This window comes from Chitinophaga varians, from assembly GCF_014529945.1.
Classification (GTDB): domain Bacteria; phylum Bacteroidota; class Bacteroidia; order Chitinophagales; family Chitinophagaceae; genus Chitinophaga; species Chitinophaga varians.
This window is the reverse complement of sequence record NZ_JACVFB010000001.1, coordinates 980,418-1,095,760: the sequence shown is the minus strand read 5'-3', so window position 1 is coordinate 1,095,760 and position 115,343 is coordinate 980,418. Positions and strand designations below refer to the sequence as shown.

Sequence of the window (115,343 nt, the reverse complement as noted above, 5' to 3'; positions counted from 1 at the left end):
TGTATCCTACCACCAATCCGGCAGAAATACAATTTATCCTGAATGATGCCGCGGTGAAGTATATCTTCGTCAGCAGCAAAGAGATGTTGGATAAAATCCAGGGGCTCCGGGGTGGTGTGCCGTCTCTGAAGGAGATCTATACCTTTGATGAGATTCCCGGTGCCACACATTGGAGCACTATCACAGCGCTGGCCACCCCTGCGCTGCTGTCGCAGGTAGACTCTGTCAAAGAGGGTATTGACCCGGAACATCTGGCCACTATCATCTATACGTCCGGCACTACCGGTACTCCCAAAGGCGTTATGCTCACCCATGCCAATATATCCTCCAACGTGATGTATTCCAAGGTCAGCTTCCCTTTTGACGACGCGCCGCAGCAGAAGGTACTCAGCTTTCTGCCGCTGAACCATATTTTTGAGAAGACAGTCACCTATATCTATCTTTTCAGTGGTATCAGTATCTACTACGCAGAAAGTCTGGATACCCTCAGTGAGAACCTGAAAGAGGTACGGCCCGACGGGTTTACCACGGTGCCCCGGTTGCTGGAAAAAGTATTTGAGAAAATTATGGCTACCGGCAACAGTCTCACAGGCATCAAGCGACGGCTGTTTTTCTGGGCGGTGTCCCTCGCCGGCAGGTATGACAACAATATCAGTGGTGGCGCGTGGTACAATTTCCAGCTGTCCATCGCCAACAAGTTAATCTTCAGCAAGTGGCGCGAGGCGCTGGGCGGCAATATCAGCTATATCGTCACCGGCGGCGCTGCCTGCCAGGAGAAACTGTTGCGTATCTTCAATGCGGCCAAAATACCGGTCTATGAAGGTTACGGCCCTACCGAAAACAGCCCGGTGATCTGCGTTAACCGCAGGAAGCCTGGTGGCGTCAAATTCGGCACGGTAGGCCCTCCAATTGACGGCATCGAAGTGAGACTGGACGAAGACGGGGAAATATGCGTTAAAGGCACCACTGTCATGAAAGGCTACTACAAACGCCCCGACCTCACCGCCGAAGCGGTGATAGATGGCTGGCTACACACCGGCGATATCGGTATCTGGGTGGATGAGAAGTTCATCAAAATCACCGACCGTAAAAAGGAACTCTTCAAAACCAGCGGTGGTAAATATGTAGCGCCACAGCCCATCGAAAATAAGTTCAAAGAAAGCCCTTTCATTGAACAGATCATGGTGGTAGGGGAAGGCCATAAATTCACCGGTGCGCTGATCGTACCCGCGTTCCCGTATCTGAAGTACTGGATGAACAAACAAAACATCCCTTTCACCAATAATACAGAAGCCATTGCGCGCCCCGAAGTGCAGCAAGCTTATCAGAAAGTGATCGACGACTATAATCAGCACTTCAACCATGTGGAACAGCTCAAACGCTTCGAGCTGCTGCCCGAAGAATGGAGCATTGCCGGCGGTGAAATGACGCCTAAGCTAAGCCTGAAAAGAAAAGTGGTGCTCGAAAAATATAAAGGCGCGATAGAGAAGATCTATCAGCACGAGCATGAATGATATTGCATGGCCCTGTCAGTACTGCTGTCAGGGCCAATTTATTGTCCGTACAATTTTCGTTTCATCCATTTGCCAGGCACGTATCTCATCATTCCTGTCGGCCGCTGCCTGTTCCTCTTCATCGGTTCCCACCGACCACTCCGCTTTATACGCTTCCGGTTGATGATTGTATACCCTGAAAGCTGCCTCCAGTTCCTGCTGCTGCGCCACCAGATCTTTCAAATGCTGGTAGGTAATTTTAAAAACGCTGCTATACAAATACGGTAGTTTCTCTCCCATCGGGCTAAGTGCCAGGTAAAAAAACTGGGTTGTCATAAATCTGAACAATTAAAAGTGAATAGGTCTGGCAGGTTTCCCTTTACAGTGTAATGTTGTGAATATAAGGAAATTTATGGCGGAGAAATAGGTAGTAGTACCATGTCACGACAAAACTATCTCATCATTCCGTCAATAGTTCATCACAGATGTGAAATTGCCATGATTAACATCTACCCTTATTTCTGCTATCTTTGAGGCATGAACCAGGGTACACATCAGGACTATCAGCAATCACGTCTGCCTGTTCCGGCGGAGTACGAAACCGTGTTTTCCTATTTTTATCATGCTGCCAATCATACCGGCGCTGCGGTAAAGAAAACACTCCTACCTACTTATCAAACAATCATGGTTTTTATGTTTGGCGGGAAAGGCCTGCTGCATTCGGCACAACAAACGCAGATGGAAGTGGAGCAATGTATGGTATTGGGGCCGGTGAAACAGGCATTTGACTATACACTCCCCACCGGCACGAGCATACTCGTAGCTAATTTCAAAGACGACGCTTTTTACCGGTTCTTTGGTCGTGCTACCATGGCAGGGCATCCCAACGAGCTGGTGGCCGATAACTGCTTTACCGCTTTATGGGAATCGCTGCAACATATACCTGACCCGGCGGCACAGGTAGCGCATATCCTTCATTTCTGCAGGCCTTATTTACAGGACCAGCATCTGCTTTCCGCGCAACTGGCTAATTTTGAAGATGACAACCTGAATCCGGTAAAAACGATTGCCGATGCCACCCGACAAAGCGAACGCAATGTTCAGCTACATCAGAAAAAACAATTTGGCTATACCGTAAAGGAACGCCAGCGTTACCAACGGTTTTTAAAAGCAGTGCAACTGTTACAGCAACAGGTGGCCGCAGGCGCCTCCGTCGACTGGTTTGATCTTATTGATGCTTGTGGCTACTATGACCAGAGCCAGCTGATACACGACTTCCAGCATTACGTTCGGCTGAGTCCTAAACAATATCTGAAATTCCAGGAAGATATTTGTCTGGCTGCTCATTAGTCTACCCATTGAGCCACACCCCTGCCGTGTTGCTCATCTCCTGCATATCATTGATCAGTTGACAGGTATGATAACCATCGGCCACAGCATGATGCACAAAAACGGTCAACGGCAGCATCACCTTTTCATTTTCCGTGTAGTATTTTCCAAACCGGATAATCGGAAACAACATCGAAGATTCAGTATACGTGTCCTGGCTGAAACCCGCAAAACTAAGCCATGGCAACGCAGACACCGGACAGAAATTATCCGGCCGGCCCGACCGGGCCTTTAATCCTTTCACATCTTTATAGGTGGCCATATCCCCCACGATCGTTTTATAAAAAACCTTAAAGCTTTCGTGATAGTCACTCCACACGTCAGAAAACGTTTTATCATCTTCATGAAAAATCGTGTACGACGGAACTACGTAATTCCAGTGACCTAATCTTCCTTTATCATCAAAGGCATAACGGAACGCCTCCCGCTGATTGACCATTTTCATGATGACATATAACATCACCGGATAAAACTTTAATTCTCTTTTTTTCACTTCTTTTATCAGCATTGTGATATCGAGGTGATGATTGATGTTGTATTTGGTCTTCACGCCATAGTAGAAGTAATCAAAGTATGGTTTGCGTGGCCAGGTTTCCAGATCTACCGGAGAAAAAACAGGAGTCATTTTGTGATTTTTTTGAAATATGAAAGGCCGGCACTCCATTGCCAGCCTTTCAGTATGTAAGGGTTACAGATGTTATGCTGTGAGAATAGTTTTGGAGGCATCCCTCCATGAAAGGGCAACCGTCCTCTTATACTCCTGCCGGAATTGCTCCATATCCTTTCCAATTTCGCTCATCATCTCCAAAAACTCCGGACTGTCCATCACCTGCGATCTCCCTTCTTTCTCCCATTGGGCGATAATCTCTTCGCCCCTATTCAATTTGATAGGCATATCAGAACCCTTTTAAATTGTTAGTGAAAACATTAAACTCCTCCAAAGATAGAAAATTTCGAACTAACTGCTTGCCGGAAGCATTTCTGTAGTAACAACAATCACCATATCCACATACAACTAGTGCATTGTTGTGTAGCACCTGCGCTTCTGTTGCGTCAAGAATAATAAGTCCGCTGGCCTTATGTTGCTTAATTAACTCCCTTGATGAAATCTCACCTACCCATATAAATTTTGACATCGACATCATCAAAATAATATCTTTAAAATCACGCTGAAAGCTTGTCTCGAGAGTAAGATAATCTTTGTACGATCTGCTGGAAACCATAAAAAGACGAATAAGCAACTCAGTACCTGCAGGAATGTGAAACAATTCTCCCAACAACAATCGCTTCATATATCTCCTCGCTACAACCTCTTCCAAATAAGCTTTAGGGTAAAGAGGTACGAGAAAATCCACAATTTCACATTTTCGCCATTCCGCATCATCATAATATGCCGTGGGTGCATCCAAGGGCGCTAATTGATAGGCTGGATAATTATCGTCTATAAAGACAAAGCTCCGTTTCACATCAGCACAGTCTATTATACTTACGCCTTTATTCTTCATCGCGGCCGCCAGTACAGTATCTTCCGCCTCTGTTACGGATAGCTTGTCAATATCTTCATCTCTCATCTCTGAGCGTCCAACAATCAACATTGCATGTCCAATATTACCACCTCTATGTTCATTAGACACGGCGACAATTATTGGTATTCCACTCTCAACATATACAGACAACAGATTTAAAAAAGAAGCTGATGAGTGCCTGCCTTTAGAGTAGGCCTTTGTACCAAATCCGAATTCCTGTAGTGCAAATCCTATTTGTTCAATAGTGAGTCCTTCCGAAGGTATTTGTCTGAAACTCGACTGACTTCTTAACACATTGACAATTATAGACGAAGCTACAGGCTTATATTCAGAATATCGCGAGGCAAAGTACTCCATTAAGGCCCATATTGACGTTTCAGCACAAGTCAATGTTTCGGTGTCTTGCGAAGAATGCGGAAAACCAATTGCCTCAAACTTAACAGCATTCACCGTCGTCTGAAACTTTCCTGTAAGGCTGAGAAAACCACTCTGCCGCAAAGCATGCGGAGAAAGGACACTTCTGCCAATAACATGAGGCATCGTCGGCCGCAACACCATAAACCCCAGATACCGTTCCCTTAGGCTGGCGATACCACCAGCACTTCTGAACTGATCGGGAAGCACCTCTCCCTCAAATACAGAAATCCGGATACAATCTTTTTGATACAATCTTCGCTTGGAAGAAAAATACGCGTAATAGCTATCTCTGTAAACTTTGTCCACATAAGGATACTCAATTACAAACTGCACCCCTTTCTTTAACCTCTCGAAATACCCCTCCAGCATGGCATCAAAAGCTTCCTTTGCAACCTGCATGGAGACTTCAAACTCCTCCTGCATAATCCGGGTCAGCTCTTCCCTTAATTCATGTGGCAAACAAACAATTGTGGTAATACTCATAAAGAAATGATTTTGGCAAAACTAAATTGGCGTTAACTTGTCAAAGCTAATGATAGTATTGCCGGCCATTCTCATGACTTTATAAAAAGCGGATGATTAACAAATTTCATCTTTGTTATTTCTTTTTTGACGCCTGAATACTTTTTAGTTCACCGCTGAGTGTTTCCTCGACGATTTCCGTCAGCCGAAGCACGGAGGCCTTTGTTTTTTTCCGCGGGGCTGTCAGCAGGTAGACATATATCTGTGGCAGTGCCGGCAGGCTGCGGGAAACGGGCAGCACTTTACAATCCGGCGGCAGTCCTATCTGTGTGCGGATCGTAATGCCCAGTCCGGCTCTGGCAGCAGCCCACATCCCCGCTACGTTGCTGGCGGTGAGCACAGGCTTCCAGGTCATTCCGGCTTTCTCCAGCGCCGCAAGCCCGGCAGCACGGAACAGGCAAGGCGGCTCAAACAACAATAACGGCAATGGCGATTGCTGTGCCACAGCTTTATTCCCTATCCAGCGCAACGGCACCTTACCGATGGGGATAGCTCCTTCCGGCAACTGCGCCCCCACGCAAACGATCACGTCCAGTTTACCTGACTGCAGTTTCTGCTGCAACACTACCTGTTTATCGATCGTTATCTCCATCTGCACCCGCGGATGCTGTTCCGCAAAACGGGCCAGTACCTGCGGCAAACTTCCTTCGGAGAAATCAGTCAGCATGCCCAGACGCACTACGCCGGCCAGCTGCCGGGCAGACAATGCCTCCACCGCCTGATCATTCAGTCGCAGCAACTGCCGGGCATAACCCATCAATAGCTCGCCGCTGGCGGACAGCTCCCAGCTACGTCCCTGTTTGACAAACAGCTGATGGCCTGTCAGCTCTTCGAGCCGCTGCATCTGCAAACTCACGGCCGATTGCGAACGGGACACCTGCTCCGCCGCACGGGCGAAACTACCTGCATCCACCGCCAGCACAAACGTCCGCAGCAGATCCAGATCTAGTACATCTGTGATCATACTTTAGTTTTATTAAAGTATCTGATGAGATAATTCAACTATACAAAAGTACGAAATTGGCCTAGGTTTGCAGGCAAATAAAAACCATGCAAACACCATTCTCTTTCCGGCTGGGGCAACTGGAGCTGATGATCTTCAGCGACGGCTATCAGGACCTGGCGCCCGCGCATCCTATGATAGGGCCTTATGAACAGCCCGACCGCGTACAACAAGCCCTCAGGGCATTACAACTGCCCACGGATGTACTGTCTCTCGATCTTAACATACTGTTGGTACGCCATCAGGACAGACTGATAATGATTGACGCAGGCCTCGGAACAGAAGACAGGACCAGCGGACGGTTGCCCGCAAGTCTTGCTGCTGCCGGCATTCCGGTAACAGCTATTACAGATATAGTATTAACACATGCCCACACCGATCATACTGGCGGCCTTTTACATCCGGATGGTTCTCCCGTTTTCCCTCATGCTATAGTTCATTTAAGTCAAACCGAATACGACCACTGGATGCAGGAACTACCCGACTTTACGGCCAGTCCGCTGGACATAGCACCTGAGATGAAAACAGGACTGACCACGCGCATCCCGGAGATACTGCGGGCTATTCAGCCGCAGCTGTGGCTGACAACCCCACGGGCAACACTATACGATTGTATCAGACTGGTACCTGCGCCCGGGCATACGCTGGGGCACAGCATGGTGGAAATTTTTTCCGGTGAGGAAACCTTACTGCACAGCGCCGACCTGCTACATGCAGTCGTACTGTTGCAACGTCCGGAATGGGGAATGTTTTATGATATGGATTTCGGGCAGGCTGCCCGGACGCGGGAAAGTATGTTACAGGAGGCGGCCAGCAACGGGAAAATGACGATGACCTACCATCTGCCATGGCCGGGATTGGGGAAGATAAAAAAAGGGGATATCGGTTTTGAATGGGAACCGGCTACCGCTTCGGGTAGATAGTCCGATTCTCATATTCTCCCAGTATCACCCTGCCATAGATCACCTTCGTCCATCCGTTTTCAAATCCGTGATTATTAGCGATCAGGTATCCTTTGTTGGCATCTCTCTTGGTGATTTTGTGCGCATCGATATAACGCCCTTTCACCTTACAGAACACGATGTCGCCCACGGCATATTCCTGCTCCCGTTGAAACGTAAGCAGCGTGCCACTTTTCAGGATAGGCAACATAGAACTGCCAAAGGCTTTCATTTTTCCGGTCCCAACTGTTTCCAGTTCATTTTTGAGTCTTTCATATTTATTCATAACATAAAAATTAAGTGCATTTTCAGGGCATAGGTCTGCCGGGCCGCCCGACTTTCGGGCAACAAACACCGTATGTCCATTGACGACATACATCAACGACACGGGTCTACCGGTAAAAAATGACTGTAAAAAACTTGTTGATTGCGTATCAGAACAGGGATCAGGGCAGCACTACAATGTGGGAGGATTTAACCGGGGTCACAGATGTACAATACTTCCGGGGATATGGCAGAAAGCCGTTTCTGCACGATATACTACTATCTCATAACGATCTGAATCAAAAAGTTCTGCATGTCAAGAACCTTATTTCCGATGCAAAGATGGGTATTTATTTTAGAATAACCTAAGGGTAGCATAAAAAAAGCTGGTGTTGTGCACACCAGCTTTTTGTTATTTCGCTGCATTAATCAGCTCCATAGTATAGGATATTTCAGGATCTTTATCTGCCTGTACATACCCCATGAATTTATCCATCGGAACTTCTTTATCCGGCATAATACCACGACCGGGGTCTTTTGTGGCATTAAAGAAATAGAGCTCAGACAAAGGAACCGTCAGCACACATTTTGTGCGTGGCAGCAGGTACCGCAGGAACCAGGCTGCCGTGGTAGCCGCTTCGCCACTACCGGTTTCCTTTCCGATGATAACGCCTCTTTTATTCTTCTGTACCAATGAAGCGAAGTAAGTCGCCGCAGACACGGTGCCGCCACCGGTCAATACATATACTTTCCCGTGAAAGGCATCTTTATCAGGCGGGAAATTCTCCAGCAGACCGTCTTTCAGGCGGGCATTGCCTACGTAGAAGCCGGAGCTGTCTTTATCAAAGCGTTGATAGAAGAAGTTTTTCTGTCCCTGTATATCTTCATCAGAAAGGCGTCTGCCGTTTTCGGCCACGGTATATTCCGGGTAGGCCACTTCGATGTTGCGGGTACGGTAATTATACACGTTACGGAAAGGCGCCTCTGCCATGAAAGAATACAGCAGCGCGGAGATGGCGGGGTTACCACCACCATTGCTGCGTACGTCGATGATCACCTGCTGATAATTCCGCTTCTTTACTTCCCGGAAAAATTCACTGAATTCTTTGTAAGCTTCCTGTTCGCCGATACCAAAAGTATTGACGGTCAACCGGCCCGTTTTCGTACTGTCGTCATAGTCATTGTAGATGTAATAAGCCCGCTGTAACAGGTTGAACGGGAAGACAGCCTGCCTGTTGGCATGGAAAGCCTCGGTAGGCCCCGATGCTGCCAGCATCGTCTTCTTTGTCTCTTTACTGCCGGACGCCACCCAGGTTACGGGGTAGGTAGCCTGGTGGGGCGTCAGCAGACTGAAGGTCACCTGAAAATCGGAATATAACCGGTCCATGCCGGTAGGAATAAAACCATCACTATAGGCGGAAGTGGAGAGGCTTTGCAGAATTTCTTTAGCGGATTTATTGTTGATGCTGATGATCTCCGCACCAAAAGGAATCGTGGCTCCTTTGATATTCACGTATATCCGTCCCCGTTCGATGATCACCGGATAGGGGAAGAAACGAAGTGTGCTATACAGCTCCCGGGAATTGTCATTGGATAGCCGCAGACTGGTATGCACGTCCCGTACGAGGTAAATAGGCGAATATTGCAGGCTGGCCAGTACGTCCGGCTCTTTGGCCATACGGTCCATCAGCGAATCCACCCGGCGGCTGAAAGTGGCGGAGTCAATAAACTTATATGGATTAGGATGTTGTTTTTTCAGAATATCGACTGCCAACCGGAAGTCGGCAATAAAATCCTCTTTGGTGAGGCTGGCCAGTTTTTTCTCCTGAGCCGACGCCTGCAGGCATGCGCAGGCCAGTATGGCGCCGGCGCCATATGTCAACAGCTTCTTCATATGTTATATGTTAGGTGTTTTTTACAGGTTATTGGCATTAATCAGTTCCAGAATACCTTCATTGCGGATGATCATCATCCCCTGGCGGTCTTCCGTAATCCCTTCTTCCAGCCGGTAGGTATAACGGGGACGGCTACCCTCCATCACCGTGGGCAGGAAGCGGAACTGTATATTGGGTTTATCTTTCAGCGCCTCTCCCACTTCTATGATGTGGGTAGACACGATAAAGAGACAGCCGGTATATTCCGCAAAAGCGGCGGTCACGGCCAGTGTACCATCGTAAGCGTCTTTTACGTTGGTGCCTTTAAAGAGCTCATCGAACATCAGCAGCAGGCGTTTGCCGCTAGCTGTAGCTTCGGCAGCCTGTTTCACCCGCACCACTTCTGCATAGAAATGGCTGTAGCCCAGACTGATATTGTCCGATACGTTGATCGAAGAATAGAGCCCTTCCCGAACGGAGAAAACGAGGCGGGACGCTGCCACCGGGAAGCCCATGTGTGACAGATACAAGGCAATGCCGATCGATTTCATCAGTGTGGACTTGCCCGCCATATTAGCACCGGTAAGGAACAACACATTGCTGCCCTGCTGCATTTCGATATCGTTGCCGACAGCGTTGCTGATACAGGGATGATGCAGTCCAGTCGCAGACAGCATATTTTTCTCTGATGGCAACGCCTGTGCATAATGGAACCCTTTGGCTCTCGCCACATCACTGACGGCGATATATATATCCAGTTCATCGATAAACGCCAACAGCGTTTCCATCGTTTCCCGGAGTTTATTTTTCAGCAGATGATCGTAGGTGGCCAGTGTTCTTACGGGCAATGCCTGATAGATGTCCATATCTGCCAGCTGTTCCAGCTCACGGGTACGCAGCAGCTGCCGGATGGCGGTGATACGGTCTTCATATGGCCCTGACAGCGACGCCATGGAAGCCACGAAGGCGGTACATTTCTTTATCGTCACGATAGTAGCCTGCAGGCCCTGCACATTTTTCCGGTAACGTTCATCACGGGCAACCGTGGAGAGTCCTTTCTTCAGCAGGGTGTCGGCCATGGAGAGCAGCACATTTTTGCTGCCACCGGTATCGAGGTACTCCCGCATCTGCGTTAGCTGCGGTACATCGAACGGAAATATCAGCTGCGCTTCCTGAAAGAAACGGAAAATGCTGCTCCGTTCGTTGATGGCAGCCATATCTTCCAGCGGCGACTGAAACATGGTGTCCAGCAAACGTTCTCCTCCCCTTGTCTTCACCTGGTTGAACAGGTGATATACTGAACCCTGCCGGAACTTGCCCAGCAGGTTCAGTTCATCCATCGTTTGCCTGTCTATACTAAAGCTCATAACTGCAATTTTTATTTAGTCTTACGACCATTACTGAGAATATCCAGTATGCCTTCATTCCGGATGATGATCATACCATGGCGATCATCTGTAATACCCTGTTCTAACGTATACGTATACTCGGGCTGATGACCGTTCATCCGCGTAGGCAGATAACGGAAGTCCACACTGCCGGCTTGTTTCAGTCCATCGCCGGCTTCTACGATATGGGACGAGATAACAAACAGGCTGTTTTTACGCCCTGCAAAAGCACGACTGACAGCTACCGTCGCTTCATGGGCGTCCTTTACGTTGGTGCCTCTGAACAGCTCATCGAAGATGACCAGCAGCGACTGCCCGCTGCTCAGGGCCGTCGCTACTTTTTTCACGCGCAGCACTTCCGCGTAGAAGTGACTGGCACCGATGCCGAGGTTGTCCGGCAGGTTGATGGTGGTATAAATACCGTCCATCACGGAGAACGACATTTTGCCGGCGGCCACCGGGAAACCCATGTGCGCTATATACAGCGCCGTGCTGAGCGAGCGCAGGAAGGTAGACTTTCCGGCCATGTTGGCGCCCGTGAGGAAGATGACGTTACTGTCCGGCCCCATGGACACGTTGTTGCGCACCGGATTTTTCAGGGCCGGGTGGTACACGCCTTCCAGTTGCAGCACCGCACCACCGCTGTCCAGCGCCGTAGGGAATATGAACTGTTTCTCTGTGGCCACCGCCGCTACAGACAGGTATACGTCCAGCGTATATACGTGCTCCAGCAGCCTGGTGATACGCTGCCGTTCCCTTGTACGGAACAGCAGGTCGAACGCGGTCACGGCGCCGAATGACAACTTGCCTTTCATCGGTTCGTTGAGCGCCGGTTCCAGCGCCGGCTCCGCGAGCAACATGGCAATGGCGGTGCGCTCGCTGGTATAGGCCGTAGCAGCGGCTATTGCCGGGCCTTCTATGAAGCGGTGCAGTTGTTGTATCAGCCCGATCACAGCCGTTACGCCGTTATAGATATCTTTCTCCCCGAGAGCGGCGGTGCGACCGCCGCTTTTCGTATGTTCGTCACCGTTTTTCAGGTATTTTTCCGCCATATCAAACATGGCCGCTTCAAACGGGAAAGCTACACGTTGCTGTGCGAAGTGGGCGATGATACTGCTTCTGCGGTTAATAGCGTCCTTGTCGGACAGCGGCTGCCGGAACATTTCCTGCAGTAGGGCCTCGCCGCCCCGCGTATGCGTGTGGTTATACAGCTCATAGATACCGCTCACATCCCGTTTGCCGAATATCCGGAGGTCTTCTATGGTTTGTTCATCCGTTTGTAAAAACATAGTGTCCTGTTTTATTGTCTCTTACGACGCACCAGTAATATTGTTCCTCCCAGCAGTACCAACCCTGGCAACACCCATACGAACAGGTACTTTTCCATCGTCGCCGTGGCGGCGGTTATGGTCAGTCTGGTATCGACAGGTTTTATTTTCGGCGTGAAGATGGGAAATGCGTCGTTTACCATCCAGGCGTAAAAGTCAATTCCCAGGAAGCCGCCGCCCTGCCGTAGATTGCTCATAAAATCAGCGTCTGCGGATACAGCAATGCGTTGCTCCTTACCATGGATGATACGGGTCAGCCCCACCGCTGTAGCATAGGATGGCTGACGGGTATCTCCGTCCTGCGGATTAAATACCGGCGCGGTGGAATCTGTCACCACGGTACCTGCTTTAAGCCACGCTTTGCCGGGAACGGTCAGCAGCAGGGGCGCTGCCTTGAAAGTGCTGCTGTCTCCGAAGGAGATGCCGGTGACGCCAGGCATCAGTTGGCCCATACCTTTACCACCCGTCTGCAATTCCCGTAAAGCTACCAGGGCAGGATCTTCCGAGAGATGCAACCCTGCGGAGGTGAGGACCGGCTTCACCATATGCGGCATTTCATCTTTGGACACTTCTATCAGCGTACCGTCCATGAGCTGCACGCCCAATTGTTTCAGTACCGGATTAAGCATCTGTTGTTTGCCGGGTTCTCCGAAGATCAGCATATTGCCGCCATTATTGATGTAACGGTTGATCTTTTCCACCGCTGTAGCAGTCAGGGCGGTCTTCGGATCTGCCAGTATCAGCGTGGCGATATCAGCAGGGATCTCCTGTGTTTCCACACACAGGCTGTCCGAATCGAAGCCGATGTTGATCAGCGACTGACGGTTGTCTTTAGCAATGGTATGATTGGAATATTCGCGCTCTCCCTTTTTGTAGATACTGCGTTCGAGGTTGCCGGTCAGGAAGATGTTTTTGGGCATATTACCCGGCAGCAGTCTTTTAAGAGAAGCCGCAATCTGTTGTTCTTCCGGCCAGAAGGTCGCATCGTCGAAGGTGCGCAGGAAAGTGGTCTTTCCTTTGTATTTCAGCTGCATCACCAGACGATAACCTTCCGGTTGCAGGTCGATCATCTTACGCACTTCTGCCGGCACTTTAAAATCTTTGACATTGACCTGAAATCCTTCTGCATTCAGCGCGGCGATCTCCGGCAAACTCTTACCCGGCCAGCTTCTATACAGCGAGCTGTCAGCATCATCGGTATCATAATAATAAACGTAATTAAATTTGATGTCCGGTTTAAAACGGAGATATGGTTCCCAGAGGTTCCACATATAATCATTCCGGTTCTCCGGCAGGCCGCGGTGGACGCCGCGTCCCAACAGGTTGGTATACAGCGTAACTTCCATGGGCTCTTTACCCAGCTCTTTCAAGATGGCCTGGGTATTGGCATGCAGCGTATTGGTCTGCCGGCGGGTAGTATCCCAGTAGGCAACAAAAGCCGGACGGGAGCTGATATAGCCGATCACCAGTACAGAAGCGAATACGGCCACATAACGGGAAGCCTGTGCCCACCATGGCCTCGATTCACGCCCTGCTTTCATTTTGATCAGCGTGAAGCTGACAAACATATACGCGATCACCGCAAAGTAAATCACGTCTTTGGTAGTGATCAACCCTTTCACCATTTTGATCGTACGACCGGAAATAGACAGGAAGTAAGTCAGGTCTCTTACGAAATCATATTTCTGCCAAAGGCCGCCGATATGGGCCAGTACAAAAATGATGATAAAGCTGCCAATAGCCGAAACGATCTGATAGTTGGTCAGGCTGGACATAAACAATCCGATGGCCGTATACGCGCATACCAGCAGATAGAAACCTAATGCGGCAGATAGTAATACACCATAATCCACCTGATGAATATTGAGCGCTCCCACGATCATAAAGATGCCTACAATACTTACCAGCAGCATATTGTAGATCATGATCGCCAGGTATTTCCCCAACACGATCTCACGGGTACGGATAGGGGAAGAAAACAATAGTTTGATCGTGCCACTGTTCACTTCCCGGCTGATCAGCCCCATGGTCAACAGGGGAACAAACAGGTAAAGGTTCTCCAATGCGCTGGAGAAGATACCATCGGTTCCCAAAAAGAGGGTATCGGTCATGGATATACCAAAATCGGTAATCCCCGGATTATTTCTGGTAACTATATCCTGCCAGTTCGCCAGACCATACAACGGCCCTACATAGTATACGCCGCACTGCACCATAAAAGCGATTGTTAAGAACCAGGCTACCGGTGAATAGAACAGGTTGCGGAGCTCTGTTTTAGCAATCTTAAATATCATCTTCATGTATAAAAATTATTGGAGCGATTGAATAGATAATTGCTTGAAAATGTCATCCAGCAATCCTTTGTCGAGGTTGATCTCACGTAGTCGCCATCCATGCTGTACGCTGGCGGTGATGATCCTTTCGGTGATACTTTCATCGCCATCGAAATAGAGGCGGACCTGACGGTCATTGAGGAATTCCACCCGGGACACGCCTTTGATCTGTTGTAGTTCAGCAGCTGTTGGCGGCTGTTCCATTTTCACCAGCACGCTGTGCGGCTGCACGTAATTATTGAACGCCTCCATGGTATCGGAGAAGATCACCCGGCCTCCTTCTATCATGATGATTTCACGGCAAAGCAGGTGCACTTCAGAGAGGATATGTGACGACAACAACACGGTATGGTCCTGCCCTATCTCCCGTATCAGTTTTCTGGCTTCAATGAGCTGGTTGGGATCAAGGCCATTGGTGGGCTCGTCCATCACCACCAGTTTGGGTTTATGGATAATAGCCTGCGCGATGCCTACACGCTGGCGGTAGCCTCCGGAGAGGTTACTGATCAGGCGGGTGCTGAAGTGGGAAATGCCCACCCGTTCTTTGGCTTCTTCTACTGCCTTGCGCACTTTATTTTTCTCGATATGTCGCAGTTGCGCTGCAAAATGCAGGTACTCATCTACTGTAAGGTCAGTATATACAGGAGGATTTTGTGGCAGGAAACCGATCTCTCTTTTGGCTTGTTCCGGTTGCTGCCGGATATCCAGTCCGTTCACAAATACCTGGCCTTCCGTCTGGTTCAGCACACCGCAGATGATATTCATGGTGGTAGACTTACCAGCGCCATTGGAGCCTAACAGCCCGATGACGCCGGTATGGCCTATTTCCAGGTTAATATCGCGGATAGCCCAGGCACTGCTGTACCTGTGTGAGAGCCGGTCAATTTTCAAGATAGTGCTCATAATACGTTTTGAATAATTAAATGTTGATGCCTGCCTAATACCTGATGGACAGCACTTTTTGTTCCTGTCCGTTGGTACCGCCCGGGATGCCGACCAATGCAAAGGTGTAGTTCTGGTACAGCCATGGACTGGGCCAGCCGGCAGGCAGGTTGTGCACGTAGGTCGTAACGATGCTGGCAATATATTGCCCGGTGGCAGCGTCACTGAACACAAACTCGTAATCTTCCTGCGCGGCGTTGACCGGGTAATTCATGAAACCGGTGATCCCTTTAAATGACAGGCTGCTCACCTCCGGTGCGCCGGATTTTCCCTGGATCGTCACTTTCACCGGTGCGCTGCCGGGAGAGAGATTGACAAAACGGAAACCGCATACACTGTCCCCCATCGGGTGGAAGGGCACGGCATCATTGGCAAACAGCGTGTCCGGCGCAGAGACGGTGCCGGTAAGAAACAACGTACGCATGGCCCCTACCGGCAGGTCGAGCATCAGGTTAAACAGTGGCTGGCTTTTATCGGTCGTGTCAGGATACTGGTACAATGCCAATGGCTGGCGGCCGGCGTAGGAACTGAAACGGTTGTTGGCCAGCGCGAAAAGGTTGTACGGTATCTGATTGGCGATGTCATACCGGATAGCGCCGGTGCCGCTGAAATTAGTGACCAGCGGCCGGCTGCCGGGCACGGCGTTGATGATCGTCAGCGAAGCGGTGCCGGGTGGTGTTTTATCTTTGGAGCAGGCGGCCAGTAATAATATCAGGAGACAGCCTGCGTAATAAGTGATCCGTTGCATAATCAATAACCGGAATTTTGGGTCAGGAAATGGTTTACATTGATCTCTGTAACCGGGATGGGATATACCAGCTGGTAATCGCCTGCCCATGGTTGTTTCAGCGGAAGGGCAGATAAGATGTCATGTGCCTTGCCGGTACGTTTCAGGTCAAACCAGCGGTGTCCCCATTCGGCGAAGAGTTCTGTCTGTCGCTCCTTCGCAACAGCGGCCAATACCTGCTCCTTGCTCAGCGAATTGGACAAGGCAGGCAGTCCCGCTCTGGAACGGATCAGGTTCAGATCGGCGATGGCCGCAGAAAGGCCGCCAGGGCCGCCGTTGGCCGCGGCTTCTGCACGTATCAGGTATTGTTCGGCCAAACGCAGCATCACATAATATTCTCTGGGCGGAGCGCCAAAGGCATTGTTGTTCCGGCCGATTTTGTATTTGTTGGGAAAATAGGCCACCGCCGCAGGCGCGCCCGGTCCGGATGATGCTATGGTGCTATCTATCCAGGAGAAGCGTTTATCGCCCGGCTCAAATGATTTCATTTGGGTATCCGTGAGGCAATACGGCGCAATACCGGTTTTAGGTATGGATGGTGACATATCATAACCCTCCGGCGTAGCGTTACCCCGCATGTTGGTAGCATTGGCCTGCTGCAACTGCCAGATAGCTTCCCTGCTGGCTACCGCGAATGCGTTATCCGGGTCCGGCTCCAGTTGGTACACCGAAGCCTGGTTAATCACAGTAGTAGCCGCCTCCACGGCGCCGGCATAGTCTTTTTGATAGAGACATACCCGTGCCAGCAACGCGCTGGCCGCATAGCGGTTGGGGCGTATTCTCTCCCCCATACTGGTAGGATATGCTTCGGGCATGGCCGCTGCCGCCTCTTTCAGGTCCAGCACCAATTGATGGTAAATCTGTGCCTGTGGCGTACGGGGCATAAGGCTCGTTTTATTGAAATCGATCGTAAGGGCCAGCGGCACATCTCCAAAAAAATTGGTGAGATAGAAGTAGGCAAAAGCACGAACAAACTTTGCCTCCCCGGTCAACGCCCGTTTCACACTGTCTTTCAGGTTCGGCGACGCTGTGGCAGCGATCCCTTCAATGATTCCATTGGCACTGTAAACAGCCGTATAGGCAGAATTCCAGATATTATTGCTGCGGCCTGCGTCAAAGGCAGTGAGCTTATTGGTATTGGGCAGGTACCACGATTTGTCCGAGGTGTTCATGAAAAAAAACAGTTCATCGGAAGACAGGCCGCCCATAAACGTGGAGAGGCCGCCGGCAAAGGACCGGTCGCCCACCGATAGGGTGAGGATGGGATCATCACCATTGATCATACGGGTATATATACCCACCATGGCGCCGTTGGCCTGTTTTTCCGATCCGAACACCTGGGGTGTGGAAATGGTATTCACCGGGTCAGGCACTGATACCAGTTTTTTGCAGGATGAAGGAAGCAGGGCACACAACAGCAGCCCGCCGGAAATAGTCAGTATTTTATGATAGTTCTGCATCACTGATCATTTAAAAGTTAAGCGTTACACCACCGGTGACCGTTCTGGGAGCGGGAAGCGCCAGGAGGTTCTGTACGTTCGGGTCAAGGCCCGGGTAACGGGTAATGGTAAAAATATTCTCTCCCACCACAAACACGCGGCAGCTCTCCATACGGGCCCTTTTCACCAGTTTCTCCGGAAGACCGTAACTAACAGAAAGTGAGCGTAAGCGGACATAGGAAGCATCTATAAAAGCGCCATCAGACGCGTTGAAGTTACTGGAGTAAGAAGTGGCGTAGCGGACATACTTAGCGTTGTCTCCCGGCTTAGACCAATGGTTGTTCAGTGCCTCCACCGGCAGATTGCCGATGCTACCCGGTGCGATGTTGGCAAAAGGATCGGCACCCGACTGTTTTTTGAACTCAAAGAAGAGATCGAGCGATATTCCTTTCCAGGTAAACTGTGAACCCAAACCGCCATAATATTTAGGCGCCACATCGATGGCCACATAACGGTCGGTGGTAGCGGTGGCGTCGATATTAGGTTGCACCGCATCCAGTTTCCCGTCTTTGTTATAATCCTCAAAACTGTGTTTACCGGTCAGCGGATCTATGCCGAGGTAATGCAGGAAATATTGGGTAGACAGCGACTGTCCTATTTTATATACGCCATAGTAGGGAGATTCCTCCAGTCCCGGATAAGACACCAGCACATTGCGGTTACGGGAGATATTGAAAGACACAGACCAGGAGAGATCTTTCTGTTGCACCAGATTAGCACGCAACAATCCTTCCCAGCCGCTGTTTCGCACCACTGCCGACCAGTTGGCTATTACACTGCCAAAGCCGGTAAAAACCGGTGTAGGCAGGCCCGTTACCTGATCGCCGGTGCGGTTGCTGTAATGTGCTACCTCCAGACTGATACGGTCATTCAGGAAGCTGGCGGTCAGGGCACCTTCCATTTTTTTGTTGGCCTCCCAGTGATAGTCCTGGTTCATCGCATGGATAGGCGCATAAGGCTGTATGCCATCATATTTGCTGAGTTGGGAATTGCCTGACAAGATAGCGCCCCACTGCGACAGGTACTGGTAGTCACCAATAGACCCATCACCACCAGTGATGCCATAGCTGCCACGGAGCTTCAGGAAGCTGACCCAGGAAGGCAGCGCTGCCTTCATCCAGGGCTCTTCCGACAGAATCCATCCCAGGCCTACAGAGCCGAAATTACCATACTGACGGCCCGGCGCAAAGCGGGAAGACCCGTCCCTTCTGGCATTCAGGTTCACCATGTATTTATTGTCCCAGTTATAGGAGATACGGCCAAATACTGCGGCATATTTATAGCGCGCCACATTTTCAACCACCTGTTGGATAGGCGCATTGGAGATGCTGCCGAGCAGGGCGTCATCGCTGTAACCCAGGCCAAAAGTGGATCCACCGTTGGTAGCAGCAGCCTGGTAGCTGGCACCTACCTGTACGGAGAGGTCGCCTTTTCCTACAAAACGGCTGTAGGCCAGTTGTGGTTCCAGTATCCAGTTAGTATTGCGGGTAGTGCCGAAGATGGCTGACCCAATAGGGTTCAGGACAGGATTCTGACTGGCAATGGGCACAAAGCTGTTATTGTTTCCGGTAACGTAGGAATATCCGCCCGTAGTGCTGAAGGTAAGCCCTTTGGCCAGCTCATACCGGATTTCTATATTACCGTCAAACTGATTTGTCTCATTGTTATTTTTCCTCAGCAGATAACCAAACGGGAATCTTACTACTTCACCGGCCGGGTTCCATCCGGTATAGTTCAGATTGCCCTGGCTGTCAAAAGCCGGCGGTGCATTGGGCGCCAGGTACATGGCATCAACACTGTTATCGATGGCGTCCACTTTCGTATAGCCGATGGTGGTGCCTACCATGATACTGAACTTCTGATTATTGCTGCTATGCCGGACACGGGACATCAGCGACGCTTTTTGCGATGCGCCGCTTTTGTTCAATATCTCCACCTGACGGCCATAGTTGGCGCCTACATAAAAAGTGGTGCGGGTGTCGCCACCGGAAAGGCTGGCTGAGACCATCGTCATTTTGCCGGTGCCCAGTACTTCCTTCTGCCAGTTGGTATAGCGGGTGGTATCCCACAACATCAGGTCGGGCGCATTGGCAACGGTAGGCGTTATGCCATCGTTTTTGAAAGCTTCCCGGCGCATTTGCAGGTATTGGCGGGTATCGAGCAGATGCCATTGGCGGGGAACTGTTACGATCCCTTCTTTGACATCCAGTGAAAGCGTGGTTTTTCCTGTTTTTCCTCTTTTTGTGGTGATGATGATGACCCCATTGGCGCCGCGGGAACCATAGATCGCTGTTGCATCCGCATCTTTTAATACTTCAATGCTCTCAATGTCTTTAGCACTCAGGCCAAACAGCGGACTTTGTCCTCCGGTGGGAGAAACCCCGCCCTGCACAAATCCCGGCGAGGTGCCGTTTGCGAAGCTGGTTACATTCAACACGGTTAACGGTACCCCGTCCACGATATATAGCGGATCAGACAGAAAGCCTTTGCCGAGGGAGTTTCGTCCTCTGATCTCCAGTTTTACCGGCGAGTTGGCATACCCGTTGGTTTGTGAAATCAGCAGCCCCGGCACCCGGCCCTGTAAGGCCTGCAGCGGGTTCATGACCGGTTGCGACGCAATTTCCGCCCCACTCACGCGGGTGATGTTGCCCGTGGCCAGTCGTTTGCTGGTAACGCCATACGCCTGCACCACCGCCTGGTCCAGCTCATTGGTGGCCACTTTCATCTTCACATAAAAAGTCACCCCTGGCTGTCCCGCAGCCATGGTCACCTTCTCGTAGCCAATGCTGGAGAAGGTGAGCATTTCTGCGTCTTTTAAATTTTTCAGGGAGAAAAATCCCTTTTCATTTGTCTGGGTGCCTTTATTAGACGCACTGGCGAAGACGCTCACACCGGGTATCGGCTGACTTGTTTTCTCGTCATACACTACGCCCATCACTTCCGGTGAAGGCGGTGGTGCGACGTTGAACTCCGCTGGCAGGTCTGCTTTGCGGAATACCACGATGGTCGTCCCTACAATGGTGAAGCCCAGTGGTGTTTTGGCCAGCAGGGTCCTCATAAAATCGTCCAACCGCTGATTGTGGGCATTCACCGGAACAGTTTGCGTCACGTCTACCTGCTCCGGATTGAATACCACGGCATGGTTGGTTTGTTTTTTTATTTCTGCGAACACCTGTTGCAGCGTCACTTTTTTACTGCTGTAACTCATAGTCTGGGATAATCCCCGCAGCGGCAGTCCCATAGCTGCTATCAGCAGCAACAGCCCCAGCTGTTTCCACGGTATATACCGCTTTGGACGTTTCAATTCTGGCATAACATATTTTTGGTTGATAAATAATAACCGGTGACCGAAGTGGCCGGGCATGGCTCCGCCGTTAAGCCCGAAGGGCTTTTCGTTCCGGGACACACCAGGCCCTGACCACTAAGGCCGGCATGTTCACCTCCTCACCTGTTGTTGCTTGATGATCTTAATTTTCTATTATGGTTGCTTTATGGCATTACAATCAGTTGCTTTCCTTCTATTCTGAAACGGACCCCCATGCTTTGCAGCACTGTCAGTGCCTGTGGCAGGTCCAGATCTCTTTTTATTTCCCCGCTGAAGATAATATCTGCGCTGCCAGGCTCATATACGACGGTCACATCGTACCATCGTGCCATTTGCCGTAACACCTCTTTGAGGTGGGCATGGTCAAACTGGAAGGAACCGTTTTTCCATGCCACGGCCATTTCCAGGTCGGGATGCTCCACCAGCTGAAGCCCTTCGCCGGCAATAGCTGCCTGTTGACCAGGTTTCAGCACCACCGATGCCTGGCGGTGGTTTACCCGTACGCTGCCGTTGACCAGCGTCGTGCGGATATCTTTTTCATCCGTATAGGCGTTGACGTTAAATTGCGTGCCCAGCACTTCCACCGTCGCTTTCCCATCCACATCCACGCGGAAAGGCTGGCGTGCATGGGCGGCCACTTCAAAGTAGGCCTCGCCGGTGATAATGACCGCGCGGACTTTCTCTGTAAAGGTCGTCGGGTAAGTGATACTGGAGGCGGCATTCAGCCATACGGCCGTGCCGTCGGGCAGTGTGATGCGGTATTGTCCGCCCCGCGGCGTGGTAAGTGTATGATATTCCATGGCAGCGGTGGCCCCCTGATAATTCAGCCGGCCGCTGTCGTTCTGTACGGTGAGCCCTGGCTCCTGCACGATGCTGCCATGGGTGCTGTCCAGCATAATTTCTTTTCCATTGGCCAGTTTCAGCACCGCGCGGTTGGTGCCGCTGGCAATAGCCACAGGCGCCGGAGCCACTGGTTTTTTCCGGTTTGTCAGCATCCGGGCGGCAGGGATGGCCATCGCTGCCACGAGCACGGCTGCCGCCGCGTATCGCACCCAGGGGCGTCGCCACAAAGGCAGTTGCACCACACCCGTATCTGCTGCCGCTACAGACACCATCAGTCTGTCCAGTATACGCTGCCCCGCACCTGCCGGCAAAGCCGTGGGTGCTGCAAAAGACGCGTCATAATTGGCCTGCAGCAACTGCTCCATCGCTTCATTTTCTACTGCTGCCGGATTTTCCTTCAGCCAGGCAAACAGCACGCCGCTCTCCGGCTCCGTCATGGTGCCGTCGAGGTACTTTTGCAACAGGTCCGCAGGAAATTTATTTGGTTCCATACTAATAAGACTAATGAGTAAAAGAAATGGGTGGATGGTCCGGAAAAAAAAATTTTCTTTTTTTTTATTTCATGGCAATCAGCAGCATCAGCAGGGAGATGCTGCCATGTTCCAGCAGGTATTCCCGGATGGACTTCACGGCCAGTGACAGGTGCTGCTTAAAAGTGTTACGGGAGATATTCATCAGGGTGGCGGCCTCCTCATAACTTTTGCCCTGTTGACGGCAAAGGATAAAGGCTTCCCGGCGCTGCGGCGGCAGGTGATCGATGGCGCGCTGTAACAGCTCCTCGTACTGTTTCTGCTCTACCGCGTTGAACACGGATGGTTCGTGGATGCCCAGCGATACCCGGTGCATCACTTCATCGCGGACGGCATCGAACAGCGTGAGCCTGTTCAGCTGGGTGAGCGCCGCATTACGGGCCAGGCGGTACAGATAGGCAGCAAAGGAGGACCTGATGTCCAGCTGTTCCCGGACCTCCCAGATCTTCAGGAATACGTCGTGCACCAGATCTTCTGTGAGCAGCGGATTTTTGGTAAATTTCAACAGGTAGGTATAAATACCCCCATGGTATTGCAGATAGATCGCTGTAAATGCCGCCTCATCCCCCACGGCGAGTCGCTTTAGCAGTTCCTGTTCATTCATTCTATGTAAGATATCAGACAATCAAACTCCCTACACAGGAGACCGGTAAATTTAATATTAAAAGCATCAAAAAAAGAAGCCTTTCCTTTCGGCCTACCGGAATTTGTCCATTAACATAAAAATCAATAAGTTTAGTGCCGTTTTAGTTTTTGCTTATTCATTTACTATCTGACACCACAAATCTGTCACATGCAACCAAATCACCTGCGTGCCAACATCTGTCAGCGGCTGCCACTGCTGCTGCTTTTCTTAACTATTTCCCTGGCTTGTCATGTTACCGCTCACGCGCAAAACAATGATGTCACCGACAAATATGCCGGCGGTAAAAAACTGATCACCGGTCTGAGTAAAATCCTTAGCCCCAACGGCGTTCAGGAGAATTTTGAAGCCACCCTCGGTGGCACCAGACAATGGGTATTTGTACGGGGGCAAGACCGTAACAATCCTGTTATCCTCTTCGTTCATGGCGGGCCGGCCTCTCCGATGGCTCCCGTGGCATGGACCTGGCAACGGCCGCTGGAAGAGTATTTCACGATGGTGCAATACGACCAGCGCGCTTCCGGCAAAAGTTTCCTGGCCAACGATACCACGAACCTGGGCGCTACCCTGCATATCGACCGCTACGTAGACGACTGCATTGAACTGGCCGAACAGCTCCGCCAGAAATACCATAAAAAGAAACTGGTCCTGATGGGACACAGCTGGGGCACTATTGTGGCCATGCGTGCCGCGCTCAAACGTCCTGATCTCTTTTATGTATATGTAGGCGCCGGCCAGAATATCAACACCGTAGACAACGAGCGGGTAAGCTTTGAATTTGGGCTGAAAGAAGCCACCCGCCGGAAAGATACCACCGCTATCAGGGAGCTGCAATCTATCGCCCCCTACCCCGGCGATCAGCCTATCACCCGGGACCGGATCATCATCGCCCGCAAATGGCCGCAGGAATATGGTGGCCTCGCGGCCTACAGGCCCGTGCCGGCATATTTCTTTAACGCGCCACTGATGTCCCCGGAATATGATAAAAAAGATGTAGACGCCATCGACGAAGGCAACATCTTCACCCTCGGCCGCGTAATGGATGAATTTCTGGCGGTAGACTTCAAGCAGGTGAAAGAATTTCCCATACCGGTACTGGTGTTCATGGGAAGACATGATTATACCACGCCTTCAGAACCGACCGATGCCTGGCTTAAAAAAGTGAAAGCCCCCTATAAAAAAGGCGTGTGGTTTGAAAACTCCTCTCATCTGATGATGATGGAAGAACCTGGCAAATTTTTACTGACACTGGTGCAGGAGGTAAGACCCATGGCTTTGAAATAGTCTTCCAACAAGATATAGGAAAGGACGCTTGCGAAGGTAAGCCGTCCTTTTTTTATGCAAACAACCGCATATTTATGTAGTACCCCACCGTAAGATGACCCTTTAATTTTGTGGTCATTAATTCAACACAATGATCCTACAACTGACACGCGCATTCCAGGGTATTTCTTTGATGGACTTTGGGTGTTGTTTGTTTGGTTCTCCGGGGTTATAACCGTGTAATCGGATTTTTAACAAGGTAAAGTTAAGACGCGCTGCGGCCGGGGTTATCGCATAAACATGCGATTGGAAGATGTCTTCAAAAAAAATGCAGGAAGCATACGCTTCCTGCATCGGCAAAATGAGTATTATAGCCTATCTGCGGAACCAATCCACATCCACATAACCACCTGTTTGCTGATTAGTCAGGCCGGTATTGAAGAGGAACAATGCAAACCGGTTGGCCGTCCAATCCAATCCCAGCGCCATTTTCAATTCATTCCCCATGGCGGTGAAATGTTTACCATCGTTGCTATAGGCAAAGGTGGCCGTGAAGTCTTTTTCCCGTACCATGGCTTTCAGCCATATTTTCGAAGCGGTGCAGGGTAATACCGTCACCGTGCTATCGGCGTTCACCATGATGAGTTCCTTGTTTTTCCCGTTGTAACGGACACCTATATACGCATAGGGCGACTGGAACACGCCCAGTCCTGCTACATCGCCCGGCTTCAGGCCGGAGAGGTCGAGGCAGGCCGTACCTTCTGAATAAGGCCCTTCTACCCGCTGCGTCAGCGTATTGCGCGCCTCCATCAGGTTACGGGCTTTGCCGGCATATAAGCGGAGATATCCCGGCCGCTGGGTCAGCGACCACTTTTTATTATCGGGGTTGTGGTTCCATTGCCATTGTAACCCCAGCGTAGCTTTATTGAATTCGTCTGATGTAGCCGGTACTGACACCGGATAGCTTTTGCTGACAGCAGGTTTGGGGAAGGTGTCCACGCCTTTTCCGCCAACGCCTAACATAGGCCAGCCATCCACCCAGGTTACCGGTTCCAGATTTGGCACACGCCCGATCGGGCCCCGGTCCTGCATAATAACAAACCACCAGTCGCCGTTCTGCAGCTGTACCATGCCTCCCTGATGCAGGCCATTGCCCGGATAGGAATGATCGTCCTGTATCACAACTTTCGATTCATAGGGGCCGTATATACTGTCGGACCGCAGACATACCTGCCGTCCTTTGGTGCCGCCGGTGCTGCCAAGGATATAGTATTTACCGTTTACCTTATACATATGTGATCCTTCCAGGTAAGGATAGGCGCGGTTGTCATAGATCTCCCGCCGGGGCGTTTTGGCAGACAGCGCATCACTGTTCAGCTCCGTGATAAACAGTTTCTGTTGGCCGTGTACCACATAAACTTTACCATCGTCATCAAAAAAAAGGCCCGGATCGTACAGGTATTCGGGGAAGATGGTCCGTTTCCACGGCCCCTCGATGTTTTTAGCCGTACACATGGAGAAATGTCCTTTGCGGCCGTCCATGTCCGGTGTGCAGAAGCCCACGTAAAACAGGCCATTGTGATGACGGATAGTGGCCGCCCACGAGCCGCTGAGGTACATATGGCCCCCTTTCAGGTCGTAACGTGGGTCTTCCTCATAGCGGGACACCGCATATCCGGCCATTTTCCAGTTCACCAGATCATTAGACACCGCGATGGGGCACCCAGGGACATAATGCATGCTGGTAGACACAAAATAGAATTTGTCATCCACGCGGATCACGTCCGGATCAGGCCAGTCACCCCACATCAGCGGATTTTTGAAAGTACCGTCACCGTTGTCCGGTGTCCAGGAAACAGGCGTTTGTGCGTGCAGGCCGCCGGCCAGCAGCAGCAAAAAGCACGCCCATGGCCGTAGGAAAGAAAGATAGCTCATTGTTCACTTTTAATGTCCGGCGGCCCCGGGACCGCCATCGTCATAACGTATTTATGTGCGAACATATGGACTTTTTTTTATCAAAAGGGAGAAATTTTACCAGATGACATCCTCGGTGTACGGTTGGTCTATGTAGTCCGGGAAACGTCTTGATAGGTGTAATTCCTTCGTTTGTACATCTATCGCCCAGACGGCTGCATCTTCATGCCATGGGTCCGTCAGTATTTCTGCCTTCCAGGTATCGGTCTGCCGCATCGCGAACACCCAGGGCAGGTCTATTTCGCTAAGATGGCCTTTGAATATGTCATAGAGCGACAAATGATCACCTCCCATGAGTATCCATTGTTCGTTTTCCGCAACAATGGCGCAGGTGGGATCACCATAGAAGCAGTCCAGGAACCACACGTGTCGGGTTTCCCGATTTAGCAGATACATGGTTTCATGCAAACTCCCCACGATCCATTGATCATTAGCTGCATGCTGCACAAACCAGCGATCATTTCCTATGCTCCATGGTAAATTCATCTGCCTAAAAGTAATCAAAACAACAAAGCCGCACAAGTCCTCCGGGACAGTGCGGCTTTCTGATATTGTCAGCGTGTTACTCGCACAACCAACATGACTGTGTGGTACCAGGCGATGTTTCGCAGGTATTGTAAAGCGTAGCGCAGTTATACGGACTGGTTTCAAACGCTTTGCCGCCAACAACCCGTTTTTGCTGCGTAGCATTGAGTACAGCGATGGTCGCTTTGGTGAAAGGTAATTTTTTACGAATGGAGATTTTCTTTTTCATAGAGCGATTTTTAATATGCTAAGACAATGACGTGTACAGCACAGGTGAGGTCTGCCGGGTATTAACAGGTAGCAATGATCAAGGTAGCACAACCGGGCGTTTTTGTAAACTGAAATTTGGCGCCGTCAGCCATCAGTGGGCGTTGTGCGTCGGCGAGCATAGCGATGGTATCTTTTCTGAAGGCGAGTTTTTTGCTGAGGGAGATTTTCTTTTTCATGGCGATAGTTTTAGGTAGTGAGAAGATGATACACCAAAGCCGCGCAAACCACGAGGACTTGTGCGGCTGGTGGATGTTGTATGTTTTACCTGTCGCTTACGCTCCGCAATTTTCGCAGGGGTAACCTGGTCTTGGCGAAGTTTGGCAGGTTTCAACGATGGTGGTACAATTCTGGGGCTGATTGGTAATCGGCGCACCGCCCATAATCAGGTTACGCATCGGATCACTGAGTACAGCCACGGCCGCTTTGTTGAAAGCCAGCTTTTTGCTGATAGAGATTTTCTTTTTCATGGTAATCATTTTAAACATAGGAAAAAATAAACCACTACATGCAACGTACGCATTGATGGCCTGTATCAGGAATCGTCGGGCAGGTTTTATCCAGTCCGGTGTTACAGATGGCCGGCCTTGTTGGGCAAATGGTAGTAGCTGCACCGCCGGCGATCATTTGCTGCTGCGTCAGATTCAACGCCGCAATGGTCTCTTTGTTTAAAGAGATTTTTTTTGCAATAGCGATGTTTTTCTTTTTCATAAAAGCTATTGAATGGGTGGACATAATTCACATGGACCACCCGGACGCTGAATAGTGGCACAGGTTTCCATACCGGAAGTGCAGGTAGCGAAACAGGTGTTGAACGTCGCTCCACCAACGACCATCTGCTGTTGGTGGCTGTTCAGTGCAGCGATTGTTTCCTTATTGAAGGAAAGTTTTCTTCCGATGTTAGTGTTCTTTTTTTTCATGAGCTGTATTTTTAGACGGCGGTGGTAGTACAGTATATACAAGGGCGGGTAGTACCTGGCGAAGTATCGCGTGTGGGGCAATTGCAGGTAACCGTATAGGTTACACTCGTACCGCCGGCAATCAATTCCTGCTGGCTGCTATTCAGGGATGCGATTAAAGACTTGCCCAATGTCATTTTTCTGTCGATAGCGACTTTTTTCTTTTTCATAAAATGATGGAAAGTTAGGTTAAAAAATTGCCCTTAGCAGGCGATACATTCAGGTACTGTGTACGGATATGTCATACAGGTTTCCAGGTATGTAAAACATTTCCTGTCCATGGTCACCGGAGGAATACCACCGGCCAACATGCCTGTTTCAACAGCTGACAGTACCGCGACAGCGGATTTGCCGAAATGCAGTTTCTTTTCGGCGTTCATTTTTTTCTTTTTCATGGGTTGTGTTTTTTAGGGACATAATTGGCATGGACGGGTAGGACTTGGTGCGGTGGCACAGGATTCCAACCGGGAAGTACAGTTCACCAGCCTTGTTACCGGAATACCGCCAACAATCATTTCCTGTTGATTGTCATTCAGGGATGCAATGGGAGACTTGCCCAGCATCAGTTTCCTGTCGATGGAGATTTTTTTCTTTTTCATGGGAAGTGTTTTTAGAGGGTAGTGTCCGGGTTACATAATTCGCAGGGTTGGCCAGGCCTTGGCGCCGTAGCACATGTTACCCCACGGGAAGTACATCTGATCAGGGTCGGAGGTATACCTCCGGCGATCATTTCCTGCTGATAATTGTTCAGAGATGCAATGGGAGACTTGCCCAGCATCAGTTTTCTGTCGATGGAGATTTTTTTCTTTTTCATATGTGTTGGATTTTAACAGATTTCGCAGGGACCGGTTTGAACATGCACGGTAACACAGGTTTCTACGTATGATTCACATTCAATGGGCCTGGTAATGAACATGGCACCACCGGCTATTTTCTTTTGCTGGCCTGCATTGAGCGCAGCAATAGCTTCCTTATTGAGCTGCAGTTTGCGCTCAATAGCTACTTTTTTCTTTTTCATAAATGATAGACAGTTTAGGTTTAAAACCTTTGTTAACAGAAAACGCAAAGCGGTTGGGTGTAAGGCATTGTCTGACATGTCTCGTCACGCGTATAACATTTCCGGTCCTGGGTAACAGTCACCCTGCCACCGGCCAACATGCCTGTTTCAGCAGCTGACAGTACAGCCACGGCAGATTTGCCGAAATGCAGTTTCTTTTCGGCGTTCATTTTTTTCTTTTTCATACATGCGTTTTTTTTGGGACAAAACATACCCGCTGGCATGCTTTACAGCCGCCAGGATAGTTTGATCCCCGGGTAAAAAGGATTACATCAGACTAACAGAATACACATATTTCCTGTGTATAGGGAAACGTGTTACAGCTCTCGTAACGGGTTTCCTGGCAAACCTTGGAGAAGGTAGTGGTGGTGGTGGGTATGCCACCAGCAATCTGGTTCTGCTGATGTGTGCTCAGTTGGGCGACAGTGGTCTTGTTAAAAGACATTTTTTTTCCGATAACTGTTTTTTTCTTCATAAGGAGGAGAATTACGGGTTCAAATTTTCGGTTGAGAATAACTGACTAACAAACTACACAGGCTTCCTGTGTGTAAGGAACTGTTTCGCAGGAGATGTCTCTCGTCTCCCAGCATCTGATGTCTCTGGTGTAGATCGCCATTCCGCCAGCGATTTGGGCTTGTTGATGTGTGTTCAGTTGGGCAATAGTGGTCTTGTTAAAAGACATCTTTTTTCCAATAACTGTTTTTTTCTTCATAAGGAGGAGAATTACGGGTTCAAATTTTCGGTTGAGAATGACTGACTAGCAGATCACACATGCGTCCTGTGTGTAGGGAATTGTTTCGCAGGAAATTTGTCTTGTCTCCTGGCACTGGAGCACTCTGGTGATGATGCCACCGGCGATTTGGGCCTGTTGATGTGTGTTTAACTGGGCAATAGTTGTCTTGTTAAAAGACATTTTTTTCCCAATAGCTGTTTTCTTTTTCATAAGGAGGAGATTTACGGGTTCAAAATTTGGGTTGAGAATTACTTTATATAGTGTGGGTCAATTGGCATGAGTCATCGATTATTTTGAGATATCTGAAGGTAACAAAAATGATCAGGAAAAAAAATTTTTTTTGCAGGCCGGTGGGCCTGCAACGGAACATGCGCGCTCCACCATGTCAGGAAAGCTGTTTCATCCCCATTTCCAGCCATGGCAGCTGGTCCCGACGATGCGTCTTCATATAATCCACGCCCCACTCATACAAGGGTTCAAAGATCATACACAGCTTCCTCCCCGATTCGGTCAGCATGTATTCCACGCGTGGCGGCACTTCCGGATATACCTTGCGGGCAATGATGCCGTCTTTCTCCAGCTCCCTCAACTGACTGGTAAGCATTTTCTCCGTGAGGTTTTCACAGGTGCTCTTTAACAGCTCTCCATATCGTTTCGGCGTACCGTCGGACAACATACTCAGTATATACAGTTTCCATTTACCGCTGATGGCTTTCACGGCCAGCGTCAGCGGACAGTGTAATCTTGGGTCTCTCATATTTTTTTAAAAAAATTTGTTTACGCCTGCCGGCGATGCTCCACAAAACCTACTAAAAAGTAAGTAAGGAACAGAAAAGTACCTACTTATCCGGCAGGACATAAAGGTATACTTTTGACGCCATCAAATAAAAAGCAGCACATGAAAAAAGTAATCCCACTGATACTCGCCTGTATCAGCGCCCTGACAGCAAGTAGTATCGCGCAACCGTTACAAATCCAGCTCATCCGGAGCGCCACCGTTAAGATCACCCTGCATCAGCAGCATCTGCTGATAGACCCCATACTGGCCGATGAAGGCACAGAGCCTCCCATCTTTTTTTCCGATGAACGGAAAAATCCCACGATCGGGCTGCCTTTTCACCGCGACAGCGTACTTAGAAACGTGGATGCCATTCTACTTACTCACTACCATCCCGATCATTTCGATGGCGCCGCAGAGAAGTACGTACCTAAAGACATGCTGATTTTCTGTCAGCCGGGAGATGACGCCAAACTGAAAGAAAAAGGCTTTACCAATACAAGGGTCATCGACAGCACCATCACCTGGCAGGGCATTTCGTTTAGCCGGTACCTCTCCAGCCACTACCCTGGCGACAATGGAGAGCCCCCTTTCGGCATCTCCTCTTCTTACTATCTGCAAAGCGGTGCCGACGCGGTTTTCATCACCGGCGACGCCATCCTCGACAACCGGCTGAAAGCCTCCCTCGCCACCACCCGGCCTCCCATTGTGATCGCCAATACCGGTGAATGCCACTTCACCCGTGAAAACCCGGTGCTGGCGCCAGGTATCACCATGACCATGACTACCGGTGAACTGAAAGCCATCACGCAGCTGCTGCCCGCTACCATCGTGGTAGCCGTGCACATGGATGCCATCAACCATTGCAGCCTGACGAAAGCAGACCTGCGTCAATATGTGGCGAAGGAAAAACTTCAGAAGAGAATAAAAGTGCCAAATGAAGGAGAAATAGTACGCGGCATTTCGGGGAATAAATAATCAGGCCCACCGCCTGGCCAATGGGGAAACCTATTCGCCAGGCGGCTAAAACAGCCCTGATGGTCTATCTACAGCAGAACCAAACAAAAGATCTTATCATGCATCCGCCATCGCCGGCGTAGTTACAGCCGGACTTTTACCTTCGCTGACAACCGGCTGCTGCGCAAAACGCTGCGCCTGTATGCGGTCATACTCTTTTACATAATCCGGATGTTCGGTACCCATCACCCGGTCCCATATACGAAAATACAGGCCGTAATTACCTTTGAAACGGCTATGATGCAGGTTGTGATGCACAGAAGTATTAGACAGCTCAAACAACCAGCTGTGACGGAACCAGCGGGGCATTATCTCATAGCCCAGATGGCCATACACGTTGATCATAAAGCCGGTAATCGTAAACAACAGTAAAGTCAGCGGATGCATGGGCATGATGCAGACGATCACCACCAGCACCCCTCCTTCTACGATGGCCTCCAGCAAATGAAAACTGTAAGACGTCCACGGCGATGGGTTACTGCTTTTATGATGCAGCAGATGAGTGGCCCTGAACAGTTTCGGATGGTGCAACAGGCGATGCATCCAGTAAAAATAGGTATCATGTACCACGAGGCTGAGCACGAGGCTCACCCCGATGTACCACAGGGGATAATCATTCATATGCTGGTATAGCTGTGTAAACTGACGGACCGGCGTAAACAGCAGTATCACCGAAATAACACTAAACACCAGGGTCGTCTGCATGGAATGTCCGATCTCCCGGAAAAAATCCTTCCGGGAAGCTTCTTTCCGCTGGATTTTTTGTCGCTTTAATCTGGCGGGAAATATCCAATAAAACATCATAAAAGGAATACCGGCTACCAAAAAATAGCGCAGTGCGGAGAGGCTGAAAATACGGGCCAACGCTTCGGTCAGTGTTTGCATTTTTCCAGGTCGTTTTTGAATGTTGTGCGACCCAAAATTAGCCACCATGCATACATCCCACGGTTAACAAAGGATAAGAAATGACATTAACAAATGTTAATTTCGGGGCTATTGTTTTCCCCGGCTATGGATCCTTTTTCTGATGCGGCTCAATGACACCGGCGTGACGCCCAGCATAGAAGCGATATATTTATCCGGTACACGGTTCACCATATCGCCACGGCTTTCGAGCAATTGCAGGTAACGTTCTTCCGGCGACAAGGTCACAAAAGCCTCGATGGAATCCAGCGCCTCCGCCAGCATAAGCTGCAGGAAATAACTGCGCAACGGCTCCAGCCGAGGGTTCTCCCGCAGTACGGCTTCCAGCTGGTCGTAGTCGATCTCCACCATGATGACATCTTCCAATGCCCGGTAAATAAAGCGCGACGGCCGCTGACGGATAATGGTATCATGTGAGGCAATGAACTGCCCCTCGCAGCGGAGAAACAACGTAGCTTCGTCGCCGTTATTCATCACGGCATATGCCCTGATAATGCCTTTTTCCAGATAGGCCAGCTTTCTGGCGCTATCACCCTCACGGATATACGTTTCTCCGGCATCCAGCTTTACCTGCCGCGTAGCGGCAAACAAAGGCGCCATATCGGATGGTGATACCGTATTTAATTGTTGTAGCAGATTTTGCAACGTCTCCATAGAAACCGCCATGCTCCCGATTTAGACCCAATATTAAATTTTTTTTCCCGGGAGAAGCGAACAAATTTGTTCCGATGCTGTTTAACCTGCAAACAAAATAACCATTCCGGAAAAAAACACTAAAAAAGTAAACGACGGCCACGCATACACGAATCCCGCTCTGCCCGGAAGCAAAGCGGGATTTTTTATACTGTGGATGACCATTGCCCTATCTGGTGGTGTAACCGCCATTGGCAAATATCGTTTGTCCGGTGATCCACCAGCCATCTGTTACCAGGAACTCCACCAGCGGCGCGATATCCTCGATTTTTGTGAGGCCGCCCAATGCGGAGGCGGACTTGTGGTAGGCCACCGCGTCATCTGTTTCCTGTCCATAAAAGAAGGGTGTATCCATCGGGCCGGGCGCTACTGCCGTAACGGAAATACCACGACTGCCATATTCTTTGGAAGCGGCGCGGGTATAGTGTTCTACCGGCGCCTTGCCACCTGCATAAGTAGAATACAGGCCGGTATAGGCTGCCAGCAACGAAGTCACGATCGTACAGATCTTACCGTTATCATTGAGTTGTTTGCCTGCTTCCTGTATGAAGAAATAGGCCACCTTGGAATTGATATCGAACATACTGTCATACTCCGCTTCTGTAGTATCAGAGAAAGGTTTCTTCAATACTTTGCCCACGGTGTTGATGGCAATATCGATACCGCCCCATTGTTGGCGGGCTTCGTTGAAGAGCGTCCGGATATTTTCCACTTTGGTAAGGTCAGCCTGGAACAGAACGGCCTCCCCACCGGCAGCCTGAATGTCTGCCAGTGTTTTGTCGGCATCTGCTTTCGTAGCAGCACTGTTGAAATGGATAATTATTTTAGCGCCTTTTTTTGCGATCTCTCTGCTGAGCAGGCCGCCCAGATTCTTTGCTCCGCCTGCGATGAGCACAACTTTTCCTTTTAAATCGTTTCTTCCCATGATGACATTTTTTTAACAATGTTTAACGATGGGATAAAGGTCTGCAAATCCTTTCCGCACACGTGGTGAACTTTCAGGAATTTTGGAAAAGCTACTATTATCTAACGGAATCGCGGTACTGTCCCGGTGTTTGTCCGGTCATCTTTTTAAAGAACTTGGAGAAATTAGAGGGGTCATACGTTAATACATGGGCAATTTCTGCTACCGGTTTGTCCGTTTCTGCCAACATTTTCCGGGCAGCATCCACAATTTTCTGATCATAAAAATGGCAGGGATGATGCCCCATCGTTTGCTGGATGGTGGCCGTCAAATGGGCGTGGGACACAAACAGCGCACTGGCGATCTGATTAAGCTCCAGAAATTTCGGGGCCTCACCACTGATCACGTCGGCGATGTGTTTATCTAAAAAAGCGAAATAAGACTGCGTAATTTTTTCACTTTGCTTCATGGACGTATTAACTGCATTCTTTGAACAATCAGGCTGCCAGGGCTAACACTCACCGGGCCACAGGTGAAGCCCGGCAGCGATAGTGCCAGGCCCTTCCTGGCTCAAAGCTACTTATTTCAGCGCATTTTTCCGTTTTGTTTTATCGCGGTCCGTTAGGAAACCTTATCGGACAGCGGCTGCAAAGCCATCAGCGGCACCGGGCTTTGCCGGGTCAGTTGTTTAGTGTGACTCTTATGCGTCAGCTGATACAGCAGATCATGCCGTTTAGGCAATATGACCAGCATGTCCAGCTCCAACTCTTCAATAGCCTCCATAATGGAATCAACGGCTTTCGGGTTAACTTTATAGTGATACTGCGGGGACAGCGGCTCCAGCAGCTGATGCAACACCGTGTTTTCCTGCATAACGGTGGAGATATCATGTTTTTTATCCTGCACGTTCAACACATGCAGTTCCGCATGCAGATCGTCGGTAAATAACTGTAACCGTTCTACCGGCACGGTTTCAGCTACCTGATCAAGATCGCAGGCCAATCCTATCTTTTTAATCCCTTCAAAGCTACGTGCAGGCGGCACCGTGATCAGCGGCCAGGAGAGGTTCTTCATGGCAAATACCGTATGGCCGCCGAGCAACACCCTTTCCGCCTCGGTAGTGCCCTGACTTCCCATGATCACCACGTAAGGGTCCTCCTGCTCGCAGACGGCCTTCAGTTCTGTATAAAAAGTACCCATCTTCAGCTTCGTACCGATCACCACTGCACCTGACATCCTTTCTGACAACTGCTGCTGCAACTTGTCTAATTCTATCTGTATGTTCTGCATCAGCTTATCAGGATCAAATGCCAAAGGCACTTCGGAAAAGGATACCGGCAACGTATACACGTTCAGCAGCAACACCTGCTTATTGGTGGCCTTCGCCATATCCGCTGCGTAACAAGCCGCATTCCAGGCTACCGGGGAAAAATCAGTTGCAACGATGATTGTCTTCATATACTCATTTTTTTAGTGGTGAAAAGGTATAGAGAAACCATCAGCGGGATACTGACAACTGTCAGTCATTCATTTGATTGTGATCATTGGGCACTGCGCCACAACCAGATAGCTTTGTGATAAATTGTGTGTATATGAAACCTGTTTCTCATAAATACACATTATACAATAGGTTATATACTATGGTTCTTGCTGATGTATATAACGTCTGCCGGTTCATGCTTCGCTTCTTCACGGAAGTTTTCCGTCCACCCTACGAATTTCGGGAAACCATCAAACAATGTTACAAGGTAGGCTACAAATCGCTGGCCCTGGTATCGCTCACCGGCTTTATCACCGGCATAGTGTTCACGAACCAGTCGCGGCCATCCCTGGCGGAATTTGGTGCTACCTCGTGGTTGCCCGGCCTTATTGCCATCGCCATCGTCCGCGCATTGGCGCCCCTGATCACCTCTCTCATTGTGGCCGGGAAAGTAGGCTCTAACATTGGGGCGGAGCTGGGCTCTATGAAAGTTACGGAACAAATCGAAGCCATGGAGGTTTCGGCCACCAATCCTTTTAAATTTCTGGTCGTCAGCCGGGTGGTGGCCACTACCCTCATGAATCCGCTATTGGTTTGTTATATGGCTTTTGTAGGGCTACTGGGGGCTTATCTGAATGTACATCAGCACGAAGACACCAGTTTCCTCGCTTTCTTTCAGCACGGTTTCCCCAGCATCTCGTTTCTCGACCTCTTTGCATCGCTCATCAAATCGGTGGTATATGGCTTTACGGTCGGCATTACCGGCTGCTACCAGGGATATAACGCCACCAAAGGCACAGAGGGCGTAGGGAAAGCCGCCAATGTGGCCGTGGTGGTGTCTATGTTTCTCATCTTTATCGAGGAGCTGATCATCGTACTGATCGTGAATCAATTCAGGCCTTAAAGTATTATCTCATGAGAAAAGCAACCGTCAATATAGATAAACAAAACGCGGTCATCCGCATACGCGGACTGTACAAATCTTTTGACACCCTGGATGTGCTGACCGGCATGGACCTTGACCTGTACAAAGGGGAAAACGTAGTCGTACTGGGCCGTTCAGGCACCGGTAAATCTGTATTGATCAAACTCATTGCAGGAATATTAAAGCCCGACAGCGGTACGATAGAGGTAGCGGGAGAAGAAATAGACCAGCTCTCTTCCAGGGAGCTACAGGAGCTACGGTTGAAAATAGGCTTCCTCTATCAGGGCAGCGCATTATACGACAGCATGACGGTGCGCGAAAACCTGGAGTTTCCGTTGGTGAGGAACAGCCCGGACCTCTCCCCGGATGAAAGGGAGGCGGCCATTCGTGAGGTGCTGGAAAACATGGACCTGAAGGACTCGATCGATAAAATGCCTGCGGAGCTATCAGGCGGGCAGAAAAAGAGAGTGGGCATTGCCCGCACGCTGATACTGCATCCGGACATTATGCTGTACGACGAGCCCACCGCCGGATTGGACCCTGTCACCTCCGGTGATATCAACAAGTTGATCAACGAAGTACAACAAAAATATCAGACCAGCGCGGTCATCATCACACATGACCTCACCTGTGCCAAAACCACCGGCGACCGGGTAGCGTTGATTGCAGATGGCAAATTCTGTATGGAGGGATCTTTTGAGGAAGTATTTCAGAACGGTAATGAAGAAGCAAAAAAATTCTATGACTACAATTTCATCGAGGACTCATGAAAGCGGGTAAAAACAGACAGCTGATTATTGTAGGCATCTTCTCGGTACTGGCGGTCATTATACTGGTTGCCGGCGTATTAATGCTGGGAGAACAACATAAATCATTTGAGAGAAAATTCCCGGTGAAGACCATCCTGCCTGATGTCAACGGGCTGAAAGTGGGCGACAATGTATGGTTTGCCGGCGTAAAGATCGGTATCATCAAAAGTATTGACCTCACCGATGATGGCCGGGTACTGGTGACGATGAGTATCGAAACAAAAGCCAGAAAACACATCCATCAGGATTCCTATACCAAACTGGGCACAGATGGACTGATTGGCAACAAGATCATCACGATTTCCGGCGGTGCTGCGGCCACTCCCCTTATCGCCGACAACGGTTATCTGCGAGGCAATGCAGGCGCCAGTGATATGATGGACGTACTGGATTCCGCCAGTAAAAATTTAGTGCAGATCACCAAAAATCTCAGAGATGTGAGTCAACGGATACTGACCGGTAAAGGCACGCTCACCGCCTTGCTCAATGATTCGGTGATGGCAGGCAACCTGCAATATACGCTGCAGGACGCCAAAGGCGCCATGGCGCAAATCCATACCGGCAGCGGTAAAGTCATGGACAATCTTTCGGCTTTCTCCACCCGGCTCAATCGCTCCGGTACATTGGTCAACAATCTTCTGACCGATACCACCAGTTATGAAAACATCAGCAAAAGCATCACCCAATTAAAAGCGACCATGGATACGCTGGTGCTGTTTTCCAAAAACCTGAAAAAAGCCAGTGAGTCGTTGAACAGCCGGCAGGGCGTGACTGGTGTGCTGTTGAATGACGAAGCGGCAGCTGAACATTTACGCAGTACGCTTAACAATATCGATTCTTCCAGTATCAAACTCAAAGAAGACCTGGAAGCCGTGCGGCACAATTTCCTGTTCCGCGGTTACTTTAAAAAGAAGGGGAACTGATGCCCGAAGGCACCAGTTCCTATAGCTGACCACTGAACGAATCAATTTCCTACAGCTTTCTGGGCATCTATCACGCCCCAGCCCAGCTGACCATGTTTGTTGTTATAGAAGCTGGACGCGCGACGCAAACGTGCCACGATGCTGTCGCGGGAATAGGTGGGATATTTGCTCCACACCAGTGCAGCGATGCCCGCAGCGCTGGCAGTAGCCACAGAAGAGCCACCCACTGTTGACGGCGCATCGCCGGTAGCCGCCGTAGTAAGCGGATTTCTGCCGGTAGTGGATTTTTCCATGATGATATCGAAAGCCACTTCACGACCGGAGTGACAGTCTTCACAAGGAGAAGTGCCGTTGTCTTTCACGCCGGTCACTGCCTGTACTTCCGGCATCGTAGCCGGATATACCACGCCGAGGAAAGGCCCGAAAGTAGAGTTGGTGGTACCTGCTGCGCAGAACATCAGTTTACCTTTGTTGTAAGCATAGCGGATACCGTCCGTTACGTGACCGAAAGAAAACAGAGAGCCCATGCTCATGCTGATGATTTTGATGTTGGCATCATCACCGCCGATCACATAGGCGTCACCGATACCCTGTACAGACTCGGGCGACAGGATCACCACGTTTTCTGCTGCATGAACGGTCACCAGGCTGGCATTGTAAGCGATACCGGCGCTGCTGCCGCTCACACCACGTGGTGCTGCTATTACACCGGCCATTTTGGTACCGTGGCCGCATACATCAGCAGGGGTACCACCAGGCCAGGTGGCTATTTTAGTGATAGTACGGCCAGAGGAAGCGCCCTGATTGAAGTTGCTGCCGAGATTGTCCTGCGTAGGGCTTACGCCGGTATCAATCAGCATGATCTTGACGTTGGCGCCGGTGGACTGTGTCCACGCCTGTGGAATATTATGATTGACATAGTTCCACGATTGTTTGGCGCCGGGGGTGATATTCGTATAGTCGACACCGGGAACCAGTGACGTATTGGCCAGGTTGGAGTCGCAGCCAAAAGTAAGCAGCGAGCTTCCTGATGCGCCACCGGAAGCGGGTTTCACCTGCATATAGCGGGCATATCCTACCGGCTCAGCATATCTTACCAGCGCAGAAGCGCGGAGCGCTTTGACGGTGGCAAAGCGGCTGGCTTTTACATAAAACACCGGCAGTTTGGGAGACTGATAAGTCACCAGTCCTTTTTCCTGTTTAGCATCACCTTTAAACTGTTCCGTTTCGGTGATCAGGTTTAACACCTGCTGCCGTGCATCCTGCCAGTTGCCGGCATTAACATTGATTTTGTCGATTTCCTGGCTGAGTTCAGCAGTGCCGGCGGGCTGGAAACCAACAGACAGGATGCTGTCGCCCTGTACCAGTGCGCTCCATACAACGCTGTCGTTGACCATTTTCCAGTCGAAGCGACCCGTTTTGTTGAGTTGTTCAAATACCAGTCCATTGATAACAGATTTTGGTACGACGCCTTCTGTGGCCGAAGGTTGGCCACCCTGCAGGACGGACTCTCCTCTTTTACAGGACATAAACGTGGCGAAGAGCATACAAGCTGCAAATAAATTAACAATTTTCATGTGAGGGTTTGCTTTAATGATGAGGATTTGGGTTTGGGTTTTAGATATGATTTAATTGTGTCTTGATATGTAGTGCTACAGTGGCCGCTCCGGTCTCCTTCGTCATGGAGATGTGATCGCCTGGTGCCGTCATCGCAGCAGCGCGGGTACCGAAGGGCGCCCATCCGAGGCTGTCATCGTTATCGGTGACGCTTCTGTCTTCTGCACGGATGACTGTCAGGGCGGTATCTGCCTTACCGGTAACGGTGTATTCCATAAACAAGCTGTGGGTGGCCATATCGAACATACGCATCACGAAGCCCAGGTGTTCCTTTTCTTCGGGCACCTGTTCTTTCAGGTATTCCAGCACGAATGGAATGACAGCCTTCGGTTCCAGTCCGGCTATGGCCGGCTTCAGGGCTTTCACCCATTCCGGATACGGCTTAACGGCGATCTTATATACTTCAAAGGCTTCCAGCAGGGAGTTATAAAGCGTATCGTTATCCAGCACACTGCGTTTAGGCGCTACATGTGTGTCCAGGATAAAGAGCGCTTCCACCTTGTCGCCGAGTTGCTCCAGCTGCCGCGTCATTTCGTAGGCCACCTGGCCACCGAGGGAGTGGCCTATCAGCCGGTACGGGCCTTCCGGTTGTACGGACTTCATCCACGCAATGTTCTGTGTAGCGATGGCAGGCACATTGTCCAGCGGTTTTTCACCGTCGAAGATGCCCATCATCTGCAGGCCATAGAGCACACCGACATCTTCCAGTGCAGCGCCTAATACCGTATAGCCTTCACAGATACCATTACCACCGGGCAGGAAAAAGAGTGGTGACGCCTGCGGACCATTATTCAGCGGGAGAATATGCGGATTGCCATGGAAGCCACCGACCAGTCCCGCGGCATTGACTTTAGCCGTAGCACGCTGGTCCAGCACATTCGCCAGTTCCGCGATAGTAGGATAATCGAAGATATCGCTGATGGAAATTTCGCCGGCCAGCTGTTTACGGATCAGCGCAATCAGGTGGATAGCCAGCAACGAGTTACCACCGGCCTCGAAGTAGTTATCGTGGATGCTCACTCTTTCCATCTCCAGCTGCTCTTTCCAGAAGTCGGCCAGCGCTTTTTCTGTAGGTGTGGCAGGCGCTACGTAGTCCTGGCTGGATTGAATAATGGTATCCGGGTCGGGCAGCGCTTTTTTATCCACCTTGCCGTTAACGGTCATCGGCAGTTTCTCCAGCGGTATCAGGTAAGAAGGCATCATATAATCCGGCAGGCGTTCTCTCAGCCATGCCACCAGCTTATCTCTTTCAAAATCACCTTTAGGCACAATGTATCCCAGCAGGCGTTTGTTACCGTTTTCTCCTGCTTTCGCGATGACCACCGTTTGACTGACGTGTGGATATTGCAGCAGCACACTTTCTACTTCACCCAGCTCGATACGGAAACCGCGTACTTTCACCTGATCGTCCTGGCGGCCGAGGTATTCCACCGCGCCATTGGGGCGCCAGCGGGCCATGTCACCGGTTTTATAGAGACGATCACCCGGTGTTTTGCTGAATGGATGAGGGATAAAGCGTTCTGCCGTTAGTTCTTCCCGGTTGAGATAACCACGCGCCACGCCATCGCCGCCTACATACAGTTCTCCGGCCACGCCTACCGGCACCAGCTGCAACGCAGCATCGAGGATATAGGCGGTACGGTTGTTCAGCGGCATACCAATGGGCGTATTGACGGTAAGGCCTTTCTCATGAATAGGATAACTCAGGGAGAACGTGGTGTTCTCCGTAGGTCCGTAGATGTTACTGATCCTGATGTCCGGGTAAGCCGTTCTGAAACGGACCACATGTTTCTCCGACATTTTCTCGCCACCGGTGAGGATCGCATGCAGATGGGCGAATACGCTCACATCTGTATCTACCAGCTGATTGAACCAGCCGGTGGTGATAAACAGTACCGTCACCTGTTTTCCGTACAACTCCTGCTTCAATACTTCTGTATCCAGCAGGTTGTTTTCGGGACTGAGCACCAGGCGGCCACCGTTGAGCAACGCGCCCCAGTATTCAAAGGTGGTAGCGTCGAAGGACAGTGAGCCGGCCGACAGGATGGCGTCGGTTGGTTGCAGCGACACATAGTTAGGCTGCATCACGAGGCTGGTCACGTTCCGATGGGTCACCAGCACGCCTTTCGGCTTGCCGGTTGAACCGGAGGTGTACATTACATAAGCGAGGCTGCCTGCGTTGAGCTTATTCTGTACAACGCCTTCCTGATAAGGCGGCAGTATTTTATACAACTCACCGATGCAGAGATGCGTCATTTCCGGTCTTTCTGCTTCCAGGCGCGCCACATACGGGCTAACGGTGAGGGATATATGACTATTGCTTTCCTCCAGCATGAAGGAAATCCTTTCTGCCGGATAGTCCGGGTCCAGCGGTACATAAGCGCCGCCGGCTTTCAGGATAGCGAGGATGGCCACCATCATTTCCGGTGAACGCGGGATACATACCGGCACCATCATTTCTTCCTTCACGCCCTGTTGTTGCAGATACAACGCCAGCCTGTCGGACCATTCATCCAGTTCCCGGTAGGTGATCTTCTCTTCCCGGAACAATACAGCAATATCGTTGGGCCGTTGGCGTGCCTGCACGGCAAACAGCTGCACGATGGTCTGATCAGCCGGATATGCGATAGCCGTGTTATTAAAGTCTTCCAGCAACACCTTTTCATCTGCAGCGTCCAGCAGCGGCAGCGCTGCCACCGGTGTCTGCGGCGCATTTACAATGGCCTGCAGCAGCCGTTTGAACTGAGACATCATCCGCTCGATGGTGCTGGCATGGAACAGGTCTGCACAATATTCCACGCTGGCGCCGAGTCCTTCGGGGCCTTCGCGGAATAATACGGTCAGGTCCAGTTTGGCAGTGGTATGCTCCGCTCCTTCTTCGGTCATGATGAGCTCACCGAGCTTCAGTTCCGGCACATCGGGCAGATTTTGCAGCACGAGCGCTACCTGGAAGATAGGGTTACGGCTAAGGTCTCTGTCTTTCGCCACCACCTCCACTATTTTCTCAAAAGGTACTTCCTGATGGGCGTAGGCATCGAGGGTGGTTTGTTTCACCTGTTGCAGCAACGCGGTAAAGGAAGGGTTCGCGCTCATATCACTTCGCAGCGATAATGTATTGATGAAGAAACCGATCAGTCCTTCCAGCTCCTGCCGGGTACGGCCTGCGATGGGACTGCCCACGCAGATGTCGTCCTGACCGCTGTAGCGATACAGTAATACCTGGAAGGCAGCCAGCAGCGTCATAAAGATGGTAGCGCCTTCCTGTTTGGCGAGGGCATGCAGCTGGTCAGACAACTCACGGTCCAGCATAAACGTAGTGGTAGCACCCCGGTTGCTTTGCACCGCACTACGGGGGTAGTCCAGTGGTAGCTGCAACGCTGCTACGCCGGACAGTTTCTGTTCCCAGTAGCCCAGCTGTTTAGCCAGTACCTCACCGGAGAGATGTTCCCGCTGCCAGATGGCATAATCAGCATATTGGAGTTCCAGCGGCGCCAGTTCCGGCTCACGGCCGGCCGCAAACGCCTCATAGAAAGCGGCCAGTTCTTTTACCAGGACACCGGTGGACCAGCCGTCAGATGCAATGTGATGCAGCGTGGCTACCAGGATGTGTTCCTCCCTGCTGAGCACAATCAGCTGTATCCGGAGCATATGGTCTGCCGACAGATCAAAAGGCGTGGTGATCAGCTCCTCCACAAAAGCATGGAGGGCGGTCGTATCTTTTCTGAAGGCAGGCTCTTCGTATATCTCCATGCGCCAGCGGTCCTGCGGCAGGATGTGTTGCCATGACTGTCCGTCGCTGGAGGTTATCACGGTGCGCAGCACTTCATGACGATTAATGATGGCTTGCGCAGAGCGGGCCAGCGCATCAGTGTCGAGCGGTCCTTTCAGTCGCAGCACCGTAGGCAGATGATAATGCAGACTGCCTTCCACCTGGTCAATGAACCACAACCGTTCCTGGCTGAAAGACAACGGGATGTTGGCCGGCCTTTCCTTCCGCAGGAGGTCCGGCGCCTGTGCCGTGCCTTTACGGGATTCCAGCAATACAGCCAGTCCGCCGATGGTAGGATGATCAAACACATCACCAATGGTCACTTCCAGCTGCAGTTGTTTTCTGATTGCGGAGATGAGGCGGATGGCCAACAGAGAATGTCCGCCGAGGGCGAAGAAATCGTCGTGCAGCCCTACCTGGTCCACTTCCAGCAGTTTCTCCCAGATAGCTGCCAGGCCTCGTTGTACGGCCGTTGTTGGTGCTGCAAACGCGTTGGTGTCTGCCAGTGCCTTGTCCGGGTCGGGCAATGCGCGTTTATCAATTTTGCCGTTGGCCAGCATCGGGAAGGCTTCGAGCGGTGTGAGGATGGCAGGCACCATATAATCGGGCAGTTGCGCGCGCAGCTGAGCGAGCACCGCTTCTTCGTCGAAGTCGCCTGCCGGCACCACATACCCAAGGAGGCGTTTGTTGCCGGTATTATCTTCACGGGCAATCACGACGGCCTGCACCACGCCAGGGCACTGTTCCAGCACCCGGCCAATTTCTCCGGGCTCCACGCGGTAGCCGCGTATCTTCACCTGATCATCTATACGTCCCTGGAAGAGAATATTGCCGTCAGGCAGGAGCTTCACGCGGTCACCGGTACGGTACAGCCAATCAGCAGGATTGGTGGTAAAAGGGTCCGCCACAAACCGGTCGGCCGTCAGTGCCTCGTTATGCAAATAACCTGCTGCCACACCTTCGCCGCCAATGTAGAGTTCACCGGGAACACCCACAGGACAAAGCTGTCTTTCAGCGTTGAGTACATACACCCGGGTATTGGAGAACGGTTTTCCCACGGGGATAAAGGCGCCATATTCCGTGTGTGCGTTCACGATATGCAACAGTTTACCGATCGTGGTTTCCGTGGGCCCATAGTGGTTCACCACCACACATTCTGCATGGGCAGCATGGATAGCGTCTACCACGCTGCTTTCCAGCGCCTCGCCGCCAAAGATCAGCAGCTTCGCCGGCAGCAGCAGCTGCTCGGGTTCAGACAAGGCCTTCCAGTGTGAAGGCACTATCTTGATACAATCTATTTCATGTCTTTCAAAATAAGACAGCACTTTCTGCGCATCGTTGATCGTGTCTTTGGAGAACAGGTGCAACGTAGCACCGATAGACAATGCAGCAAAGAGCACGGTATTGCCAAGGTCCGTAGCGATGCTGGACAACAGGCCGAATGAATGGCATTCATCGATCGGCAGGTGCGCTCTTAAGCCAGTGATATAGTCTGCCAGGTTGTGATGGGTCACCTTCACGCCTTTGGGCGTACCGGTACTACCGGAGGTATAGATCACATAGGCGACAGACGACGGCGTGGGCAATTCCAGCTGTTGTGTTGTCGTATAGCCGTTGATGATATGTTGCTGTTCATCGAGGAAGATGACTTCAAGCCCTTCTACCGCCGGTATGATATCGCGGTGGCGGCCAAGGCTGACCATCACGGTAGCCCTGGTGTCCTGCAACATATATTTGATCCTTTCTGCCGGGAAATCCGGTTCCACGGGCACATAGGCACCGCCGGCACGCAGGATCCCCATCACCGCCACCAGCATGTCCAGCGAGCGGTCCACGCATACCGGTACCAGCACATCAGCACCTACCCCTTTGCTGCGCAGGTAATGCGCCAGCGAGGCGGAACGATGATCAAGCGCCTTCCAGGTCAGCAGCTGCCCTTCAAAGGCCAGCGCGTTACTGTCGGAATGATGGCGGGCAGCCGCTTCAAACCAGTGCAGGAATGTTTGCTGCCGTGGGTAGTGGACGGTCTGTCTTAATGCTGCCAGCTGCTGTTGCGTTTCTTCACCGGTCAACAACGCCAGCTGGTCGATTTTCTCCTGCGGTTTGGCCACAATTGCTTCCAACAATGTCTCAAAATGGGCCAACATCCGCCGGATGGTTTCTTCGCGGAAAAGGTCCATCGCATATTCCACCGCCGCGTGTAAGCCGCCTTCACTGTCTTCCGTCATAGAGAGGATGATGTTGAAGCGTGCAGTCGTGTGCGTGATTTCTTCCGGCGCCAATGTCAGGTTGTGCAACTGAAAATCGGGGGAGGACGGTGTATTGTCCATTACAAACATCACCTGGAATAGCGGCCTTCTGTTGGGGTCGCGGTCTTTTACGACGGCTTCCACTATTTTCTCAAACGGCACTTCCTGATGATCGAAGGCGTCGAGGGTGGTATGTTTTACCTGCTGCAGCAGGTCGGTAAAGGCCGGATTATTGCCTAAGTCACTGCGCAGGGCCAGCGTATTGATGAAGAAACCGATGAGGTGTTGTGTTTCCTGTTGTGTTCTGCCGGCGGCAGACGTACCTACGCTGATGTCATTTTGTCCGCTATAGCGGTGCAGCAATACTTTAAAGGCTGAGAGCAATACCATGTAAAGCGTCGCATCCTGTTGCAGCGCCAGTTGCTGCAATTGCCGGCCGAGCGTTTTAGGCAGGCTGACACCCAGCCTCGCTCCTTTCATGCTGATGGTCGACGGCGGCGTAAAGTCGGTAGGCAGCTCCAGCGGCGCCACATCCTCCATCTTGTTTTTCCACCACGCCAGTTTGCGGTCCAGCGTTTCGGCGGAGAGCCGCGCCCGTTGCCAGATAGCGAAATCCGCATACTGCAACGGCAGTGCCGGCAGCTGCGCCTGTTCGCCGCCTGCATAGGCGTTGTACAGTGCCATCACCTCACGGGTAGCGATTCCCATGGACCAGCCGTCGGCCGCGATATGGTGAATCACCAGCACCAGCAGATGTTTGTGATGGTCGATACGCAGCAGATGCGCCCGCAGCAGATGATCACGCGACAGATCGAATGGTGCGCGCACCAGGGCGCCCAGCCAGGCTTCTCTGGTGGCTTCATTCGTATAGTCAGCTGCGTTATCTATCACGTTCAGCTTCCAGGTGTCAGTGGGTTGTATTTGTTGATACACCACGCCATCTTCTTCCAGCATCACAGAGCGGAGCACTTCATGGCGGTTGACCAGCGCCTGCAAGCTACGTTCCAGCGCAGAGACATTCAACGCCCCATGCAGCTGTAACAATTGCGGGATATGATATTGGACGCTGCCTTCCAGCTGATGAATGAACCACAGCCGCTCCTGGCTGAAGGACAACGGAATCCGCTGACCTCTGGTCTGTACCGTCAGTGCCGGCGCTGACGGCTGTATGCCTGCTGTGGAGGACAACCAGCTGGCCAGTTGTGCCACGGTAGGATGTGCGAAGACCGTCCGGATAGGCACTTCTACCTGTAAACGGCTTCTTACCAGTGCAATAAGGCGCACCACCTGCAGGGAGTTGCCACCGCATTCAAAGAAATTGTCGTGTATTCCTATGCGTTGTCGTCCTAATACTTCCTGCCAGATGGCCGCCAATGTCTCTTCCGTCGTATTGCGGGGCGCCACGTACGCGTTGGCCGAAATGCTATTCATATCCGGCGCCGGCAGGGCGTTTTTATCAATTTTACCGTTAGCGGTCAATGGCAGCTTGTCCAGCGTTACCCACAAGGCTGGCACCATATAATCCGGCAATCGTTTTTTCAGGAAAGCGACGGTATCTGGCTTCTGGTAATCATCGGTGGGCACCACATAAGCCACCAGTTGACGGTTGCCTTCATGGTCTTTGCGCGCTACCACAACAGCCTGCTGTACCTGTCCGCTGGCAGCCAGGGCGCTTTCTATTTCGCCCAGCTCAATACGATAACCACGTACTTTCACCTGTTCATCGAGGCGGCCCAGGTATTCGATGGTGCCATCCGGCAGCCACCGGCCGAGGTCTCCCGTTTTGTACATCCGTGCACCGGCATGGAATGGGTCTGCCACAAATTTCTCCTGTGTCAGATCGGGGCGGCCAAAGTAGCCCAATGCCAGGCTATCGCCGGCGAGGCATATTTCGCCGGCAATACCTGCCGGGCACAGTTTTTCACGACGGTTAAGGATATACACCCTGGTATTGCTGACCGGACGGCCGATCACCGGCGCGCGGTCTTTATCCGCAGCCGACAGTTCATACCAGGTGGCCACTACACTGTTCTCCGTAGGGCCGTAGTTGTTAATGATTTTATAGGACAGACCACTGATATCTGTTGCCGGCAGCTGATCACCGCCGGTCAATAAATACTGTAACGGTAATATTTTGTCTGCTGCCGCACGGATAAATTCCTGTACCTGCGCTGTGGAGATAAAGGCGTGTGTAAAGCCCTGCTGACGATGCAAGGCAATCAGCGATGGCATGAGTACACGGGTATCATTATCGGACAGGTACACATAGGCGCCTGTTGCCAGGTAAGGCCATACTTCCCAGCCGAAGGCGTCGAAGCCCACGCCGGAAACAGCCGTGGCCCTGCTGTGCGCGTTCACGCGGAAAGCTTCCTGATGCCAGTGTATGAGGTTACTTAAGCCACGATGTGGCACGATCACGCCTTTCGGCTGACCGGTAGACCCGGAAGTATAGATCAGATAGGCCACATGACCCGGTGTTACTTCCGGCAGCGCGGCGGTAGATTTATATCGGTTGATCGTCTCCCGGTCCACATCCAGCCGAATGATGGTCAGCAAATCCATTTCCGGTAAACTGCTATTGGATTCACTATCCGTGATCAGCACAGTGGCGCCGCTATCATGCAGCATATAACGGATACGGTCCAACGGATAAGCCGGGTCTACCGGCACATAAGCTGCACCAGCCTTCATGATGGCCAGCATCGCCAACACGATATCGGGAGAGCGTTCCAGGCATACCGGCACCCGGTCGCCTGCTTTTACGCCCTGCCCCAACAGGTAATGCGCCAACTGGCTGCTTCTTTCATCCAGTGTTTTATAGGTTACGGAAGTTGTGGCAGATGCCAGCGCTGTTGAATTCGGCCGCATGGCCACCTGTGTGGCAAACAATGACAGCATCGTATCTTCGGCAGGGTAAGCCACCGGGGCTTGATTGAACGCATGTAGCAGCTGTACTGTTTCTTCCGTTGTCACGAGCGTCAGCTCCTCTATCGCTATGCCCGGCGTCTGCACAATGGCACGGAGCAGTTGCTCAAAATGCGCCACCATGCGCTGAATCGTAGATTCATGGAACAGGTCCACACAATATTCTACACTGCCCATCAAACCATTAGCGCCCTCTATCACCGACCAGCTCAGGTCAAACCGGGAAGTGGTATGCGCGCTTTCCTGCTGCGCCAGCGCCAGTTCACCCAGCTTCAGGTCTGCTTCTTCAGGAGCGTTCTGTAAAACGAACATCACCTGGAACAGCGGCGTACGGCTGATATCCCTTTCTCTCACCACAGCATCCACCACCTGCTCAAAAGGTACTTCCTGTTGCTCGTAAGCGCCCAGGGTGGTCTGCTTCACCTGTTGCAACAACGTAGTAAACGCAGGATCATTGCCCAGATCACTGCGCAGCGCCAGCGTATTGATGAAGAACCCGATCAGTCCTTCTGTTTCCTGCCGCGTTCTGCCGGCAACGGGCACGCCTACACAGATATCTTCCTGTCCGCTGTAGCGGCACAACAATACTTTAAAGGCCGCCAGCAGCGTCATAAACAAAGTAGTGCCCTGTTGTTGTGACAATGCCTGCAAAGCAGCGGACAACTCACGGTCAAACCTAAACGAATACATGCTGCCGCGGGTACTTTGTACAGCGGGTCTCGGGAAATCCGTGGGAAGCTGCAACGTAGTAGTGCCGGACAGTTTATTTTTCCAGTAGGTGAGTTTATCCTGTAATACGCTGCCAGCAAGATATTCCCGTTGCCATATCGCAAAGTCGGCATATTGGATGCCCAGTTCCGGCAACGAAGGTGTACGGCCTGTCGTCAGCGCATCGTACAGCTCCACCAGTTCATTCACGATAATACCGGTGGACCAGGCATCAGAGGCAATATGGTGCTGGGTGACCACCAGCACGTATTCTTCCCGTTGTCTGGCGATCAGGTGTGCGCGCAACATATAGTCGTTAGCAAGATCGAAGGGCGCGTTCACCAAACGGGCGATATAGTCCTCCAGGGCACTTTCGGCCATCGATGCAGTGCCGGCGATGATCTGTAACTGCCAGTCGTTTGCCGGCAGCACGCGTTGCCAGGTTTCGGCACCGTCATGCGCTATCACGGTACGGAGCACTTCATGGCGCTCGATGATCGTCTTCAGCGCAGTGGCCAGTGCTACTGTGTCCAGCGCGCCTTTCAGTCGTAGTACTGCCGGCACGTGATAGTGTACGCTGCCTTCCATGCGGTCGATGAACCAGAGCCTTTCCTGGCTGAAAGACAACGGAATGCGGGCCGGCCTTTCTTTTTTAACGATTGCCGCAGCGGCAGGCTGTGCTGTCCGTTGCGCCAGTTGAGCGGCCAATGCAGCTACCGTAGGATAATCAAACACATCGCCGATCGTTACTTCCGCTTCCATTTGTTTACGGATAGCGGAGATCAGGCGGATGGCCAGCAGGGAGTGGCCACCGAGGGCGAAGAAATCATCATGCAGCCCTACCTCGTCTACTTCCAGCAACACCGACCAGATGGCGGCGAGCTTTTTCTCCGTGGCTGTTTCGGGCGCCACATATCCCTGTTGTGCTTCGATGGTCTCATCCGGGTCCGGCAACGCTTTGCGGTCTACCTTACCGTTGGCCATCAACGGGAAGCTATCCACGATCGACCACAACGCCGGATGCATATGATCAGGCAATTCGTTTTTCACATACGCCTGTAATGTTTCTTTATCTGCTCCGCTACCCCGCAGGATATAAGCGACGAGGCGTTTATCACCGTTGCGGTCAGGCTTCGCCAGCACGACCGCCTGTTCTGTGAGACCGCTCTTCACGAGTGCGTTCTCTATCTCCCCTAATTCTACGCGGTAGCCGCGGATTTTCACCTGGTCGTCTGCACGGCCCAGGAAGAGGATATTGCCGTCCGGCAGGTATTTTACCAGGTCGCCGGTGCGATACAACAAGGAGGAAACGCCGGGCAGGAAACGGTCGGTTACGAACTTCTCGCTGGTCAGCGCTTCCTGATGCAGATAGCCCGCAGCCACCCCATCACCGCCGATGTACAGTTCTCCCGGAACACCCACAGGGCTCAATTTTCCGGTTGGAGACACCACATATATGCGTGTATTGGAGAATGGTTTACCGATTGGTACCTGTTGCTCGTACACGTTTTCCGGCTGAACAATATGGACCAGTTTTCCGATAGTCGTTTCCGTTGGGCCGTAGTGGTTCACCACGGTGCAGTTGTTGCCTGATGCCCGGATAGCCGCGATAACGCCGGCATCCAGCGCCTCTCCTCCAAAAATGAGCAACTTCCGGGGCAACAACAGGTTGCCTGGCAACGACAAAGCTTTCCAGTGCGATGGCACAATTTTAATACAGTCTACCGGATGCGCTGCAAAGTACGCCGCGATCCTCTCGGCATCATTTACCGCATCTTTGGTGAAGACATGCAATGCCCCACCGGTGGCCAATGCGCCAAACACGACGGTATTACCCAGGTCGGTAGCGATGCTGGACATGAGGCCGAAAGAACGGCTCTCTTCCAGTGGCAATGCATGTTTCAGGCCATATACATAATCCATCAGATTCTGATGGGTAACGATCACCCCTTTGGGATTACCGGTACTGCCGGAAGTATAAATCACATATACCGGCTGTCCGTGTATCCATTCCCGTGCGATGCGTGTAGCAGGCATGGTGTCCAGTACCGCAGCGTCCCCGTCGAGCGTTATCACCTGTTGGCCTGCCAATGGCAGTTTGCCCGCGCAGGCGGTGTTGGTAACGATCACGTTGGCTTCTGTATCCGACAGCATAAAGGCCACCCGTTCTGCCGGGAAATCCGGATCGATGGGCACATAGGCGCCACCTGCTTTCAGAATGCCCAGCAGTGCCACCAGTATATCGGCAGACCGTTCCAGGTATAAAGGTACCAGTGAGCCGGTAGTCACCCCTTTGCCACGGAGATAGTGTGCCAGCCGGGTAGCCCGCTTATCGAGCTGACTGTAGGTCAATACCAGTTCTTCGCAACGCACGGCCGTCTGTTCCGGCACGCGGTCGGCCTGTGCTTCAAATATATCGATGAGGGTAGTATGCGCAGGATAAGCCACCGTAGCGGTATTCAGCAGCTGTTGCTTTTCGAAGGATGTGAGCAGTTCAATATCCTGAATGGTTTCTGCAACACCGGTAGCTATCTGCTGTAATACCTGTTTAAAATGTCCGGTAATCGCTTCCAGGTAATGATCATCCAGCAGCGCTGTGTTATAGGCAAATACCAGACTTGTCTCCGTAGAAATACTAATGATGATGGTCAACGGATAGTTGGTGTGCGGATGCGTTTCCACATGCTTCACCTTTAGTTGCCACTCTTTCGCATTGACCACTTCATTCACCGGATAGTTCTGGAATGTGATGGAACTATCAAACAGGTCTCCGTTAACGCCCGCCCATTGCTGTACCTCTTGCAGATTATTATATTGATGTTCCCTGCTATGCAGCTGACCTGCCTGTATCTGCTGCAACCATTCGATGATGTTATTGTTTTCCTCCACTGCGGTATGCAGCGGCAGCGTATTGATATACAGCCCCACGCCTTTTTCAGCGCTGGGCAGGCTGTCCGGGCGACCGGAGACGGTGATACCGTAAGCTACATTACGGTGACCGGTGTAGGCATGTAACAGGTACGCCCATACGCCCTGCATCAGTGTGTTCACCGTAATATGATGTCGTTGGGCAAAGCGGGACAGCTGCTGAGTAAAGGATGCGTCCAGTACCAGTTTTCGGTTATGGTAAGCCCCCACGCCTTTGGTACGCGCGGTGGTGTTGCCAATAAAAGGTAACAAGGTGGCTTCATTCAGGTCGTGCAGATATCCTTTCCAGTAATGCGCTGCTTCCGCTTTATCCAGGCGGTCGAGGTAGCGGATGTATTCTTCAAAATGATCTTCTTTCAGTGAAGGCAGGGCACTGCCGGTGAGCAAGGCGTCGTATCCTGCCAGCAGGCCTTCTACCAGAATAGGCAGCGACCAGCCGTCCAACAGAATGTGATGGGAGGTCCATAACATGCGGAAATTGTTTTCGTGCAGGCGTACCAGTGTCAACCGCATCAACGGTGCTTCCGTAAAATCAAAACCCTTACGCAGGTCGGTGGTCAGCAGCTCCTGGTATAACCTGTTCTGTTCTTCCTGATCAAAAGCAGTATAGTCCAGTATCTCCACCGGCAGCTTCACTTTCTTGTAAACACACTGCACGGGAATGCTGAACCGGTCGTAATAAAAAGCCGTGCGCAGGATGGTATGTTTTTCCAGCAGCAGGTCCCAGCTTTTTACAAAGGCATCTACCTGAAGATCATCTATATCCACGGTCATCTGTTCAGTGTAGGTCCCCCCTTCTGCAGCATAGAGGCTGTGGAAGAGCATCCCTTCCTGCAGGCCGCTCAGACGGTACAGACTGTCCACCTGATCACGCCGGGGGGCGCCGTTATGTTGCGCATGGAGGAAGTTGTCCAGCTCCTCATTGGATACCCATGCACCCAAACCATAGTCGGATGGCGTGAACACGGATGTTGTCACTGCTACGCAATGCGCTACCAGCTGTTCCAGCTGCGACAGGTACTCCGTCGCCAGTTGTGCGATAGTGGCTGCTTCAAAATGCTGCGTGCTGTAATTCCAGTCGAGGCGCAGTTGCCCCTCACTCACGAGGCCTGTCACGGTCAGCAGTTCCTGCAACGGGAAGGCCGGACCCGTATCGGCGCCGGATGATTCAGATGCGCCGCTAAACAGGCCCACTTCGTCTTTCAGGTTATCCGACTGACCGAGATAGTTGAAAACCACGTTCCATGGATTAGCTCCCTGCAACGCTGGTATTTTATTCAGATATTTCAGGACGCCATAACCCAGACCTTTGTCCGGTATGCTCCGCAGCTGCTCTTTCACCGCTTTCAGCGCATCGCCCTTATGTGGGCTGTTGCCGGTTTCCAGCAATACGGGAAACAGGTTTGTAAACCATCCGACCGTACGACTGGTATCGATATTTTTATTGATATCTTCTCTTCCGTGTCCCTCCAGTCCTACGATCACCGCAGCATTGTTGTTCCATGCCGACAAGGTGAGTGCCAGTGCGGTCAGCAGGACATCATTGATCTCTGTATGATAAGCTCTGGAAGTATCTTTTAGCAGTTGTCGGGTGATCTCCGCGCTCAACTGCGCGGTATGACTTCCTATATCCGATACCGTTACAGTGCCGGTAACGATCTTATCTGTTTTCAGTTTCAGCGGTTGTTGTACTACCTTCTCCCAGTAAGGCACCTGCAACAGTCCACGTTGCGACATACCATAGTCCACCAATGCCTGTTGCCATTGACGATAAGAGGAAGTCTTTCTTTCCGGCTGATGGCCTTGCAAGAGCTGTTGCAGATCTTCCAGCAGGATACGCCAGGAAACAGCGTCCACTGCGAGGTGATGCACGACGATAAACAACCGGTTGGCGACTTCCGCTTCCGGTGTCAGTATCAATACAGCCTGCACCAGTGTTCCTTTGATGTCCAGGCTGGCCTGGTAACGATCGGCGGTAGCTGTAATGGCCGCCGGCAGTTGTGCCGCCGCCACGCTGCGCAGATCAACTACTTCCGGTTTTCCTTCATAGGGACCATATTCCTGCTGCCACAAGTTGCCCTGCTGATGATAGACAAATCTTAAGGCATCGTGGTGATTGATCAGCTGCTGAATGGCTGGTGTCAATACCTCCAGCGCTACCTTTTTATCTATCCCCAGTAATACGCTCTGGTTGAAGTGATTCAGCACAGCGGTGTCTATATTCAGGAACCATTGCTGAATAGGCAACAGGCCGCTGGCGCCGGTGAGCGTTCCCTGCTCACCAGTAACAGCGCGACCGGCATGTGTTTGTATATGAGCGGCCAACGCGGCGATATGTTGATGCACAAACATGTCTCTTGGCTGCAACTCATAACCTGCGCGCCTTATCCGGCCTACGGCCTGAATAGTGATAATAGAATCGCCACCGAGTTCAAAGAAATTATCGTATATCCCTACCTGTTGTACGCCCAGCAGTTCCTGCCAAACGGTGGCCAGCACTTCTTCTATCGTGTTGCGTGGCGCCACATAACTGGCTGCTGCCGCACTTTCCAGCGACGGCTCCGGCAAGGCTCTTTTATCAATCTTACCGTTGGCAGTCAATGGGAATTCATCCAATACAGTGATCACCGCCGGCACCATGTATTCCGGTAAACGGCCTCTCACTTCCGCAAGGGCTGCATCTTTATCGAAAGTATGATCAGCCTCCACATAAGCCACCAGCCGTTTATGTCCTGCCGTATCTGCTTTCGCCAGTACCAGCGCTTGTTTAGCACCTTTGCTGGCCACCAGTACGTTTTCAATTTCTCCCGGTTCTATGCGGTAGCCGCGTACTTTCACCTGTTCGTCGATACGTCCCAGGTATTCGACAGCGCCATCTGCGCGCCAGCGGCCTAAGTCACCGGTATGGTAAATCCGCTCTCCGGTGGCGCTCACCGTAAATTTTTCTTCCGTCAATACCGGCAGGTTCAGGTAGCCTTTCGCCAGGCTGGCCCCGGCGATGCAGATCTCCCCTGCCACGCCCACCGGGCAGATAGCGCCGGCCGGGCTCAGTACGTATAGCCGTGTATTGCTGATCGGGTAGCCGATAGGTGGCGTTGCCACAGCATTTACAGGCAACAGCGTATAACTGGTCGTTACCACGCTATTTTCCGTAGGGCCGTAGTTGTTAACCAGCGTATAAGACAACTGTGCCACATCAGTGGCGGGCAGCTTATCACCGCCGGTAAGCAGGTATTGCAGGTCTTGTATCTTTCCGGTGCCGGCTTGTATAAACGCGGGCACCAGTGCTGTGGAGATAAAAGCATGCGTGATTTGTTCCTTCACATGCAACGCCACCAGGGCGGGTATGAAGATGCGGGTGTCGTCATCCACGAGGAAAACAGATGCGCCAGTGGCGAGATAAGGCCACACCTCCCATCCGAAGGCATCGAAGCCGATGCCGGAAACAGCCGTGGCACGGCTATCGGCCGTCACGCGGAAAGCCTGATTGTGCCAATGCACCAGATTGGCCAGCCCGCGGTGTGCTATCATCACCCCTTTGGGCTTGCCGGTAGAGCCGGACGTATAAATCACATACACCAGCCCTTCTGCTGTTGGTTTCACGGCCAGCGCCGTTGCAGGGCAACGGTCGATGGCTGCCTGCTCCTGTGCCGGGATGACCGGCTTTATCTTCTCTCCTATACCGGTGGCGATCACTTCACTACAAACGACGATCGTGGCGCCGGTATCTTCCAGCATAAAACGAATACGCGCCGGCGGATAAGACGGATCTACCGGTACATAAGCGGCGCCGGTTTTTATAATGGCCAGCATCGCCACAACGAGATCATTGGAACGTTCGAGGCATACAGGCACGAAGCTGCCGGCTGTAACGCCCTGCTGTTGCAGGTAGTGGGCCAAACGGTTAGAACGTTCATTCAGTGCCCCGTAAGTCAGCGCTCCTGCCGCGCTGTTCACCGCTACTGCTTCGGGCCTTGCATCTACCTGCTCGCTGAACAGGTCCAGTACGGTTTTATCCAGAGGGAAGTCTGCGCGGGTATTGTTAAAGGTGTCGATTAATTGTTGTGCTGCGGCTTTGTTCAGCAACGACAGCTCGTCGATCCGGGCTTCCGGTGCGGCCACGATGGACAACAACAGCTCTTTGAAGTGTGCAATCAATGCCTCTATGGTGGCTGCACTGAACAAGTCAGCGCAATACTCCACGCCGCCTTTCAGTCCTTCGTTCGTTTCTTCCATGATGAGCGTAAGATCGAACTTAGCGCTTTCTGTAACGATTTTCTCTTCAGACAACCGCAGCTTACCGGGTGCATCTGTTTTAGATACCGGCGCGTTCTGTAAGGCAAACACTACCTGAAACAACGGACTACGGCCGGGATCACGGCCTTTCACCACTGTTTCGATTACTTTCTCGAGCGGCACCTCCTGATGATCATATGCGCTCAAGGTGGTCTGTTTGATTTGCTGTAACAACGCGCGGAAAGTAGGATGATCGCTCAGATCACTGCGCAGCGCCAATGTGTTCACAAACAGGCCGATCAGTGTTTCCATCTCCGCTCTTGTTCTGCCGGACACGGGGCTTCCCACGCAGATATCATCCTGACCGCTATAACGGTACAACAGCACCTTAAAAGCCGCCAGCAATGTCATGAAGAGCGTAACGTCTTCCTGACGGGTCAGCTGTTTCAGTTTCTCCGCCAGTGAACGATCGATGGTAAAATCGATGGTGGCGCCGCGGGTACTTTGTACCGCAGGCCGCGGATAGTCCGATGGCAATTCCAGCGGAGCCACGCCAGACAGCTGCTTTTTCCAGTAGTCCAGCTGCTGTTGCAGGCCGCTGCTGCCCAGCTGTTGGCGTTGCCACAGGGCGTAATCGGCATATTGTATTTCCAGCGGCGCCAGTTGTGGCGTATATCCGTTGGCGTAAGCATCATAGAGCGCCTGCAACTCACTCACCAGAATGCCGGTGGACCAGCCGTCTGACACGATATGATGCAGGGTGAGTGCCAGTATATGAACATCTCCTTTGAGGACGATCAGTTGCGCGCGTAGCAGGTGATCATTAGCCAGATCAAAGGGAATAGCGATATAATTTCTCAGGACTTCCTGTAAAGCTGCGTGGTCATTGAGGCAATGGGCGCCGTCTGTCACCGTGAGTTGCCATTGGTCTTTCTCCATCACATATTGGGATGGCCTGCCCGTATCCTCATTGGTACGGATAACGGTGCGCAGAATTTCATGGCGGTTAACGATTTCGCGCAGGGCGCTCTCCAGCGCGCGCCGGTCTAAAGCACCTTCCATGCGGAGGGCGGCCGACAGGTGATAGGCCACGCTGCCTTCCAGCTGATCGATGATCCAGAGCCTTTCCTGGCTGAAAGATAAAGGCACGGCAGTTTCGGCAGAGCGACCGGAGGCCGCCGCGATAGCCGTTCCCGTTACCGCCGCCGTACGCTGGTGGTATTGCCTGAAATAGGTAATCAGATGCTGTTTGTTGTCCTTCAGCACCTTTAGCAGGGTGCTGTCGATCTTCTGCTCTTTGTTAACTTTTACCACCAGATCGTTTTCGTCATAGGATATTTTTATTCCCGAATCCTGCGCCTTTCCCAGTAAGTCAACGATGTCAATTAAATTAAAATCTGACATAAACGGTTGTTTGAATAATGAAGAGAATTAAATGGGGTTATACTTTATAGGGTGATGGTTTCGAGATTATCATCATCATCGTCTGCTGAAGACTGATCAAGATTTAACCGGATGTATCGCGCCAGCTGTTCAATTGTTGCCAGCTGGAAGAAGGTCCTGACGTTCACTTCCACGCCAAATTGCCGGCGTACCGTGGAGGTAAGCCGTATCACCTGCAGCGAGTGGCCGCCCAGTTCAAAGAAATTGTCCTGTGCGCCTACTCTTCCCACGCCCAGCAGCTCTTCCCAGACAGCGGCCAGCTGAGCCTCTGTTTCGTTGCGAGGAGCGATATACGTTTGTGACGACCATCCCTGTACTTCATCCGGTGCGGGCAGCGCCTTACGGTCTATTTTACCATTGGCTGTCAGGGGCAGCTTCTCCAGCGGCACCAGCCAGGAAGGCACCATATATTCCGGCAGGCGGCCTTTCAGGAACGCATATACGCTGTCGCGGTCGTAAGTATCCGTCGTCACGATATAAGCCGCCAGTTGTTTGTGTCCCTTACGATCTGCACGGGCCACTACCACCGCCTGCTGCACCTGTTCATGCAGTTGCAGCGCATGTTCTATCTCACCCAGCTCTACGCGGAAGCCACGTACCTTCACCTGGTCGTCCATGCGGCCGAGATACTCCACGGTCCCATCGGGGAGCCAGCGACCCAGGTCGCCGGTACGGTACATTCGTACCGCCATTCCCGTAATAAACGGATCGGGGATAAATTTCTCGGCGGTCAGCTCCGGCCGTTTGAGATATCCTCTGCCCACGCCTACGCCTGAAACGCAGACCTCACCGGGCACACCGGGCGGGCATAACTGCATGGCTTCATTCACCACATAGATGTTGAGATTTTGTATCGGATATCCCAGCGGGATATTGGACTGCACCGGCGCCTCATACATAATGTAGTGGCAGATATCATCCGATGCTTCTGTGGGGCCATAGGCATTTACCACCGGAATACGGTTATATTGCTCATGTTGGAACCATTGTACCAGCACCTGCTGACTCACCGCCTCGCCCGTTACGAGCAGGAATTCCAGGTGCTCCAGTTGCACCGGAATATCTTCCTGTAAAACCGTTGCCAGATAAGACGGTACCAGTTCCAGAATGGTCACCTGCTGATGGTCTACCGCCCGCATCAGCTGCTCCGGTTGCAGGATCGTTTCTTCTGAGTAAATGATGGTAGTACCGCCACAAAGCAGCGCTGCCAGCATTTGCCATACGGAGATATCGAACGTATAGGAAGCCGTAAAGGCAATCACCGTGCGATGGTCCAGCCGGAGGTCATTCACTTTTGCATAGAGATGGTTCAACATGCCCCGGTGTTCTATCAGCACGCCTTTGGGCTTGCCGGTGGAGCCGGAAGTGTAGATGATATAGGCCAGGTCCGCAGGAGACGGCAACAACAGGGAGCCGTTTACAGGCTGACGGAACAGTTCCCCGCGACGGTCATCCAATGCGATGACATGCGCGCTGGTGATGTCCGTTATTTTTTCTTTTAATAGCAGGCTGCTCAACACCACCGTGGCTTCCACGTCTTCCAGCAGGAAAGCGATCCTTTCTGCCGGATAGGCGGTATCCACCGGCACATAAGCACCGCCCGCCTTCAGGATACCCAGTATACCGATCACCATCTCCGGAGAGCGCTCTATGCAGATAGGTACGGGCATGTCTTTTTTCACACCAAGACTTTGCAGGTAGTGTGCCACCTGATTAGACCGCTCTTCGAGCGCACGATAGGTGAGCTCCGTTTCTCCGAAGATGATAGCGGTGGCATCCGGCATCACAGCAGCTCTCTCCCGGATAATAGACACCGCGGTCTTATCCTGCGGGAACGGCACTTTGCGGCTGTTCAGCGTATCGGTGAGCAGTACCCTTTCTGCTGCGGTGAGTATATCGAGTTGATGTAATTGTAAATTATCGTTAGCTGTCATCTGCAACAGCACCTCTTCAAAATGCCCGCGGATAGCGGAGATATAGGTGCCTGACACGAGGTCGGCATTATAACGCAGGGTGATGCGGATAGTATCTGACACGGCGGCCAGTATTTCCAGCGGCAGGTTGGTCTGTTCATGTACCACAATATTCTCCACGCCCAATGCGCCTTCCTGCGCAGCCATCATTTTACTCACCGGATAATTTTCATATACCAGCAGGCTGTCAAACCAGTCGCCGGTAATACCAGTCCAGCGTTGCATATCATCCAGCGGCGTATACTGGTACTCGCGGCATTGCAGCTGTGAGGCCTGCAAATCCTGCAGCCACGCGGTCACCGGCCTGGCAGGATCGATCACGGCGCACAAAGGCAGGGTATTGATATACATCCCCACCGCCTGCTCCACGCCAGGCAGCCCTTCCGGCCTGCCAGACACGGTGATGCCGAAGGTAACTTCCCGGCGCCCGGTATAGCGATATAACAGGTACGACCACACGCCCTGTATAATGGTATTAGGCGTGATACGGTGCCTGTGTGCAAATCGGTTGATATGACGGGTGGCGGCTTCGTCCAGCTCCAGCAATGCCTGCCGGTAGCTACCCACGCCGGCATTACGCGCCTCCGCTGCGCCAATAAAGGGCAGCAAGGTGGCGTCTGTAGCATCTTTGAGATAGTTACGCCAGAAAGTTTCCTCCTGCTCTTTGTCCTGACGTTCCAGATACCGGACATAATTTTCGTAGCGGTCTTCTGTGAATGCCGGCAACGGCGCCTGTTTCACCACGGCTTCGTATATCCGTAACAGATCTTCCAGTATCAGCGGTAATGACCAACCGTCAAACAAAATATGATGCGAAGTCCATACCATCCGGTGACGATGATCATCCAGACGGACAAGTGCCAGCCGCATCAGTGGTGGGTGACTGAAGTCAAACCCTTTGTGACGGTCCGCTTCCAGATAAGCAGTCAGTTCTTCCTGCTGCTCCTCCGGCCTAAGGCCACGATAATCCTGCAGGGTGACCGGCAGCTGCACATCCTGATAAACGCCTTGCACCGGAATGCTGAATTCATCGGCATGAAAGCCGCTACGTAAGGCGGTATGCCGCTGCAACAAGAGGTTCCAGCTTTGAATGAAGGCCGCTTCGTCCAGGCGCAACAGGTCGCAGGTAAACTGCTCCATATAGGCGTTGGAATTTTCATCGTACAACGCGTGAAACAACATGGCTTCCTGCAATCCCGTGAGCCGGTATAGGCTGCTGATCCTGCCACGGCGGGCAGTGGCATCCAGGAAAGCGTCCAGTTCTGCTACCTTGATTTCGCGGCCCAGGCCAAAGTCAGACGGCGTAAACGCAGCCTCACGGCGGTCCGCACAGTGGGCGATCAGCGATTCCAGATGACCGATATAGGCAGCGGCCATTTTTTCCAGGGCAGCCGCCGTAAAATGCCGGAGGCTGTATTTCCAGCGGAGCACCAGCTCTCCATCCTGCACCAGGCTATCCACCGCAATTTTCTCTGTCAGCGGGAAGTCCTTACCGATAGCAGCTCCCGGAGATGCTGTGGCCATACGGAGCAATCCATCGGTCGCGGTGATATTGCCGGTCTGACCCAGGTAGTTAAACACCACGTCCCATGGATCGTTGCCCTGTAAGGTTGTTTCCTGTTGAAGGTATTTTAACACGCCATATCCCAGGCCTTTGTCCGGCACATTGCGCAACTGTTCTTTTACCGTTTTCAGTCGATCTCCGATACTACCTGTACCGGTGGACAGTTTCACGGGATAGAGGCTGGTAAACCAGCCTACGGTACGACTGATATCTGTTGTTGCATCGATGGTTTCACGACCATGGCCTTCCAATCCGATGGTGACATGATCTTCGTTATTCCATTCCTGCAGCGTCATGGCAAGCGCACATAACAACAGGTCATTTATCTCTGTATGATAAGCTTTGGGGACATCCTGCAACAGACGGCGTGTTTGGCCGGCATTCAATCGCACTACGTGGTTGGCCGTATCACTGATGGTCACCACCCCTTCAAAATCCTTATCACTTAGTAGTGGCGTAAATCCTGCTGTGGCCTGTTGCCAGTATGCCAACTGCGCCTGCACTTTAGGACGCTGACCGTAGGCGGTCAATAGCTCCTGCCATTGGCGGTAGGAATTGCTCTTCAGCGAAAGCGGTGTGGCAGCCTGTTTCAACAGTTGCTCCAGGTCCTCCAACAGGATACGCCAGGACACACCGTCGATCGCCAGGTGATGCACCACGATCAGCAGTCGGTTATGAGAAACCGTATCCAGTGTGGTCATCAAAACAGTTCGTACCACAATGCCCTGTTCCGGATGCAGGCTACGTTGATAATGCTCAGCATGGGTCGTGATTTCCGCCGGTAACGTGTCCGTTGTCTCCTCCCGTAGATCAATCACTTCCAGCGTACCGCTGTGAGTGCCGTACGTTTGTTGCCATTGATGGTGGTGCATAGCGTAAGTAAAACGCAACGCATCATGATGCTGTATCAGCTTTTCTATCGCAGTTTCCAGCACATTCGCGCTTACCGTCTTGTCTACTTCCAGCAACAGTGCCTGGTTAAAATGTGTTTCCCCAGAGGCGTTGGCGGTATGGGCAAAGTACCAGTGTTGTATGGGCAACAACCCACTGGCGCCTGTCAGCAGGCCTTGCTCCGCGTGACTATCCGGCGTATCCTGTTTAGATGCCAGCATCACAGCAAGGCCGGCGATGGTCTGGTACCGGAACAGATCGGCCGGATGCAGGTTCAGCCCTGCTTTTCTGGCCCTGCTCACCGCCTGGATCGTGATGATAGAATCTCCGCCCAGTTCAAAGAAGTTATCGTATATCCCTACCTGTTGCACATTCAGCAGGTTTTGCCAGATGGCGGCCAGTTGGGCTTCTGTCTCGTTACGAGGCGCTACAAAGGCATTTCCGCTCAGTGTATCCGTATCCGGTACAGGCAGCGCCTTTTTATCTACCTTGCCATTAGGGGTTAATGGTATGGCAGCTATCTGAATAAATTGTACCGGTATCATGTATTCCGGCAACCTGTCGCGCAGGAAGGCAGATAACGTTTCCCGGTCCGGCAGCTGGTCACCGGTGAGGTAAGCCACCAGCCTTTTGTGACCGGCGCTGTCGGCTTTAACAGCCGTCACCGCTTCGCGTATGTCCGGATGTTGCAGGAGCGCGTTTTCAATCTCTCCCAGCTCTATGCGGTAGCCACGCAGCTTCACCTGATCGTCGATACGACCGAGGTAGGCGATGTTACCATCGGCCAACCAGCAGGCCAGGTCACCGGTGCGGTATAGTTTGCCGTTGTTACCGGAGAAGGTATCGTCAACAAATTTTTCCGCTGTCAGGGAGGGATTGTTCAGGTATCCGTTGGCTACTTGTATGCCACCGATGAACAGTTCCCCCGGCACGCCCACAGGTACGGGACGACGGGCACTATCGAGTATATAAGTCTGTACGTTAGTCAATGGTTTGCCGATAGGCAGCATTTCTGTGCCTACCGTCTGTTGTGGCTGGAAAAGATAAGCTGTAGCGACGACCGTTGTTTCCGTAGGACCGTATTCGTTATAGAAGTCCACATGCGGCGCCCAGGTGGCCGCCAGTTGCAGGCTACACGCCTCCCCGCCGGAGACCACGCGGCGCAGCGCGCCGTAGTTGCCCGGTGTAATGGATGCCAGGAAGCCGGGCGTGGTGTCCAGATGGGTAATTTGCTCCTGTTCGAGCAGCAGCTCAAACTCCTGCCGGTCCAGCCGCAGCGCCTCAGGAATCAGCACCAGCACGGCGCCGTTTACCAGCGGCAGGAACATCTGCTCTACCGATGCATCGAAGCAGTAGTTGGAAAACTGCAACACCCTATCAGTAACGTCTATACTAAAATCATGGCTGCGGTGTACGATGAAGTTGACAATCGCAGCGTGCGGGATCACTACACCTTTGGGGACGCCGGTGGAACCGGAAGTATAGATGACATAGGCCGTATCCTGTGGCGTGGCTGCCGTTATCGTATAGGCCTCCCCTGCCGGGTTGTGCCAGTCGTCAGGCAGCAAGAGGTGCGCCTGCGGCGGGAATAAATGAGTATGCTCTGATGTGGTCACTATCAACCGGTGCCCTCCCAGGTCTTCCAGTATGCGCCCGATACGTTCAGCCGGATGCTGCGGGTCCAGCGGCACGTAAGCCCCGCCGGCTTTCAGAATACCGAGGATGGCCACCATCATGTTCAGGGAGCGGTCAACACACAGCGGTACTAACGTGCCCGCCCCAACGCCGTGGCGCGCCAGTTGCGCCGCCAGTTGACCGGCGCGTTCGTTCAGCTCCTGATAGGTCAATGCCGTATTCCCGAATACCAGCGCGGTAGCGGCAGGCGTACGTTTGGCCTGGTCTTCAAACAGGTCCGCCAATGTTTTACCCGCTGTTTCCGGAGCTGCCAGGCGGGTTTGGTTAAACCCATGCAGCAGCAGCGTTTCTTCTTCCTCCCCCAGTATCCGCAGCGAAGCGATACTGGCTGCCGGCGCGGCCACCAGGCTGCGCAGCAGTTGCTCAAAGTGCTGCATCATCCGATCGATGGTATCAGGCACATACAGGTCCGTGCAGTATTCCACGCTGCCCCGAAGGCCTTCTGCCGTATCTTCCAGCGTAAAGCTGAGATCGTATTGTGTAGTAGTGTACGACAATGGTTCCGCTGCCAGCTGCAAGCCTTCCAGTTCCAGCGACGCATTCTCCGGCATATTCTGCAGGGTGAACATCACCTGAAACAGCGGACTTCTGCTGAGATCGCGCGCTTTCACCACCGCCTCCACTACTTTTTCAAAAGGTATTTCCTGATGCTGATAGGCGTTCAGTGTCGTTTCTTTCACCGCCGCCAACAGGCTGACAAAGGACTGTTCTCCCTCTACATAGGTGCGTAACGCTAATGTATTGATGAAGAAGCCGATGAGCGCTTCTGTTTCCTGTCGCGTACGGCCAGCCACAGGGCTGCCCACACAGATATCTTCCTGACCGCTGTAGCGGAATAACAGTACTTTAAAGGCCGCCAACAGCGTCATAAACAAGGTAGCTTCCTGTTGCCGGGCCAGCGACCGCAGATCGGCCGTCAACTGCTGGTCCAGCCGGAACCAGGAAACGGCGCCGCGGTTCCGCTGTACCGCCGGACGGGAGAAATCTGTCGGTAACTGTAACGTCTCTACGTCGCCCAGCTTTTCTTTCCAGTAGTCCAGTTCCAGCGCCAGCACGGTATCCGTCAGATAACGCCGCTGCCAGATGGCATAGTCCGCATACTGCAATGGCAGCGCCGGCAGCGTGCTCACTTCCTGATGTACAAAAGACCGGTACAGGTCCACCAGTTCTTTCACGATGATGGAAGAGGACCATCCATCGGACGCGATGTGATGAATCACGGCCACCAGCACATGTTCCGTAGGCGACAGCACCACCAGGTGCGCGCGTAGCATATGGTCTTTAGCCAGATCAAACGGTGTTTGTACCTGCGTATGTATCAGTGACGACAATGCCAGCGGATCCTCATGGTAAACCGGTTCGTCCGTCACCGTTAGCTGCCACTGATCACGGTCCAGCAGCCGTTGCCAGGCGACACCGTCTTCCTGTGCAATGACCGTCCGGAGTATTTCATGGCGATTGATAATGGTTTGCAGGGCAGATGCCAGCGCCACTTTGTCCAACGTGCCTTTCAGCCGCAATACCACCGGAATGTGATATTGCACGCTGCCCTCCAGCTGGTCGATAAACCACAAACGTTCCTGGCTAAACGACAGTGGTACTCTTTCCGGCCGGGAAACTGCTTCTACCACGGGCAATACCGGCGTAGCATGCTCCTGTCCGAGGAGATGCGCCGCCAGCAGCGCCACGGTAGCATGGGTGAACACCGCTTTCACCGGTAGTTCCAGCTGCAGCTGTTTGCGGACCGCCGCCACCAGCCGCATCGATAAAAGTGAATTACCACCCAGGGCAAAGAAATTATCGTTGACGCCTACACGGGATATGCCCAGAATATGCTGGAAGATATTCGCCAGCACCTGCTCGGTTTCATTTCCCGGAGCCACATAGGCTGCTGCGGCCAGGAAGGTTTCATCCGGCGCCGGCAAAGCCTTCCGGTTGATCTTCCCGCTGGCCGTGAGCGGCATAACAGGGAGTGGTATCAGGATGGCCGGCACCATGTATTCAGGGAGACGGCGCTTTAGTTCATCCAGCACCGCAGCACGATCTATTTCACCTGCCGGCACTACGTAGCCGATCAGGCGCTTGCTGCCGTCAGCGGCATCTCTTGCCACTACCACCGCTTCGCTGACCTGTTCGTTTTCCAGCAACACGCTTTCTATCTCTCCCAATTCAATCCGGAATCCTCTGATCTTCACCTGATCGTCTATCCTGCCGGCGTACTCTATGTTACCATCAGGCAACCAGCGGCACCAGTCGCCTGTTTTATACAGACGGCCCTCACGGAAAGGATCTACTACGAATTTCTCCGCTGTCAGGCTTTCTCTGTTCAGGTATCCACGGGCCACCTGTATGCCGCCGATATGAAGTTCTCCAAAAACGCCCGGAGGCAATAAGCCACCGGTTTTATCGAGGATATATAGTTGTGTATTAGCAACCGGCTGACCGATAGATACTATCTCATTTTCGGCCAGGTCATCCGGTACCTGCCAGCAGGTAACGTCGACGGCTGCCTCCGTAGGCCCGTAAAGGTTATAGAGCCCCGCATACGGGATCTTTTCGTGGAAGAGGCTTACGTGCTGTGGCTTCAGCGCTTCCCCGCTACACAGCACCCTTTTCAGCCCCGGCACTTCATCGGGGGTCACATCTTCCAGGAAGATATGCAGCATGGAAGGTACAAAGTGAATGGTGGTAATACCGTAACGGTCGATAGCCGTTTTCAGGTAACCGGTATCTTTCTGTCCTTCCGGGATGGCCATTACCAGTCGTGCTCCGCAGATGAGCGGCCATAGCAGCTCCCATACGGACACGTCGAAACAGAAAGTTGTCTTCTGCAGAATAGCATCATCTCCGTTGAGACCAAAATATTTCTGGGTCCACAACAAGCGGTTTACCACGCCTGCATGTTCGTTCATCACACCCTTCGGTTTGCCGGTGGAGCCGGAAGTATAGATCACATACGCCAGCTGTCCCGGCCGGATTACCTGCGCCGGCGCAGTATCCGGGTAGATGCCCAGTACAGGCCGTATTTCATCCAGCCGTACCACCCCGGTGAAATTGTCCGGTATCGCATGGAAACCGGTATGATCAGTGAGAATTATATCCGCATTGGTATCTTCCAGTATATGTAATATTCTTTCTTCCGGATAAGTGGGATCTACCGGCACATAGGCGCCACCAGCTTTCAGAATAGCCACAATAGCGATGATCATATCGAGTGATCGTTCGAGGCAAACCGGCACTAACGTTTCCGAGCCTACGCCTTTACTATTCAGGTAATTCGCCAGCTGATTGGTGATGTCGTCCAGCTCGCGGTAAGTAAGACTGGACTGTTCGTCCACCACGGCAGTCAACAAAGGCGTGCGGCTCACCTGTGCAGCAAAGAGGTCTACCAGTGTCATTTGTTCGGGCCAGGCGACGGCCGTATCATTGAAGGTATGCAGCAGCTGTTGCTCCGAGGTTGTCAGCCATGGCAGCTCATGCAACTGGCTGGCTGCATTTTCCGGCAGCTGTGTCAGCAATGTTTCAAAATGCCCTGCAATGGCTTGCAGGTAATGCTCAGGCAGCAGATCAGTATTATAACTGAAACGGATATGGATAGTTTCTCCGACGCCCACCAGCAGCGTAAGCGGATAATTGGTTTTCTCCTGTACCGCTACATTTTCAATCTGCAACTGCCATGACTGTGCCTCAATCACTTTGCTGACAGGATAATTTTCGAATACCAGCAGCGTGTCAAACAAATCACCGGCAATACCGCACCAGTGCTGAATAGTATCCAGTCCGGTGTGCTGGTATTCGCGGCTCTGCAACTGGCCCGACTGCAACTCCTGCAGCCATGCTCCCAACGTTTTATCAGTAGCCACTTCCGCATGCAAAGGAATAGTATTGATGTACATGCCCACCCGTTGCTCCACGCCGGACAAATCTTCCGGACGGCCGGACACCGTTACGCCGTAAGTAACGTGTTGCTGTCCGGTGTAATGATGCAACAGCAATGCCCACACGCCCTGCATGAGGGTATTGACCGTAACATGCTGTTGATGGGCAAAAGCATTGATCTTTGTTGTCTGCGTTTCATCCAGTCGCAGGATATGATCTTTATATAGACCGGCCTCACGGGTACGTTCTGTCCCTGAGCGCACGAAAGGCAGCAACGTCGCATCTTCCACGCCTTCCATATACCGCCGCCAGTACTGTTCTTCTTTTTCGTCATCCCGTTTTTCCAGATAACGGATAAAGTCTTCGTAACGGTCTTCCGCTCCTTCCGGCATGGGCAAACCATTTACCGCAGCTTCATAAGCATGCAGCAGGGATTCCACCAAAACCGGCACCGACCAGCCGTCAAACAGGATGTGATGGAAAGTCCATAACAAACGGTAACGGTCCTCCGTTAATTTGATCAACGCGATGCGCATCAGCGGAGGCGTTTTGAAATCGAAAGCCTGCCTGGCATCCGCGGCGGCGAATGCTTCCAGGGCCTGTAGGCGTTCTGTTTCGTCCATTCCGCTGTAGTCCAGCAGTTGGAATGGCAACACCGCTTCTTTAAAAACGCCTTGTAGCGGGATGGCCGCTTCATCACTGAAGAACGCGGTGCGCAGGATCGTATGCCGTTGCAGAAGATGCTCCCATGCGGCTTTGAAGGCATCCGGCTGTACGTTGAGGACGTCGCAGCCAAACTGCTCGATATAAGCACCGCCAGCCTGATCATACAGGCTGTGGAATAACATGCCTTCCTGCAGCGCGCTTAAGCGATACAGTCCGGAGACCTGCGCACGCCGCGCAATACCGGTGTGGGCAGCATCCAGAAAAGTGTCCAATTCGTTGATGGTCATAATACCCTGCAGTCCATAGTCTGAGGGAGATACCAGGGTTGTTTCCTGTGACAGACAATCCGCCATCAGCAGTTGCAGCTGCAGGATAAAATCGTCGGCCAGCGCCTGTATCTGTTGCGACTGAAAGTGTTGCTTGCTATAAGACCAGATCAGTATCAGCGAACCATCACTAACGATACTGTTGACACCCAGTTTTTCCTGCATCACATAATTCTCTCCTACACCGGGACCAGCAGATTCTTCTACCAAACTCAACAGGCCATCTGTTCTCACAACACGGTCCGATTGCCCGAGGTAATTGAATACAATATCCCATGGGTCGTTGCCTTGCAGAGAAGGAGTTCGCAGCAGTTGTTTTAGTACACCGAAGCCGATACCTTTATCCGGAACGGCGCGTAGCTGCTCTTTGACAGCGCGCAACACCGCACCAGGCGACTGTTGCTGTCCGATTTCCAGCAGCACGGGGTATAAACTGGTGAACCAGCCTACCGTACGACTGATGTCCATGCCGCCAATGTCATGCCGGCCATGGCTTTCCAGTCCTATACAAACACGGTCGGCACTATTCCATTTACCTACCGCCAGTGCCAGCGCACTTAAGAGTATATCATTGATTTCGGTATGATAGGCCTGCGGGGCATGTTGCAATAAGCTTCGCGTCAAACCGGCGTCCAGCCTGGTCTCTATGTTGTCAAATTCAGCAATGGTCAACTTACCTTCAAAAGACGTCCCTTCTTTGAGGGTAACCTGACGACCTTCCACATTGATCTTTTCCCAGTAAGGCAACTGCGTCGTCAATCGTCGTTGACCAGCATATGCCACCAGTGCTTCATACCACTGACGGTAAGAATTTCCTTTATCGAGCTGTAAGCCCGTTGTTTCTTCCTGCAACAGTACTTCCAGGTCTTCCAGTAAAATACGCCACGACACGCCGTCTACCGCCAGGTGATGCACGATGATCAACAAACGGTTATGCGCCTCCGTATCCGGCGTTTGCAACAGCACAGCGCGCACCAGTATACCTTTGGTGATATCCAGCGAGCGGTGTACCGTACGGCTATACGTAGTAATGTGGTCTGCCAATGCCTCTTCAGGCACCGCACGCATATCTTCCACCGTCAGGCCGGCTTCGTAGGTACCGTATGTCTGGCGCCAGCCATTTTCATCTGTATGGTATACAAAACGAAGCGCGTCATGATAACGCACCAATGCCTTGATAGCAGTCGACAACCGGGCGGAAGTTATCTTCTTATCGATTCCCACCAACACACTCTGGTTGAAGTGATCAACCGCAGCGTTGTTATCAAAGAACCAACGCTGTACCGGTATTAGTCCGCTCTCTCCTGTCAGCAAGCCCTGTTCACCGGTCACCACCTGTTCCCTGTTTTCGGACAACAATATTTCCAGCCGTTCAATGGTCTGGTACTGGAAAAGATCACGGGGATGTAGTCTGATGCCGGCTTTTCTCGCCCTGCTGACTACCTGTATGGTGATGATGGAATCGCCGCCCAGCTCAAAGAAATTATCGTATATGCCTACCTGAGAGACGCCCAACAACTCCTGCCAGATCTGCGCCATATCGCGGCCTGCTTTGGTGCGCGGCGCCATATAGCCGTGGGTAGACAAGGTGTTCATTTCCGGCTCGGGCAAAGCTCTTTTATCAATTTTGCCGTTGGCAGTGACCGGAAATTTATCCATCGGCACAATGACCGAAGGCACCATGTATTCCGGCAGTTTCGCTTTCAGGTAACTGACCAATGGATCTTTATCGAAGGTACCGACCGGCACGATGTATGCCACCAGCCGCTTGATACCTATGTCATCTGTTTTAACGACCACCGCCCCCTGCGCCACTTCAGGATAAGCCAGCAATACACTTTCCACCTCCCCTGGCTCTATGCGATGCCCCCGGATTTTCACCTGGTCATCAACACGGCCCTGATACATGATATTGCCATCCGGCTGCCAGCGGGCACGATCGCCGGTGCGGTAAAGTTTTTCTTCCGGATTGTTACTAAAAGGATGAGGAATAAATTTCTCCGCTGTCAGCTCCGGGCGATCGAGGTAACCAAGCGACAACCCCGCTCCGCCTACATACAATTCTCCCGTCACACCTACCGGCACCAGTTGCAACGCAGCATCCAGCACATAGGCAGTACGGTTATTCAGCGGCAGGCCTATCGGTATATTAGCCGCCAGCTTGCTGGTATTGATATGGCAGCATACCGAGAAAGTGGTATTCTCCGTAGGGCCATAACCGTTAATAATATTGATATCGGGATACATGTGCCGGAAGCGTTCCACATGTTTTTCAGACAGTTTTTCACCGCCCACAAGGATATCCGTCATCCGGGCGAAGACGCTGATGTCGGTATCCACCAACTGATTAAACCAGCTCGCGGTCATAAACATACAGGTCACCGCCTTGCTATAGAGTTCCTGTTTAAAAAAGGTACTGTCCAGCAGACTATTGCCGGCGCTGAGCGCCAGGCGGCCACCATTCAGTAAAGCGCCCCAATACTCAAAGGTAGTGGCGTCAAAAGCCAGCGATCCTGCGGAGAGCATCGTGGTGTGGGTACCGAGCTTAACATAGTTCGGTTGCAGCACGAGGCTGGTCACATTGCGGTTTGTTACCAGCACCCCTTTGGGTTTGCCGGTAGAACCGGAGGTATACATCACATAGGCCAGATCATTGGCTGATGGCGGATTTTCCGGGGCGGTATCCGGCTGCCCGGTCAACAACACCGGCAGCTGGTCTGCCAGCACTAATTCCTTGTCTGGCCGCTCTTGCAGAAAGCGGTCATGGAAGTCTGTCGTCGTCAGCAGCACGCTGCTGCGGCTTTCATCCAGCATAATACGCAGCCGCTCTGCCGGATAGGCCGGGTCCAGTGGCATGTACGCCGCGCCGGCTTTCAGGATAGCGAGGATGCCCACCATCATATCGATGGAACGTTCCATACAAACCGGAACGATACCGCCCTGCCGCACGCCTTTGCCGCGCAGATAATGCGCCAGCTGATTAGACAATGTTTCCAGTTCACCATAAGACATCACCGCGTCACCATACAACAACGCCACCGCATCGGGTGTCTGCTGCGCCCACGCAGAGAACAGCGCCTCAATGGACTGGTCATCGGCATAAGCAACAGCAGTATTATTGAAGGTTGTCAGTGCCTGCTCCCGCTCTTCGGCAGAAAGTAAGGGTAACAAGTGAACAGGTTGATCAGGTGTCAACAAGACATTTTTTATCAGCAGCTGCAAATGCCCAATCATCCGTTCTATGGTTGACGCATCAAACAGATCGGTGCAGTATTCCATTCTGCCTGCAAAACCGCTGGTTGTCTCTTCAAAAGAACAGGTCAGATCAAACTTCGTAGTGGTGTGTGCAGTGTCCATGGTGGAAAACGTTACACCCCCCAACTCCAGTTCAGGTGCTGCCGGTGCGTTCTGGAGCACAAACATCACCTGAAACAGCGGATTTCTGGCCATATCCCTTTCTTTCACCACGGCTTCCACGATCTTCTCAAAAGGCAATTCCTGATGATCGTATGCCGCAAGCGTCGTTTGTTTTATCTGCTGTAACAGGGTATTGAACGAAGGTTGACCGGACAGATCACTGCGCAATGCCAGTGAATTGATAAAGAACCCGATCAGGTTATCGGTCTCTTTTCTTGTTCTGCCGGCGACGGGCGTGCCTACGCAGATATCTTCCTGGCCGGTATAACGATACAGCAGTACTTTAAAAGCTGCCAGCAACGTCATAAAAACAGTAACGCCCTGTTGCCGGGAGAATGATTTTACCTTGCCGGCCGTATCACGGTCAAGGGTAAACGTAGTAATAGCGCCACGGTCACTCTGCACGGCCGGTCGTGGGTAATCCGCCGGCAGGTCCAGTACCGGGGTACCGGAGAGTTTATCTTTCCAGTAGCCTAACTGCATGGCCAGTGTGTCGCCGGACAGATATTGACGCTGCCATACGGCATAGTCGGCATATTGTATTTCCATGGCGGGCAACTGCGCATCGCTACCGGACACGCCGGCCTGATACAGCTCCACCAGCTCCCGCACGATGATGCCGGTTGACCAGCCATCTGCCGCGATATGGTGCATGACTACCACCAGTATGTATTCACCGTTGCCCGGTGTGATCAGGCTGGCACGCAGCATATGATCGGTCGCCAGATCAAAGGGATTATCGATAATCGTTTGTATGGCCTTTTCCAATGCCACGGCATCATGATAATATTCCGGCGCCGTGATGATATCCATTTGCCAGGCATCCTGATCCAGCACCAGCTGAGAGGCCACCCCGGCGGTATCCCTGAACACGGTGCGCAGCACTTCGTGCCGGTTAACGATCGCGCGCAGCGCCTGTTGCAGTGCGTCCACGTGCAGGTCGCCTTTCAGCTTCAGCACGACAGGAATATGGTATTTAACACTCCCTTCCAGCTGGTCAATGAACCAGAGCCTTTCCTGGCTAAAGGAGAGCCGTACGCCGGCGTGGCTGGCGGCAGCGCCGGGTGTGATTGGCGCCATCTCTGCGGAGATAGACTGGTGCAACCACGCTTTGATATCGTCTCTGTGCAGCTTAATCTCTTCCAGCAGTTCCGGTGTGATACCTGCATCTTTCGGTGTCCGGAATTTGATTTTACCATCTTCCAGAAAAAGTATGACTCCCTGTGCCCGGGCCTTTGCCACTACCGCTATTGCCTTGTTAAAATTAACCTCAATCATATGTTGTATTTATAATACCAGTAAATGTTGATGGATGCCGACTTACAGCTCGTGTACATCGTAGGCGGCATCATTTTCCGTTGTGGTGGCGGTAGCCAGCTCCTGTATGTAAGCGGCCAGCTGTGCGATGTTCTTACATTCAAACAGCTTGCTGACAGAGAGCTGAATGGCCAGTTTCCGTTTGAGATGGGCCACCACCCTTACAGCCAGCAGCGAGTCGCCACCCAGCTCAAAGAAATCATCGTATATGCCTACCTGTGGTACTTCCAGCAGTTCCTGCCAGATAGCGGCCAGATCTTCTTCCATGGTATCACGCGGCGCTACGAATGTGCCTTTATGCAGATCATCCGGATCAGGCAACGCACGACGGTCAATTTTACCGCTGGCGGTTACCGGCAGCTGCTCCATCGGTATCAGCAAGGCAGGCACCATGTATTCCGGTAGCTTCTCTTTCAGGTAGCTCAGGATGCCCTCTTTATCGAAATCGCCTTGTGGCACGATATAGCCGACCAACCGTTTGTTATCAGCGCCGTCAGCTCTTGCCAGCACCACGGCTTCGTTCACCAGTTCACATTCCTGTAGTACGGTTTCAATTTCACCTAACTCTATACGGAAGCCGCGTATTTTCACCTGATGGTCTATACGGCCGATGTATTCGATATTACCGTCGGGCAGCCAGCGGGCGGTGTCTCCTGTCCGGTACAGACGGGCGCCAGGCGTAGCACTGAAAGGGTGCGGAATGAACTTCTCTGTGGTGAGTGTTTCCCTGTGGAGATAACCGCGGGCCAGGTTAGCACCGCCGATACACATCTCCCCTGCCACGCCGATGGGGCATAAAGCACCATAGCGGTCCAGTATGTATACGCTCACATTCGCGATAGGCTTACCGATGGTCACCACATTATCTTCCCGTATAGGCTGGTCCGTGAGGGTGGTACAAACCGTATTCTCCGTAGGCCCGTAGGCGTTAATGAGCCGGATACCCTTTCCTTGCAGGTATTTTCCGTCTTCCCGGTTCAGTGGCTCCCCGGCAGACACGATGGTTTTTACCGGTCCCAGTACGTCTTTGATAATATGCTGATAAGAAGGCGGCAGCGTCACCAGGTCCACCTGTTGGATATTGACCAGTTCCGCAAAGCTGTCGGCCGATAGCAAGTCTTCCTTACGCGGAAGTACGAGGATACCGCCGCTCAGCAGGGTGTTGAATATTTCATAGCAGGAAGCGTCAAAACCGAAGGAGGCAAACTGGAGGGAGCGCATGCCGGGCTTCAGCCACAGGGCGTCGCGTTGGCTGAGGGCCAGGTTCACCACGCCGCGATGTTCCAGCATCACGCCTTTGGGTTTGCCGGTAGAACCGGAAGTATAGATCACATAGGCCAGATCTCCCGGCGCCGGCAGTTTGGCCGGCTCTGTCACCGGGTAACTGCTGATGGCGGCGGCTTCTTCATCTACCAATACAATGGCGGCATCGGGATTGGCTACACGCAGTTTACCGCTGCAGCTGCTACTGCTCACCATCACATCCGCACCGGTATCTGTCAGCATGTAGCTGATACGGTCTGCCGGATACTCGGGGTCGATGGGCACATAGGCCGCACCGGCTTTCAGGATGCCCAGTATGCTGATGATCATTTCCAGCGAGCGTTCCAGGCAAATAGGCACCAGCGAACGGTTGGTCACCCCTTTGCCGCGGAGGTAGTGTGCCATCTGTGCCGCGCGCTCGTCGAGTTCGCGGTAGGTTAAATGCTGACCGGTGAATATCAGCGCGGTAGCTTCCGGTTGCAGGCCTACCTGTACTTTCAGCTGATCGATGATGGTATTGTTCAGCGGATAGTCAACGGCCGAATCATTGAACGTATGCAGGAGCGCTGTTTCTTCCACGGCGCTCAGCATGGCCATGGTGCCGATGCTGGCTCCCGGAGTGGCCACGGCGGTACGCAACAGCTGCTCGAAATGGCGCGCCATCCGCTGGATGGTATCTTCCCGGAAGAGGTCTGCGCAATATTCCACGCAACCCCGCAGCTCTCCGCCTACTTCTTCCAGCGTAAAGTTGAGGTCCACTTTAGTAGTGGTATAAGGAATATCTTCTATGGTAAATTGTACGTCCTGTAATTTGAATTCCGGTATCGCGGGCGCATTCTGTAATACGAAGGCGGCCTGGAACAGCGGCGTACGGCTCACATCACGGTCTTTCACCACCGCGTCCACAATCTTCTCGAAAGGCACTTCCTGGTGTGTAAAGGCACCCAGGGTGGTGGCCTTCACCTGTTGCAGGAAAGTAGAGAAGACCGGGTTATCACTTAGGTCAGCACGCAGCGCGATGGTATTGATAAACAGGCCTATCAGTCCTTCTGACTCGTGTTGTGTTCTGCCGGCTACCGGGCTGCCTACGCAGATATCATCCTGTCCGCTGTAACGGTGCAGGAGCACATTGTAAGCTGCCAGCAGGGCCATAAACAGTGTCACGCCTTCTTCCTGGCACAGCGACCGTATATTGCCTGTCAGTTCCTCATCGAGCATGAACCAGAAACGTGCGCCACGGGTGCTTTGTACCGCCGGACGAATAAAGTCCGTCGGCAGTTGTAACGGCGCCACATCATTCAGTTGACGTTTCCAGTATCCCAGCTGTTGTTCCAGCACATCGCCGGACAGGTAGTTCCTTTGCCAGAGGGCGTAGTCGGCGTATTGCACCGGCAGTGCTTTCAATTGCGGGGCGCGGCCTTCTGCGCCGGCCGCATATAGTTCCACCAGTTCATCCACGAGGATGGTGTTGGACCATCCGTCGGACGCGATATGGTGCAGGATGACCACGATCACGTGCTCCTGTTCAGACAGGGAGATGAGATGTACCCGCAACATATGGTCGTGTTGCAGATCGAAGGGTATAGCCACCAGGCGGGCTATTTCCTCATGCAGCGCTGCCACGTCGTGCAGGTAAGCAGGACGGCTGATGCTGTCCAGTCGCCAGTTACCTGCGGGTTTCACGCGCTGGAAGGCTTGTCCGTCTTCCTGCTCCATCACGGTGCGTAATACCTCGTGACGGTCAACGATGGTCTGGAAAGCCTGCTCCAGTATCTGTGGCTGCAGGTTGCCTTTGAGGCGCAGCACCGTTGGCACATGATAGTGCACGCTGCCTTCCATCTGGTCGATAAACCACAAACGTTCCTGGCTAAACGACAGCGGCACTTGTTTGGGTCTGTCTTGTTTTACCACAGCAGGCACGGTAGTGTCTACACGGTTGCCGTCGAGACGGGCTGACAACGCTTTTACGGTGGGATAGTCGAATACGTCGCCGATCACCACTTCCGCCGTCAGTTCCTTACGGATGGCGGAGATCAGGCGGATAGCCAACAGGGAGTGGCCACCCAGCGCAAAGAAATCATCCTGCAGGCCTACCTGCTCCACTTCCAACAGTCGGGCCCAGATAGCGGCCATTTTCACTTCGGTTGGTGTGGACGGGGCCGTATAGGCTTCACCGGTAGTTACCGTCACTTCCGGATCGGGCAAGGCCTTACGGTCTATTTTACCGTTCGGCAGCAGCGGGAAGTGGTCCAGCACCACCATGGAAGAGGGATGCATATAGTCCGGCAGCTCCTGACGGATATAATCATTTACCGCGTCACGGTCATATTCACCCTGGGGCACTACGTAGGCCACGAGACGTTTATCGCCGGAGGTATCGGTTTTCACCAGCACCACCGCCTGACTGATATTGTCAAAGGCAGCCAGTACGGACGCTATCTCTCCCGGTTCCACCCGGTATCCTCTGATCTTCACCTGATCGTCTATACGACCCAGGAAGAGGATATTGCCATCGGGCAGGTATTTCACCAGATCGCCGGTACGGTATGTCCGCTGGCCGGCGCCTGGTTGAAATGGGTCAGTGATAAATTTATGTTCCGTGAGTTCGGGCTGGTGTAAATATCCCCGGGCCACACCGGCGCCGCCAATCAGCAGCTCTCCCGGCACGCCTGCGGGGCATAGTTTACCCGCCGGACTCACAATGTATACGTTAGTATTTGAGAAAGGTTTGCCGATCGGAACGGTTTTTCCGTACACCTGGTCAGCGCTCACCACATGCAATAATTTTCCGATAGTCGTTTCCGTTGGTCCATAGTGGTTCACCACGGTGCAAGACGCCCTGGCCGCACGGATACTGTCGATCACGCCACTGTCCAACGCTTCACCACCGAATATCAGCAGTTTTTCAGGGAGCAGCAGGGTATCACCAGAGCAGAGCGCTTTCCAGTGGGAAGGCACCACCTTGATGCAGTCCAGCGGATGACGGCGCAGGTAACGGTTGATTTTCTCCGGATCGTTGATCGCTTCTTTGGAGAAGAGATGCAGCGCGCCGCCTGTCAGCAGGGAACCGAATATGACCGTGTTACCCAGGTCGGTAGCGATACTGGACAACAAACCGAAAGAATGACAGGTATCCAGTGGTGTGGCCGTTTTCAGGCCGTATGTATAATCTACCAGGTTACCATGTGAGACCAATACACCTTTCGGTTGACCCGTACTGCCGGAAGTATAAATTACATAGGCCACGCTGTCGGGCTTCACGGCAACGTCTATACGGGATGTATCCAGTGCGTTGATCTTCGCGGAGGCGCCATCGACAGCGATCACCTGCAATGATGGGCGCTGTGGCAAAAGTTTCGCACAGGCATCACTGCTCACGACCATCCTGGCGCCGGTATCTTTTAAGATGTAAGCTATTCGTTCTGCCGGGAATTCGGGGTCTATGGGCACGTAGGCAGCGCCGGCTTTCAGGATGCCCAGCATACCGGCAATGAGATGCACGGAACGCTCTATGCACAACGGCACCAGTTCACCGGGCTGTACGCCCAGGTTACGCAGGTAACGTGCGAGCTGATTGGCGCGGTCTTCCAGCTGCTGCCAGGTGAGCGTGTCCTCTTCAAATACCACAGCTGTCTCCGCTGCTACGCGGCCGACTTGCGCTTCGAACAGACTGGTAACGGTCGCCTCCTTCGGATATTCAACACTGGAAGTATGGACCAGTGAAGCTTTCTCCTCCGTCGTCAGCGGTTCTATGTCCGCCAGTATCGCAGCCTGCTGCGTTACGATCTGTTCCAACACCTTGCGGAAATGCCCTGCTATCATGCGGATATAAGGCTCCGGCAGAAGTCCGCTGTTGTAAGCGAACAACAGGGATGTTTGTTCTGCGATCGCAATAATGATGGTCAACGGATAGTTGGTATGCGGATGTATCTCTACATTCCGGATCCGCAACGCCCACTCACGGGCTTCCAGCACTTCATTAACGGGATAGTTCTGGAAGGTGATGGAGCTGTCGAACAGATCGCTGCCTACGCCGGTCCATTGCTGCACATCATTCAGACTGGCATACTGGTAGTCACGGCTTTTCAGCTGTCCTGCCTGTATGGCCTGCAGCCATGCCACGATCTCCTGATGTTCGTTCACACTGGTATGCAGCGGCAGGGTGTTGATATACAACCCTACCCGCTGTTCCACGCCCGGCAGGTCGTCTGGTCGTCCGGATACGGTAACGCCGTAGGAGATTTCATCCCGGCCGGTGTACCGATATAACAGGTACGCCCACACGCCTTCCATCAGCGTACTGGTGGTAATATGATGTTGCTGGGCGAAAGCCGTCAGCTGCCGGGTAAATGTACGGTCTAGTGCGAGCTGGTGTTCGAGATATAGGCCGCTGCCTTTCGTCCTTGTGGTGGCCGCATCAATAAATGGCAGCAATGTACCTTCGGTGGCACCTTGCAGGTATTGTTTCCAGAAAGCAGCCAGTTGCGCTTTGTCCTGTTTCTCCTGATAGCGGATATAATCTTCAAAGTGGTCTACTGTTACGGCAGGTAGCGCTTTATCTGTTACCAGCAGCTCGTAAGTATTGAGCAAGCTATCTACCAGTACCGGCAGCGACCAGCCGTCCAGCAAAATATGGTGGGATGTCCACAACATCCGGTAATGGTTATCTTTCAGCTGCACCAGTGTCAGTCGCATGAGCGGCGCTTCACGGAAATCAAATCCCTGACGCAGGTCTTCCGCTTTAAAGGTCGCAAAAGCTTCTTCCTGTGCGGCTTTGTCGAGGTGTGTATAATCGAGTATGGAGACAGGTATTTCCACCTGTTCGTATACACATTGCACCGGGATGCTGAATTCATCATAATAAAATCCGGTGCGCAGGATGGTATATTGTTGTAACAAGCGGTTCCAGCTCTGAATAAAGGCGTGCGGGCGCAACTGCTCCAGGTCGCAGATAAACTGTTCGATGTAAGTACCGCTCTCGCCATCATAGAGACCGTGGAAGAGCATACCTTCCTGCAATCCGCTGAGGCGGTAAAGGCCTGCTACCTGTTTCCGGCGATCGGTGCCTTTGTAGGGCGCGTCGAGGAAGCGGTCCAGTTCCTGCCAGCTGATCTCCTGTCCCAGGCCGTAATCCGCCGGTGTGGCTTTGGTATCCTGTTGCGCCACACAATGCAGTATCAGCACTTCCAGCTGCGACAGATAATCTGCCGCCAGCAGAGAGATCGTTGTGGCATCATAGTGCAACTGGCTATATTTCCATTGCACCACCAGTTCACCTCCCTGCACAATGCAGTCTACGCCCATCTTTTCATGGACCTTCAATGCCGGCGACAGTCCGGTGCCGGACGATTCTCTGGCGAGACCGAGGTAACTACCGGGCTGCGTCACATTATCCACCTGTCCGAGGTAGTTGAAGATGATGTCCCATGGATGACTGCCTTGCAGCGACGGTACTTTATTGATGTACTTCAGCACACCGTAACCAATCCCCTTGTCGGTGACCTTACGGAGACTTTCCTTCACTGTTTTCAGCAGTGCGTCCGGCGCCTCCTCTTCCGCGGCGGGCAGGTATACGGGATACAATGATGTAAACCAACCTACAGTACGACTGGTATCCACGCCGGCAGTGATATCCTCACGGCCATGGCCTTCGAGACCGATAACAGTACCGGCTCCGCCGCTCCAGGCGGACAATGTGCGGGTTAATGCCGCCAGCAACAGGTCATTCACTTCCGTGCGGTAAGCTGAGGTGGTACGCTGTAGGAGTTGTTGTGTTAAGGCAGCGTTTAGGCGTACTTCCTGTGTACGTAGGTCCGATGCCGTTATAGTTGTTGAGTGGTTAAAATCAGTCCGTAACGGGAGGTAACGTTCCTGCACCTGTTCCCAGAAAGGCTGCTGGCTTTGCAGGCGGTCCGACTGGCCATAGGCTGTCAGTGCCTGGTGCCATTGGCGGTAGGAAGTCCCTTTCGGCGCGGTCAACGCCGCAGGACCTTGTTGCAGCAATAGCTCCAGATCTTCCAGCAGAATACGCCAGGACACCCCGTCCACCGCCAGGTGATGGACCACCATCAGGAGGCGGTTGTCTTTTTCCTCCTCTGGTGTCTGCACCAGTACTGCTCTTATCAGGATGCCACTTTCGAGGCTGAGGGTCGCGTGATATTGGCGGGCCAGTTCTTCTATCCTGCCGGGTAGCAGGGCTGCGGAAACCGTCTGCAGGTCTTCTACCGCGAGCATACCTTCGTAAGTACCATAGGTTTGTTCCCAGTCGTCGCCGTTGTGCGTATATCTGAACCGAAGGCTGTCGTGTGTGGCCAGCAGTTGTTTAACAGCGGCTGCCAGCGCATCAGCATTTACTTGTTTGCTGATAGTCAGCAATACGCTTTGGTTGAAATACGGTGCATCCTGACCGGCTGTTTCCAGGTACCATTGTTGAATAGGCAATAAACCACTGGTCCCTGTCAATATGCCTTGCTCGCCCACCAGCACCGTTTTGCTGCGGGATTGCAATGCTGTTGCCAGGGCTGCAATAGTCTGATGTGTAAAGATGTCGCGGGGCTGGAATTCCAGGCCGGCCCTTCTGGCACGGCTCACCACCTGTATGGTAATGATGGAATCACCTCCGGATTCAAAGAAATTATCGTCAACGCCTATACGTGGCAGGTTGAGTAACTGTTGCCATATGTCGGCGAGTATGCGTTCTGTTTCGTTGCGTGGCGCGATGTATGCTCCGGCTGCTACGGCGGAGAAATCCGGATCAGGCAGCGCTTTGCGGTTCACCTTACCACTGGCCGTAAGCGGAATGTCTTCCAGCGGCACCAGAATGGCCGGCACCATGTATTCGGGCAGCCTTTCCCGTAGTGCGGAAATGATCGCCTCTTTATCGAACGTTGTTGCCGGCACCACATAGCCAATCAGGCGTTTATGGCCACCCGCATCCTCTCTCACCACGACGGCGGCATCATTGACCAGCTGTGAATCGAGCAACGCATTTTCGATCTCGCCCGGTTCTACACGGAAGCCGCGGATTTTCACCTGGTCGTCTATACGACCCAGGTATTCGATGTTGCCATCCGGCAGCCAGCGGCACAAGTCACCGGTACGGTACATCGTCGCGCCTGCAGCCTGACTGAAAGGATCTGCCACAAATTTTTCGGCGGTCAGGTCGGCACGATGCAGATAACCTCTGGCCACCTGCGTCCCACCGATGTGTAATTCACCTGCAATACCGGGAGGCAGCAGATGCCCCGCTTTATCTAGGATATAAAGTTGTGTATTAGCCACCGGTTTGCCTATCGGCACCAGGTCGACATGACCCGACGCAGGGGCATGCCAGCAGGTAACATCGATGGCTGCCTCCGTAGGTCCGTACAGGTTATACAGGCCCACATGCGGCAGTTTTTCCTGCACAGCCATCACCTGTTGAGGCTTCAGCGCTTCGCCGCTGCACAGCACCCGCTGTAATGACGGGCAGGCGCCGCTGTCGATATTTTCCAGAAACACATTCAACAGGGAAGGCACGAAGTGAATGGTCGTAATGCCATACTGCCGGATAGCTGCCTGTAGGTAGTCCGCATCTTTCTGGCCTTCCGGTTTGGCGAACACCAGTTTCGCGCCGCAGATCAATGGCCACAGCAGTTCCCATACAGACACGTCGAAGCTGAAGGTTGTCTTCTGCAACACCGCATCTTCCGGCGTCAGGCCGAAGTATTCCTGTGTCCAGAGGAGGCGGTTCACCACGCCGCGGTGTTCATTCATCGCCCCTTTGGGGTTACCGGTAGAACCGGAGGTATAGATCACATAAGCGAGATGGTCGGGCGCAATCTTCAGATCCGGCGCCACTACGGGGTAACCGCTGATGGTGGTCCAGTCCGTATCCAGTTTGATCAACGTAACATGGGAAGGCACCAGCGCCGCTGTCCGGCTATCGCCTACTACCACCGTCGCTTTGGTATCTTTCAGCATATAATGGACGCGCTCTTCCGGGTAAGCCGGATCTACCGGAACATAAGCCCCGCCGGCGCGCAAAACGCCCAGGATAGCCACGATCATGGCATTGGAACGCTCCAGCAAAATGGGCACCAGTGTTTCGCGGCCTACTCCTTTGCTGTGCAGATAGCTGGCCAGCTGTGCGGAACGTTCTTCCAGTTCCCGGTAAGTCAGCGCCTCTTCCTCAAAAATCGTGGCGATGGCTTCCGGCGTGCGGTGAGCCTGTTCGGTGAAAAGGCTTACCAGCGTTTTATCTTGCGGATAGTCGGCCGCGGTATCATTAAACGCATGCAGTTGCTCGCGCTCTGCATTTGTCAACCATTCCAGCTCCCGTACCAGCACATTGCCGGATGACATGACCTGCAATAGTACCTTTTCAAAGTGTGCCGCGATGGCCTCTACATAGTCGGCCAACAGGATATCTGAATTGTAATTGAAGCGGATGCTGGTCGTTTCTCCTGCTTCGATGATAATATCCAGCGGATAGTTCGTGTGCTCATGAACAGACGCGTTATCTATCCGCAGGCGCCAATGGTCGGACCCTACCGCTTTGCTGATCGGGTAGTTTTCGAATACCAGCAGGCTGTCAAACAAATCACCGGAAATACCTGCGCCGCGCTGGATGGTATCCAGACCGGTATATTGGAACTCCCTGCTCTCCAGCTGGGCCGCCTGTATGTCCTGCAACCAGGACACCATGCGGCTGTTTTCCTGCACCGTTGTATGTAATGGCAGCGTGTTGATATACAGGCCTACACGTTGTTCTACACCTGGCAGGTCTTCCGGGCGACCGGAAACGGTAACACCGTAGGTCACTTCATTACGACCGGTATATCTGGATAACAAGAACGCCCACACGCCCTGCATTATAGTATTAATGGTCACCCTTTGCTGTTGCGCAAAACGGGTCAGTGTAGCGGTAGTATCCTTATCCAGCAATACGCTCACTGCTTTGTAGACGCCGGAACCTTTGGTACGTTCAGCCGTAGCAGGGATAAACGGCAACAACGTGCCTTCATCTGCATCTTTCAGGTAGCCCTGCCAGTAAGCTGACGCCTGCGCTTTGTCCTGCTGCTCCACATAATGGATATAATCGCTGTACTGATCTTTTTCGTAGATGCCTGCTGGCTCTCCGGCTGACAGTCTTTCGTATGTGTTCAACAGATTTTCCAGCAATACCGCTAATGACCAACCATCGAAAAGAATATGATGGAATGTCCACAGCATACGGTAACGCTTGTCCTGCAAGCGTATCAGCGCCACCCGCATCAACGGCACTTCTGTGAAATCGATGCCCCGCTCCTGATCTGCTGCTTCATAATCCTTCAACGCCTGTTGTTGTGCCGCCGCGTCCAGATGGCTGTAGTCGAGCAGTTCAAACGGCATCTCTGCCTGCTCATAAGCACATTGCAGCGGTATGCTGAACTCATCATAATAGAAACCGGTACGTAATACGCTGTATCGGCCCAGCAGGTGGTTCCAGCTCTGTTGCAACAGGCTGATGTCCGGATCTTCCAGATCGCATCCCAGTTGCTCGATATAAGCAGCATTATGTTTATCGTACAGTCCGTGGAAGAGCATGCCTTCCTGCAGACCGCTGAGGCGGTAGATCCCTTCTACCTGCCCTTGTCTCGGCGCGCCCCGGAAACTATCTGCCATAAAGGCATTCAGCTCGGCGATGCTGATAACATTGCCCAGCCCGAAATCGGATGGCGTGAAAACAGCTTCCTGTCTGGAGGCACAATGTGCAATCAGTGTTTCCAGCTGTGTCAGATACAAGGCAGACAATGCCGCGATATCCGCTGCTTCAAAATGGCGGGTACTGTAACTCCAGTCAAGCACCAGTTCCCCGTTTTGGATGATACTGTTGACCGCTATTTTTTCATGCACGGGATAATCCGGCGCCATGCCTTGTCCCGGCAGTTCTTCTGCGTGGCGGACAGGCCCCGCGTCACTCACTACCCGGTCCACCTGGCCCAGGTAGTTAAACACGATGTCCCACGGATCTTTACCCTGCAATGCAGGAACTTTGGCGAGATATTTCAGTACCCCGAAACCGATACCTCTGTCGGGCACCTGGCGGAGCTGTTCTTTGACAGCTGTAAGCACGGCGCCAATGTCCTGTTTTCCGGTCACGTCCAGCAACACCGGATACAACGAGGTAAACCAACCTACGGTATGCGTGGTGTCAATGCCTTTAGCGATGTCTTCGCGACCATGGCCTTCCAGGCCGACGATCACCTGCTGCTGGCCATTCCATGCCGCTACCGCCTGCGCCAGTGCGCACAATAGGATATCATTGATTTCAGTATGATAGGCCCTGGGCGCTTCCTGTAACAACGCGATTGTTTTGGCCGCGTCCAGTCGCACCTGCTGTTGGCGTATATCCTTCAGCGTAACAGGCTGTGTATTGTCTTTTTGTTTTTTCAGCGGCGTATACTGACCAGCTATTTTCTCCCAGTAAGCCGGCTGGCTGGTCAGCAACGTCTGATGGCCATAAGTGGTGAGCGCTTCCTGCCATTGGCGGATGGACGTACCTTTTGCACCCAGCACTTCCTCTACAGGTTTGTTATCATTATTTTTCAGCAGCAGCACCAGGTCTTCCAATATAATTCTCCATGACACACCATCTACCGCCAGGTGATGTACCGCCAGCAGCAGGTGGTTCTGTGCTTCCGCCGAAGGCGTTAACAACAGGGTGGCATGCAACAAAATGCCGGCCGTAATATCCAGGCTGCGATGTGCCGCTTCTGCGTAGGATAACACCTGTTCGGATAACGCCGCAGGTGATATTGCGTGCAGGTCTATTACTTCCAGGGAGCCTTCCGTATGGCCGTAATGTTGTTTCCATCCGGAAGCCTGCTGCTGATAGGTGAAACGCAGCGCATCATGGTAGCGGACCAGGCCCGCGATGGCAGTAGCAAGAGTTTCCGGTGCGATGTCCTTATCGATCTTCACCCATAAGCCCTGGTTGTAGTGTGATACGGTGGGAGCTTCGCTGTTAAAATACCATTGTTGAATGGGCAGTAAACCACTTTCTCCGGTGAGCGTACCTTGTTCACCGGCATTCACCGCCTGTTGACCAGCGCCCAGCATCACTGCCAGGCTACCGATGGTCTGATGCAGGAAGAGATCGCGCGGATGCAAATGATAACCGGCACGACGCGCGCGGCTCACCACTTGTATGGTGATGATAGAGTCGCCTCCCAGTTCAAAGAAATTATCGTGCAGCCCTACCCGTTCTACACCGAGCAGGTCTTTCCAGATGAGCGCCAGCGCGCGTTCTGTGTCTGTACGCGGTGCGATGTATTCGTTCGTCAGCACAGCACCGGCGTCAGCGTCGGGCAGCGCTTTTTTATCTACTTTACCGTTGCGGGTCAGCGGCAATCTATCCAATTCCACCAGGATGGCAGGGACCATGTAATCCGGCAGTTTATCTTTCAGATAAGCCAGGATAGCGGCCCTGTCATAGGTGCCGTTAGGCACCACATATCCCACCAGGCGTTTGTTGCCTTTGTTATCCGCTTTCGCCAGTACCACCGCCTGATTCACCAGTTCACATTTGGTCATCACGCTTTCTATCTCGCCCAACTCAATGCGGAAGCCACGGATTTTCACCTGGTCATCTATGCGGCCCAGGTATTCCACTGTGCCGTCCGGCAACCAGCGACCGAGGTCACCGGTGCGGTACATACGGGCATTGGTATCATGGCTGAAAGGATCGGCCACAAACCTCGTTTCGGTGAGCTCCGGACGATGGAGGTAACCTCTGGCCAGACCTGCACCACCTACATGCAGCTCTCCTGCCACGCCCGCCGGCGCCAGTCCGCCATACGGGTCCAGAATATACAGGCTCAGGGTCGGAATAGGTACGCCTATCACACTGCCGCTATTGGCATGATGTAATGCGATCGGCTGATAGGTGACGTGTACCGTGGTTTCGGTAATACCGTACATATTGACCAGACGGCAGTCGCCATACGATTGCAGCCATGGCTGTACCTTACCGGGATTCAGCGCTTCTCCGCCGAAGATCACATAACGCACCGGCACGGTGTCTGTAACACCTGTCAGATAGTCCTGCAACACATAGAACGCAGAAGGCGTCTGGTTCAGGATGGTCACCTTCTCCCGCAGCAACAACTCCCCAAAGGCAATAGCATCCTGTGCTACCGGCTTGGGCACTATCACCACACGGCCACCGTAAAACAGGGCACCATACATTTCCCACACGGAGAAGTCGAAGCAGAAAGAGTGGAACATGGTCCACACGTCGTTGCTGTTAAAGTCATACAACGGCGCGTCTGTCTCAAACAATCTTACCACATTACGATGCTCTATCAGCACCCCCTTGGGATTACCGGTAGAGCCGGAGGTATAAATCACATAGGCGAGGTGGGAAGGCTTCAGTTGCGTTACCGGCGGCGCTGCCTTGTGTGCGGCGGGGGTACGCAGCTTTTTATCTACAGCCACCACCACGGTGTCTTTACGACCGGTTTTTACTTTGTCTTTGCAGGTGCTGCTGGTAACGATCACAGTAGCAGCGGTATCATCCAGCATAAAGCGGATGCGCTCCTCCGGATAATCCGGGTCTATAGGCACATACGCGCCACCAGCCTTCAGAATAGCCAGTATGCCAACGATCATATCCAGCGAACGTTCTATACAGATGGGCACCAGCGTATCTTCTACCACGCCTTTTTCGCGCAGATGATGCGCCAGTTGATTGGAACGCGCATGCAGCTCACGATAGGTCAGCGATTCGTTATCCAGCGACACGGCTACGGCATCGGGCGTACGAAGCGCCTGTTCCATCAGCAGGTCCACGATGGTTTTTTCTGTAGGATAACCAACCGCTGCGGCATTGAAAGTCTCCAGCAACTGTTCGCGTTCTCCTTTGGCGAGCATGGGCAGCAGACCGATTTTTTCTTCCGGCTTCAGCACCACGCTGCGAAGCAGCTGTTCAAAATGTTGCCACAAACGCAGAATCGTTTGATGATCGAACAGATCGCTGCAATATTCTACATTCACCTCAATACCGTCACGGTTTTCGATGGCGGAGAAACTTAAGTCAAACTGGGCGGTGGTATGTTCAAACACTTCTTCTTTTACAGAGACGCTGCCAAGGCTGATCGCCGGAATATCCGGCATGTTCTGTAAACCGAAGACCACCTGGAACAACGGCGTTCTGCTAAGGTCTCTGCTGGTGACTACGGCATCCACTATTTTCTCAAAAGGCACTTCCTGATGATCATAAGCGCCCAGCGTCGTTTCTTTCACCTGTTGCAACAGGGCGGTGAAGGAAGGATTATTTCCCAGATCGCTGCGCAACGCCAGCGTATTCACAAAGAACCCGATCAGTCCTTCCACCTCCTGCTGTATTCTGCCGGCAACGGGGCTGCCTACGCAGATATCATCCTGTCCACTGTAACGGTGCAACAATACCTTAAATGCAGCCAACAATGTCATGAACAGCGTAGCATCCTGTTGTTGCGCCAGCTGCTTTAATTGTTCCTTTAGAATATTTTCTATTTTGAAAGTAGCCATGCTGCCACGTCTGCTTTGCACCACCGGACGGGTACGGTCGGTGGGCAGGTTCAGCGGCGCTACGCTTTGCAATTGTTGTTTCCAATATTCCAATCGCGTTTCCAGCACTTCGGGCGTCAGCCAGTTACGCTGCCAAACGGCGAAATCAGCATATTGCAGGTCCAGATCGGCCACTGCCGCCGGGCTGTCTTCCGTATAGGCTTCATAGTAAGCCGCCAGCTCATTTACCAATATGGAAACAGACCAGCCGTCGGAGGCGATATGGTGCATCACCATCACGAGGATGTATTCTTCATGGGCACCTTCCATCAGGTGGGCCCGCAGCATATGGTCTTCCGAGAGGTTGAACGGCGTATTGATCACCGACAGGATATGCTGATGCAGGGTAGCCGTGTCCGTGAGACGCAGGTCCCACTGCGATGCGTCCATCTTCCATTTGTCTTTGTCCATTACCTGCTGATAGGCGGTACCGTTTTTCTCGCGGATAACGGTGCGCAATATCTCGTGGCGGTTCACCAGCGCCTGCAAAGCCTTCACCAGCGCTTCTTTATTGAGCGCGCCTTTCAGTCGCAGGGCCAGTGGCATATGATACGCCAGAGAGCCTTCCAGCTCATCGATAAACCACAAACGTTCCTGGCTAAACGATAACGGTATCAGCGAAGGGCGACGGCCGGTCAGCACCGGTGGCAGCAGGCTGCTTCTGTCCTGCTGGTCCAGATACACCGCCAGATCGCTGATGGTCGGATACAGGAAGAAATCCCGTACTGTCAGCTCCGCATTCATCACTTTTCTGATAGCAGACACCGCGCGGGTGGCCAGCAGGGAGTGCCCGCCGGATTCAAAGAAATTATCTTTTACGCCGATGGTCTCCACCCGGAGCAGGTCTGTCCAGATAGCAGCCAGCTCACGCTCTGTGGGCGTTACGGGCGCCTGGTAATAGATACTGCTTTTACGCTGCAGGTCTTCCCGTTCGCTAAGGAACCGGCGGTCTGTCTTACCGTTGTTGGTCAGCGGTAACTGCTGCAGGGCGATAAAGTCACCCGGGACCATATAGTCCGGCAGCAGTTTGGCCATCGCTTCGCGGATATCACGTTGTATCAGCGCACAGATATCGGGGAACAGCGGAACGCTGGTCTTAGGCGTGGAGGCAGCAACGGCAGGCACTGCGGCCCGCTCGATGACACCGTCAAAGGGATGACGCTCCAGCACGAGGTCGGCTTTCAGCGGGTCTTCATGCACCAGCAAACGATAGTGATATCCTTTGGCTTTAGCGAGACGGACAATTTCCTGTACCATACGGGTTTCCGGGTCAGCCTTGGTGCTGAAAGCAGTCAGCTCGCGGACTGTTTCCACGGCTTTGCTCCGTACTGCCAGGTCCAGCAACCTTTCCTTCCACAGTCTTGGGTTAGGTACATCTTTTAAAGCGATGATGTCATTGCCCGCTGTCAGGTCGTCGAGCACGCTGCTTTTATCTTCCAGCGTATCCCATGACTGCCAGTTGGTGCGAAGGACATTCTTTTCCTTCCCTACGTGTATGATAACGGTATAACGGTAAAGGCTCAACTCATTGCTGTAGTCTGCCTCTTTCCATTGAATATTGATATGGGTGATTTCCGGGAAGATGTTGGCCAACTGGTAAAAATAAGCCGGGGAGAAACACAGCTCTTCCTCTTTCAGCACTTCCTGTTCCACCTGCCAGTTGAATTCGCGGATGTTCGTTCTGTCTTGCAGTACATCCAGTTGAAGCCTGCGTTTAAAAGAAGGCAGCAGGCGGAGATCACGCACGTCGCCGATGATGATGGTACCACTGCCTTTCAGCAGAGAGACGCATTTGGTGAGTACGTCCGTCATGTATTGTTCTCCCGGGAAATACTGTACGATGGAGTTGAGGATAATGGTATCGATGGACTCCTGTTCATCGATCACCACATCGTGTGCCGCGCACAATTTCAGCGTAGTGTCCGGGTAAGTACGTTCTTTTTTATCTATTCTCCGTTGTATCTGTGCCATCGATACGCTGGAGAAGTCGGTACCGATGTAGCGGTCGATATGCCCCACCAGCTGATAGTAAATCAGACCGGTGCCACTACCAATTTCGAGTACCCGTTTGGGTGACTCGGCGAGGATCACTTTGGTGATATCCTGTAACCATTGTGCCATGAGCTCCGGTGCAATAGCGCCGCCGGTAAAGCTGTCATTCCAGCCGGTGATGTTAAACTCCTCGTCCAGGTCCGGCACCTCTTCCGCTTTGGTGTAAGCTGTTTCATACAGCTCTTTCCATGTTTCCACCTGCTGCAGGTACAGCTGCGCCTCTTTTTTTCGTATAGCCTGCTGGTCGGGGATATAATAGCCTACGAGCCTTTTTTCACCGGGCGCCTGTTGTTTCACCACTACAGCACCGGCCGTGACTTCATCGAGGCTGTTGAGCACTTTTTCTATTTCGCCGGGCTCTATACGGTAACCGCGGATTTTCACCTGGTCGTCTATACGGCCAAGATATTCCACGGTGCCATCGGCCAGCCAGCGGGCGCGGTCACCGGTGCGATACAGGCGGGCGCCTTGTTCACCGCTGAAAGGATCGGCCACAAATTTTTCCGCCGTCAGCTCCGGCTGATGCAGATAGCCTGCCGAAACGCCGGCGCCGCCCACATACAACTCCCCTGCTACGCCAATTGGCGCAGGGTTACCGAAAACATCCAACACATAAGCGGTACGGTTGCCTAACGGTCGGCCGATAGGAATACTCTTACCACGTGTTAAGGTATCAATCGCATAAGTAAGCGAGAAGGTCGTATTCTCCGTAGGGCCATAGCCGTTAATAACGGTCGTCTGAGGCCATGCCGCCCGGAAGCGGCGGATATGTTCTTCCGACAGCTTCTCTCCTCCTACCATCACGACAGCAAGCCCTTCGAACAGTTGTATATCATCATCCACCAACTGATTAAACCAGCTGGCGGTAAACCACATCTTGGTGACTTTTCGATTGCGGATCTCTTCCCGCAGCAAGCGGTTATCGAGAAAATGATTTTGCGGGCACATGACCAGCTGCCCGCCGTTGAGCAACATTCCCCAGTATTCTATAGTGGTGGCATCAAAAGAAGGTGAACCGGTAGATAACAACACGTCATCCGGTCCGAGCGGCACAAAATTACCGCCTGTAGCCAGGCTCACCACGTTGCGATGTGTTACCAGTGCGCCTTTGGGCTTACCGGTAGAACCGGAAGTATACATCACATAGGCCACTGCCTCTGCAGTAAGATTGGTTTGCACCGGTATCGCCGGTAGTGCTTCCAGTGCTGCCGTCATCTGATCGGTGCACAGCAACACCGCATCCGGCGCCGCATCCAGGAGGAGCGCCTGATAGGCCGTACTGGTGAGTATCCTGTTACCACCGGTATCCTGCAACATAAAGCGGATGCGCTCTTTAGGATATTCCGGATCAATAGGCACATATACGCCACCGGCTTTCAGGATGCCAAGGATGCCGACGATCAGTTCCACGGAACGGTCCAGACATACAGGCACAAACACGCCCGGCCTAATGCCCAGATTTTTCAGGTATTGCGCCAGTCGGTTGGCACGCTCTTCCAGCGTTTTGTAGGTCAGCTGCTCACTACCGAAGGACAAGGCCACGGCCGCCGGCGTTTTCTGCGCCTGCTGATCAAACAGGGCGGTAATCGTTTGACCGGCAGGATAAGCCACGGCCGTATTGTTGAACGCATGCAGGACCGCTTCTTTCTCTGCCGCAGGCAGGATATCAAAAGCGCCTACCTGCGTAGCGGGGTTGTCCACCACGCTGTTCAACAGCTGCAGGTAGTGGGTCACCATGCGTTGCATGGTAGCTTCGCTGAACAGGTCCACACAATATTCCAGCTCCACCAGGATACCATCGGGTTGTTCCAGCAGCGACCAATACTGATCAAACAGACTGGTGATATGTTTCACCGGTTCACGGGTAATGAGCGTTTCACCCATTTTCAATGCCGGCATCGGCGGCTCGTTGTCCAGCACAAAAATCACCTGGAAGAGTGGGTTTTTACTCACGTCCCTTTCCCCTCCCATCATCTCCACCACTTTTTCAAAAGGTGCGTCCTGATGTTCGTAGGCATCCAGCAACGTGTTTCTCATCTGCCCGAGGAACGTGGTAAATGCGGGATTGCCACTCAGGTCACTTCTGAGCGCCAGCGTATTGACAAAAAATCCGATCAGCTCTTCTATTTCCGTCTGCGTTCTGCCGGCGATAGCGCCGCCTACGCACACATCTTCCACACCGCTGTAGCGGTACAACAGCACTTTAAAAGCAGCCAGCAGCGTCATATACAGCGTCGCATTCTGTTCGCGGGAAAGCTGCCGCAGCTTGTTGGTCAGTTCAATATCAATCAGGAAGGTGATCATGGCGCCACGGGTACTTTTCAGCAGCCCCCGGTCCCCATCAGTAGGTAGTTCCAGCAAAGTAGTGCCCGATAATTTCTTCCGCCAGTAAGCCAGCTTTTTATCCAGAAAAATTCCCTGCAGGTACTTGCGTTGCCACAGGGCATAGTCTGCATATTGTACCGGCAGCGGCGCCATGGTGTCTGTATGCCCTCCGTTATAAACGGCGTACAGTTCCACCATTTCTTTGAACAATACGGACATGGACCAGCCATCCGCCGCGATATGGTGAATGACGATCACCAGCATATGTTCATCCGGCGACAGTTTAATGAGATGTGCCCGGAAGATATGATCACTCGTAAGATCGAAAGGAATATTGAACAGGGTAGTGATATAGGCATCCAGCTGCACGGGGTCTTCCTGATAGCGTTCATCATCCGTGAAGCCCATGTGCCAGCGGTCTTTTTCCAGCAGATGCTGGTATGGGCGACCTTCTTCCTGTAAGATGACGGTGCGTAATATCTCGTGACGGTTCACGATCGCCTGAAAAGTACGTTCCAGTGAAGCTGTGTCCAGCCGGCCTTTCACGCGGAAGGCACCTTTCATGTGGTATTGCACGCTTCCCTGCAGTTGGTCGATGAACCACAGACGCTCCTGGCTATATGAAAGCGGTACGTGGCCTTCGAAGATGCCGGCCAGCGGAACGATTTCCGAGGCATATTCCTCTTCCGTATCTTTTTGTTTCAGGTATTCGATCAGGTGGACTTTATGTTGTCTTAATTTGATGAGAAACGATTCATCGATTTCCCGGTCGTCCTCCATATTCAGCAACAGGCTGTCGTCTTCAATTGATATAGTGACCCCATTTTCAGTAGCCTGTTGCAGCAGGGCTACAATATCGTTAACATTTAAACTGGGCATTGTAGTAGTATTTTATGAAAATTGCTGGATGATATAGTTTGTGTCACATTACGATGCTTTTCTCTCTTCCCGGACAATAGGTATTGACTACCGGAATGCGGCTATACGCAGGATGGTTGAACCACTGCTCCAACAGCGCTCCGCTTACCGCTTCGCCTGCTACCAGCAGGTATTCCAGCTGTTTCAGGGTAGCGCCGGTATTTTCTCCGAGCAGGGTGGCGAGGTGGGAAGGCGCCAGTTCAAGGAGGGTGACGCCATGCCGGTCAACGGCCCGTATAAAAGCTGCAGTATTCAGCATCACGTGGTCCGGATAGATGATGGTAGTGCCGCCGCAGGCCAGCGCTGCCAACATCTGCCATACAGCTGCTTCAGTGATGTAAGGTGCAGTAAAGGCGATCACCGAATATTCATGGATGCTGAGCTCCGTTATCCTGGCCGTCAGGTGATGAAGCAGGTTTTTATGGTCCACGGTCACGCCTTTAGGATGGCCGGTAACACCGGCCGTATATAACATATAGGCGGCATCGTGAGGCTGTGGTATATGTCCGGGGTCGCTGATGGGTTCATTGCTGAAGATATCCGGGATATGGTCCAGCAGGATCACGCTGACGGCTATATCTTTTGGGATGTTCCTGCGGCCGTAGCTGCTGCTGATCATCACATAAGCGCCGGTATCTTCCAACAGGCAGCGGATATTTTCTTCCGGATATTCAGGGTCTATGGGCACATAGGCCGCACCGGCTTTCAGGATGCCCAGGATGGCCACCAGCATGTTTACCGACCGTTCTACACATACCGGCACCAGTTTATTGGCTTTCACCCCTCTGCGTTGGAGGTAATGGGCCAGTTGATTGGAACGTTCGTGCAAGGTGCGGTAGGTCACTTCTGTGCCTTCATACCGGAGCGCTACCGCGTCAGGGACGCGTGCTGCCTGTTGGGCCAACAGGGTCGTCAGCTCATGCTGCGAAGGATGCAGCGGTACTTGTTGCAGTGGCATATACTGTTATTTTGAGGGGTACGGCGCCGTAGCGCCGTACGATAGGGTTTCATCTTATTATCTGCGGGGTTAACAATGCAGGGGCGATTAATCCGGCATCATTACGCCGACATTGCGCGTAATGGCCTGCTGATAGTAATGACCGCCAACGGCGATGTCATAAATGGCCATGCCCATGGGATTGAACATGATCACGCCCTCCTGGTCTTTCAATGCATCCTTACAGACCACGTCAGCGATAGAAAGGGTATCGCTTTTCTCGAGGCCCATGATCTTATGCATATTTTCGATATCGGTATTCTGGCGACAGACTTCCTCCCAGTCGTCTACCACCACTACGTCCATATGACGCACCATCTCCACTTTATAGTCGCGCAGCGACACGTTCAGTTGCAGGGATGATTTCACCGGTGGCAGGTCTACATATGGCGCTGCCGACACGGTGCAGGTAATAAAAATATCAGCCGGTGTATAACACTCCTGCCAGGAGCCGGCCACTGCTACCTTATCTTTCACGGAAGGGTCCACAGCTGTCAGGTCTGCCCCATTGATATCGTACAATAAAACCCTGTTGAGACGATCGCCCAGTATAGCAGTGACCATGTTGAGATGCATTCTGCCGATAGGCCCAAAGCCGATAATGCCTACGGTAAACTGCTTATCTTCCTTCCTGGTGGCGAGGTACTTTTTCAGTATCACGCCGGAAACGGCCGCCGTACGGATGCCGCTGATAGTGGCTGTATTGATGACGCACAGTGGTATCCCCGAATGATGTTCATTGAGGATGGTCACCGAATGCGCTCTTAACTTCTGCTGATAAATATTACCAGGAAAACTGGCTATCCATTTGATACCGGCCATAGGCGCCTGTCCGCCTACGTAGGCCGGCATAGCGATGATACGGTTCTGCGGATCTCCGTAACGTAAATACGGTTTGATCGGCTGCGAATAATCCTGCTGGTGCAAAGCGGCAGTTGCATCGCTGATCACATTGGTCAGTTCCTCCCACTGGATCCCAATTTCACGGATATGGTCCGCATTCAGATAAAGCATATATAGTCGTTTTAAGCGATGGTGGCAGATTGTAGCTTATGCGCCAGTTGCGCGGCCCATTCTTCGTTATAGATCGTATCCAGGTAAGAATGACCTTTATCCGGGAAGATGAGCAATGAGTTGGGCGGTGTAACGAAAGACAACTGACGGAAATAATTTTTGGCAGCGAGGTATACGGCGCCGGAAGAAGCGCCGGCAAAAATCACTTGTTCATTCAGCAACTCCAGGCAGCCTTTAACGATATCTGTTTGCGAGAGGATCACCACATCATCGATCAATGCGTTTTTGATGATGGGTGGTATCTGGCTGGCGCCGATGCCGGAGATATAGCGCTTTACCGGTGGTGCATTGAAGATAACAGAACCTTCCACGTCCACACCGATAACTTTAATATCAGGCCGTTCCGCCTTGATACTACTGGAGATGCCGGTAATAGCGCCGCTGGAGCTTACCGCCACAAACACATAATCGATCGGCTCCGGACAGGCCAGGATTTCTTTCGTCAATCCGTAGTAACCCTTGTAGTTATTAGGATCGCCGTATTGATCAGCGATGAATGAATTTTCGATGGTAGCATGCAGCTTGTTGACAGTGTCGATACGGGTGAGCAGATAACCGCCGGTATGATCGCGTTCCGTGATCTTCACCACTTTGTAGGACAGCAGGTTCAGCAACGATTCATAAGCGCTGTTGATATTAGGATCAATAACGGGAATAAATTTCAGGTCGAGCATCTTACAGATGGAAGCCACCGCGATAGCGAGGTTACCGGAGCTGGAAGCGATGATGGTGGTATCCTGATTGATATGACCTGCTTTGATGCCGTGGTAGATAATGCTGTAACCGGCACGGTCTTTAGAGCTGCCGGAGAAATTGTTGTATTCCAGTTTAGCCCACAGGGGGGTGTCTGTATTTCGGAGGGAAATGAGGGGAGTATTACCTATGAAAGCAGACAACTTTTCTAGTTGTTGTAACATACTTGAATTTTTATGGTAAAAACGAGGGGTATACCTGCATCCAGGGGTGGATGCAGGTAGCAGATAGTTGGCAGTCTGTAATGATATTCAGAAAAGAAAAAGGAGCGTAATAAACAAACAATCAGAAAGGGCCGGCGTTAATTTGTTTCTGCCACCAGTGCTTCTTTTCTGTTGTACAGGAGCTCTTTTTCTCCATAAAGACGTTCAGCAATGATACCTCTCGCCTCACATTCCTTCACCAGTTTGTTGGACTGGATGATGGGATTGGACTCGTCGGTATATACGATGCTGCTGATAAATTCCAGCCAGGGTTCCATCCCCATCGCATATACGTAGGCTTCTTTCGGCTTGAAGATATTCACGAGCGCCATGCCTTTGGGGCAGTCAGAACCGGCGAGCCTGCGGCTGCTGTCCTGATCACGGGTGATCTTTTTGGTCAGCAGCGGGCCATACAGCCAGGTAAGCGGAGCGCCGTCGCATTCCATACCGAGGAACAGTACGTCCACATCACCGATCTGGTTATGAATATGTCTGTAGAGCGCAGATTCCACAATCCTGGAGTCGGCCAGGAACAGCAGTTTGAAGCCGCTGATCTGTACCAGGAAGCAGGATTTGGTGAGAATGTTCATATCACAATGTTCGCCGGTGAAAGGCAGACCGGTGATAACGGTGTCCACAAACTCGATGGTTTCCATGGGGTCTACCGCCACTACGTTATCGAAGCCGATATTGTTAAACATCAGTTTCAGGTCCGGATCTTCCAGTTTACCGCTACAGGTACGTGGCACGATCAGGTTCTTGATTTTATGACGCAGGGGCAGCAGGGTCTCAAACAGGATATGGTCCTGATGATTATGGGTGATCAGCACATAGTCGATCACATCCGGAAGGTCTGCATCGGAGAAGTGGTCGATGCTGCTTTCGTAGCCATAGTAGCTGATCAGCGGGTCTACCAGGATGCTCACGTCTTTTGTTTCCACGAGGATACAGGCGTGACCAAAATAGCGCATCCGGATTTTATCGCCGGTATATCGTTTATAGGCCGGCGGTGGTGTTTCCGTGAAGAAAGTATCAAAGAGGGGTTCCTGTTCCGGGGTGATATCAAAGAGGGCTTTGATTTCAGCCAGGGAGCGGGCTGTTCTCTTCATGTGGCTGATGGCGTCGATGCCGGGATGGTCGAAGGGAATATTGAGGTGCAGCACATCCGCTTCATCGAGCCGTGGTGTGCTGAGACAGAACGGCCGATGGTCGTTATTGGTGATCCACAGTGCGATGCTCTGGGCTTCTCTGTTATAGAATTCGCTTTTATACAGCAGGGACTCAAAGAGGCGGTAGTCAGCGTTATTATTGCGATCGTAATACAGTTCAACATATCCTTTGAGGATTTCCGGCACTTTTTCGTATAGTGGTTCCAGTCCGAATCCTTTTGCTTCGGCGGCCAGTATCTTATCGAGTTCTTTGCAGGCCTTAGCGAATTCGATGGTACGGTGTTGGCGTTTGAGGATATCATCTTTCAGGGCATTCACTTCCGCTACCCTTTCCCCGTTGAAGTCCATGAACGGGCCGCCTTTCATTTTAGGATTCAGTACCGCTTCCGCGTGGATGGCGGGGTCGTCAAGATAAGAATCCATGATGGTCAGGTGGCGGGCGATGGTGTTCATGGCGGCTGTTGCCGGAGAGATGAGGTGGCTCCAGGCATACCACCTGTCATACAATGGTTCCAGCACTACGTTGGGCTTCAGGTATACTTTTTTGTCGCTCATAATTGATATGATTTGTGATGTACAAGTAATTTTTTGGCGATGATGCTGACGATCTCGTAAGGGTATTTGAAGATAAAAAAGTGATGACCGGGCATACGGCGGAAGTCCACCGGGTTCCGTGCCTCCTGTTGCCACAGGCGGATATCTTCAGGTTTCATGTCCTCTCTGGTGCCGGTGATAACGGTAACGGGTATATCGAGTGGTTCCTGTCTGGTGTGGGCATAGTTTTCCGACACTTTAAAATCGGCTCTTAAAATAGGCTCGATAAAATCCAGCAGCTCATCATTTTGCAATATTTCATCCGGGCTTCCGTTTAGGTTACGGATTTCCTCGATGAATGATTTTTTATCCAGCAGGTGTCTTTTTTTCTCTGTTCTGGACAATGCAGCGGGTCCTGAGGTACCGGTGATAAAAAGGTGCACGGGTGGCATCCGGCCTTCTTCTCTGATTTTGCGGGCCAACAGGTAACAAAGCAGTCCGCCCATACTGTGTCCATAGATCGCGTAGGGTGCTCTGTCGAGTTTGTGCTCTACCTGCAGGTAGAGATCGTGCACCAGCTGCCGGATATCTTCTTTCAGGGGCTCACTCATCCGCGTACCTCTGCCGGGGTATTCCAGCGGAATAAGGTTCAGGAAAGATGGCAGGTGTTCTTCATACAGCCGGTAGGAGTATTTACTACCTCCGGCAAAGGGCAGACAGAAAAGATTGATTTTCTCCATATGTCAAAGTTTCCACGTTGTCAAAAAATATAGGTACAAGACACCCCGTCCGGGACCAGGGGGACCGGTATCTCAAACTATAACAGAATGACGACCACAGTCATCTGTATATAACAGATGATGTTTGTCTATTCACGCTTCATACCAGGGAATTTACAGGCAGACGAAGCCTTGCAGCAGAGGGGAGCCTTCCTGCTGAAAAATTGGACGGGCCAGGGTTTCCACGCCGACCATAGATGTTGAGCACAACAATGGGCGGCAGCTTACACGGCGATTGAATCGAGGTATTCAGCAGATACGGCAACCAGAATATTCTTCTGCAGCATGTTGACCCTTACCAGAAACTTTTGTTCTCCTTTTACTTCCACCACTTCACAAACGAGACCCGATAACATTCCATCTTTGATCATCAGTTGTTTTCCTGGCTGGAAATAATCATCCGACACCTCGATATCGATGTTATTCGGCTGTTGGGTAATCAGCCGGATACTATGTATCACGTCTTCCTTCACCTTGACCACCTCCTTTCCTGTTTTAACATAGTATAACACAGCTTCCAGGCTTAACACCTTATAATAGGTCTCCAGATCCTCCAGATAAATGAAAAGGTAAGAAGGAAATAAAGGGGCGTCGATGTATTTCTTTCGGTCTTTCCACACGCGTAAAATTCTGGCTGTAGGTAAAAAGTTGACAATATTCAAAGTTGACAAAAAAGCGGCAACCTTTTTTTCGTGACGAGGCTTGGTATACACCACATACCAGCCATTAACGGAAATGCTCATTGAGGGTATTTTCTAAAGGATGCTAATAAAGCAATAGGCTTTTCCTTCCAGATACGGTCCACACGCCCTTTCCTGAAACAATAAGGTCCAGTAGCGGGCATAGCTGTCGCTAGCGTGAATCCAGATCCTTCACATTACATAAAAAAAATAAAATAGTTGTTTAAACGATCTACTAAGTTAACATAAAACACCACCTTGGATGTCTTAGAATTTTCCGGATAGTATTAGTTTGTGCTTAATGCTTTATCCCTTGTCTTAGTCATTGAAAACATTTAAGGAAAATTTGATTATTTGAGGGATCGTTAACTACTTTTTTTTATCGTTGTACAATAATTAACACTTCTATCGTCCTTATCAGTGGCCCGAATTTAGCAAACATATTTTATTCAGCAAAAAAAATTATCAGGTGCGCTATAGGCGCAATAGAAAAAAACAATTCATGGCAGGAGACACCATCCGGTGAAGTGTGAATTCAGTAAAAGGATGCATGGAAAACCTGCCACAGCAAGGTATTACATACAGAACACCGTTGTTAACAATCATTTAATATTATCAGTACGACTGACGATTTTTTTTCAAACTTTTTTCCATTGCCGTAAATCATTTTATATTTAACTTGCCATCGGCTGCTAAATCTTACGCCACCGAACTTTTGTTGCAGCAGCATATAATAACGCTATTGCCAACACACCTTAAAACCCTTTTTATAGCCCTCCAAATTAAGTCCATGCAATCTCCCTCAACAACCGTCAATAATAGTGACCGTATTACTGTCAGGCCTAAACGAATGCAACGCATGCTTCAGTTACTATGGCCTCACCGCGCCCTATTCACAGCGGGCATGCTTTTTCTGATCACGACAAGTCTGGCAGGTCTCGCCTTCCCCGAGTTGCTGGGTCGGCTGATCAATGCCAGCAAACAACCGCAGGGCGCCTCCGCCATCAACGACGCCGGCATTTTTCTGATAGCAGTCCTAACTATACAAACGATCAGTTCTTTTTTCAGAACACTGATTTTTGTGAAAGTAGCGGAGAAAACACTGGCCTACCTGCGGCAGACCGTCTACAATCATCTGGTACAACTTCCCATGCAGTTCTTTCTCACCCGTCGTGTAGGAGAACTGAACAGCAGAATATCCGCAGACATCTCCCTGCTGCAGGAAACATTCACCAATACCATCGCTGAATTTATACGGCAGCTGGTGATCATCATCGGCGGCATCATCTTCCTGATGCTGACTTCCATCCATCTCACCCTCTTCATGCTGGCCATTTTGCCGGTCATGGTACTGATCGCTGTCGTTTTCGGACGGTTCATCCGTCATTTTTCACGGAAAGTACAGGACCAGGTAGCTACTTCCGGCACCATCGTGGAGGAAACCTTACAGGGCATCTTCAGTGTAAAAGCATTTGCCAGTGAATTCATGGAAATGAGGCGCTACCGGGAAAAGACCGACGAAGCGGCCCGCCTCGGCATTCAGAACGGTAAATACCGGGCTGCCCTCTCCTCTTTTGTCGTTGCCGGCATCTTCGGCGCGCTAGTAGCCGTCATCTGGCGGGGAGCCCTCATCGGCCTGGACACCGGCCAGCTATTCTCCTTTGTATTATATTCTGTCTTTATCGGCAGCTCCATCGGTGGACTGGCAGAAGTATATGCTTCCCTGCAAAAAAGCCTGGGCGCCACAGAAAATCTCTTCGCCATCCTCGACGAACCGGCAGAACCACTGGCGCCGGTCACCCAGCTGGCACCGGAACATATCTTACACGGCTACATCAGCTTCCGCCACGTATCCTTCCGTTATCCCGGCCGCGAAGACACCCCCGTACTGAAAAACCTCTCCTTTCAGGCGCAGGCCAACCAGACAATAGCCCTGATAGGTCCCAGCGGCGCCGGCAAAAGCACCATCGTATCCTTACTGTTACGCATCTACGATCCTACGGGAGGGCATATACTGTTTGACCAGAAAGACAGCAGCAGCTTTCCTTTATCTGCGCTCCGTTCGCAGATTGCCACCGTACCGCAGGACGTATTCCTCTTTGGCGGCACCATCGCGGAAAATATCGCCTATGGCAAACAGGACGCATCAGAAGCAGAGATCATCGCCGCCGCGCAGAAAGCCAACGCCTGGGAATTCATTCAGCGGATGCCGCTGGGCTTACAGACACTCGTGGGAGAACGCGGCATACAACTCTCCGGCGGACAACGCCAGCGGATCGCCATCGCCCGCGCCGTACTGAAAGCACCACGCATCCTCATCCTCGATGAAGCCACCTCCGCACTGGACGCCGAATCAGAGAAACTGGTACAGGACGCCCTGAACAAACTGATGGAAGGCCGCACCGCCATCGTCATCGCACACCGCCTCGCCACCATCCGGCAGGCCGACAAGATCATCGTCATCGATAAAGGCGCTATCGTGGAAGAAGGCACCCATCATGAACTGATCAGCAACGAAGAAGGTTTGTATAAAACCCTTTGTGAGATGCAGTTTATTCAGTAGGCACAGCCCCAGGGCTGAAGCCCAGGGCACAAAAAAAGCCGGCCCTTTTGGGGCCGGCCGCTACATATGGGTTGATCACTAAATTACTGTATTAATTGCTGCACGACAGCGTCGAAGTTCTGACGCTGGTAGTAGTCCATCGATACTGCAATACGACCGTCTTTATCGACGATCAACAGATGCGGGATACCGGTGATATTAAACAGCTTGCGCACGCCTGTTTCTTCTTTGAAACCACCATCGGCGAGCACCTGCATCCATTCCATGTGCAGTTCGTCCATGGCTTTTTTCCATTTGCCTTTATCATCATCTACGGATACGCTGACGAACACCACGCCTTTGTCTTTATAGCGATTGTAATGTTCCCGCAGCGTGGGTACATAAGCGCGGCAGGGAGCGCACCAGGAGGCCCAGAAGTCCAGCACCACTACTTTGCCTTTCAGTTCGTTCAGCGCAACAGTCTTACCAGCGGGGTCTTCTGTGCGGAATACCGGCAGCGGGGAGCGGGATTCTATTTTCCTATACGTTTCTATCCGCTCTGCCAGGGCTTTTCCTTCCTGTGTGTTTTTCCCTTCCGGCGTCAGTTGCGCATAAGCAGATTTGGCCTCGTCGTACTTCTCCGCATAGCGGTGTGCCATCCAGGGCGCAATCTCCTGCCGGGGATGCTCAGCGAAGTACTTCATCGGTAGCATGCCACTTGTGATGTATTGCTGCCATTGCTCATTGTACCTGCCGCCCTTTAGGCTGCTGCCGGCGAGAGAATCGAAACTGCATTCCATGGTGTAGTCTGCGTTTTCAAGGAACACCTCTACCCTTTTGGTGCTTACTTTGAGCCATACTAACCGTGGATGGTCTACTTTACCGGAGTAGGTGAACTGTCCGTTCTCGATACGTACACGGGGCCAGTCGTTATTACTTTCCCCGGTACGTTCCAGCACGGCCACACTACCATTGGTGACACCCGTTATTTTGCCGCGGATGACGAAGCCGTCACCTGCAAAGCTGAACAGGGGCGACAACCATAGAATCAGTAGCGGGATGTATTTCATAGGATAGGTTATTTGATGATTTCAGCCAGTTTTTTCTCTACATCTTCTCCATACAGTCCCATGGCGAGCACTTTGCCGTCTGGTCCGATCAGCACATTAAAAGGAATGTAGCTGGCGCCGTATGACGCGATGGTTTCATCGGCCCAGCCTTTCATGCTGCATACGTTGGTCCAGTTGATACCATGTTTCTCCACAGCGTTTACCCAGGCGTCTTTTTTGGAATCGAGGGAAACAGCGATCATAGAGAAATTCTTGTCTTTGTATTTATCGTTGACCGCTTTCAGATACGGGATCTGTGGTTTGCAGGGACCGCACCAGCTGGCCCAGAAATCCAGGAACACATATTTCCCTTTAAAATCCGCCAGGGAAACCATTTTACCGTTAGCATCCGGTACACTGAAGGCAGGCGCCATATCACCGATTTTTACTTTACCAAGTGTCCCCTGCGCTTCGCCGGGTTCACCAAATTTAACAGTCATCGGAGACGGATCTATTTGTCCGGGGTGAAGGCGGCGTTGCATGATACGGGAAGCGATGGCATGCTCTCCCAGTCCTGCCAGGATTTCATCAAACTCTTTTCTTCCGTTGAAGAAAACAGTGGCTGCATACGCAGAAACACCGGAATTAGGATGTTTGGTAATCCAATTGCGGTACGACTGCAGCAAACGTTCTGTTACTACCTTATGTTCTTTTCCGTATTTCTCAGCCGCATCTTCATCTCCTACTTTCATCGCTTTATTGATGCTCTCCATTAGCTCCTCCTGCTTTTTGGCATCTCCTTTTTCAGGGTCCATGAGCGCCATCATCTCCTGCCATTCTTTCACCCATACGTCTCCGCTATAGGTGGCATGCTGAAAATATGGCCCTTTACCGGAGATGTGTATTTTTCCACTTTCCAGATAGAGCAGCGTAGCGCATTTTTCGCCCTGGTTACCAATCATCAGCACATAAATACTTCCACCTTTGGGCATCGGCCTTTTTATGGTAAAGCCGTGATTGACCACCCGTACCGTGTCGAACTCGCCGGTGTAAGGTTCCAGCAGCTGTACAAGCGTATCGTTGGGCGCTTTGTCCAGTTTGGCGGTAATAACTACCTCCTGTGCATAGGCGCTATATGCCCCTGCGCTCAACAATAAGGAAAAGAGTATTTTTTTCATAATGGATTCGTTTATATATCAGGCACCCCGAATGGCGGAAAGGGTGAATCCCGATAACAATTTTTTAATTTGATTATTTGGATGTTTTATGATCAACCATGGATTCCATGATTTTTACTGTTTCTGCCAGGTAGATGTCTTTCGCTGTTTTCTGCAGGAACTCCGTAGTGGCGGGACTGTTATCCGGCTTTAGCAGCGACGGGTGCAGCGACCTGTCAACGGGCAGGGATACACGCAGGGTGTCAGCGCCGGCTCCCTGTTTCGCATCTTTTATGCTTTGCTCCAGCTTTGCCGTTTGTGTATACCGCTGGTAGAAAGATGGCAGATCCAGCGCCACCGCAGCGCTATTGAGTTGTTCCAGTTGCCTGGTACCGGCTGCAATGGCTGTAAAAGCAGGTTTCTTCGCCACGCTGTCACGGGCATTTTCCACCACCTTGTTATAATCAAAGGAGAAAGTCTCGCGGGTAAAAGGCAGTAGTTTCATAGTATCGCAGACCATCGCAGAAGGATAGTCTTTTTCCATGACAGACTCCCGGCTCATTCTGTCCAGCAGCACAATATCCGGCCGTACGCCTTTCAGCTGGGTAGACTCGCCGGTGACGCGATAGAATTTCTGCACTGTCAGGCGCATGCTGCCGTAGCTGATATCCGCGGTGCCTTTAGCCGGATCGCCTAATTTTCCGAGGTTCACGTTGGTCTGCGCGGTCCCTTTACCGAAGGTGGAACTGGTACCGATGACCAACGCACGCCGGCGGTCCTGCATGGCAGCCGCAAATATTTCAGACGCAGAGGCGCTGCCTTCGTCTACCAGCACGGTGAGCGGTCCTTCATAGAGCGGTGGCGCGGCGGGTGAGTTATAGCGGTCTACTTTGTCTTTGCCACGGAGCCAGCTCATAGGGCCTTCCGGCACAAAGCAGTAGCCCATTCTCACCACTTCGTCGAGCGCCCCGCCGCCATTGCCGCGCAGGTCCATCACGATGCCCTCTACTTCTTCCTGTTTTAATTTTTCCACTTCACGCGCCACATCGTTGCAGGCGCCGTTTTGTTTGGTGGGACTATCATCCGTATAAAATACCGGCAGCCAGATATAACCGAATCGTTTACCATCGCGCTCTATCACGGCGCTTTTGGCCCTGTTTTCCTTATCAATGATTTCCTCCCGCGTTACCGTCACATTACGTGGCTCAGCGCCAGGCTGCTTCAGCCGGAGCTTCACCGGTGTGCCTTTTTCGCCGCGGATCATGGCCGCTACTTCTGTAGGCGGCACACCGGCCACTTCTTTCATCTGGCCCTGATGGTCAGAGATAGCGAGGATGAGATCATTTTCCTTTACTTCACCGCTGCGAAAAGCTGAGCCTCCGGGCAACATCCGTTTCACAAAAAAATCGGCTTCCTTTACCCCCAGTTCTATGCCCAGGCCGAAATAGCGTTTATTGAGCATATCGTTGAGCGTCAGCGCCTGCGGAGCGGTGTATATGGTATGCGGATCTACCTCCATGGTGGCGTCAGCGACGTACTGGAAAAACTTATCGTTGATCGCCTGGCTGCGGACATGCTGACGGAAGAAGTCAGCATACCATTTCCCGACCTTCTCACGGGCTTTGGCTTCCAGTGCCGGGTCCGGCTTTCCTTTGGCAGCAGCGTCCTGCATCTCCATATAGTTGCGGAGCGTGTAGTATTTGAGCAGTTTACGCCACAGCGCGGCCTGTTCCTTTTTATCGACAGGGTAAGCTGCATTTTTTCGTTCAGCCTGCACCGTTTCCTTTACCGTAAAATCAAAAGGTTGCGCCAACGTTTGTTCACACAGCGCCTGTACTTCGTGTACCCGTTGGGTATAGATGGCAAATGCAGCGTCGAAGAAAGCGGTGCCGGATGCCTTTATTTCATCATCAATTGTGGATTGAAAGGCCGACAGCTGCCTGATATCTTCCTGTAAAAAGATACACCGGTTGGGGTCCAGCGTAGCGATATAGCGCTTCCATACATCGGCGGCATAGGCATCGTTGAGCTGCCTGGGCGCGAAATGGCTTTTGTTGATTTTGTTGAAGACGGCTGCTATCACGTCTTTGCGGTAAGCCGGCCACGCAGCAGTATCTGCCGGCGCCTGGGCCTGAGCGGAATAACTGGCAGAGAGCGCGCAAGCCATCAGCAGCCATGGATTATTTTTACGGGACAATAATTTCATCTGAATCGATTAAAGGATATCATGTAAAACAGCAGCATCAGGGCCGGTTGCCAACGGCCTGCAGGTCTGTATCAAAGGTGTTGGCAAAGTAGTTGATCATCACTTCATACTTCCGTTTGATCAGCCCCTTCGTATCTACAGCGGGACTAAACAAAGTGGCATCCAGCTCGGCTTTGCTACGGGAGGTGATCATTTCAATGTAATCGAGGTAGTCTGTTACGACGTTCATAGACTGACCGGTAACTTTGCCGACGATCCCCATACTGTATTGGTTGCTCTCATTAGAAGTAGAATAGTCAAAAGGCACCAGCTGCTGGAAGGCCAAAGGAATATCGACACTTTTGACCCTGTAGGCGCGCTCCATATAAAACCGGTGCAACAGGCCCCGCAGCTTTTTCGTCTCTGCCGGTGTTTTATTCAGCAGCGTACTGTCAGCCCAGCCAACGGTCAGCGTGCTGACGGTGCTGGCAAAGCCATCAGCATCCCGGGCCGGGCCCTTGCCGATGTAAGAGGCCAGCAGGATCTTAAATGGCAAGGTCTTTTGCAGGAACACATCGGGATACAGCTTTATCAACTGGTCATACACAAAACGAAGCGTGTAACCGATATAAGCCGGATTGGCATTAAAGGCACTGTCTTCCCGCATCTCGGTATAATTGTAGGCGAAATCAGTATGGGTAAACCGATACAGCACGTAACAGTTGTATTTTTTGTAAAACTGAACAATAGAGTCGTCATAACTATGATTGCCCTGTGGCAGTGTATAACCGGGCACTTCAGCCGGTGATGTCAGGATGGCCTCCTTACGGCAAGCCATCAATATCATCAGGATAAAGGCCAGTAGCAGGTAATATCTTCTCATCAGTAGTCACATTAAACGTTAGGAAATATTATTGCGGCTTGCGTGTGCCTGAATACAGCGGATTTTGCACCAGGGCAGGATTACGGTTCAGCACATCGTCCGGTATCGGCATCACGTACATCGGGTCACGGGCTTCCAGCCGGAAAACCTGTACGGTGGTTTCGTTGGGCGTGTAAATATGCTCAATGGCGGGCATGCCATATCTTCTGAGATCAAACCAACGATGCAGCTCTTCGCGGAAAAGCTCTCTGCGGCGCTCCTGCCGGCACATGCGCAGCAGTTCGTCAGCAGGTTTTATGTCCCACGCTTTAAAGGAAGCCATATCTATGCGGTAAGACCGGAGGGCGTTCAGGCTTTTCAATGCCTCGGCCGCCGCGCCTGCGTCTCCCCTGGTCTTATAAAGCTGGATGTAAGCTTCTGCGCGATTGAGGTAGGCCTCGGACGTCCGCCAGCCGTTGGCGAAATAACTATCCTGCGATTTATAGGTATTGGTAATTTTCTGTTGCCCTAACTCCACCGGAATGTACTGCTTCATGAACGGCGGTATCACCGCGATGCCAATCTGTTTACGCAGATCATCGTCTTCAAAGGAATGATAAAGATTATAGGATACCTCATAGCCGATAGTAAAGGGGAAGTTCAGTTGCTCAAGCGGAGACCCATAAGCGAAGATGGTTTCTTCGTTATTAATTCCCGCCAGCGGATGGGTTTCCGGATCAGGGTCTCCCCAGGTGTTCAGGTTCATTAACATGGAGCGCTGCCTGAGAACAGCATCCGCATGGGCAATACATTTTTCCCAGTTTTCCATATAGAGATACACCCTGCTGGCAAGCAAATGTGCCGCCACATGGGATATATGGTACGTCTCTACGCTCTTCTTGTATTTATCCAGCAGCCGGGTTGCCTGCTCCAGGTCCTGTGTGATCTGTTCATATACTTCCTTCACCGTATTACGTGCCAGGAAAACATCAGACAGGTCCGCAGTGATGCGTATTGGTATACCCGGACTTTTATCCGGCGTGGTGGTGGAATCGTTGTAAGGCTTGGCGTAGATATTCACCAGCATAAAATGATAGAAGGCGCGCAACGTATATGCCTGTCCTTTCAGGATATCCTTTTCTTCCTGCGACCCTACTGAGTTGTCGACCCCTCCGAGCGTCACATTGACACCCAGCAGCAGACGGTAATATTCGCCCCAGGTATTGGTTTTATAACCATACCCTTCCGCTGCCATCAGGCGGTCGAAATTTGTTTGCCACTGGAAAATCCCTGCCGCCGCCGGTGGTCTGGGGTCCTGCATGACCGGGCCGCTGTAGCACTGTACGTCGTCATCCAGATAACACATCCAGGGTTGCAGGAATATGTTTCGCCCGGGATAACCTTCGGTGAACAACAGGTTTCCAAAATCACGGGTGGATTTGGGCGTGATGTCTGTTTGCGAATACTCCTGCAGAAATTTCTTACAGGATGTCATACCCAACGCCACTATAATGATGACCAGTAATTTTTTCATCTCACTCAATTAACGGTTTGAATTAAAAAGATGCATTGATGCCCAGCGTGTATTGCCGGCTCAATGGCAGTGCGGTGGTGCCAACACCATCAATCTCCGGGTCCTGCCCCTGTAGTTTGCTGTTAGCGATGGTGAACACATTATTAATGGATGCGCTCAGCGCCAGGTTTTTAATACCCGTCCGGGCCAGGCGGTTGGCAGGAACACCATATCCGAGGCGGAGAGCATTGCAGCGTACGTAGTTGTTGTTGACCGTCCTCAGGTCAGACATCCGGTAGGCCGTATACGGATCTACCTTCAGGTCCTGGGTATTTCCCACGGCCAACGGATATCGGTAGGGAATTGCTATCAGCGATTCATTTCCGAGGTCTCTCAACACCGGGAAGTCCGTGTATTTCTCGTCGCCTGGTTTACGCCAGCGGGAGATATAATCCCGGGAGATGTTTGCATTAGGCGCCGGAACACCATTGGCGGTCATCTCCGAGCTGCTGCGGAACGGGTCGTTCATTCTTTTGCTGCTGCCCAGGCTCACATAAAACAAAGCCGACAGGGAAAATGACTTATATCGGAACACAGGCTGAATCGATCCTGTAATGACCGGGAAAAGCTGCCCTGAGTATACCAACAGGTCGTCCGGATTGCTGGACGGTATTTTAGTGTTCAGTTTACCAAACGTAGGAACGCCGGTAGCCGGATTCAGGCCGGTATACTGATAAGAATAAAAGCTGCTGATGGGTTTTCCGACCAGGCGTCCGCTGCCTGTCAGGTAGGCAAAGAAATTATCCTGAAAAGCGGCGTCGGCCACCCGGTTTTTAACCTTGCCGGTAGTCACCGTAAAGGAAAGCTGTGTGTTTTTCCGGCTGATGGCGTTGATATCGACCATCGCGTCCCATCCGCTGTTGTACAACGTACTGCCATTGCGGTACATGGTGTTCATCCCGTATTCATAAGGGATGGGAATATTATCGAGTACGTCCACGGATTTTTTGGAATAGAATTCCAGGTTCACGCGCAGGCGGTTATTAAACATGGCGAAGTTGGTACCGATGTTCCATTGGTAGGTTTTCTCCCATCTTAAATCCGGATACGGCATGGATTTGATCCTCAGCACCGGCAGGCCCGTTAAACCATCCGGCTTGTCGGGGTTCGCATAGGTAGCGATCAGGTTAGGCCCTACCGCTGTTACCACGTTGCCCTGCGTGCCGTAAGAAGCCCGTACCTGCCAGTCGGTCAGCAGCGTGGTAGCGGGAAACCAACTTTCCATGGCTGCGTTCCAGCGTCCGGAGACACTATAGTTCGGTAAAAACCGGGCATTGGAGAACTGCCCAAAACGGTTGGAGCCATCTGATCTGACGGTGGCGCTGAATATGTACCGGTTCATCAGGCTATAGGCAGCAGTACCATAATAGGACACTGAATTATCCAGCGCGCTGGTGATCACGTTCCGGGAATATTCCGTGCGGCTGGCGGGTGCGGGAGCAAAAGTTTTTCCGCGGTCCGGAAAATACCCTGGCTCCGTAGATATGTTGGCGTTAGACTTAGCACTGCGGATTTCGTTACCCAGGCTGACGTTGAACTGGTCACGTTCCTTAAAAAACCCTTTCGTATAGTCCAGGCTGTTTCTCAGCCCCCAGGTCAGCGCCTGCTGGCTCTGCATATAAGCCATGCCGCCGTATGGCAGATAGCTGTAATCTTTCTGCATAGGGGTAGGCAGATCACCGTAAGACCATCCGCGCATATTGGAAATATAGAACGTTTGCTCATCCGCGGCCGCAAAGCCGTTTGCCGCATCGGTAATGATATTGGAGGAATTGCGGAAAACCAGCCCTCTCGCGATCTTATAATCCATGTTCAGGTTCAGGCTCGTGGAAGACTGGGTAGAGGTATTTTCGGAACGGGCGATCTCATCGAGGATATTCATGCGCAGCGGAATTCCATAAAACTTGAGCGGAACATTGTCTACCGTCTGCGTCGTCGCTTTCATCGGATAAAAGTCGTCCGGGCTGAAGACGCGGCTGGTCTGTAAGGCATAACTCAGCGGATTGACACCCTGGAAATAGCCGGTAGCTTTGCGGTAGCTGCTCTGCAGCGTAACGTCCAGGGAGAACCTGCGCGTTACCTGCGAACGCAGGTTGAAACTTCCTGAGTAGACTTTGTTGCCATCCTCTTTGGCAGCGCCATTGTTACCGGAGTAAGACGCTGAGGCATAATATACTGTCTTGGCCGTACCTCCGCTCAGGCTGAGGGAGTGTTGCATACTCAGCTGATTGCGGAACAGCACCTTAAACCAGTCCGTGTTGCGGGTTTCAATAATGGCTACTTTTTCTTTGAATTGTGCTTCGGTGATATGCCTGGCGTACAACGCACGGAGTAACCCTTCATAGGTCAGCTCCTCTTCCATGCCCGCGTTTCGTTCATTATACACCACATGATCTTCCTGCATCTGTTTGGAAAAGGTTACCCGCTCCTGCGAGTTCATCAGGTTCAGGTCACTATAGGAAGGCCTTGCCCGAAAAGAAAAGTTGGAATTATAAGACAGCTGCATCGGGCCTTCCTTTCCTCTTTTGGTGGTCACCACGATGACGCCATTAGCGGCGCGTGTACCGTAGATGGCGGTAGCAGCGGCGTCTTTCAGGAAAGTGATGCTTTCAATATCGTAAGGGTTAAGGCCGCTGATAGCGTTCCCCATCAACTCAAAATTGGCGGAGCTGCCCGGCGTCACCAGGTTATTGAGCACCGCATTGGAGACATCGACCGGGTCGGGGCGTATCATACCGTCTATTACCCACAGCGGCTGCGTATTGCCCATGAGGGTGGAAGTACCACGGATACGCATATTCGGTTTGGCGTTCACGCTCCCGGAGTTATTGATCACCATCATCCCTGGCACTTTACCCTGTAACATTTTGTCTACCGTAGGCTGACCAGGCTCGATGATATCTGCTGCTTTCAGTTTATAATAGGAACCGGTAGATAACCGGGGATCAATTTTCTGGTAACCATTCACTACTACTTCCTGGATATCGCGGGCGATGGTATCCATTTTAAAGCTCATGATATCTGTTTCCTTAGGGTTGGCACGGTACATCAGCGGCTTCATACCCAACAGGGACATACTGATTTGTTCGTTGGGTTTGGCCACGATCATAAACAGTCCATCTGCCCTTGTCACCGTCATCTCCTTTGATTCCAGCCCTTTAATACTAACGCCGCCAAGCGGCTCCCCCTTTGGGTCTGTTACCTGGCCGCGTACAACTACGCCGGTCACTTTCAGGTCTGCCGGCGCTACGTTGACCGTTTTATCTTCATAAATGGTGACACCGCCCATATCCACGCTGTAATGCAGGCCGGTATTTTTCAGGAGCTGCTTCAGCAGGGCCTCCAGGCTACCTTGTTCTATGTTGACGGTTACCGCCGGCTGGCGGCTGATCAGTTCACTGTTGTAGGTAAAACGTAAGTCCAGTTTTTTCCGGAGCTCTTTCAGTACTTTGCCTAGTGGCGCATTGGTAGCCTTGTAGGATACTTTACGGGAAAGAACGCCCCGGGCTGCTGCCTCCTCTTCCTGGGCTGTGGCCGCGAGCGCAGCCATCAGCAGGAAAAACGACAGCAAAACACTTACCTTCCGGACATAGCGTAGTAAGGCCCCTCGCAGGAAGGGCAGGCCCTGCAATTTTTTCATGTTGGTCTGATATTAAAGTTTTAAGGGAGCAACCCGCTGGTCGCTGAAATACCTGTTGTCAATCGCCGGTATGACGGCCGTTTAGTTCTTTTACTATTGTTTTTTTACATGTACCGTACGGCCGTCCACTTCAAAACGGACCGTCTGCATACTTTTGGTGATTTGGTTGAGTACATCCTGCAATGCCGCAGGGCGGCGTATATCTATTGTAAAACTCATCTGCTTAAGGTCGGTATCGTCAAATATAAAGTGGTAGTCGTAGCTGCGTGCCAGGCTGGCGGTAATATCCTGTAAGGGCGCGTCCTCGAAGAACAGGTCCCCGTCTTTCCAGGCAGTGTACAAGTGTGCTTCCACCGGTTGTTTGCGCAGGGAGCCGGTTGTATTGTTTAATATGGCTTGTTCATCCGGCAGCAGCGTTACCTGCTCCTGCCCTGCTGTTACCAGCAGTTTGCCGGTAGCGAGCGTAGTGGTTTGCTCCTGCCCATAGGCGTTGACGTTAAACCCGGTGCCGAGGACTTTCATGGTTGATTTGCCGGCGTGAACGATAAACGGTTGTGATGCCTGTTGTGCCACTTCAAAGAAAGCCTCCCCCTGTACCGTCACTTCCCGGGAGGCGCCATGGAAGGCAGCCGGGAATATCAGGCGGGAAGCGGCGTTCAGCCATACCTGTGTGCCATCTGCCAGCCGGAGCGAGAACTGTCTGCCTCTGGGCACATCCAGTGTATCCATGGCCGTTACCTGATCCTGACCGCCGCCGGCTGCATACTCGAGATGGTCTGTATTGGCTTTTATACGGGCTATCGGGTTGTTTTGTATCAGTTGAGTGTCCTGTCCCAGCGTGACCGTACGGCCGCCGGACAGGCGGAGCATCACCTTTTCTACCGGTTGGGCGTTCGCTATCTGCGCAACAGGCGTGGCCCGGAAGGTCCACCAGGTGGCGCCTGCAGCCAGTACTACCGCAGCGGCCACGGCTGTCCTCACCAATACGCGTATACGTCCTTTCCGTTGGTCTCTTGCTTCGGTGAACTGCTGCCAGCCTTCGTCGGCCGAAAAACTACCGGCCTTCAACCGTGCCTGCATCTCTCTGGCTGCGGCCAGCGCTTTCAGCTCCGCTTCGGTCATGCCGGAAGGCAGTTGCCCGTCCTCCAACCGCTGCATCAGCTTTTCCCAGTCTATATCGTGCTCGTTATTATCTAAATTCATATCTGATTATCATTAAGGCAATCGATGTTTAAAAAAGGGTGAAGGCATTTTCACCAGCGGGATAAAAAAAATAAAAAAGATATCATCCGCGCCATCCAGCCGCATTCCTTTCTTAAAAACTGCAATGCCAGTTTGATCTGTGTTTTCACCGTGTTGATCGAAATATCGAGGGCCGCTGCGATGTCTTTGTATTTAAGGCCATCACGGTTGCTCATCAGGAATATGCGTTGCCGTTGTTCCGGCAAACGGGAAACCGCCGCCCACAGTGCCCTGTTGCGTTGTTCCTCCTCTTCTTCGTCTTCCAGTGGGAAAAAGCGGGTCAGCTCCTCGATGACATGAATTTCTTCCAGCTGCGTTTTGCCGGACTTCCGGAGATAATTCAGCGAAGCATTTTTAACCGCACGGGCGGCATAACTTTTAAAGTCATGTGTAATCCGGATGAGATGGCGTTTATGCCAGCAATACAGGAAGAAGTCCTGTACCACGTCTCTGGCCGCATCCTCGTCTTCCACGATGTAATAGGCTACCGTACATAAAAATGTATAGTGCTGCCTGAACTGCTCCTCAAAGGAAACAGCTTCTCCTGATTCTGGTCGATGCATAAGCCACCTTGCGCGTTCATTGTTAGCCGTACAAAGTAAAAAATAATCCGGATTTATTTCCATCATCTCCTTTTAGCTGCGATTCACATATAATCTGACGACAATCCTGTTATTATGGTTCTGGTATATGGTAATATACACAGGCACACATCTTCCGAAAAAGGGTGAAGGGAAAACACACTTTTTTTATTTCCGGGAAGATTTATTTACATATAAAATAAAATAAACTAATTTACACTCAATGTCATATACTTAAACCATATAATAATTAATCAATTATCCCCTATGAAGAAAACATGGCTTTGCATGGCAACATTGGCATTCATGGCT

Annotated in this window: 66 protein-coding genes (2 of these 66 cut by a window edge); 10 read left to right on the top strand and 56 right to left on the bottom strand. The window is 52.0% G+C overall.

Going from position 1 to position 115,343, the window contains the following annotated elements; translation table 11 throughout:
* Positions 1-1,514, top strand: partial view of an AMP-dependent synthetase/ligase gene (locus ICL55_RS03875; RefSeq protein WP_188094721.1) — the 3' portion only. 292 nt of this gene lie to the left of the window's left edge; only the last 1,514 of its 1,806 coding nucleotides appear in the window; the start codon falls outside the window, past its left edge; its stop codon occupies positions 1,512-1,514.
* A 27-nt stretch (positions 1,515-1,541) separates the two neighbouring features.
* Here ICL55_RS03875 and ICL55_RS03870 read toward each other — a convergent pair whose 3' ends face one another.
* A complete protein-coding gene (locus ICL55_RS03870; RefSeq protein ID WP_188094720.1) occupies positions 1,542-1,829 on the bottom strand; it encodes a hypothetical protein in 288 nt (95 codons plus the stop codon).
* A 201-nt stretch (positions 1,830-2,030) separates the two neighbouring features.
* On the opposite strand from ICL55_RS03870, the gene ICL55_RS03865 reads away from it, so the two are divergent.
* Entirely contained in the window at positions 2,031-2,843 is an 813-nt protein-coding gene (locus ICL55_RS03865; RefSeq protein ID WP_188094719.1) for an AraC family transcriptional regulator, read from the top strand.
* Position 2,844: 1 nt separating this feature from the next.
* Here the strand turns inward: ICL55_RS03865 and ICL55_RS03860 are convergent, their stop codons facing one another.
* The 4 genes from ICL55_RS03860 to ICL55_RS03845 all read right to left on the bottom strand — a co-directional run bounded on the left by ICL55_RS03860 (position 2,845) and on the right by ICL55_RS03845 (position 6,311).
* The gene (locus ICL55_RS03860; RefSeq protein WP_188094718.1) at positions 2,845-3,507 is read right to left on the bottom strand and encodes a CatA-like O-acetyltransferase; all 663 of its coding nucleotides are present in this window, start codon (positions 3,505-3,507) and stop codon (positions 2,845-2,847) included.
* A 72-nt stretch (positions 3,508-3,579) separates the two neighbouring features.
* Positions 3,580-3,777, bottom strand: a complete 198-nt coding sequence (locus ICL55_RS03855; protein ID WP_188094717.1) for a hypothetical protein — start codon at positions 3,775-3,777, stop codon at positions 3,580-3,582.
* Position 3,778: 1 nt separating this feature from the next.
* Entirely contained in the window at positions 3,779-5,308 is a 1,530-nt protein-coding gene (locus ICL55_RS03850) for a papain-like cysteine protease family protein (protein ID WP_188094716.1), read from the bottom strand.
* Positions 5,309-5,423: 115 nt separating this feature from the next.
* A complete protein-coding gene (locus ICL55_RS03845) occupies positions 5,424-6,311 on the bottom strand; it encodes a LysR substrate-binding domain-containing protein (protein WP_188094715.1) in 888 nt (295 codons plus the stop codon).
* Positions 6,312-6,397: 86 nt separating this feature from the next.
* On the opposite strand from ICL55_RS03845, the gene ICL55_RS03840 reads away from it, so the two are divergent.
* Positions 6,398-7,273, top strand: coding sequence for an MBL fold metallo-hydrolase (locus tag ICL55_RS03840; protein WP_188094714.1), 876 nt, complete (start codon positions 6,398-6,400; stop codon positions 7,271-7,273).
* Here ICL55_RS03840 and ICL55_RS03835 read toward each other — a convergent pair.
* From ICL55_RS03835 to ICL55_RS03785, 11 genes are all read right to left on the bottom strand, one after another.
* Positions 7,254-7,577, bottom strand: coding sequence for a S24 family peptidase (locus ICL55_RS03835; protein ID WP_188094713.1), 324 nt, complete (start codon positions 7,575-7,577; stop codon positions 7,254-7,256). The genes ICL55_RS03840 and ICL55_RS03835 overlap by 20 nt on opposite strands.
* A 390-nt stretch (positions 7,578-7,967) precedes the next feature.
* On the bottom strand, positions 7,968-9,449 hold the full coding sequence (locus ICL55_RS03830; protein WP_188094712.1) for a S41 family peptidase: 1,482 nt from the start codon (positions 9,447-9,449) through the stop codon (positions 7,968-7,970).
* A gap of 21 nt (positions 9,450-9,470) precedes the next feature.
* Positions 9,471-10,796, bottom strand: a complete 1,326-nt coding sequence (locus ICL55_RS03825) for a MutS-related protein (protein WP_188094711.1) — start codon at positions 10,794-10,796, stop codon at positions 9,471-9,473.
* An 11-nt stretch (positions 10,797-10,807) separates the two neighbouring features.
* Positions 10,808-12,106 (bottom strand): MutS-related protein, encoded by a 1,299-nt coding sequence (locus ICL55_RS03820; protein WP_188094710.1) that lies wholly within the window; start codon positions 12,104-12,106, stop codon positions 10,808-10,810.
* An 11-nt stretch (positions 12,107-12,117) separates the two neighbouring features.
* The gene (locus ICL55_RS03815; protein ID WP_188094709.1) at positions 12,118-14,445 is read right to left on the bottom strand and encodes an ABC transporter permease subunit; all 2,328 of its coding nucleotides are present in this window, start codon (positions 14,443-14,445) and stop codon (positions 12,118-12,120) included.
* 9 nt (positions 14,446-14,454) lie between these two features.
* On the bottom strand, positions 14,455-15,381 hold the full coding sequence (locus tag ICL55_RS03810; protein WP_223151296.1) for an ABC transporter ATP-binding protein: 927 nt from the start codon (positions 15,379-15,381) through the stop codon (positions 14,455-14,457).
* 34 nt (positions 15,382-15,415) lie between these two features.
* Entirely contained in the window at positions 15,416-16,168 is a 753-nt protein-coding gene (locus tag ICL55_RS03805) for a DUF4397 domain-containing protein (protein ID WP_188094708.1), read from the bottom strand.
* A gap of 2 nt (positions 16,169-16,170) precedes the next feature.
* Positions 16,171-17,667 carry a RagB/SusD family nutrient uptake outer membrane protein gene (locus ICL55_RS03800; RefSeq protein ID WP_188094707.1) on the bottom strand — a complete coding sequence of 499 codons (1,497 nt, stop codon included), beginning with the start codon at positions 17,665-17,667 and terminating at the stop codon, positions 16,171-16,173.
* A gap of 10 nt (positions 17,668-17,677) precedes the next feature.
* Entirely contained in the window at positions 17,678-21,019 is a 3,342-nt protein-coding gene (locus tag ICL55_RS03795) for a SusC/RagA family TonB-linked outer membrane protein (protein WP_188094706.1), read from the bottom strand.
* Between the two features lie 176 nt (positions 21,020-21,195).
* Entirely contained in the window at positions 21,196-22,365 is a 1,170-nt protein-coding gene (locus ICL55_RS03790) for a FecR domain-containing protein (protein ID WP_188094705.1), read from the bottom strand.
* 64 nt (positions 22,366-22,429) lie between these two features.
* On the bottom strand, positions 22,430-23,008 hold the full coding sequence (locus ICL55_RS03785; RefSeq protein ID WP_188094704.1) for an RNA polymerase sigma factor: 579 nt from the start codon (positions 23,006-23,008) through the stop codon (positions 22,430-22,432).
* 189 nt (positions 23,009-23,197) lie between these two features.
* Here ICL55_RS03785 and ICL55_RS03780 point away from each other — a divergent pair, with 189 nt between their 5' ends.
* Positions 23,198-24,331, top strand: coding sequence for an alpha/beta fold hydrolase (locus tag ICL55_RS03780; RefSeq protein WP_188094703.1), 1,134 nt, complete (start codon positions 23,198-23,200; stop codon positions 24,329-24,331).
* Between the two features lie 354 nt (positions 24,332-24,685).
* On the opposite strand, the gene ICL55_RS03775 is transcribed toward ICL55_RS03780, so the two are convergent.
* The 17 genes from ICL55_RS03775 to ICL55_RS03695 form a co-directional block, all read right to left on the bottom strand.
* The gene (locus tag ICL55_RS03775) at positions 24,686-26,245 is read right to left on the bottom strand and encodes a glycoside hydrolase family 43 protein (RefSeq protein WP_188094702.1); all 1,560 of its coding nucleotides are present in this window, start codon (positions 26,243-26,245) and stop codon (positions 24,686-24,688) included.
* Between the two features lie 96 nt (positions 26,246-26,341).
* Positions 26,342-26,770 (bottom strand): hypothetical protein, encoded by a 429-nt coding sequence (locus ICL55_RS03770; RefSeq protein ID WP_188094701.1) that lies wholly within the window; start codon positions 26,768-26,770, stop codon positions 26,342-26,344.
* Positions 26,771-26,846: 76 nt separating this feature from the next.
* Entirely contained in the window at positions 26,847-27,038 is a 192-nt protein-coding gene (locus ICL55_RS03765; protein WP_188094700.1) for a class I lanthipeptide, read from the bottom strand.
* Positions 27,039-27,099: 61 nt separating this feature from the next.
* A complete protein-coding gene (locus ICL55_RS03760) occupies positions 27,100-27,255 on the bottom strand; it encodes a class I lanthipeptide (RefSeq protein ID WP_188094699.1) in 156 nt (51 codons plus the stop codon).
* A 96-nt stretch (positions 27,256-27,351) separates the two neighbouring features.
* Complete coding sequence (locus ICL55_RS03755; RefSeq protein ID WP_188094698.1) at positions 27,352-27,546, bottom strand: class I lanthipeptide; 195 nt, start codon at positions 27,544-27,546, stop codon at positions 27,352-27,354.
* A 34-nt stretch (positions 27,547-27,580) separates the two neighbouring features.
* Complete coding sequence (locus tag ICL55_RS03750) at positions 27,581-27,787, bottom strand: class I lanthipeptide (RefSeq protein WP_188094697.1); 207 nt, start codon at positions 27,785-27,787, stop codon at positions 27,581-27,583.
* Positions 27,788-27,792: 5 nt separating this feature from the next.
* Positions 27,793-27,996, bottom strand: a complete 204-nt coding sequence (locus ICL55_RS03745; RefSeq protein WP_188094696.1) for a class I lanthipeptide — start codon at positions 27,994-27,996, stop codon at positions 27,793-27,795.
* 11 nt (positions 27,997-28,007) lie between these two features.
* Positions 28,008-28,205: a class I lanthipeptide gene (locus ICL55_RS03740; RefSeq protein WP_188094695.1), complete on the bottom strand. Its 198-nt coding sequence runs from the start codon at positions 28,203-28,205 to the stop codon at positions 28,008-28,010.
* A 33-nt stretch (positions 28,206-28,238) separates the two neighbouring features.
* Positions 28,239-28,430, bottom strand: coding sequence for a class I lanthipeptide (locus ICL55_RS03735; RefSeq protein ID WP_188094694.1), 192 nt, complete (start codon positions 28,428-28,430; stop codon positions 28,239-28,241).
* A gap of 12 nt (positions 28,431-28,442) precedes the next feature.
* Positions 28,443-28,634, bottom strand: coding sequence for a class I lanthipeptide (locus tag ICL55_RS03730; protein ID WP_188094693.1), 192 nt, complete (start codon positions 28,632-28,634; stop codon positions 28,443-28,445).
* Between the two features lie 11 nt (positions 28,635-28,645).
* Positions 28,646-28,849 carry a class I lanthipeptide gene (locus tag ICL55_RS03725; protein ID WP_188094692.1) on the bottom strand — a complete coding sequence of 68 codons (204 nt, stop codon included), beginning with the start codon at positions 28,847-28,849 and terminating at the stop codon, positions 28,646-28,648.
* 12 nt (positions 28,850-28,861) lie between these two features.
* On the bottom strand, positions 28,862-29,053 hold the full coding sequence (locus tag ICL55_RS03720; RefSeq protein ID WP_188094691.1) for a class I lanthipeptide: 192 nt from the start codon (positions 29,051-29,053) through the stop codon (positions 28,862-28,864).
* A gap of 32 nt (positions 29,054-29,085) precedes the next feature.
* Positions 29,086-29,277 carry a class I lanthipeptide gene (locus ICL55_RS03715; RefSeq protein ID WP_188094690.1) on the bottom strand — a complete coding sequence of 64 codons (192 nt, stop codon included), beginning with the start codon at positions 29,275-29,277 and terminating at the stop codon, positions 29,086-29,088.
* Positions 29,278-29,369: 92 nt separating this feature from the next.
* The gene (locus ICL55_RS03710) at positions 29,370-29,567 is read right to left on the bottom strand and encodes a class I lanthipeptide (protein WP_188094689.1); all 198 of its coding nucleotides are present in this window, start codon (positions 29,565-29,567) and stop codon (positions 29,370-29,372) included.
* Between the two features lie 45 nt (positions 29,568-29,612).
* Positions 29,613-29,804, bottom strand: coding sequence for a class I lanthipeptide (locus ICL55_RS03705; protein WP_281392412.1), 192 nt, complete (start codon positions 29,802-29,804; stop codon positions 29,613-29,615).
* 45 nt (positions 29,805-29,849) lie between these two features.
* Positions 29,850-30,035 (bottom strand): class I lanthipeptide, encoded by a 186-nt coding sequence (locus ICL55_RS03700; protein ID WP_188094687.1) that lies wholly within the window; start codon positions 30,033-30,035, stop codon positions 29,850-29,852.
* Between the two features lie 175 nt (positions 30,036-30,210).
* The gene (locus tag ICL55_RS03695) at positions 30,211-30,582 is read right to left on the bottom strand and encodes a winged helix-turn-helix transcriptional regulator (RefSeq protein ID WP_188094686.1); all 372 of its coding nucleotides are present in this window, start codon (positions 30,580-30,582) and stop codon (positions 30,211-30,213) included.
* Positions 30,583-30,723: 141 nt separating this feature from the next.
* On the opposite strand from ICL55_RS03695, the gene ICL55_RS03690 reads away from it, so the two are divergent.
* On the top strand, positions 30,724-31,581 hold the full coding sequence (locus ICL55_RS03690) for an MBL fold metallo-hydrolase (RefSeq protein WP_188094685.1): 858 nt from the start codon (positions 30,724-30,726) through the stop codon (positions 31,579-31,581).
* Between the two features lie 96 nt (positions 31,582-31,677).
* On the opposite strand, the gene ICL55_RS03685 is transcribed toward ICL55_RS03690, so the two are convergent.
* From ICL55_RS03685 to ICL55_RS03665, 5 genes are all read right to left on the bottom strand, one after another.
* Complete coding sequence (locus ICL55_RS03685; protein WP_188094684.1) at positions 31,678-32,505, bottom strand: sterol desaturase family protein; 828 nt, start codon at positions 32,503-32,505, stop codon at positions 31,678-31,680.
* Positions 32,506-32,613: 108 nt separating this feature from the next.
* On the bottom strand, positions 32,614-33,210 hold the full coding sequence (locus ICL55_RS03680) for a Crp/Fnr family transcriptional regulator (RefSeq protein ID WP_188094683.1): 597 nt from the start codon (positions 33,208-33,210) through the stop codon (positions 32,614-32,616).
* Positions 33,211-33,406: 196 nt separating this feature from the next.
* Entirely contained in the window at positions 33,407-34,162 is a 756-nt protein-coding gene (locus tag ICL55_RS03675; protein ID WP_188094682.1) for an SDR family oxidoreductase, read from the bottom strand.
* Positions 34,163-34,259: 97 nt separating this feature from the next.
* Positions 34,260-34,610 carry a helix-turn-helix domain-containing protein gene (locus tag ICL55_RS03670; protein ID WP_188094681.1) on the bottom strand — a complete coding sequence of 117 codons (351 nt, stop codon included), beginning with the start codon at positions 34,608-34,610 and terminating at the stop codon, positions 34,260-34,262.
* Positions 34,611-34,762: 152 nt separating this feature from the next.
* Entirely contained in the window at positions 34,763-35,599 is an 837-nt protein-coding gene (locus tag ICL55_RS03665) for a universal stress protein (protein ID WP_188094680.1), read from the bottom strand.
* Positions 35,600-35,781: 182 nt separating this feature from the next.
* Between ICL55_RS03665 and ICL55_RS03660 the strand changes: the two genes are divergently transcribed.
* Genes ICL55_RS03660 through ICL55_RS03650 form a run of 3 tightly spaced genes read left to right on the top strand, consistent with a single transcriptional unit; the run spans position 35,782 to position 38,278 of the window.
* On the top strand, positions 35,782-36,525 hold the full coding sequence (locus tag ICL55_RS03660; RefSeq protein WP_246496146.1) for an MlaE family ABC transporter permease: 744 nt from the start codon (positions 35,782-35,784) through the stop codon (positions 36,523-36,525).
* A gap of 11 nt (positions 36,526-36,536) precedes the next feature.
* The gene (locus ICL55_RS03655; protein ID WP_188094678.1) at positions 36,537-37,316 is read left to right on the top strand and encodes an ABC transporter ATP-binding protein; all 780 of its coding nucleotides are present in this window, start codon (positions 36,537-36,539) and stop codon (positions 37,314-37,316) included.
* Positions 37,313-38,278: an MlaD family protein gene (locus tag ICL55_RS03650; protein WP_188094677.1), complete on the top strand. Its 966-nt coding sequence runs from the start codon at positions 37,313-37,315 to the stop codon at positions 38,276-38,278. Before ICL55_RS03655 ends, ICL55_RS03650 begins: the two co-directional genes overlap by 4 nt.
* A 41-nt stretch (positions 38,279-38,319) precedes the next feature.
* Here ICL55_RS03650 and ICL55_RS03645 read toward each other — a convergent pair whose 3' ends face one another.
* The 10 genes from ICL55_RS03645 to ICL55_RS03600 all read right to left on the bottom strand — a co-directional run bounded on the left by ICL55_RS03645 (position 38,320) and on the right by ICL55_RS03600 (position 100,263).
* A complete protein-coding gene (locus ICL55_RS03645) occupies positions 38,320-39,855 on the bottom strand; it encodes a S8 family peptidase (RefSeq protein ID WP_188094676.1) in 1,536 nt (511 codons plus the stop codon).
* Between the two features lie 40 nt (positions 39,856-39,895).
* The gene (locus ICL55_RS03640) at positions 39,896-58,114 is read right to left on the bottom strand and encodes a non-ribosomal peptide synthase/polyketide synthase (RefSeq protein ID WP_188094675.1); all 18,219 of its coding nucleotides are present in this window, start codon (positions 58,112-58,114) and stop codon (positions 39,896-39,898) included.
* A 44-nt stretch (positions 58,115-58,158) separates the two neighbouring features.
* On the bottom strand, positions 58,159-73,842 hold the full coding sequence (locus tag ICL55_RS03635; RefSeq protein ID WP_188094674.1) for a non-ribosomal peptide synthase/polyketide synthase: 15,684 nt from the start codon (positions 73,840-73,842) through the stop codon (positions 58,159-58,161).
* A 42-nt stretch (positions 73,843-73,884) separates the two neighbouring features.
* Entirely contained in the window at positions 73,885-93,972 is a 20,088-nt protein-coding gene (locus ICL55_RS03630) for a non-ribosomal peptide synthase/polyketide synthase (protein WP_188094673.1), read from the bottom strand.
* Positions 93,973-94,015: 43 nt separating this feature from the next.
* A complete protein-coding gene (locus ICL55_RS03625) occupies positions 94,016-94,969 on the bottom strand; it encodes an AMP-binding protein (protein WP_188094672.1) in 954 nt (317 codons plus the stop codon).
* 87 nt (positions 94,970-95,056) lie between these two features.
* Positions 95,057-96,022 carry a 2,3-diaminopropionate biosynthesis protein SbnB gene (locus tag ICL55_RS03620; RefSeq protein ID WP_188094671.1) on the bottom strand — a complete coding sequence of 322 codons (966 nt, stop codon included), beginning with the start codon at positions 96,020-96,022 and terminating at the stop codon, positions 95,057-95,059.
* Positions 96,023-96,033: 11 nt separating this feature from the next.
* Entirely contained in the window at positions 96,034-96,999 is a 966-nt protein-coding gene (locus tag ICL55_RS03615) for a pyridoxal-phosphate dependent enzyme (protein WP_188094670.1), read from the bottom strand.
* Between the two features lie 137 nt (positions 97,000-97,136).
* Positions 97,137-98,762: an MBL fold metallo-hydrolase gene (locus tag ICL55_RS03610; protein WP_188094669.1), complete on the bottom strand. Its 1,626-nt coding sequence runs from the start codon at positions 98,760-98,762 to the stop codon at positions 97,137-97,139.
* The gene (locus ICL55_RS03605) at positions 98,759-99,481 is read right to left on the bottom strand and encodes a thioesterase II family protein (protein WP_188094668.1); all 723 of its coding nucleotides are present in this window, start codon (positions 99,479-99,481) and stop codon (positions 98,759-98,761) included. Before ICL55_RS03605 ends, ICL55_RS03610 begins: the two co-directional genes overlap by 4 nt.
* Positions 99,482-99,744: 263 nt before the next feature.
* Positions 99,745-100,263: a UpxY family transcription antiterminator gene (locus tag ICL55_RS03600; RefSeq protein WP_188094667.1), complete on the bottom strand. Its 519-nt coding sequence runs from the start codon at positions 100,261-100,263 to the stop codon at positions 99,745-99,747.
* A 796-nt stretch (positions 100,264-101,059) separates the two neighbouring features.
* Here ICL55_RS03600 and ICL55_RS03595 point away from each other — a divergent pair.
* Positions 101,060-102,763, top strand: a complete 1,704-nt coding sequence (locus tag ICL55_RS03595; RefSeq protein WP_246496145.1) for an ABC transporter ATP-binding protein — start codon at positions 101,060-101,062, stop codon at positions 102,761-102,763.
* Positions 102,764-102,846: 83 nt separating this feature from the next.
* Here the strand turns inward: ICL55_RS03595 and ICL55_RS03590 are convergent, their stop codons facing one another.
* The 8 genes from ICL55_RS03590 to ICL55_RS03555 form a co-directional block, all read right to left on the bottom strand.
* Positions 102,847-103,812 (bottom strand): TlpA disulfide reductase family protein, encoded by a 966-nt coding sequence (locus tag ICL55_RS03590; protein WP_188094665.1) that lies wholly within the window; start codon positions 103,810-103,812, stop codon positions 102,847-102,849.
* A gap of 8 nt (positions 103,813-103,820) precedes the next feature.
* A complete protein-coding gene (locus ICL55_RS03585; RefSeq protein WP_188094664.1) occupies positions 103,821-104,969 on the bottom strand; it encodes an AhpC/TSA family protein in 1,149 nt (382 codons plus the stop codon).
* A gap of 73 nt (positions 104,970-105,042) precedes the next feature.
* A complete protein-coding gene (locus ICL55_RS03580) occupies positions 105,043-107,154 on the bottom strand; it encodes a S41 family peptidase (protein ID WP_188094663.1) in 2,112 nt (703 codons plus the stop codon).
* A gap of 37 nt (positions 107,155-107,191) precedes the next feature.
* The gene (locus ICL55_RS03575; RefSeq protein ID WP_188094662.1) at positions 107,192-108,016 is read right to left on the bottom strand and encodes a hypothetical protein; all 825 of its coding nucleotides are present in this window, start codon (positions 108,014-108,016) and stop codon (positions 107,192-107,194) included.
* A 28-nt stretch (positions 108,017-108,044) separates the two neighbouring features.
* Positions 108,045-109,529, bottom strand: coding sequence for a RagB/SusD family nutrient uptake outer membrane protein (locus tag ICL55_RS03570; RefSeq protein ID WP_188094661.1), 1,485 nt, complete (start codon positions 109,527-109,529; stop codon positions 108,045-108,047).
* Between the two features lie 22 nt (positions 109,530-109,551).
* Positions 109,552-113,208, bottom strand: coding sequence for a SusC/RagA family TonB-linked outer membrane protein (locus ICL55_RS03565; protein ID WP_188094660.1), 3,657 nt, complete (start codon positions 113,206-113,208; stop codon positions 109,552-109,554).
* A gap of 93 nt (positions 113,209-113,301) precedes the next feature.
* Positions 113,302-114,411 carry a FecR family protein gene (locus tag ICL55_RS03560; protein ID WP_188094659.1) on the bottom strand — a complete coding sequence of 370 codons (1,110 nt, stop codon included), beginning with the start codon at positions 114,409-114,411 and terminating at the stop codon, positions 113,302-113,304.
* Positions 114,412-114,461: 50 nt separating this feature from the next.
* On the bottom strand, positions 114,462-115,013 hold the full coding sequence (locus ICL55_RS03555; RefSeq protein ID WP_188094658.1) for an RNA polymerase sigma-70 factor: 552 nt from the start codon (positions 115,011-115,013) through the stop codon (positions 114,462-114,464).
* Positions 115,014-115,319: 306 nt separating this feature from the next.
* Here ICL55_RS03555 and ICL55_RS03550 point away from each other — a divergent pair, with 306 nt between their 5' ends.
* On the top strand, positions 115,320-115,343 hold the beginning of the coding sequence (locus tag ICL55_RS03550; protein WP_223151294.1) for a hypothetical protein. 813 nt of this gene lie beyond the right edge of the window; 24 of the gene's 837 nt are visible here — the first part of the coding sequence; the start codon lies at positions 115,320-115,322; the stop codon falls past the right edge of the window.

What these genes read in the sequence shown, in the direction of transcription:
- ICL55_RS03825 (WP_188094711.1), bottom strand. Translation starts at nt 10,796, where the DNA reads ATGAGCTTTAGTATAGACAGGCAAACGATGGATGAACTGAACCTGCTG.
- ICL55_RS03605 (WP_188094668.1), bottom strand. Translation starts at nt 99,481, where the DNA reads ATGGAGAAAATCAATCTTTTCTGTCTGCCCTTTGCCGGAGGTAGTAAA.
- ICL55_RS03870 (WP_188094720.1), bottom strand. Translation starts at nt 1,829, where the DNA reads ATGACAACCCAGTTTTTTTACCTGGCACTTAGCCCGATGGGAGAGAAA.
- ICL55_RS03780 (WP_188094703.1), top strand. Translation starts at nt 23,198, where the DNA reads ATGCAACCAAATCACCTGCGTGCCAACATCTGTCAGCGGCTGCCACTG.
- ICL55_RS03590 (WP_188094665.1), bottom strand. Translation starts at nt 103,812, where the DNA reads ATGAAATACATCCCGCTACTGATTCTATGGTTGTCGCCCCTGTTCAGC.
- ICL55_RS03690 (WP_188094685.1), top strand. Translation starts at nt 30,724, where the DNA reads ATGAAAAAAGTAATCCCACTGATACTCGCCTGTATCAGCGCCCTGACA.
- ICL55_RS03600 (WP_188094667.1), bottom strand. Translation starts at nt 100,263, where the DNA reads ATGAGCATTTCCGTTAATGGCTGGTATGTGGTGTATACCAAGCCTCGT.
- ICL55_RS03675 (WP_188094682.1), bottom strand. Translation starts at nt 34,162, where the DNA reads ATGGGAAGAAACGATTTAAAAGGAAAAGTTGTGCTCATCGCAGGCGGA.
- ICL55_RS03655 (WP_188094678.1), top strand. Translation starts at nt 36,537, where the DNA reads ATGAGAAAAGCAACCGTCAATATAGATAAACAAAACGCGGTCATCCGC.
- ICL55_RS03620 (WP_188094671.1), bottom strand. Translation starts at nt 96,022, where the DNA reads ATGCTTTATCTGAATGCGGACCATATCCGTGAAATTGGGATCCAGTGG.
- ICL55_RS03610 (WP_188094669.1), bottom strand. Translation starts at nt 98,762, where the DNA reads ATGAGCGACAAAAAAGTATACCTGAAGCCCAACGTAGTGCTGGAACCA.
- ICL55_RS03725 (WP_188094692.1), bottom strand. Translation starts at nt 28,849, where the DNA reads ATGAAAAAGAAAAAAATCTCCATCGACAGAAAACTGATGCTGGGCAAG.
- ICL55_RS03785 (WP_188094704.1), bottom strand. Translation starts at nt 23,008, where the DNA reads ATGAATGAACAGGAACTGCTAAAGCGACTCGCCGTGGGGGATGAGGCG.
- ICL55_RS03560 (WP_188094659.1), bottom strand. Translation starts at nt 114,411, where the DNA reads ATGAATTTAGATAATAACGAGCACGATATAGACTGGGAAAAGCTGATG.
- ICL55_RS03630 (WP_188094673.1), bottom strand. Translation starts at nt 93,972, where the DNA reads ATGCCCAGTTTAAATGTTAACGATATTGTAGCCCTGCTGCAACAGGCT.
- ICL55_RS03570 (WP_188094661.1), bottom strand. Translation starts at nt 109,529, where the DNA reads ATGAAAAAATTACTGGTCATCATTATAGTGGCGTTGGGTATGACATCC.
- ICL55_RS03710 (WP_188094689.1), bottom strand. Translation starts at nt 29,567, where the DNA reads ATGAAGAAAAAAACAGTTATCGGAAAAAAAATGTCTTTTAACAAGACC.
- ICL55_RS03730 (WP_188094693.1), bottom strand. Translation starts at nt 28,634, where the DNA reads ATGAAAAAGAAAAAAATCTCCATCGACAGGAAACTGATGCTGGGCAAG.
- ICL55_RS03685 (WP_188094684.1), bottom strand. Translation starts at nt 32,505, where the DNA reads ATGCAAACACTGACCGAAGCGTTGGCCCGTATTTTCAGCCTCTCCGCA.
- ICL55_RS03770 (WP_188094701.1), bottom strand. Translation starts at nt 26,770, where the DNA reads ATGAATTTACCATGGAGCATAGGAAATGATCGCTGGTTTGTGCAGCAT.
- ICL55_RS03735 (WP_188094694.1), bottom strand. Translation starts at nt 28,430, where the DNA reads ATGAAAAAGAAAAAAATGAACGCCGAAAAGAAACTGCATTTCGGCAAA.
- ICL55_RS03650 (WP_188094677.1), top strand. Translation starts at nt 37,313, where the DNA reads ATGAAAGCGGGTAAAAACAGACAGCTGATTATTGTAGGCATCTTCTCG.
- ICL55_RS03715 (WP_188094690.1), bottom strand. Translation starts at nt 29,277, where the DNA reads ATGAAAAAGAAAAAAATGAACGCCGAAAAGAAACTGCATTTCGGCAAA.
- ICL55_RS03635 (WP_188094674.1), bottom strand. Translation starts at nt 73,842, where the DNA reads ATGATTGAGGTTAATTTTAACAAGGCAATAGCGGTAGTGGCAAAGGCC.
- ICL55_RS03850 (WP_188094716.1), bottom strand. Translation starts at nt 5,308, where the DNA reads ATGAGTATTACCACAATTGTTTGTTTGCCACATGAATTAAGGGAAGAG.
- ICL55_RS03740 (WP_188094695.1), bottom strand. Translation starts at nt 28,205, where the DNA reads ATGAAAAAGAAAAAAGTCGCTATCGACAGAAAAATGACATTGGGCAAG.
- ICL55_RS03805 (WP_188094708.1), bottom strand. Translation starts at nt 16,168, where the DNA reads ATGCAACGGATCACTTATTACGCAGGCTGTCTCCTGATATTATTACTG.
- ICL55_RS03645 (WP_188094676.1), bottom strand. Translation starts at nt 39,855, where the DNA reads ATGAAAATTGTTAATTTATTTGCAGCTTGTATGCTCTTCGCCACGTTT.
- ICL55_RS03695 (WP_188094686.1), bottom strand. Translation starts at nt 30,582, where the DNA reads ATGAGAGACCCAAGATTACACTGTCCGCTGACGCTGGCCGTGAAAGCC.
- ICL55_RS03660 (WP_246496146.1), top strand. Translation starts at nt 35,782, where the DNA reads ATGGTTCTTGCTGATGTATATAACGTCTGCCGGTTCATGCTTCGCTTC.
- ICL55_RS03800 (WP_188094707.1), bottom strand. Translation starts at nt 17,667, where the DNA reads ATGCAGAACTATCATAAAATACTGACTATTTCCGGCGGGCTGCTGTTG.
- ICL55_RS03835 (WP_188094713.1), bottom strand. Translation starts at nt 7,577, where the DNA reads ATGAATAAATATGAAAGACTCAAAAATGAACTGGAAACAGTTGGGACC.
- ICL55_RS03755 (WP_188094698.1), bottom strand. Translation starts at nt 27,546, where the DNA reads ATGAAAAAGAAAATCTCTATCAGCAAAAAGCTGGCTTTCAACAAAGCG.
- ICL55_RS03700 (WP_188094687.1), bottom strand. Translation starts at nt 30,035, where the DNA reads ATGAAAAAGAAAACAGCTATTGGGAAAAAAATGTCTTTTAACAAGACA.
- ICL55_RS03795 (WP_188094706.1), bottom strand. Translation starts at nt 21,019, where the DNA reads ATGCCAGAATTGAAACGTCCAAAGCGGTATATACCGTGGAAACAGCTG.
- ICL55_RS03615 (WP_188094670.1), bottom strand. Translation starts at nt 96,999, where the DNA reads ATGTTACAACAACTAGAAAAGTTGTCTGCTTTCATAGGTAATACTCCC.
- ICL55_RS03705 (WP_281392412.1), bottom strand. Translation starts at nt 29,804, where the DNA reads ATGAAGAAAAAAACAGTTATTGGAAAAAAGATGTCTTTTAACAAGACC.
- ICL55_RS03765 (WP_188094700.1), bottom strand. Translation starts at nt 27,038, where the DNA reads ATGAAAAAGAAAATCTCCATTCGTAAAAAATTACCTTTCACCAAAGCG.
- ICL55_RS03555 (WP_188094658.1), bottom strand. Translation starts at nt 115,013, where the DNA reads ATGCATCGACCAGAATCAGGAGAAGCTGTTTCCTTTGAGGAGCAGTTC.
- ICL55_RS03810 (WP_223151296.1), bottom strand. Translation starts at nt 15,381, where the DNA reads ATGAGCACTATCTTGAAAATTGACCGGCTCTCACACAGGTACAGCAGT.
- ICL55_RS03680 (WP_188094683.1), bottom strand. Translation starts at nt 33,210, where the DNA reads ATGGCGGTTTCTATGGAGACGTTGCAAAATCTGCTACAACAATTAAAT.
- ICL55_RS03855 (WP_188094717.1), bottom strand. Translation starts at nt 3,777, where the DNA reads ATGCCTATCAAATTGAATAGGGGCGAAGAGATTATCGCCCAATGGGAG.
- ICL55_RS03670 (WP_188094681.1), bottom strand. Translation starts at nt 34,610, where the DNA reads ATGAAGCAAAGTGAAAAAATTACGCAGTCTTATTTCGCTTTTTTAGAT.
- ICL55_RS03565 (WP_188094660.1), bottom strand. Translation starts at nt 113,208, where the DNA reads ATGAAAAAATTGCAGGGCCTGCCCTTCCTGCGAGGGGCCTTACTACGC.
- ICL55_RS03750 (WP_188094697.1), bottom strand. Translation starts at nt 27,787, where the DNA reads ATGAAAAAGAAAAACATCGCTATTGCAAAAAAAATCTCTTTAAACAAA.
- ICL55_RS03575 (WP_188094662.1), bottom strand. Translation starts at nt 108,016, where the DNA reads ATGAGAAGATATTACCTGCTACTGGCCTTTATCCTGATGATATTGATG.
- ICL55_RS03865 (WP_188094719.1), top strand. Translation starts at nt 2,031, where the DNA reads ATGAACCAGGGTACACATCAGGACTATCAGCAATCACGTCTGCCTGTT.
- ICL55_RS03640 (WP_188094675.1), bottom strand. Translation starts at nt 58,114, where the DNA reads ATGTCAGATTTTAATTTAATTGACATCGTTGACTTACTGGGAAAGGCG.
- ICL55_RS03665 (WP_188094680.1), bottom strand. Translation starts at nt 35,599, where the DNA reads ATGAAGACAATCATCGTTGCAACTGATTTTTCCCCGGTAGCCTGGAAT.
- ICL55_RS03820 (WP_188094710.1), bottom strand. Translation starts at nt 12,106, where the DNA reads ATGTTTTTACAAACGGATGAACAAACCATAGAAGACCTCCGGATATTC.
- ICL55_RS03845 (WP_188094715.1), bottom strand. Translation starts at nt 6,311, where the DNA reads ATGATCACAGATGTACTAGATCTGGATCTGCTGCGGACGTTTGTGCTG.
- ICL55_RS03860 (WP_188094718.1), bottom strand. Translation starts at nt 3,507, where the DNA reads ATGACTCCTGTTTTTTCTCCGGTAGATCTGGAAACCTGGCCACGCAAA.
- ICL55_RS03840 (WP_188094714.1), top strand. Translation starts at nt 6,398, where the DNA reads ATGCAAACACCATTCTCTTTCCGGCTGGGGCAACTGGAGCTGATGATC.
- ICL55_RS03830 (WP_188094712.1), bottom strand. Translation starts at nt 9,449, where the DNA reads ATGAAGAAGCTGTTGACATATGGCGCCGGCGCCATACTGGCCTGCGCA.
- ICL55_RS03595 (WP_246496145.1), top strand. Translation starts at nt 101,060, where the DNA reads ATGCTTCAGTTACTATGGCCTCACCGCGCCCTATTCACAGCGGGCATG.
- ICL55_RS03580 (WP_188094663.1), bottom strand. Translation starts at nt 107,154, where the DNA reads ATGAAATTATTGTCCCGTAAAAATAATCCATGGCTGCTGATGGCTTGC.
- ICL55_RS03745 (WP_188094696.1), bottom strand. Translation starts at nt 27,996, where the DNA reads ATGAAAAAAAAGAACACTAACATCGGAAGAAAACTTTCCTTCAATAAG.
- ICL55_RS03760 (WP_188094699.1), bottom strand. Translation starts at nt 27,255, where the DNA reads ATGAAAAAGAAAATCTCCCTCAGCAAAAAACTCGCCTTCAGAAAAGAT.
- ICL55_RS03775 (WP_188094702.1), bottom strand. Translation starts at nt 26,245, where the DNA reads ATGAGCTATCTTTCTTTCCTACGGCCATGGGCGTGCTTTTTGCTGCTG.
- ICL55_RS03720 (WP_188094691.1), bottom strand. Translation starts at nt 29,053, where the DNA reads ATGAAAAAGAAAAAAGTAGCTATTGAGCGCAAACTGCAGCTCAATAAG.
- ICL55_RS03790 (WP_188094705.1), bottom strand. Translation starts at nt 22,365, where the DNA reads ATGGAACCAAATAAATTTCCTGCGGACCTGTTGCAAAAGTACCTCGAC.
- ICL55_RS03625 (WP_188094672.1), bottom strand. Translation starts at nt 94,969, where the DNA reads ATGCCACTGCAACAAGTACCGCTGCATCCTTCGCAGCATGAGCTGACG.
- ICL55_RS03585 (WP_188094664.1), bottom strand. Translation starts at nt 104,969, where the DNA reads ATGAAAAAAATACTCTTTTCCTTATTGTTGAGCGCAGGGGCATATAGC.
- ICL55_RS03815 (WP_188094709.1), bottom strand. Translation starts at nt 14,445, where the DNA reads ATGAAGATGATATTTAAGATTGCTAAAACAGAGCTCCGCAACCTGTTC.